The sequence below is a fragment of the Mangrovactinospora gilvigrisea genome (genome assembly GCF_001879105.1).
GTDB classification, from domain to species: Bacteria; Actinomycetota; Actinomycetes; order Streptomycetales; family Streptomycetaceae; genus Mangrovactinospora; species Mangrovactinospora gilvigrisea.
This window is the reverse complement of record NZ_MLCF01000002.1, coordinates 230285-313105: the sequence shown is the minus strand read 5'-3', so window position 1 is coordinate 313105 and position 82821 is coordinate 230285. Positions and strand designations below refer to the sequence as shown.

56 protein-coding genes and 1 pseudogene (1 of these 57 running past the window's edge) are annotated in these 82821 nt (G+C 71.1%); 32 read left to right on the top strand and 25 right to left on the bottom strand.

What is annotated here, in order from left to right; genetic code table 11:
* Nucleotides 1–724: 724 nt before the first annotated feature.
* Nucleotides 725–1849 carry a PP2C family protein-serine/threonine phosphatase gene (locus tag BIV57_RS01405; RefSeq protein WP_079169919.1) on the top strand — a complete coding sequence of 375 codons (1125 nt, stop codon included), beginning with the start codon at nucleotides 725–727 and terminating at the stop codon, nucleotides 1847–1849.
* A gap of 308 nt (nucleotides 1850–2157) precedes the next feature.
* Here BIV57_RS01405 and BIV57_RS01400 read toward each other — a convergent pair whose 3' ends face one another.
* The 7 genes from BIV57_RS01400 to BIV57_RS01370 form a co-directional block, all read right to left on the bottom strand.
* On the bottom strand, nucleotides 2158–3825 hold the full coding sequence (locus BIV57_RS01400) for an ABC transporter substrate-binding protein (RefSeq protein ID WP_071654700.1): 1668 nt from the start codon (nucleotides 3823–3825) through the stop codon (nucleotides 2158–2160).
* On the bottom strand, nucleotides 3822–4919 hold the full coding sequence (locus BIV57_RS01395) for an ABC transporter ATP-binding protein (protein ID WP_071654699.1): 1098 nt from the start codon (nucleotides 4917–4919) through the stop codon (nucleotides 3822–3824). The genes BIV57_RS01400 and BIV57_RS01395 overlap by 4 nt, the downstream gene beginning before the upstream one ends.
* Nucleotides 4912–5919 carry an ABC transporter ATP-binding protein gene (locus tag BIV57_RS01390; protein ID WP_071654698.1) on the bottom strand — a complete coding sequence of 336 codons (1008 nt, stop codon included), beginning with the start codon at nucleotides 5917–5919 and terminating at the stop codon, nucleotides 4912–4914. The genes BIV57_RS01395 and BIV57_RS01390 overlap by 8 nt, the downstream gene beginning before the upstream one ends.
* Nucleotides 5916–6854 (bottom strand): ABC transporter permease, encoded by a 939-nt coding sequence (locus BIV57_RS01385; protein WP_071654697.1) that lies wholly within the window; start codon nucleotides 6852–6854, stop codon nucleotides 5916–5918. Before BIV57_RS01385 ends, BIV57_RS01390 begins: the two co-directional genes overlap by 4 nt.
* A 4-nt stretch (nucleotides 6855–6858) precedes the next feature.
* Nucleotides 6859–7953, bottom strand: coding sequence for an ABC transporter permease (locus BIV57_RS01380; RefSeq protein WP_245797370.1), 1095 nt, complete (start codon nucleotides 7951–7953; stop codon nucleotides 6859–6861).
* 262 nt (nucleotides 7954–8215) lie between these two features.
* Nucleotides 8216–9868 carry a type 2 periplasmic-binding domain-containing protein gene (locus BIV57_RS01375; protein ID WP_245797369.1) on the bottom strand — a complete coding sequence of 551 codons (1653 nt, stop codon included), beginning with the start codon at nucleotides 9866–9868 and terminating at the stop codon, nucleotides 8216–8218.
* Nucleotides 9869–10180: 312 nt separating this feature from the next.
* A complete protein-coding gene (locus BIV57_RS01370; RefSeq protein WP_071654696.1) occupies nucleotides 10181–11347 on the bottom strand; it encodes a Gfo/Idh/MocA family protein in 1167 nt (388 codons plus the stop codon).
* 284 nt (nucleotides 11348–11631) lie between these two features.
* On the opposite strand from BIV57_RS01370, the gene BIV57_RS01365 reads away from it, so the two are divergent.
* Nucleotides 11632–12849, top strand: a complete 1218-nt coding sequence (locus tag BIV57_RS01365) for an ROK family transcriptional regulator (RefSeq protein ID WP_079169918.1) — start codon at nucleotides 11632–11634, stop codon at nucleotides 12847–12849.
* 216 nt (nucleotides 12850–13065) lie between these two features.
* On the opposite strand, the gene BIV57_RS01360 is transcribed toward BIV57_RS01365, so the two are convergent.
* Complete coding sequence (locus BIV57_RS01360) at nucleotides 13066–14235, bottom strand: ROK family transcriptional regulator (RefSeq protein ID WP_071654695.1); 1170 nt, start codon at nucleotides 14233–14235, stop codon at nucleotides 13066–13068.
* Between the two features lie 121 nt (nucleotides 14236–14356).
* Between BIV57_RS01360 and BIV57_RS01355 the strand changes: the two genes are divergently transcribed.
* From BIV57_RS01355 to BIV57_RS01340, 4 genes are read left to right on the top strand one after another with little or no spacing between them, the layout of a single operon-like run.
* Entirely contained in the window at nucleotides 14357–15628 is a 1272-nt protein-coding gene (locus BIV57_RS01355; RefSeq protein ID WP_071654694.1) for an ABC transporter substrate-binding protein, read from the top strand.
* The gene (locus BIV57_RS01350) at nucleotides 15621–16538 is read left to right on the top strand and encodes a carbohydrate ABC transporter permease (RefSeq protein WP_071654693.1); all 918 of its coding nucleotides are present in this window, start codon (nucleotides 15621–15623) and stop codon (nucleotides 16536–16538) included. Before BIV57_RS01355 ends, BIV57_RS01350 begins: the two co-directional genes overlap by 8 nt.
* Nucleotides 16528–17412: a carbohydrate ABC transporter permease gene (locus BIV57_RS01345; RefSeq protein WP_079169917.1), complete on the top strand. Its 885-nt coding sequence runs from the start codon at nucleotides 16528–16530 to the stop codon at nucleotides 17410–17412. The genes BIV57_RS01350 and BIV57_RS01345 overlap by 11 nt, the downstream gene beginning before the upstream one ends.
* 22 nt (nucleotides 17413–17434) lie before the next feature.
* A complete protein-coding gene (locus BIV57_RS01340; protein ID WP_071654692.1) occupies nucleotides 17435–18868 on the top strand; it encodes a sulfatase-like hydrolase/transferase in 1434 nt (477 codons plus the stop codon).
* A gap of 775 nt (nucleotides 18869–19643) precedes the next feature.
* On the opposite strand, the gene BIV57_RS01335 is transcribed toward BIV57_RS01340, so the two are convergent.
* Nucleotides 19644–21857 (bottom strand): endo-beta-N-acetylglucosaminidase, encoded by a 2214-nt coding sequence (locus BIV57_RS01335; protein WP_071654691.1) that lies wholly within the window; start codon nucleotides 21855–21857, stop codon nucleotides 19644–19646.
* 685 nt (nucleotides 21858–22542) lie between these two features.
* Between BIV57_RS01335 and BIV57_RS01330 the strand changes: the two genes are divergently transcribed.
* The 10 genes from BIV57_RS01330 (at nucleotide 22543) to BIV57_RS01285 (ending at nucleotide 40660) form a co-directional block, all read left to right on the top strand.
* The gene (locus BIV57_RS01330; protein ID WP_071654690.1) at nucleotides 22543–24021 is read left to right on the top strand and encodes a DUF1214 domain-containing protein; all 1479 of its coding nucleotides are present in this window, start codon (nucleotides 22543–22545) and stop codon (nucleotides 24019–24021) included.
* A gap of 492 nt (nucleotides 24022–24513) precedes the next feature.
* Nucleotides 24514–25611, top strand: coding sequence for a LacI family DNA-binding transcriptional regulator (locus BIV57_RS01325; protein WP_071654689.1), 1098 nt, complete (start codon nucleotides 24514–24516; stop codon nucleotides 25609–25611).
* 326 nt (nucleotides 25612–25937) lie between these two features.
* On the top strand, nucleotides 25938–26948 hold the full coding sequence (locus BIV57_RS01320) for a hydroxyacid dehydrogenase (RefSeq protein ID WP_107409394.1): 1011 nt from the start codon (nucleotides 25938–25940) through the stop codon (nucleotides 26946–26948).
* 641 nt (nucleotides 26949–27589) lie between these two features.
* On the top strand, nucleotides 27590–29344 hold the full coding sequence (locus BIV57_RS01315) for a hypothetical protein (protein WP_071654688.1): 1755 nt from the start codon (nucleotides 27590–27592) through the stop codon (nucleotides 29342–29344).
* Nucleotides 29345–29408: 64 nt separating this feature from the next.
* On the top strand, nucleotides 29409–30605 hold the full coding sequence (locus tag BIV57_RS01310) for a hypothetical protein (protein ID WP_071654687.1): 1197 nt from the start codon (nucleotides 29409–29411) through the stop codon (nucleotides 30603–30605).
* A 116-nt stretch (nucleotides 30606–30721) separates the two neighbouring features.
* Nucleotides 30722–32377 (top strand): extracellular solute-binding protein, encoded by a 1656-nt coding sequence (locus BIV57_RS01305; RefSeq protein ID WP_071654686.1) that lies wholly within the window; start codon nucleotides 30722–30724, stop codon nucleotides 32375–32377.
* 58 nt (nucleotides 32378–32435) lie between these two features.
* Nucleotides 32436–34346: a DUF2264 domain-containing protein gene (locus tag BIV57_RS01300; protein ID WP_071654731.1), complete on the top strand. Its 1911-nt coding sequence runs from the start codon at nucleotides 32436–32438 to the stop codon at nucleotides 34344–34346.
* An 87-nt stretch (nucleotides 34347–34433) separates the two neighbouring features.
* Nucleotides 34434–37340: a polysaccharide lyase family 8 super-sandwich domain-containing protein gene (locus tag BIV57_RS01295; protein ID WP_071654685.1), complete on the top strand. Its 2907-nt coding sequence runs from the start codon at nucleotides 34434–34436 to the stop codon at nucleotides 37338–37340.
* A 363-nt stretch (nucleotides 37341–37703) separates the two neighbouring features.
* Entirely contained in the window at nucleotides 37704–39605 is a 1902-nt protein-coding gene (locus BIV57_RS01290) for an alkyl/aryl-sulfatase (RefSeq protein ID WP_071654684.1), read from the top strand.
* Entirely contained in the window at nucleotides 39602–40660 is a 1059-nt protein-coding gene (locus BIV57_RS01285) for a TIGR00341 family protein (RefSeq protein WP_071654683.1), read from the top strand. Before BIV57_RS01290 ends, BIV57_RS01285 begins: the two co-directional genes overlap by 4 nt.
* Nucleotides 40661–40824: 164 nt before the next feature.
* Here the strand turns inward: BIV57_RS01285 and BIV57_RS01280 are convergent, their stop codons facing one another.
* A complete protein-coding gene (locus BIV57_RS01280) occupies nucleotides 40825–41349 on the bottom strand; it encodes a sortase domain-containing protein (protein WP_139275373.1) in 525 nt (174 codons plus the stop codon).
* 15 nt (nucleotides 41350–41364) lie between these two features.
* Nucleotides 41365–42759 carry a DUF7507 domain-containing protein gene (locus BIV57_RS01275; RefSeq protein WP_071654681.1) on the bottom strand — a complete coding sequence of 465 codons (1395 nt, stop codon included), beginning with the start codon at nucleotides 42757–42759 and terminating at the stop codon, nucleotides 41365–41367.
* 590 nt (nucleotides 42760–43349) lie between these two features.
* Between BIV57_RS01275 and BIV57_RS26305 the strand changes: the two genes are divergently transcribed.
* Nucleotides 43350–48272 (top strand): DUF7927 domain-containing protein, encoded by a 4923-nt coding sequence (locus tag BIV57_RS26305; RefSeq protein WP_071654680.1) that lies wholly within the window; start codon nucleotides 43350–43352, stop codon nucleotides 48270–48272.
* A gap of 351 nt (nucleotides 48273–48623) precedes the next feature.
* Complete coding sequence (locus BIV57_RS01265) at nucleotides 48624–49652, top strand: PP2C family protein-serine/threonine phosphatase (RefSeq protein ID WP_079169916.1); 1029 nt, start codon at nucleotides 48624–48626, stop codon at nucleotides 49650–49652.
* Nucleotides 49653–49935: 283 nt separating this feature from the next.
* Here the strand turns inward: BIV57_RS01265 and BIV57_RS23310 are convergent, their stop codons facing one another.
* A complete protein-coding gene (locus BIV57_RS23310; protein WP_079169915.1) occupies nucleotides 49936–50094 on the bottom strand; it encodes an SHOCT domain-containing protein in 159 nt (52 codons plus the stop codon).
* 508 nt (nucleotides 50095–50602) lie between these two features.
* Here BIV57_RS23310 and BIV57_RS01250 point away from each other — a divergent pair.
* Nucleotides 50603–51826, top strand: coding sequence for an RNA-guided endonuclease InsQ/TnpB family protein (locus BIV57_RS01250; protein ID WP_245797368.1), 1224 nt, complete (start codon nucleotides 50603–50605; stop codon nucleotides 51824–51826).
* On the opposite strand, the gene BIV57_RS01245 is transcribed toward BIV57_RS01250, so the two are convergent.
* From BIV57_RS01245 to BIV57_RS24800, 5 genes are all read right to left on the bottom strand, one after another.
* Nucleotides 51823–52326 (bottom strand): DUF6325 family protein, encoded by a 504-nt coding sequence (locus BIV57_RS01245; RefSeq protein WP_071654678.1) that lies wholly within the window; start codon nucleotides 52324–52326, stop codon nucleotides 51823–51825. The two genes, BIV57_RS01250 and BIV57_RS01245, sit on opposite strands and share 4 nt — an antisense overlap.
* Nucleotides 52327–52368: 42 nt before the next feature.
* Complete coding sequence (locus BIV57_RS01240; protein ID WP_071654677.1) at nucleotides 52369–52797, bottom strand: SHOCT domain-containing protein; 429 nt, start codon at nucleotides 52795–52797, stop codon at nucleotides 52369–52371.
* Between the two features lie 162 nt (nucleotides 52798–52959).
* Nucleotides 52960–54249: a hypothetical protein gene (locus tag BIV57_RS01235; protein ID WP_071654676.1), complete on the bottom strand. Its 1290-nt coding sequence runs from the start codon at nucleotides 54247–54249 to the stop codon at nucleotides 52960–52962.
* 383 nt (nucleotides 54250–54632) lie between these two features.
* Complete coding sequence (locus tag BIV57_RS24805; protein WP_175548625.1) at nucleotides 54633–54773, bottom strand: hypothetical protein; 141 nt, start codon at nucleotides 54771–54773, stop codon at nucleotides 54633–54635.
* 9 nt (nucleotides 54774–54782) lie between these two features.
* Nucleotides 54783–55733: a hypothetical protein gene (locus tag BIV57_RS24800; protein WP_107409392.1), complete on the bottom strand. Its 951-nt coding sequence runs from the start codon at nucleotides 55731–55733 to the stop codon at nucleotides 54783–54785.
* Nucleotides 55734–56114: 381 nt separating this feature from the next.
* Between BIV57_RS24800 and BIV57_RS01220 the strand changes: the two genes are divergently transcribed.
* Nucleotides 56115–56303: a hypothetical protein gene (locus tag BIV57_RS01220; RefSeq protein WP_071654674.1), complete on the top strand. Its 189-nt coding sequence runs from the start codon at nucleotides 56115–56117 to the stop codon at nucleotides 56301–56303.
* Between the two features lie 32 nt (nucleotides 56304–56335).
* On the opposite strand, the gene BIV57_RS01215 is transcribed toward BIV57_RS01220, so the two are convergent.
* Complete coding sequence (locus BIV57_RS01215; RefSeq protein WP_071654673.1) at nucleotides 56336–57307, bottom strand: helix-turn-helix domain-containing protein; 972 nt, start codon at nucleotides 57305–57307, stop codon at nucleotides 56336–56338.
* Between the two features lie 284 nt (nucleotides 57308–57591).
* Here BIV57_RS01215 and BIV57_RS01210 point away from each other — a divergent pair, with 284 nt between their 5' ends.
* Entirely contained in the window at nucleotides 57592–61713 is a 4122-nt protein-coding gene (locus BIV57_RS01210; RefSeq protein WP_071654672.1) for a hypothetical protein, read from the top strand.
* Nucleotides 61714–63529: 1816 nt separating this feature from the next.
* Nucleotides 63530–67249: a DUF7927 domain-containing protein gene (locus BIV57_RS01205; protein WP_071654671.1), complete on the top strand. Its 3720-nt coding sequence runs from the start codon at nucleotides 63530–63532 to the stop codon at nucleotides 67247–67249.
* Between the two features lie 766 nt (nucleotides 67250–68015).
* On the opposite strand, the pseudogene BIV57_RS01195 reads toward BIV57_RS01205, so the two are convergent.
* Nucleotides 68016–68810 (bottom strand): annotated as a pseudogene (locus BIV57_RS01195) (transposase family protein).
* An 885-nt stretch (nucleotides 68811–69695) separates the two neighbouring features.
* Between BIV57_RS01195 and BIV57_RS23775 the strand changes: the two are divergent.
* A complete protein-coding gene (locus BIV57_RS23775) occupies nucleotides 69696–70184 on the top strand; it encodes a hypothetical protein (RefSeq protein ID WP_071654669.1) in 489 nt (162 codons plus the stop codon).
* A gap of 44 nt (nucleotides 70185–70228) precedes the next feature.
* Here the strand turns inward: BIV57_RS23775 and BIV57_RS24795 are convergent, their stop codons facing one another.
* Nucleotides 70229–70384 (bottom strand): hypothetical protein, encoded by a 156-nt coding sequence (locus BIV57_RS24795; protein ID WP_175548624.1) that lies wholly within the window; start codon nucleotides 70382–70384, stop codon nucleotides 70229–70231.
* Nucleotides 70385–70778: 394 nt separating this feature from the next.
* Between BIV57_RS24795 and BIV57_RS01185 the strand changes: the two genes are divergently transcribed.
* Both BIV57_RS01185 and BIV57_RS25720 read left to right on the top strand, forming a co-directional pair.
* Nucleotides 70779–71450, top strand: a complete 672-nt coding sequence (locus tag BIV57_RS01185) for a GAF domain-containing protein (RefSeq protein ID WP_071654668.1) — start codon at nucleotides 70779–70781, stop codon at nucleotides 71448–71450.
* A gap of 445 nt (nucleotides 71451–71895) precedes the next feature.
* On the top strand, nucleotides 71896–72882 hold the full coding sequence (locus tag BIV57_RS25720; RefSeq protein ID WP_071654667.1) for a helix-turn-helix domain-containing protein: 987 nt from the start codon (nucleotides 71896–71898) through the stop codon (nucleotides 72880–72882).
* 96 nt (nucleotides 72883–72978) lie between these two features.
* Here the strand turns inward: BIV57_RS25720 and BIV57_RS25520 are convergent, their stop codons facing one another.
* On the bottom strand, nucleotides 72979–73215 hold the full coding sequence (locus tag BIV57_RS25520) for a helix-turn-helix domain-containing protein (RefSeq protein ID WP_336444913.1): 237 nt from the start codon (nucleotides 73213–73215) through the stop codon (nucleotides 72979–72981).
* A 440-nt stretch (nucleotides 73216–73655) separates the two neighbouring features.
* On the opposite strand from BIV57_RS25520, the gene BIV57_RS01170 reads away from it, so the two are divergent.
* From BIV57_RS01170 to BIV57_RS01160, 3 genes are all read left to right on the top strand, one after another.
* Nucleotides 73656–74204: a transposase gene (locus tag BIV57_RS01170; protein ID WP_071654665.1), complete on the top strand. Its 549-nt coding sequence runs from the start codon at nucleotides 73656–73658 to the stop codon at nucleotides 74202–74204.
* Between the two features lie 1155 nt (nucleotides 74205–75359).
* Nucleotides 75360–75857: a hypothetical protein gene (locus tag BIV57_RS01165; RefSeq protein WP_071654664.1), complete on the top strand. Its 498-nt coding sequence runs from the start codon at nucleotides 75360–75362 to the stop codon at nucleotides 75855–75857.
* A 162-nt stretch (nucleotides 75858–76019) separates the two neighbouring features.
* Entirely contained in the window at nucleotides 76020–76487 is a 468-nt protein-coding gene (locus tag BIV57_RS01160) for a hypothetical protein (protein WP_071654663.1), read from the top strand.
* Nucleotides 76488–77039: 552 nt separating this feature from the next.
* Here the strand turns inward: BIV57_RS01160 and BIV57_RS24785 are convergent.
* A complete protein-coding gene (locus tag BIV57_RS24785) occupies nucleotides 77040–77204 on the bottom strand; it encodes a hypothetical protein (protein WP_175548623.1) in 165 nt (54 codons plus the stop codon).
* Nucleotides 77168–77548 carry a hypothetical protein gene (locus BIV57_RS01155; protein ID WP_071654662.1) on the bottom strand — a complete coding sequence of 127 codons (381 nt, stop codon included), beginning with the start codon at nucleotides 77546–77548 and terminating at the stop codon, nucleotides 77168–77170. Before BIV57_RS01155 ends, BIV57_RS24785 begins: the two co-directional genes overlap by 37 nt.
* Before the next feature lie 480 nt (nucleotides 77549–78028).
* Here BIV57_RS01155 and BIV57_RS01150 point away from each other — a divergent pair, with 480 nt between their 5' ends.
* Together BIV57_RS01150 and BIV57_RS01145 are read left to right on the top strand one after the other, a co-directional pair.
* Nucleotides 78029–78484 carry an FxLYD domain-containing protein gene (locus BIV57_RS01150; RefSeq protein ID WP_071654661.1) on the top strand — a complete coding sequence of 152 codons (456 nt, stop codon included), beginning with the start codon at nucleotides 78029–78031 and terminating at the stop codon, nucleotides 78482–78484.
* Nucleotides 78485–78780: 296 nt separating this feature from the next.
* Entirely contained in the window at nucleotides 78781–79455 is a 675-nt protein-coding gene (locus BIV57_RS01145) for a hypothetical protein (RefSeq protein ID WP_071654660.1), read from the top strand.
* Between the two features lie 213 nt (nucleotides 79456–79668).
* On the opposite strand, the gene BIV57_RS23290 is transcribed toward BIV57_RS01145, so the two are convergent.
* Together BIV57_RS23290 and BIV57_RS01135 are read right to left on the bottom strand one after the other, a co-directional pair.
* Complete coding sequence (locus BIV57_RS23290) at nucleotides 79669–80211, bottom strand: hypothetical protein (RefSeq protein ID WP_079169911.1); 543 nt, start codon at nucleotides 80209–80211, stop codon at nucleotides 79669–79671.
* Between the two features lie 355 nt (nucleotides 80212–80566).
* Nucleotides 80567–81145, bottom strand: a complete 579-nt coding sequence (locus BIV57_RS01135) for a Uma2 family endonuclease (RefSeq protein ID WP_071654659.1) — start codon at nucleotides 81143–81145, stop codon at nucleotides 80567–80569.
* On the opposite strand from BIV57_RS01135, the gene BIV57_RS01130 reads away from it, so the two are divergent.
* Nucleotides 81135–81977, top strand: a complete 843-nt coding sequence (locus BIV57_RS01130; protein WP_419185674.1) for an IS5 family transposase — start codon at nucleotides 81135–81137, stop codon at nucleotides 81975–81977. The two genes, BIV57_RS01135 and BIV57_RS01130, sit on opposite strands and share 11 nt — an antisense overlap.
* Before the next feature lie 523 nt (nucleotides 81978–82500).
* A protein-coding gene (locus tag BIV57_RS01125) for a SpoIIE family protein phosphatase (RefSeq protein ID WP_071654658.1) crosses the window boundary here: on the top strand, nucleotides 82501–82821 show its 5' portion. It continues 1926 nt past the right edge of the window; only the first 321 of its 2247 coding nucleotides appear in the window; its start codon is at nucleotides 82501–82503; the stop codon falls past the right edge of the window.

The following is an 82821-nucleotide window of genomic DNA, read 5'->3' as shown; positions in this document are numbered from 1 at the left end:
GTCTCCGTCGCCGGTCGCGATGCTGTCGGTTGTGGTGCCGTCGTAGAACGTCCAGCCGACGACGCCAGCGTCGAGCGCGGCGCCGTTCAGGTACAGCACCATCACGCGCTGCCGGGTTCCGCCTTCAAGTGGTTTCACGTAATCAACCGTAGGAGGAAAGCAGCAGGCTGTTGATTGGCAGGGGTAGCCATCGCTGGTAGATTTTCACCATCCCGGAGTCGGTCGACTCGATGCCGACGACCCGCCACCCGAGGCGACAGATGTGGGTGGCGTCGGGGGGAGCCGTCTCGGCGCACGGGACCCCGCCCGATCTGCACATCCGGTCGCCATCGGCAGACGGCAGCGTCCGTGGATGCGGCCTGCCGCGGAGCGCCGCGGACGGCATCCGGCCCACCCTGCCGTCGCCCCGGGAAGCACATGAGGAGCACGGCCCGTGCGGTGGAGCGCCGACGGCGACGGCGCAGGAGCGGCGCTCTGCACGGTGGGCCTTCCCAGCCACGCGCCGCGGACGCAGATAGCCGATCTTATGTGCAGGCGCCCGGGACGACCCGAAGGCGTCAGCGGCCCGCCCTCGCATTGCACCTGAGCAGTCACCCTGCCGGCACCCGTGCAATGGCGACCCGCAGCGGTGCGCACGAACGTGGGGAGGATCTGCTCGCGTCGGCCGACACCAACCTGCGACGGTGCACCCAAACCGGGCGGCCACAACACACGGAGGTCGGCGATGGAGAACGTGCGCCCGGATGGCACCGGCTCTGTCCCGATCCGCTCCGGTCGCCGCACCTGGGCCTACCGACTGCTCCCGGCGCTCCTGTTGGCGGGCGGGATCGTGTTGGAGGTGTTGACCCCACCGGAGTTCAGCAGCGCCCCGCTGTACTCCGCAGCCGCCATGTCCGCCGCCGCTCTTCTGTCCTTCCGCGGAACGCTGCTGATCGGCCTGGCCGCAACCGGCGCCGACGCCGTGAAGATGGCCGTGCTGGGCTACCACCAACCGCTGGACAACAGCAGCGAGGTCGCCACAGTGGCGACCGTCGCCGCTGTCGCCCTGCTCACCAATGCCATCGTGCGACGCAGCGACAGCCGGGCCCGGTCGGCATCCACCGCGGCCGCCGCCCTCCAACGCGCGGTCCTGCCGCAGCCGCCGCCGGAGCTGGCCGGCCTGCGCCTGGCCGCCAGCTACCGGTCCGCGCTGACCGACACCCAGATCGGGGGCGACCTGTACGCCGTGCAGGAGACCCCGTTCGGGGTGCGCTGCATCGTTGGAGACGTGCGCGGCAAGGGCATCGCGGCTGCGGAGGCGGTAGCAGTCGTGGTCGGCGCGTTCCGTGAGATCTCCGACGAGGAAGGCGACCTGCGCACGGTCGCAACTCGACTGGAGGACACCTTGCGGCGCGAGGGAGGACGCCGTGCCGGCCTGGATGAGGTTGAGGGCTTCACCACAGCCGTACTGGTCGAGATCCCCAAGGACCGAAAGACGGTCCGATTGGTCAACTGCGGGCACCCGGCGCCCTTGTTGCTCCAACCCTCGCAGGTCGGTGCTCCTCGTGTGCGCATGCTTCACCCCAGCGTCCCGGCGCTGCCGCTGGGCATGGCCCTCGACACGCCTGGACCAGTGCTGGACGAGGTGGCCTTACCTGCTGGAACAACACTGCTGCTCTACACCGACGGAGTCAGCGAGGCCCGCAACAGCGCCGGGGAGTTCTACGACCCCGCACTCCGGCTTGCCGCGCTTCCCGTGGCGCACGAGCCGGAACAGCTCGTTCGGTGTCTCCTGGCCGACCTCACCCGGCACACTTCCGGCCGGTATGCCGACGACATCGCCGTCCTCGCCCTGACCCGACTGGTCTGAGCTCCGCTCGTCCAGACCCGCGCCATGGTCGCCGATGTGGCCGTCGCCCTGCTGCTGAACCGGCGCCATCCGGTCGACGCGGTGGCGGACGCCCGAGTGTGCAGCACCCCGTCGGCGGCGAGCCGGTCCAGCGCCGGCTTACGGGCAACGGGACCGCCGGACATACCCGGACCGTCCGCCCGGAGCTGGTCGGCGAAGGCGATCAGGACACTGGCCGGTCGGTGCTGCGGCACAGCGTGGTCCGAGGTCGAGGCGGGTCAGGGAGGGTGCGGATGCCGGGGCGTGCCCCGGCACCCGCCGGGGTCATGTCATCGGGTCGGCTTGAGGTTGAGGACGGTCATCGTGGTGTCCGGGCCGCTGGTGGGGCCGGGCACGTAGTTGGTGTTGGCCGGGCTGGGCCAGCCGGTCCAGTTCTTGGAGCTGGCCACGACGAAGGAGCCGTTGTCGACCAGGGGGCGGAACGGCATGTTGTCGACGGTGATCTTCTGGAGCTGGTAGGCGTACTTCTGTTGGGCCGCCAGGTCGGCGGGATTGGTGTTCTGCCAGGCGTTGAGGAGGCGGTCGGTGGTCGGGTTGTTCCAGCGGGTGTAGTCGGTGAGGGCCGGCTTGCCTTCCGGGGCGGTGTTGGCGCTGTGCAGGACGCCGAAGGCGCTGGCCCAGGCGCTGCTGCCGTTGACCTGCCAGTCCCAGGCGATGTCGTAGTCGCCCTTGGACAGCTGCGGCGTCATCTGCGCCAGCGGCACACGCACCGCGGAGACCTTCAGGCCCAGGTCCTCCTTCCACTGCTCGGCCAGCCCGTCGGCCCACACCGGCCAGTTGGTGTACTCGGCGACGGACTTGATGGTCAGCGGGTAGGCCTTGCCGCCCTTGGTGAACACGCCGCTGCTGTTGAGCTTGTAGGAGGCCTTGGCCAGCTCGGCCTTGGCCTTGGACAGGTCGGCGGTGACCTTCTGGTTGCGGTAGGCCGGGGCGATCAGGGAGCCGTAGACGGCGGCGCTGTAACCGGTGACATTGGCGACGCCCTGGCCGGTCGGCGCCAGCGGCAGCAGCTTTTGCGGGTCGGCGGCGTAGCTGAGCGCGCGGCGCACGTGGACGTCGTCCAAGGGAGCCTTGCCGGTGTTGTAGTCCAGTCCGGAGTCGCCGCCGGTGGGGTAGACCCAGTAGTGGTTGTGCGCCGGGTCCTTGGAGGTGAAGTACTTCTTGGCGCTCTGCCAGTTGATCGAGGTCCAGTCCAGTTGGTTGTTCAAGACCATGGCCTTGGCCGTCTCGGGTGTGGCGAAGGCCTTGATGTCGACCTTCTTGACGCCCTTTCCGGGCCCGCCCCAGTAGTTCTTGCGCATCGTCAGGGCGATCTGCTGCGGAGAGAAGCCGGAGACCGTCGCGGGTCCGGTGCCGACCGGGTCGGGGTTGGTCCAGGACTTGGGGTTGTGGTGGGCCCAGATGTGCTGGGGATAGATGTTGAGCGTGGAGAAGGTGGCGAGCTTTTGGTAGGCGGGCTTGGCGAAGTCGATGACCACGGTGTGTGCGTCGGGGGTCGCAAGGCTCCGGTAGCCGATCGGGACCACGGCCAGCCCGGGGGTCTTGGTCGGCAGCTCGAAGGTGTACCTGACGTCGGCTGAGGTGAACGGCTTGCCGTCGGACCAGGTGACGCCGGGGCGCAGATGGAAGGTGAGGGTCTTGCCGGCGTTGCTCCAGGCGAAGGACTTGGCCAGCCAGCCCTCGGGGGTCTTGGCGTGCATGGTGTCGATGCGGATCAGCGGCTCGTAGAAGAAGCTGGTCCCGGGCGCCTTGTCGGTCGCGGGGGAAAAGCCGTTCCAGTTGCGGACGAAGGTGGAGGTGGCCGAGCTGGCGGTCATGTTGAGCGTGTCGATGTTCGAGGCATCCGAGCCGGAGCTGCCGCGGCTGGTCGAGCAGGCGGCGAGGGTCGCGGCAAGGGCCAGGGCGGTCAGGGCCGCGGGCAGGGGGGAGCGTCTCACGGTCGGGTCTCCTTGAGGGATTGCGCGGGGGGTGCGGGGGCCAGCAGATGGGCGCGTCCCTTTTGGTGCAGCCAGCAGTGCACCCACTGGCCGTCGGGGAACTCGGTGCGCTCGGGGAAGGATTCGCGGCACTCGTCCATGGCGAACGGGCAGCGCGGGTGGAAGCGGCAGCCGGTGGGCGGATCGGCGGGGTCGGGCGGTTCCCCGAGCTCACCGGTGGCGGTGAACAGGCCCTCGGACGCCGACCCGGCCGCAAGCGAGCGCCCCGGATCGGGGGAGGAGTCCAGCAGCAGCCGGGTGTAGGGGTGCTTGGGGCTCTGGATGACCGCTTCCTTGGGGCCCCCCTCGACCAGCTGACCGGCGTACATCACGTCGATCTCGTCGCACAGGTAGCGGGCCGAGGCGATGTCGTGGGTGATGTAGAGCAGCGCCAGGCCCTCCTCGTCGCGCAGCTTGGCGAGGAGGTTGAGGACGTCCAGGCGGATGGAGACGTCCAGCATCGAGATGGGCTCGTCGCCCAGCAGCACCTCGGGGCGGACGGCGAGCGCGCGGGCGATCACCACGCGTTGGCGCTGCCCGCCGGACAGCTCGTGCGGGAACTTGTCCAGGTACTGCTCGGGCGGGGTGAGGTTGACCCGCCGCAGCAGGTCGATCACGCCATCCTCGACCTCGCGGCGGCTGCGGGCGTGGCCGTGCAGCTTCAGCGCCCGGCCCAGCGTGTAGCGCACCCGGTGCAGGGAGTTGAGCGACCCGAAGGGGTCCTGGAAGATCAGCTGGACCTTGCGGAAGTAGTCGCGCCGCGCGATCCCGCCGGCGGCCACGGGGCGGCCGTGCAGCCGTATCTCCCCCTCGGTGGGGGCGTAGAAGCGGCCCAGGATCCGGGCGACGGTGGTCTTGCCCGAGCCGGACTCGCCGACCAGCGCCACGATCCGGCCCCGGTGCAAGGCGATCCCGGCGTTCTCCACGGCGCGCACCACGGCGTTGTTGCCGCCGCGGTTGCGGACCTCGAAGTGCTTGCTGACCCCCACGGCCTCCAGCACCGGGGCAACGCTGTCGGAGGTGCCGCGGGGGGCGGGAACTGGTGTGTCAGGCATGGGCGGTCGCCTCCGGGTTCTGCGGGTCGTACAGCACGCACGCCACGTCCTGCGCTTCCACGGTGCGCAGCGGCGGGACGGCCTGCTCGCAGGCGGCGTGGGCGCGGGGGCAGCGAGGGCCGAAGGCGCAGCCCGGCAGGGGGTCGCGCAGGTCCGGCGGGCTGCCGGGGATGCCGGACAGCTCGCGCAGCGGCGCGTGCAGGGGCGGGAAGGAGTCCCGCAGGCCCTTGGTGTAGGGGTGCTTGGGGCGGTGGTAGAGGTCGGCGGAGGAGCCGATCTCCACGATGCGGCCGGCGTACATGATGGCGATCCGGTCGGCGAGCTCCAGCAGCAGCGACAGGTCGTGGGTGACGAACACGACGGCGAAGCCGAAGCGTTCGCGCAATCGGAGGACCTGGGCGAGGATCTGGCGCTGCATCACCACGTCGACGGCGGTGGTGGGTTCGTCCATCACCACCAGGTCGGGGTCGCAGGCCAGGGCGAGGGCGATCAGCGAGCGCTGCCGCATGCCGCCGGATAGCTCGTGCGGGTAGGCGGGGAGCCGGTCGGGGGCGATGCCCACCATCCGCACCAGCTCGCCGGCGCGCTGCCAGGCCGCGGCCCGGTCCAAGGAGGGGTCGTGGGTGCGCAGTACGTCGGTGAACTGGGCGCCCAGGCGCATGACGGGATTGAGGCAGTCCATCGCCGACTGCATCACGATGGCCAGCTGCCGCCAGCGGCGGCGGCGCAGCGCGCGTTCGCTCTGGGCGACGAGGTCGACGGGCTCGCCGTCTGCGGGGTGGTAGACGATGCGGCCGGCCGAGGTGACCGCGGGTGGCCGCTGCAGCCGGGTCAGGGCGGTGATCAGCGTGGACTTGCCGGATCCGGACTCGCCGGCGACGCCGAGGATCTCGCCGCGGCGCAGCGTGAAGGAGATGTCGCTGCAGGCCCGGGCGGATCCCTGGGGCGTCAGGTAGTCGACGCTGAGGCCGTCGACCTGAAGCAGGGCGGGGTCGGTCATGTGCTCCTCCCGGCGGTCTCGGCCGCAGCCGGTCCGGCGGCGCGGCGGCCGGCGGCGCGTGCGGCGTGGAACTTTTTGACGAGGCGTCGGCCGGCGGCGCTCAGCCGCGGGTTGGTGATCTCGTCGATGCCGAAGTTGACCAGCGCGGTGGCCATCCCGAGCACCGCGATGCACAGCCCCGGGGGCACGAACCACCACCACTGGCCGTTGAGGATGGCGCTCTGGCTGTGCGCGTCGGCGATCATCGTTCCCCAGCTGATGGTGTCGGTGGAGCCGATGCCCAGGAACGCAAGTCCCGCCTCGGCGAAGATCCCGGCCACCATGGCGCGCAGGAACATCGCCGAGATGATGCCGGTCAGATGGGGCATCACCTCGAAGAAGACGAGGCGGAGGCGGGTCTCGCCGACCATCCGCATGGCGACGGTGAAGTCGCGGCCGCGCAGCGAGAGGGTCTGCGAGCGCAGGTAGCGGGCGCCGCCGGGCCATTCGAAGACGGCGATGATCAGGGCGATCATCAGCCAGGGCGCGCCCTGGACGTAGCCGGCGACGATCAGGGTGAGGGCGAAGCTGGGCAGGGTGAGGAAGACGTTGGTGAAGGCCGTCATCACCCGGTCGTAGCGGCCGCCGACAAAGCCGCTCGGCACGCCGACGGCTGCGGCCAGCACGGTGGCCAGGACGGCGGAGACCAGGCCGACGAAGACCGAGCCGCGGGCGCCGAGCACGGTCTGGGCCAGCACGTCGTTGCCGGCGGTGTTGGTGCCCAGCAGGTGGCCGTGGCCGGGCGGTCGGCCGATGGCGTGGTAGTCGACCTGGTGCCCGGACCAGCCGATGAGCGACTGGGCCACCCAGGGACCCAGGAACGCCACCAGCAGGGCGAGCGCGAAGATGCCCAGGCCGATGCGGACGTTCCACTTGCGCAGGATTCCGTTGAGCATGGTGCTACCCCTCGTCCCTGGTGCGCGGATCCAGCAGGACGTAGACGGAGTCGGCGATCAGGTTGGCGACCAGCACGGCCAGCGTGATCATCAGGAAGACGGCCTGCATGACGGGGAAGTCGTGGCCGGTGGTGGCCTTCATCAGCAGCAGGCCCAGACCGGGGTAGCTGAAGACCATCTCGGTCATCAGCGTGCCGCCGAGGATCCCGCCGATGGCCATGGCCAGGCCGGTGATGTTGGGCAGCAGGGCGTTGCGGGCGGCGTACTTGAACAGCACCCGCCAGGCAGCAAGGCCCTTGGCGCGGGCCAGCAGCACGTAGTCCTCGCTGACGGTGGTGACCATGACGTTGCGCATGGAGAACAGCCAGCCGTTGAACCCGACGAACACCAGCGTGCAGGCCGGCAGCGCCCCGTACTTCAGCACGCTGAGCACGAACCACACATTGTTGAGGGAGAAGGGCACCTTGGGGTCGTAGCCGCCGCCGACCGGGAACCAGCCGAGCTTGTAGGAAAAGCCCCACAGGGCCACCAGCGACAGCCAAAAGGGCGGGACGGCGTGCAGGAAGGTGGTGGTCGGCGCGAAGATCGCATCGAAGCGGGAGCCGGGCTTCCAGCCCATGTAGGCGCCCAACGCGGTCCCCAGCACCCAGGCCAGCACGGTGGTGGTGCCCACCAGCAGCACCGTCCAGGGCAGCGCCTGCCCCACCAACTGGGAGACGGGGGTGGGGTAGTTGGTGACCGACACCCCGAAGTCGAAGTGGGCCAGGTTCTTCCAGTAGTCGAGGTATTGCCCCAGCAGGTCTTTGGTGGGGTCGCCGAAGAAGGTCTGGGCGGTGTGCACCTGCTCGGGAGTGGGGGCCTGGCCGGTCTGGTCCTGCAGGTCGCGCAGCAGGGTGTCGGCGGGGTTGCCGGGCATGAAGCGTGGCAGGACGAAGTTGAGCGACACCGCGGCCCAGGCGGTGAACAGGTAGAAGCCCAGGCGGCGGCGGAAGTAGCGCAGTGCGCCGCGGCGCTTGCGCGGCGCCGGGCCCGGCGCCGTTCCTGCCGGCGGTGGATCGGTGGTTGTCCGGATCGCATCCGGATCTGCGGCGGGCCGCACGGGGATAACCTCCAGGGTTCGATCTGGTGGTGCGGGGGCGGTCGGTGGCTGGGGGCGAGGGGCAACGACTGTGGTGCGGCGCGAGCAGGCAGGGGCATCCGGCCGGTCGGCGGTGGGGGAAGAGGGGGTGTGCCGGTGTCTTCCGGAGGTGCTGGGCGCCTCGGGGTGGAGGGCGGTCGGGGCAACGGCGTCGGCTCCTCTGACGGCGGTCGCCTTGGTGTCCGGCCCGACAGCGACAGCGCCCCAGAGGGGGTGCCGGCCGTCAACCCTTGGCGATGGCGTCCCCGTACTCATGGCGCATCGCGTCGCCTCCGCCGCTGCGCCACTGCTTGACCGCCGGAGCCCAGGCCGACATCGGCTTGCGGCCGGAGACGATGTCGGAGACCAGGTCGTACATCGTCGTGGTCAGGGAGGCGTTCTTCGACAGGGCCGTGTCGGAGTAGTAGCCGAGCGAGGCGCTGGTCTGCGCGATGGCGAGGAGCTTCTTTTGGGTCGCGAAGGCCAGGCGCAGCGCGGTGTCGTTGCCGGGGACGTAGAGGTACTCCGGGCCCTGGCAGAGGGTGGCGACGGGCTGGGCGGTGGTGACGGCCTCGGCCTTGCCGAGGGCGGTCGGCCTGATGGCTCCGCCGAGGCCCATCGTGTAGTGGCGGCCCTCGATGCCGTTGTCGAGGAACTTGCGCTCCTCGGAGCCGAACGGTGCGGCGAGGTAGTCCAGGACGTTCAGGAGCGTCTTGATCCGCGCCTTGGGCACCGTGGTGGGGATGGCGGTGAAGCCGAGCGCCCCGGTGCCCATGTCGAACACCGGCTTGGCGCCGGGGGTGGCGGCGAACGGCACGATGACGTCCAGGGTGAACGGCTGGGTCTGCAAATCGACCCGGTAGCCGGGGTAGGACTGCACGTAGGCGCCGAGCTGCTGGCCGCCGGCGACCTTGTCGATGGCGTCGGCGACGTTGGCGTCCGGCCAAAACAGGTTGGCCTTGAACACCTTGGCGCCGAACTCGATGGCGGCCGCGTACTCCGGCTGTTCGAACATGTGCTGGAGCTTGCCGTTGTGGGTGCGCCAGCCGGAGGTGGCGCCGTGCCACTCGGCGAACATGTGGACGTGGTTGACGTACGCCGGCTCCAGGACGTACTTCTTGCGCTTGGCGTCCAGCAGGTCCTTGCCCTTGTCGAGAAAGTCCTGGGCGCTGCTGAAGGCGATGCCGCCGACCGGCTCCCAGAACTTGCTGTTGACGACGTAGACCTGGCCGAGCCGCCCGTAGGTGACGACGGGTCCGTACAGGGCGCCGCCCATGACGGCGCTCTTCCAGGAGTAGGTGGGCAGGTTGGCGAGGTTGGGGAAGTCCTTGACGGCGTCGCCGCTCAGGTAGCCGGTGAGGTCGTGGAACTTGGCCTGCATCAGCTGCAGAGGCTTGGACAGGGCGCCGCCGTTGGTGGGGATCCACACCATGTCGCCGAGGTCGCCGGCGGCGATCAGTGCCTCGAGCTTGCCGGCGTAGCCGTCGCCGAGGTTGCCGTTGACCACGTCCATGGCCAGCACCGAGCCGAGGCGCTTGTTCAGCTCCTGCCAGTAGGAGTTGGACGCCATGCCGGGAGGCATCAGCGACCAGGTGCTGGTGATCGCGTTGATCTTCTTGCCGTCGCCGGGGGTGCCCTTGGTGGAGCGCGGGGTGGTGGACGGGTAGCGCAGGTAGGCCGGGTCGGTGCCGGGTGCGGACAGGTCCGGCTTGGCGAGCGTCTCCTTGGCGTAGGCGGGGAGGGTGAGCTTGGCGGACTTGGCGGCGCTGCCCTTGTCGGCACCCAGGGTGCTGCCGGAGCAGGCCGAGAGCGCTCCGGCGAGCGCCGTTGCGCCGGCGCCGGCCAGGACGGTCCGCCGATTGGGTCCCGGTCTGCTGGTGGTGGTGGATGCGTTCACGGGGCGTACTCCCTGGGATCGGGGCAGGCGGTGCAGGAGAGGCTGACGATGGGGCAGAGACGGCTGTGCGGTGCGCGGTGATCGGTCGCCGTGCCCCACCGGCTGGAGGGGGTCGTGGTCGCGCTTGGAGGTGGCGCGCGGGGGACGTCGACGTCGATGGTGGTGGCCGTCCGCCGGGCGAGGACCGCGCCGCCGCGATCGAGGCGTTCGCGGTGCGGCTGCAGGCTCAGCACGCGGCGCAGCGCGTCGCGGACGTTGGCTGGCCCGTGCGGGTCGTTGCCCTGCCGGATGCCGGGCGGCCGGGCGGGGGCGTCAGTCGAAGTGGGCGGCCAGTTCGGCGGCGACGGGAAGGACGGTGCGCGGAGTGCCCCCGTCGCGCAGCGACTCGGTGGCGGCGATGCCCGCGGCGACGGCGTCCCGCGCCTGGACGGGGGAGATTCCGGGGCGGGCACCGGTGCGCACGATCTGGAGGTACTCCCGCACCATCGCCGGGTCGGCGCCGCCGTGCGTGCCCTCGGCCGGGGGCACCTCGATGCGGCGGTCGCCGGCGCCGTTGTAGGTGGTGCGCTGGTTCCAGACCTTGACGTGCGCCCCCTGGCCGTCGCCGAAGTTCTCCAGCCGCCCCTCGGTGCCGATCACGGTGTAGTTGCGCCAGTAGTCCGGGGTGTACATGCACTGCTGGTAGGTGGCCTGTACGCCGTTGTCCAGCAGCAGGTTGACGTGGCTGAGGTCCTCCACGTCCAGGTTGGGGCTCAGCTCGCGCTGGGACAGCGGCGGCCAGTGGGCGGCGTCCACCCGCTTGGTCTCCTTGACGCCGCCGCCGTCGTGGCGGTCGGTGATGCGGTCGTAGAGGGTGAGGCCGCCCAGGGCTGTGGTGCGCGTGGTCCGCGCTCCGGCCAGGTGGTGGATCACGTCGATGTCGTGCGCGCCCTTCTGCAGCAGCAGCGAGGTGACGTTCCGGCGCTCGGCGTGCCAGTCCTTGAAGTAGAAGTCGCCGCCGTAGCCGACGAAGTGGCGGCACCACACGGCCTTGACCTCGCCGATCGCACCGTCGTCGATCAGCTGCTTCATCAGGCGGACCACCGGCATGTGGCGCATGTTGTGCCCGACGTACAGGGGGGTGCCGGTATCGCGTGCGGCGGCCAGCATCCGGTCGCAGTCGGCGACGGTGATGGCCATGGGCTTCTCCACGAAGACCGGGACGCCGGCGTGCAGCGCCTGCACCGCGGGTTCGGCGTGGCGCCAGTCCTCGGTGAAGATGCCGACGGCGTCCACCTCGGCGTCGGCGAGCAGCTCCTCGAGCCGGGCGGTGGCAAGCACCCCCGGACCGAACTTCGCGCGCGCCGCCTCGCGTCGCTCGGGCAGCAGGTCGCACACCGCGGCGATGCGGACGCCGAATCCGGGCCGGTGCTCGTCCTGGAAGATGTGCGAGCGCCGTCCGAGTCCGACGATCGCCAACCGGAGGTCCTCTGACGCCATGTGACTTCTCCTCATCGACAGCTGGCGGCGGGCAACGTGCGCCATGCTCTGCCCGCCCAATCTATTCTGTCAATGCTTGGGAAAATATCGGTGGGCCATTGACGGCGCGGCCCCGCGGGGCCTTCTGCCGGTCGTCAGGTGCACGGCGACTCGGGTGCGCCCGGCCCCCTCCGCAATGCTCGGCCGGGCAGCCCACGACCCCGCCTGCCGCAACCGCGCTGCCCCGGTCCCGAATCAGGCGCCGAGCGGTCCGGGTTGCCCTCCGGGCCTGGCACAGTAGGCGCATGCCGCCCATGGACGATCCGCGCGGAGACGGCCGCGGCGCCGCGCTCAAGCGCCTGCGCCGCAGCCACCAGGACACGGTGCTGGCCGCCCTCGCCCGCCCCGGCGGACTGAGCCGGGCCGAACTCGCCGAGCACACCGGCCTGTCCCGCAGCACCCTGTACACGATCGTGGGCGACCTGCTTGCCGACGGCGCAGTCCTCGAAGTCCCCGGCTCGGCCGTCCCCGGAAGCCGGGGCCGACGCGCCACCCGCATCACCGCCAATCCGCGCGGCGCTGTGCGCATCGGCCTGGACATCGGGCGGAGCCGGGTCCATGTGGCGTTCGTCGACACCGCCGGGCGCCGGCTGGCCACCGGCACCCGGCAACTGCCCCCGCTGCCGCACTGGAACAGGCGCACCGACGCGGCCATCGGCCTCATCCGGAAGGTCGCGGCGGACCACGACCTTTCCGCCGCTGCCCCGCGCGGCATCGGCATCGGCCTGCCCGGTCCGGTGCACCTGGACGAGCGGGGCCGCATCCTCGGCGAGGACACCCGGATCCGACAACTGCGCCGGGTCCAAGACCGCATCGGCGAAGCCTTCGGCGCACCGACCGCCGTCGGGAACAACACCCGCTACGCCGCCCTCGGCGAGGCCCTGTGGGGAGGGGCACGGGGCGCCGAGAACGTCCTCTACATCCGCGTCTCCGACGCGGTCGGCGGGGGAATCGTCTGCCAGGGGCGCCTGCTGACCGGTCGCCGGGGTGCCGCAGGCGAACTGGGGCACCTGGTCGCCGACCCGGCGGGGCCGCCGTGCTACTGCGGCGGATCCGGCTGCCTGGAGACCTACACCGCCATCCCGGCGCTGCTGGAGCAGTGCCGGGAGAACGGGTTGACCGTCGCGGATGCCGCCGACCTGGTCCGGGCGGTGCGTGCCGAGGACCCGGCGGCCTGTCGCGCCGTCACCGGCGCGGCCGACCTGCTGGGCGCCCACCTGGCGCGCCTGGCGGCCGTGTTCGACCCCGACCAGGTCATCGTCGGTGGACCGCTGGCCGGGCTGGACCGGGACTTCCTCGCCCGCATCCGCTCGCTGGTGCGGGTGCACTGCCTGGCCTCGGTGGGGGAGCCCCCCGAGGTCCGCGCCGCCGAACTCGACGACGACGCCGGAGCCCTGGGCGCGGTCGCCGCCTTGGAACGGGGCAGCGAACCCCTGAGCGTTGCCAACCTGCAGGCACGCTGAGCCGACGCGCTGCCGTGCGGAGCGGCCGAGCCCAGCAGCGCGCCCGGCGGTCCGGCCGGAGAAAGCTCCGCCGACGGGAGCAGTCCTGTCCTTGCCGACGGCTTGAAGGACCGCGCCGGACCGGCGCGCCCGAGGTGCGCACGGTGGTGAACGGCATGCTCGGCTCGACGGTCGGCGGCGGCCCGCAGGGCCGGACGGCGCGGCGCGTGCGTCCGTTCAGCCGCTCGCCCGCCTGAGCGCCTGGTCGATGGCGACCAGGATCGCGCCGCGCGAGGACGCCCGGTCGCCGAGGCCCGTCCAGACCAGCGGGGACGTGTCCGGGAACCATTGACGCAGGGCGCGGTCCAAGGCGGCTTTGAGCGGGGCCCCGATGGCCAGCGGGTAGCCGCCGAGCGTGACGGCCTGCGGCGCTTGAAGGTCCGTCAGGACCGTCAGTGCGCGGGCCAGTACGTCCGCGAGGCGCTCGATGGCCGTGCGGGCGACCGGGTCGGTGGCGGCGAGGGCGCCGACGGCGGCCGCGTACTGGTGCTGGGCGTGCGGGCCGTCGCCGAAGGCCACGCCGCAGTCCTCGGTGGCACTGCGGAAGGTGCCGAAGCCGACGGATGCGTCCAGGCAGCCGCGGCGGCCGCAGCGGCAGCGGTCGGCGAGATCGCCCAGGAGCATGTGGCCGGCCGCGCCCCAGCTGGCAGGCAGCCGGGCCTCCAGGTCGCGGCCGCTGGTCAGGGAGATTCCGGTGGCGAGGCCGACCTGCAGGTGCAGCAGCCGGTCGGCGTCGCCGACGGCCGGGTCTCGGCAGTTGGCCACTGCAGCGCACTCGGGGATCTGCCGGTAGGCGACGGGCACCTCTCCCAGCAGTGGTTCGAGCAGGTCGGCGAACGGCGCGTCCCGCCAGCCGAAGTAGGCGGACAGGACGGTGCGGCGGTCGGGGGAGAACTGGGCGGGCAGGGCGACGGCGACGCCGCCCACCTCGTGGCCGATGCGGGCGGTGAGGCGCCGGTAGGAGCGGTACAGGGCCTGGGCGGCCTCGTCGGGGCGGGGCGGGGCGGAAAAGTCGAAGACCTCCTCGGCGAGGATGCGGCCGCGCAGGTCGGTCGCGGCGACGCGGGTACGGTCCACGCGCATATCGATTCCGACTGCCGCCCAGTGCGCGGGGTCGAGGTCGAGCAGGACATGGGGGCGGCCCATGCCGCCGGCCGGGGCGGCCTGGGCATCCGTCAGGACCCGGTCCTCGACCAGGCCGGCCACGATGCGCCCCACGCCGGGGCGGGTGAGGCCCAGCCGGTCGCTCAGCTGTGCCCGGGACATCGGGCCGTGGTCGCGCAGGCAGCGCAGCACCAGCAGCTGGTTGTGCGAGCGCATCTCCCGCTGCGACAGGGCCTCGGTCATCGCACTCCCCTCCTCGGATTCCTCTTGGTGCCCGGCAACCTCTTGTCCCCCCATCCTGCCGCTGCTACAAAATTACATGCGTTTACTAAGTCGGCCGAACTCCACAGGACAGGACCCGAGGATGAGCGCTGCTTCCGGCACCACCTCCCGGCGAACACTGATCCACACCGCGGCGGCAGCCGCCGCCTGGCCGCTCGCATCCGGGTGCACCTCGCCCGACCCGCCCTCCCGCTCCAAGCTGCGCCTGATGATCCTGGGGGCGACTCCCCAGCTGATGACCCATCTCAATGCCGCCGTGCTGCCCGCCTTCCATGCCGCGACCGGCCTGAGGGTCGAGCTGCAGAACTCCGACTGGGGGTCGGCCTTCCAGAAGGTGACCACCGGCGCGGCCTCCAACTCGCTCGCCGACGTCTTCATGGTCGGGGGCATCTGGACCGCCGCGCTGGCCGCCAAGCACGTCATGCTCGACCTCACCGAACGCCTCAGGCGATGGCCCGACACCAGCCGGTTCCATCCGGCCGGACTGTCCGACGGCGCCTACCGGGGCCGCAACTACGCGCTCCCGGTCACCATGGACGTGCGCACCGGCGTGTACCGCCAGGACCTCCTGCGGGCGGCCGGCATCACCGCCCTGCCGACCACCTGGGCGCAATTCCGCGCCGCGGCCCAGCGGTTGAAGGCCCGCCGCGGCATGACCACACCGATCTTCTGGAACGTCGACAAGTCCATCGGCCTGCAGCAGACCTTCGCCCAACTCTTCCTCCAGGCCGGCGGCCGCTACTGGGACTCCGGCGGCAAGGCCGCATTCGACTCCGAAGCCGGCCACCAGGCCCTGGGCTTTCTGGTCGCCACCTTCCACGACGGACTGGCCGACGTGAACCAGGTCTACACCGGCAACGGCCCCGCCCCGCTGACCAGCGGAGCCTCCGCCATGACGCTCAACGGCTGGGCCGCGCAGCAAAACGCCCAGAGCAACGCGCCGCACGTCGCCGCACACATCGTCGCGGGCCCGGCCCTCGCACCCCATCCGGGCGCCCGGCCGACCCCAATCGCCTGGATCGACAAGCTGGCCATCGCCCACAACACCAAGAACCCCGACGGTGCCTGGCAGCTGCTCACCCACCTCGCCGGCGCGCGGCAGCTGGATGCCCTCGCCCGGCTGAGCGGAAGCCTGCCCGCCCGCAGCGACCTCGAGGCGGCCCCGTGGCTGACGCCCATGGCCCGGCAGGTGCTCGCCAACGCCGACCACGCCGTCTCACAGCCCGTCAATCCCGTGATGATGCAGCTCGGACCCGTGGTCCAGGCCCTGCTGGAGCCCGCGGTGCGCGGATCGGTCTCCGTCGCCGACACCCTGAAGGCCATCGACACCAAGGTGGACGCCCTGTATGCGTAAGGCATCCGGGCGCAGTGCGTCCCTGGACCTCGAGGCGGGGCAGCGCCGGGCGGCGCGGCTGCTCGCCGCGCCCGCGCTGGCGGTCCTTGCGCTGACCGTCGTGATCCCCCTGCTGTTCGCGATCGTGCTGTCCTTCACCCGCTACGACATGATCACCCGGCCGCGGTGGGTGGGCCTGGACAACTACCGCACCCTGCTGACCGACCCGGTCTTCGGCACCTCCGTGCTCAGCACGCTCTACTTCGCCGTCGGCCAGGTCCTCATCGGCATCGTGGCGGCCTTCTTCACCGCGATGCTCTTCAACCGCCGCCTCGCCGGCGGCGCCGCGATGCGCACCGTCATCTACCTGCCCCAGGCGATGTCGTACGTGACTGTCGCCCTGCTGTGGTCCTTCCTGTACGACCCGGCCAACGGGCCGCTGGACGCCATCCTGCGCGCACTGGGACTGTCCCCACTGAACTTCCTGACCAGCACGCACCTGGCGATGCCCGCGATCATCGCGATGTCGCTGTGGCGCAACATGGGCTACTTCATGATCATCATTTTGGCGGGGCTGAAGGCCGTCCCCGGCGATCTGATCGAGGCCGCGCAACTGGACGGCGCAGGCTGGTGGCGGCGCCTGGCCCACGTCATCGTCCCGCAGATGTCCTCCACCCTGTTCTTCGTCGCCGTCACCTGGTTCCTCGGCGGTCTGCAGATGTTCACCCAGTCCTACGTGATGACCCAGGGCGGGCCCGTCAACTCCACCCGCACGATCGTCTACTCCCTCTACGACGCCGCGTTCACCTCGCTGGACTTCGGCCGGGCGTGCGCCGTGGCGGTGCTGCTGTTCCTGGCTGTCGCCGTCGTCGCCGTGCCCGTGCGGATCAAGCAGCAGCTCAACGCCAGGAGGCTGCGGCATGCCCACTGACCCCACGTTCCGGCGCGCCCGCGCCTTGCGCCGCGGCGCAGCCGCGGGACGCCATGCCATCGCCCTGCTGCTGACAGCGCTGTACCTGGTGCCGATGCTCTACATCGTCCTGGTCTCGCTCACCCCCGACGGGCAGTCGACCACCGTGCTGCCCTCCCACCTTGCGTTCGGCAACTTCCGCACCGCCCTGGCGGCCGCCGACTTCGGCCGCTTCTTCCTCAACTCCGCCTTCGTCACCGTGGTCGCGTCGGCCAGCCAGGTGGTGCTGTCGTGCATGGCCGGCTACGCCCTGGCCCGCCTCCCCCTGAAGAGCGCCCGCACCGTCATGGCGCTGCTGATCGGCCTGCTGGTGGTCCCGCCCGAGATCGTCATGGTGCCGCTGTTCGTGATGGTCACTCATGTGCCCTTCCTGGCCGGCAACAACCAGTTCGGCTCCGGCGGCGAGGGCATGCTCGACAGCTACGCCACCCTGATGCTTCCGCACCTGGGCTCGGCGCTCGCCATCTTCTTGATGCGCCAGTTCTACCGGGACCTGCCCGGCGAGTTGGGGCAGGCCGCACGCGTGGACGGCGCCTCCGAAGTAATGATTTTCGCCCGGATCTACACGCCGCTGACGCTCCCGGCCGTCGCGGTCGTCACGGTGCTGGCCTTCCAATCGGCGTGGAACGACTTCCTGTGGCCGCTGATCACCGTCCGCTCCAACCAGATGCAGACCCTCCAGCTCGGCCTGACCGTCTTCTACCAGCAAAACAGCACCCAGTGGAACCTGCTGATGGGCGTGGTCCTGCTGATGTCGCTGCCGGTCCTGGCCATCTTCCTGTTCTCCCAGCGCTACTTCCGCGACGGCATTTCCGCCGGCGCCGTGAAGCAGTAGACCCCGCACGCAAGGAGCAGCAATGCCCGACGAGGCGACCGCCCCGCCGCTGAACTTCGTGGTGATCCTCACCGACGACCAGGGCCGCTGGGCCATGCCCCGGCGCATGCCCGAACTGCAGATGCCCCACCTGGCCCGCCTGCAGCACGACGCTCTGGAACTCGACCAGTTCTACTGCGCCTCACCGGTGTGTTCCCCGGCCCGCGCCTCTCTGATGACCGGGCGGATGCCCTCCGCGCACGGCGTGCACGACTGGCTCGTCGGCGAGCGCCACCCGGACGCCAAGCCCGACCACTACCTGGACGGACAGCCCACCACCCCCGAGGTCCTGGCCGGCGCCGGCTACGAGTGCATGATGAGCGGTAAGTGGCATGTGGGCCACTCCCAGTGGCCCGCTCCCGGCTTCACCCGCTGGTACGCCCACCGCTTCGGCGGCGGACCCTACTACGGCGCACCCGTGTGGCAGGACGGCAGACCCGTCGATCAGGAGGGGTACCTCACCCACGCCATCACCGGCAACGCCGTCGGCTTCCTGCGCGACCGCGACCGCAGCCGCCCGTTCTACCTGCAGGTCAACTACACGGCCCCGCACGACCCGTGGATCGACAACCACCCGGCCGAATACCTCGACCGCTACGCCGGCTGCGCCTTCCCCTCCGTGCCCCGAGAACCCCGCCACCCCTGGACCGACCCGCGCCGCACGCACTTCCAGGCAGCCTTCGCCGACCCCGAGCCGCATCTGGCCGGCTACTGCGCCTCGCTGACGGCCGTCGACGACGGGCTAGCCGCGCTGCGGGCGGAGCTGGAGGCGCAGGGCGTGTGGGAGTCCACCGTGCTGCTCTACACCGCCGACAACGGCTTCTCCTGCGGCCACCACGGCATCTGGGGCAAAGGTAACGGCACCTTCCCCCTCAACTTCTGGGACAACTCGGTGCGCGTCCCCGCCGTGGCCCGGGTCCCGCACGGGGCGACCGGCGTGAGCGACCGTCTGATCAGCGCCGCCTCCTGGCACGCCACCGTCTGCGAACTGGCTGGCGTCGTTCCTCCCGGCGACCAGTGGGGCGTCAGCGCCTCATTCGCCGACCTGCTGCGCGGCACCCCGCGCCGGCAGCCGGAAACGGTCGTGGTGCTGGCCGAGTACGGCCAGGGACGGATGATCACCGACGGGCGGTGGAAACTGGTGGTGCGCTCCGACGGACCCGGCGAGTTGTACGACCACCGCAACGATCCAAAGGAGCGCGACAACCTCTTCGACACCACCGGGGCCCGAGGCACGCAGCAGGATCTGGCTGCCGCCCTGCACGACTGGTTCGCCCGCCACGAACGCGAGGGCATGTCCGCATACCACCACCTGGTCACGGGCTTGGGCCAGATCCACCCGCTCTCGCGCGGTCGATCGGACGCCGAGACCTACCAGCAACACCCCGGTGAAGACGGAGCACTAAAACCCCGCTGACCCGAGGGCCTCGCACCCGGGCCCCTGCGCACGCGCCACCAACCCGGGGTCAAGCACTGCGGGCCCAGGACAGCAGTCGCGCTGGAGGAATGACACGTGCCGGTCCGGGTGGGGGCGGATGGCATACAACCCGGGACTGGCGTCCTGTCGTAGGGGATCAGAGAGTGCGCTGGGTGCTGTTGGGCCGATGGTCGACCTTGTCGCCGAGAAAGCTGAAGCTGGGGGAGGCGGCGCTGCCCGGTTCGCGTCTTGGGCTCGGTTTCCGCGGGCTGACGCTGGTCGACGTCTCGGCCGTAGTGCTGTTGATCGCGAGCGCGCTCGAGGCAGCCCGTGACAAGGTGCTGGCCGCTCGGGCCAAGCCGGTGCCTCAGGCATGCGCCGCTCAGCTGCTGGGAGGCAGCATCATCCGTCGAAGCGCACAGCGGCAGCCTGGTGGTGAAGGTCACCAGGCTGCCCCTGCAGCCGACGCCCGGTCAGCTGCGCCGGACGGCGAACCCGGAGCTGGAAGTCGTTGGCAGGCGCACCAACTGGTACCCGGCCCGGGTGCTCCTGCCGATCAGGTTCGGCACCAACGACGATTCGGGCGTCGCGGACCCGGCACCATCATCGACGCCACAACCAGCTGGGCCCACGGGCGGCGCCACGGCGCCCACCCTTGGCATGCCGCTCGGCCGGCACCCCGCCGGTGCGCGGCGACCTTCCAGGCTGCGGCTCCACCGCGCGTGCGTGAGCACCGGCGGCCCGTCACTCGGCAGGAGCCCCGCGCCCACGTTCGTCAGACCGTCAAGATCGCGGGCGCGCTTTCCGCGCCGTTGAAGCCCACGGCGACCAGCGCCAGCCTCGTGCTCGACGGGAGGGCCTCGACGACGACCGCGTCGCCGCTGATGCGGCCCAGCCACCGCGGCTTCGCCGCCACCGTGCGGACGTCGTAGTACCAGACGCCGGACGCCGCGCCGTCCCAGACCAGCCCGACCGCCTCCGCCGTGGAGGCGTCCACGCGGAAGCCCGACGGGCGCGCCGGCGGGCGGCCCAGCGCGCCGTCCAGCATGCGCAGTTCGCCGATCCGCACCGCGTAGTCCGCCGCCGCCCCCGTCCCGAACGCGCCCACCGACAGCGCCGTGACCAGCGCCCCGGGCCGCGGCCGGGGGCGGAAGGTGACGCGCCGCCAGCCGTTGCCGGCGTCCACCGCCGCCCCGGCCGGGCTCAGCCACTCGGTGCGCCCGGGCGCATCGCCGTAGGAGAGGCCGCACCGCAGCCGGGCCCCCGCACCCCGGGTGACGTCCTGCACCAGCAGCGACAGCTGAAGCGGGCGGCCGGCGTCCACCGCCGTGCGGTACAGCCGCACCTCGGTGGCGCGCGATCCGCCCAGCGTGCCCTCGATCCGCAGGCAGGAGCCGCCGTCCCAGGCCGCGCCGGCCTCGTAGTCGGCGGCCAGCAGCCCGGCGGCGCCGGTCTCCCCGCTCCTCGCGTCCCGGGTCCACCACTGCCAGCTGGGCAGCACGTCCTGGATGCCGATGTGGTACCAGCTGCGTGTGCCGGCGGCGGCGCCGGCGAGGCGGAAGCCGTCGCCCTGGCCGGTGTTGAAGCGGGTGGTGAACGGCACGTCGCCGATCACCGAGCGCTCCGGGACGAAGTCGGCCATGCCGTAGGCCGGCACGTAGTCGACCGCCGCGGCCTCGACGGGGGTGGGGTCGACGGGGACGGCCGGCACCGCGGGGTTGCCGGCCGCGCCCGACCAGAACCTGCGGTCGGCGGCGTCCAGCGCCGGGCGGAGGACGGCCGGGTCGGTCGCCTCGCCGCCGAGCTGGGCGCGGGTGCGCTGTGCGATCCGCGACGACGGGACGAACAGCGCCAGGCTCGCCACCGCCTCGCCGTCGCCGTTGAGCGGCACCACTTCGCCGGCGAAGGAGTCCAGCGCGTTCAGATGCCGTCCGTCGTTCTCCTCCTGGATGTCCAGGCCGAAGTAGACGGTCTCGAACGGGTCGAGGCCGTGCTCCCTGGCCAGCGCGACCGAGGGCGTGACGTAGTCGGCGTCGTGGTGGTAGGAGGAGGTCGCGGGGATGTTCTTGGGCCAGGCGTAGTTGACGAAGATGCTGTCGGCGAGGTGGCCCGGCTTGATCCAGCCGATGTTGTGCTCGTCGACCCGGTTCTCGTACTCGCCGGTGCCGTCGGTCCACAGGGCGTCGTAGATCTGCAGGTGGAAGGCGGGCAGGTTCTTGGCGCGGGCCCGGGCGTGCATGGCGTCGAGCATCGCGGCGAGGTCGGCGGCCTGGCCGTCGGTGATCGTCATGCCCTCGATGTTGAGGAAGTAGCCGTCGAAGCCGAAGTAGGCGGCGAGGTCGACGAGTTTGTCGCCGACCCGGTACGAGCCGTCCGCGTCCTGGGCGAGGAAGTCCGGGTCGCCGCCGGAGGTCGCGGAGAAGTAGGGCTGGAAGACGGTGCCGACGGCCAGGGCCCCGTTGCGGTGCGCGGCGTCGACGTAACCGGGGTTGGGCAGGTTGCCGGTGCTCGACCAGCCGCAGCGGATGTCCGTGTACTGCTGGAAGCGGCTGATGAACGGGTGCTGGTCGAAGCCGTAGCGGGTGGTGCGGACGCTCGGCGAGCCGGCCACCGACTCGCCGTAGAAGAAGTCGAGGTTGATGACCCGGGTGCGCGGGTCCAGCGCGGGGTCGGCCTGGGTGGCGCGGTCGGTGTCGGCGCGGTGGGCGAGCGGCACCCGGCTGCGCAGATAGCGGGCGAAGGGGTCGGCCGCGGGATCGTAGTCGAGCAGTTGCTGGACGGTGGCGGTCGTCTTGGGCTGCAGGACGGTGAGGGCCGGCGGGAATACCGGGGCCGACGCCGCGTCCGCAGGGCCCGCGGACGGGGCGTCAGCGGCCGCGGCGGCGCGGCTCATCGGTGCGGCGGTGGCGGCAAGCGAGACGCCAGCCGCGGCCAGGAAGCTTCTGCGGCTGACGGTGAACGGATGGCGGGGTGGCTGCGGAGCGTCCATCTGGTCTCCAGTGGTCCACGGAGCGGGAAGCGCCCAACTTAGTCAGCACGGACATCGGAGGTCTAGACCAAAATGTCTCTCAAGTCGCTTCGGCGGCAGCCGGTTCGACGCCATGAGGCGGACACCGATATGGATGACTGCTGGTAGGGCTGCGACAGGAGGCTCGAGGTGCGCACCTGTGGCCGACCTTGGTCAGCGGCCGGGCCCGGTCAGGATCGCGACCTCGCAGCTGATCGCGTCAGGCGCCATGGTTGCTCCGGCGCGCCGGTTCCGGAGCGGGTTGCCGCGCTCTCCGCGATCGCACTCGCCCGCACGTAAACGGCACATCCCTGCATCGGCTGCCCGAGGCCGAACGGGGTGCGCTTGTCGGGTGGCGTAGTGCCGACAGATCCGGCCCCGCCGGATTCCGCAACCAAGGCCAAGGGACATGACCTCCTGCGACACGCGGGAGACCTGCAGCCGCCGCGGTGGTGGTCGCCGAGACAACGCTGTGGCGGCTACCGCTGCCGCTCACGACGCCGCGACTGCCAGCTCAAGGCAACCTCGGTGGTCCGGTCAGGAGCCTTCATCGATACAGCGACCCGACACGATCTTTCATGGCGTCAGATATAGGACTAAATAACTATAGAGTGCTATTTGATATGTTTCTGACTCACCGTAACTCGTGACGCGAGGTGCCTCACCGATGTCCACCGAAGCCGACCGCTACCAGGAACTGGCGTCCCTGCCCTTCGACGGTGGGCAGCCCACCGACGTGACCGCGCGTACGCTGACGGACGAGCTGTATTTCCAGCGGGCGGTGCAGGCCTACCTGTGGGCGCTGCCGGCGGTCAACGCCTGCGCGATGCGCGACGGCCTCGGGGAGGCCTTCGGCCGCGGCTACTCCGTGATGGCGGTGTTCGAGCAGCGCCTGAAGCCCCGCACCCTGATCACGACGCCGAACTGCGACGTCATCTACGGCATGGCGTTCGCCAACCTCGCCGAGACCGGGCCGCTGGTGGTCGAGGCCGCGCCCGGCATCCAGGGCCTGGTCGACGACTTCTGGCACCGGCCCCTGACCGGACCGCTGATCGGCGGCGTGCAGTACCTCGGCGACATCGGTCTGCCCGGGCCCGACCACGGCAAGGGCGGCCGCTACCTGATCGTCCCCGACGGGGCGGAGCCGGAGACCGAGGGCGCGTGGGAGGAGTACTTCGTCTACCGCTCCCGTACGAACAACATCTACTTCCTGCTGCGGGGCTTCTTCTCCTCCGTCGACGACCTGGCGCCCGGTGTCGCCTCCATCGAGGGCATCCGCCTGCACCCGCTCTCCGGCGAGGCGGAGCCGATGCGCTTCGCGCACGCCTCGGAGGTCCCCGCGAACGCCCTGTTCCCTCGCGACGCCACCTTCTACGACACCCTGAACGCCTTCGTCCAAGCGGACCGGATCGACGGTGTCGACCCGTACATGCACGGCGTCCTTGCGGCTCTGGGCATCGCCAAGGGCACCACATTCGCCCCCGACCCCCGCCAGCAGCAGCTCCTGCAGGCGGCCGCGCAGACGGCGTGGAAGAGCGCGAAGACGATCGCCTCCGGCTTCGACGCCGAACCGGACGCCCTGTGGTGGGAAGACCGCCATTGGGTGGCGCACGCCAAGACCGCCCCCGACGACTTCTGGCACACCCTGCTGGACGAGGAGTTCCGCACCCGCGCCGCCGGCCACACCGATGTGAACGCCAAGGCGCACATGTTCGTCAACCACTACTCCATCAGCACCGGCATGATCAGCTCGGTCGTCGGGTTCGGCGCCAAGTACGCCGCCTGCTACCGCGATGCCGCCGGCGACCTTTTGACCGGTGAGCACACCTACCGCATCGACCTGCCGGCAGACCCGCCGGCGAAGCTGTTCTGGTCGCTGACGCTGTACGACGCGGAGACGGCCGCCGAGGTCGACGCCGACGGGCAGACCTTCTCCTCGCTCAATGGCATGAACGCCATCGCCTTCAACGACGACAAGTCGATCACGATCCACATCGGCCCGGAGCGGCCGGAGGACGCCGCCAACTGGATCAAGACCGTGCCCGGCCGCGGCTGGTTCTCCCTGATTCGCTGGTACGGCCCGGAGCAGGCCTTCTTCGACCGGAAGTACAAGCCCGGCGACTTCACCAGGACTGGCTCCGCCTAGCACCCGCGCCCGGCCCCTGTTCCGCCCCCCCACCCTGCGCCGCCGCCACCTGCCCCCACTTGCCTCCAGCCCGCCGAGAAACGGCGCCGCGCCTGGCGAGACCAGTGCGGCCTGCTGGGTTGCCGCTGACCGGATCCCGTGACGGCCGACCAGCACGACAGGCCCACGTCGGAGCCCGTTGCGGCAGATCGGCTCGCACCGAGCCGACGATCAGGCGCTCTGCTTGCCGGTCGACTGTCCGTGCTGTCCCCGTCCACCCGGTCGCAGCCCGATGTCGAGGTCACCCAGGCAGGAAGCGCACGACGCCCCGCCTTGTGGCGTGATTCCGGATCGGCACCGCACCAGCCGCCGCAGTCGCGCGAAGGCAGGTCGCGCGCCATCCACGGCAGGCCCCGGTTGCTGTCACAGGCCGAGGCCAGGACCATGTGCGCAAACGCTCAATCGCACAGTAGGGTTGTCCCTCCCAGCAGGGGAACGCCAGGGGAGGCCCGGATGCGACTGAGCGTGGACGAGCGGCGGGAGCGTGTGCTCGCGCTGGTCCGGGAACGGGGGAGCCTGCGCATCGCGGAGCTCGCGGAGGAACTGGGCGTCTCCACGGTGACCGCGCGCAGGGACGTCGAGACGCTCGCCCAAGCTGGCCGACTGCGCCGTCTGCACGGTGCGGTCCTGCCCCAGGACGACCATCCGGCCCCGGCCTCCGCCGGACGGTCAACTCCTGACGGCGGCAGTGGCCTCGTCCTCGGCATCATCGTCCCCGGCACACGCCTGTACTCTCCTGAACTGGTCCGCGGCGCACAGGATGCCGCGGCGGAGCGGGGTGCCCGCCTGATCCTCGGCATCTCGCACTACCTGCCCGACGAGGACTGCGCCCAGGTCGCCAGGATGCTGAGCGACGGCATCGACGGGCTCCTGATCGTACCCAGCTGGGGCCGAGGGGTCCCGACCCCCGAGCAGGTCGAGTGGCTGCTGACCCTCGAGGTGCCCACCGTCGTCGTCGAACGGCGCATCCCACGGGGCCCCCTGCTGGAGCGGTTTGACGAGGTGCGCTCGGACCACCTGAGGGGCACCGCATCAGCCGTCGACCACCTGTGGGGACTCGGACATCGCAAGATCGCCCTGCTGGCGAGGGAGAGCGTCACCTCCCCCCAGGTGCACGAGGGATTCGCCGCCGCGCTTGAGGAGCTCGGTGCGGAGTCGCCGCTCGCCCCCATCGCCATGGACCCGCCCGGAGAGCCAAAAGGCCTCGATGTCGCCGTGGAAGAGCTGTCCGCCGCACTCGTGAAGGGTCAGGTCACCGCAGCCGTCGTGCACAACGACGAGGACGCCATCGGCGTGGTCCAGCGCCTGCAATCGCGCGGAGTGCGGATTCCCCAGGACATTGCGCTCGTGTCCTACGAGGCCGACCTGGTGAGTCTGGCCGGCGTTGCGCTCAGCGCCGTCGAGCCGCCCCGCCGCGAGGTCGGGGCGGCAGCCGTGCGGCTCTTGGTGGAGCGAATCACCCGCCCCGCTTCCCCCGATGCCCCGCCCTCGGCACGGCAGCACGTCACGCTGCTCCCGACCTTGACCGTGCGGGAGTCCAGCGGCGCCTGACCCGGCCGGTGCAGCATCCCGTCCTACCGGCACGCTCCCACCGCTGCGGGTCCGGCCGCGGTCGGGCTCCCAGCTCGCGCACGGAGCCCGGCCAGACCCGCCCTGACTTGCAACCGATTGATGCAAGTCGATCAATCGCTCTTGACCTTGATCGCCTATGAGCAGATGATGCGGGGAAACAGCAGGCACTCCTTCCGGCTCGCCCACGGCCGACGCCCGAGCCCCTGAGACAGGAGGCACCGGCGGCCCGTGCCCGTTGTTGCGCCGATCCTCGTCTTTCCTTCCAGCGCAGCTCGCGCTCCGGAACCCACCGCGGGAGCCGTCGTATGAACCGTCGTCCCACCACCGTGCTGGCCATGCACCCGAGGGTGCGTCAGTCCCTGCTGGGTCCAAGGCAGCTGGAGCGGCTGGCCCGCGTAGCGGACCTCGACCCGGAGCTTTTGGTCACGGACTTCGCCGACCCGGCCGCCGCTGCTGCCCTGGCGAATGCCGAAGTCCTCTTCTCCTGCTGGGGCTGCCCGCCGCTGACCAGGCAGGCACTGGAGCGGATGCCGCGGCTCCGTGTACTTGTCCACGCCGCCGGATCCGTCAAGAGCTACATGACGGCGGAGGCCTGGCGCCGCGGTATCACCGCGACGTCGGCAGCGGCCGCCAACGCCATCCCGGTCGCCGAGTTCACGCTGGCGGCAATCCTGTTCTCCGGCAAGCGTGTGCACGCGGCCGTCCATGCCTACCGCAGCGAGCGGGCAGCGGTGCAGCTGGCCGCACGCCATCCCGATGTGGGCAACTACCGCCGCACCGTCGGCATCGTCGGGGCATCGCGCATCGGACGGAGGGTGATCGCGCTGCTCGAACCGTTCGACGTCCAGGTGCTGGTGCACGATCCGTTCCTTGGCACCGCGGAGGCCAAGGAGCTCGGTGCGGACCTGGTCGGCCTCGACGACCTGGTCGAGCGCAGCGACGTGGTGAGCCTGCACGCTCCCCTTCTGCCGGAGACCCGAGGGCTGTTCGATGCGGCACGGCTCGCACGCATGCGGGATGGCGCCACACTGATCAACACGGCGCGCGGTTCGCTAGTCGACACCGACGCCCTCGTCACGGAACTGGTCGCCGGCCGGTTGCACGCCGTGCTTGATCACACCGAGCCGGAGGTGCTGCCCGCCGACTCGCCCCTGTATGAGCTGCCCAATGCGCTTGTGACTCCGCACATTGCCGGGTCGGTCGGCAACGAGCTGGCACGCATGGCGGATTCGGCAATCGACGAAGTGGAGCGCCTCGCACTCGGCCGACCGTTCCACCACCCGGTCCACGAGGCCCAGCTCTCCCGCACCGCCTGAGCCTCCGCGAGCGCCGCGCCGCGGCCGCTCGAGTGCGTGTCGAACGGCGACCGCAACCGGCTGTGCCTCCCAGGCGGTCCGCCAAGACCTTGGTGGCCGGGGCGAGCCGGCGGATGAAGCAGGAGCGGCCAACCGGGCCACGGGCCATCGGGGTGCTGCGCGCGTGCGGGTCCACGAGATCGATGACAGCGAGCGGCATCGGCTGCTCCGACCCGTGCGCCGGGGAGCAGGATCGGTGTTCCGCCCCGACGGTTGGTCCTCACGTAGGCGATCGATTCCTAACAGAGTCGATCGAACGTCTCTAAATGAAGCTTTGCTCGCACGGGTGCTACCTCGTTGGTCAGCCCTGATCCAGGCCATCTAACTGCTCTGATAGGGACCTCAAGCTCTGGATGGCCGTCCGTTACCGCCCGGGAGGACGGGATCCTTGTGATCGATCTTCCCGAAGCGATCGGTTCGCACTACAGTGGCGCCCGCATCGGAACGTGCGTCAGGTGCAGCTCGTCCACGCTGCGCAGAATCGGCCGCTCCTTGCGCACCAAACCTGAGGATTCGAGCACCCCCGGGACGGTGGACCGGCCGCCACGTCGCCTCTCCGTCCGCACTCCGCCCCGTGTCAGCCCGTGAACCTGGATCCGTACATGACCTCTCCCCGTGACCGCGCCCTGCAGGTCCTCACCGCCGGTGTGGACAGCTTCCGCAACCACCTGCAGCCCGACGGAGAACTCCACGACCCCTACTTCGGCGAACCCACTCAGTACGGCACCGCCTACCACGCCTACGGCAACGCCGTCCTGGCCGCGCTGCGCCCGCTCCCCGAGCGCGCCGAGCGGCTGGAGCGCGCGCTGCGCGGGACCAGGGCCGCCCTGCGCCACACCGGTGACCGCGAACTGCCCCCCACCGCCTCCGGATTCGACCGCCTCACCGGAACGGTCTTCGCCCGCGGCAACCACCGGGACTTCACCTGGCCTCCGATCGTCAAGACCGTCCGCCTGCTGCCCGGCCTCGGCGCCGACCTCGAGGTCGTCCGAGGCCTGACCGAGCAGGTCGCGGCCATCGACCCGGCCCGGTCGTTCAAGACCGCTCCGCCGTCGAACTGGGCGTCGGTCTGGCTGCGCGGCGAGTGGGCCCGCCACCGGCTGGGCGCCTCCGACTGGACGCTTGAGGACTTCGACCGGCGCCTCGCGGTCTTCTTCGAAGAGCGGATCGACGTCGAGTCCGGGTTCTTCGCCGAGCCCGGACTGCCCAACTCCTACGACCTGTTCACCCGCCTCCACCTCGCCGCAATCCTCGCCGACGGCTACGACGGCGCCGTCCGCCCGCAGCTGGCGCGGCTGATGGCCACCGGTCTTCGCCGCTCCCTTGCGGTGCAGCTGTCCGACGGCTCCCTGGCATCCGCGCACCGCAGCACCGGGCAGAGCTGGACGATCGGCGCCCAGGCGGCCTACTTCACCCTGGCCGCGGCCTGGTTCGCCGCCGAGGGCGACGACCCGTCCCTGGCGAACGCCGCCCGTGGCGCGGCCGACCTGGCGGTGACAGCCCTCGGCCAGCGGCAGCGCCCGGACGGGCCGTTCAGCCCCGTCGACAACCTGCTGGCGCCACACCACCGGGTCGGCTACGAGGGCTACACCGCCGACGCCCACTACTCCAGCCTCGCCCTGGCCTTCCTCGCGGACGCGCTGATGGACGGATACGGCACCGAGGAGATGCCGCCGGTGCCGGTCGGCCGTGATGCGGTGCGGATCGACGGCGCCCCGATCCACCGCGCGGTCGCGCACTGCGGACGCACCAGCGTCCACCTGGACGGCAACCCGTCCCAGGCCTACGACGTCTTTGGCATCGCCGACCTGGCGTTCGGCCCGGGCCGGGCCCTGGGGTTCGGCGTGGCCACCGCGACCGGCACCGAGCAGCGGGCCGGCATCGGCCTGGCCCTGCGCCGCAGCCCCGGCCCGAGCCCGCTGGAGATCCTGTCCGCACGCAGCCACACAGCGACCCTGCCCGACGCCGACGGCGACGCCACCCTCACCCTGGATGCGACCATCCCCGAGGCCGACGGCCTGCCCGCGCGCCGGCACCGGCTGGCGGTGGACATCAAGGAAACCGCCATCGAGGTCCGGGAGTCGACGGCCACCGCGCACTGCTGGCCCTCCCTGCTCATCCCCTACCCGCTCGACACGGGCCGCGACCGGCACACCACCGTCGAGACCCTGCCGGGCGGAGCCCGGCTGCGGATGGGAGACGAGACGGTCGACGTCCAGGTCACCAGCGGCCCGGTCGACAGGGTGATCGTCGTGCCGTCGGTCTGGGAGGGCCGCCGCGGCCTGTACGGCCTGCTGCGCATCGACCTGGCCGAGCCCGCCGACACCCTCACCTACCGGATCGCCTCCACCGCATGAGCCGGCGCGGCACCACCGCGCCATGCCACCCGCCCGCCTGACGCAGCGTCAAGGAGATCCCGCCATGCGCATCCCCCGCATCCTCGGCACCACAGGCCCGCGCCGCCGGGCCCGCCGCGCGGCCGTCGTCGCCGCCACCGCACTCACCCTGGCCGCCGCCGGCATCGCCGGCCCGGGCACGGCCGGCGCCTCGGCCCGCCCCAAGGCCCCGTTCGCCGTGTTCACCAGCGAGCGGAAGGCCGATTCCCCCGGCCTGGACCAATACGGCGCCACCGACGCCGCCGCAACCGTCTACGACGCCTTCCACTTCAGCTGCACCGACACCGGATGCGCAAGCAACCACGGCGCCAACCCGATGCCGACCAAGGACCAGTACCAGGCCATGGTCCGCGCCTACGTCGCCCAGTTCCACGCCGCCCCGAACGCCCCCGTCCTGCTGGACTTCGAGGGCATCATCCTCAGCTCCCTCAAGGGCCAGGCAGCCACCCACGCCCTCGCCCTGTGGAAGCAGCTGATCCTCTGGACCCACCAGGCGATGCCGAAGGCGCCGGTGGGCATCTACTCCTGGGACTGGCTGACGGCCAATCTGGACCTCACCCAGCAGCTCCACGCCCCCGGGCTGCTGGACTTCTTCGCCCCCGACGCCTACATCTACGCCACCACCGACCCAACGATGTGGGCGCAGCACGTGGCGCAGTCGGCCGCCAACGACCGCTCCATCGCACCGAAGCAGCCGATCTACTCCTTCGTCAGCCCCCAGACCGGGCCGCCGAACGGGCCCAGCATGAGCGCCGACCAGGTCCGCCGGATGTTCACCGTGATCAAGAGCAACGACCAGGGCATGATCATGTGGGAGCCCGCGCCGGCAGCCGATGCCAGCGCCTGCGGCTGGCTGGGCGCCTTCAGCGCCGAGGTCGCCGCCGACCAGCACCGCCGGATCCAGTCCGGCCCGCTGGCCGCGACCGCGACCGCCCCGGACGGCAGCTGCGCCGTCACCGCAGGCGCCACCACCGCGCTGACCGTCACCCTCACCAACACCTCGCACGCCACCACGTCGGCCACCGTGCTGCAGATGCCCTACGCCCTGCCCGCCGGGCTCTCGGGAACCTGGTCGAACGCCTCCGTCCCGGCCCTGGAACCCGGTGCCACCTTCCGCACCACCCTGCAGCTGACCGTGGCCGCCACCCACACCGTCTCCAGCGCACCCCTGCACCTGACCACCGCACTCGGCGACAGCACCGTCCCGCTGGCCCTGGGCTGAGCATCCCGACCGCCGCACGGCGCGAGCACACCACCCGCGCCGCGCCGCTGCGGACGGCGAACAACAACCCGGCACCAGCATGCACACCGGCCACCACCACGAAGGGAAGAACACCCATGGCAGCCCTGACCCGCCGCACCCTGCTGCGCACCACCGGTGCCGCCGTCGCGGCATCGACCGCTCCGACCCTCCTGACCGCCTGCGGCTCCGGCGCCAGCAGCGGGAACGTCGCCAACAAGGGCACCAAACTCGCCCCCTGGCCCACCTACATACCCAAGACGGGCCCCGCACCCGACCTCAAGGGCGATCCCGCACGCGGCATCGACGACGCCTACCTCACCTACCCCGCAAAGCTGACCAAGGGCACCTCGGGAAAGCCCGGCGACGGCTCCACGCTCAAGGTCATGACCATCACCTACGGCACCCCGCCGACGCCGGAGGCCAAAAACGCCTACTGGCAGGCGATGGAAAAGGCCCTCGGCGTGAAGATCGAGTTCACCGCGGTGCCGGCCTCGGACTTCCAGAGCAAGATGGCCACCGTGATGGCCGGCAACGACCTGCCCGACGTCCTCAACATCGGCGGCGGCTTCAACCTGCCGCACGAGGCCGACTTCGTGATGAAGACCATGGCCGACCTGTCGGACTACGTCTCCGGGGACGCCGTCAAGGACTACCCCAACCTCGCCAACATACCCACCCGCTCCTGGCGCAGCGTCGGCCGCTTCCACGGCGGCATCTACGGCGTGCCGATCACCCGCGCCAAGCCCTCCAGCGTGCTGTGGATCAACGGCACCGACTTCGCCAAGCACGGCTACAAGCCGGACGGGAACCTGACCCAGGACCAGTTCACCGGCATCCTGCGCGATCTGACCCGGGGCAAGCAGTACGGCACCGGCGGCGCCCAGGACGGCTCGCTGGGCTACACCGCCCACGCCATGTGCTTCGGCATCCCCAACGGCTGGTCCCTCAAGGGCGGCACCTTCACCTCCCAGTTCGCCAGCCCGCACTGGAAGGACATGCTCAGCTACCTCAACACGCTGTGGAAGACCGGCCTGTACTACCCCGACTCCGCCTCGACGTCCATGGTCGATCTGAAGACGATGTACTACAACGGCACCGTCAAGTCCTACACCGACGGCTTCACCGCGCTGCTGACCACGCTGAACCTGGTGCACGACTTCGCGGCCGAGCCGATGACGCTCTACACCCCGAGCGGGATCACCCCGACCCCGTACGCGGGCCACGACAAGTTCGGCTACACCGTCATCAACAAGAACCTGCCCAAGGCGAAGATCAAGATGGTGCTGCGGGTGCTGGACCACCTGGCCTCGCCGTTCGGCACCCAGGAGTACCAGCTGATGCACTACGGCGTGGAGGGCGTCGACTTCACCTTCAGCGCCTCCGGCGACCCGACGCCCACCAAGCGCGGCCAGAGCGAGAACAACGTCAACCTGCCGTTCGGCTACCTGTGCGACGCCCCCCAGGTCCTCTACGTTCCCGGCGCCCAGCAGGGCATCAAGAGCATCCACCAGTGGCAGCAGCTGACCTGCCCCACGATGATCTCCGACCCCACCAACGGCCTGCGCTCCGACACCGCGACCTCCACCGGAGCCACCCTCACCCAGAACATGAGCGACACCATCGTGGGCATCATCACCGGCCGCCAGAAGGTGAGCACCTGGGACGCGGCGGTGCACAAGTGGAAGAGCGGCGGAGGCGACCGGATGGCGCACGAGTATGCCTCCGAGCTGGCCGCCAACACGACCAAGTAGCGGCCCCTCCCCACCCCCGGCGCCTCCACAGAAAGCATTGAGAATGCCGCTGCACGCCATGACGCCCCCTCACCTGCGCCTGCCGCCCCAGGACCGCCGCCTGTCCCCGCTGACCGGGTGGACCCGGGCGCACTGGGAGGCCACTGCCGACCAGCTGCTGGATGCGCTCGTCCCGTACGCCACCCGTCGCGGCGCCCAGTACCGGCTTCCCGGGCGCCTGAGCCGCTCAGGGGTGACCTCCGACGGCCTCGAGGGATTCGCCCGCAGCTTCCTGCTGGCAGCCGTGCGCATCGCCGGCGCGCAAGGAGGCACCGAGGACCTCATCGAGCGGTACGCCGACGGCCTGGCCGCCGGCACCGACCCGAGGAGCGGCGAGGCCTGGGCCCCGATCACCGACCTGTCGCAGCAGATTGTGGAGGCCGCCTCGATCGCCATCGGCCTGCACGAGAGCCGCACCCAGGTGTGGGACCGGCTGGACCCCGCCGTGCAGCAGTCCACCGTCGACTGGCTGTCGGGCGTGGTCGGCGCCCGGATCCCGGACAACAACTGGCGGCTCTTCCAGGTCGTCGTCGAGCAGTTCCTGGCCTCGATCGGCGCGCCCCATGCCCAGGACGACATCGACTCCGGCCTGGAGCGGATCGAGGACTGGTGGGTCGGCGACGGCTGGTACACCGACGGGAGCGGCAAGAACTTCGACTACTACTGCGGCTGGATGCTGCAGACCTACCCACTGCTGTGGGCCCGGATCGCCACCGCCACACCCGGCGCCGACACCTCCCGCGCCGAGGTCTACCGCGAGCGGCTGCACGCGTTCCTGACCCACTATCCGCAGTTCTTCGGCGGCGACGGCGCCCCGGTCCACCAGGGCCGCTCGCTGGTCTACCGGTTCGCCTGCCTCGCGCCGGTCTGGATGGGCGAGCTGGCCGACTGCACCCCGCTGCCGCCCGGACAGGCACGGCGCCTGGCCTCGGCCACCATGCGGCACTTCGCCGACCGCGGCGTCCCCGACGAGCGCGGGCTGCTGGGCCTGGGCTGGTACCAGCCCTACCTGCCGCTCACCCAGCCCTACTCGGGCCCGGCCTCGCCCTACTGGGCGTCCTCGGGCTTCCTCGGCCTGCTGCTGCCGCCGGACCATGCGGCCTGGACGGCGATGGAGTGCCAACTTCCGCTGGAGACCGCCGATCAGGTCACCGCCCTGCCCGCCCCCGGCTGGCTGCTGCACGGCACCCGCAACGACGGCATCGTCCGGCTGATCAACCACGGCAGCGACCACCTGCCCGACGAGGACCTCCCTTTCAGCCCGACCGCCGTGGTCGCACACAACCCGCACTACGCCAAGTTCGCCTACTCCAGCTCCACCGCGCCCGAGTCGGCCCCGCACGCCTGGTCCCGCAACCTCGACAACCACATCGCCCTGCTCGCCCCCGACGGCACGCCCTCCCACCGCGGCCGCATCCACCCGCTGGAATGCTCCGGCGCCCGCGCCTCCTCCTGGCACACCGCCCACCTACCGGGCCAGGAGCCCGGGACCGGGCACCGGATTGAGACCACCAGCCTGATCCACGGTCCGTGGGAGATCCGCGTGCACCGCATCGACGCCCCGGCCGGCACCCCGATCCGCGAGGGCGGATACGCCGTCGCCTGCACCGAGCAGCCGATCGCGCTGACCGGCGACGGCTGGGCGCTGGCGCGCAACGCCGACCAGCTGAGCAGCGCCGTGGTGGGCCTGTACGGCTGGGACGCGGCCGCAGTGGCCCGCGAGACCGAGGCCAACGCGCTGGGGCCGCACTCCGCCACCCCCTACCTGACCCGAGCCGCCCACCCCGCAGGCCACACTGTGCTGGTGACGCTGGTGGCACTGGCACGGGATGTCCTGCACCCCCGGGCCCTTCGCGAAGCGATCACCGTGACCGTCGAGGACGACGTCGCCCGCATCCGGCTCCCGGAGGGAACCGAGCTGCAGGCCTGAGCACAAGGCGCACCGGCCCGGGCCGCCCGTCTACCGCCCGCCCCGATCCACCACCCGATATCCGCCCGCTCCTGCAGGAGGACCACCATGAGCACCCACCGCCATCCGCTCACCCGACGCCGCCTAATCGGCCTCGGGGCCGCAGGCCTGACCGCCTCGTTAAGCACGCTCGCGGCCCTGCCGGCCGGCCCCGCAGCCGCGGCCGCGCCGACACCCTCGCCGTCCCCGGCCGACACGGATCCGTTCGCCGCGGTCCGCGCCAACTGGACCACCGCAATCACCAGCGCCCCCTACGCCAGCAGCGACCCGCAGATTGCCGCCGCCCTCACCGCGATGAGCACCGCCGCAACAGCCACCCGCGCCACGATGGACACCGGCACCGCGCGCACCCTGCTGTGGCCCGACCTGCCGCTGGGCACCTCCTCCGCCAACATGACCGCCAGCTTCAGCCGCCTCAAAGCCCTGGCCACCGCCTACGCCATGCCCGGCACCAACCTCAGCGGCGACACCGCACTGGCCGCCACCATCGCCGCCGGCCTGGACTTCATGGTCGCCACCGTCTACAACCCCAGCACCCACGTCTACGACAACAGCTGGGACTTCACCATCGGCTCCCCGCAGGCGCTCCAGGACACCGCTACCCTGATCTACCCGGCACTGCACGCTCAGCAGATCGCCCACTACTGCACGGCGATCGACACCTTCAGCCGGATCGGCACCTCCACCGGCGCCAACCGCCTGGACGTGTGCCGGGTCGCCATCGTGCGCGGCGCACTCGGCCAGGACGCCGCCAAGATCACCGAAGGCATCGCTGGCATCTCGCCCACCCTGGCCTACACCCAGGTCAGCGACGGCCTGTACGCCGACGGATCCTTCGTCCAGCACAACTCCGTCGCCTACACCGGCACCTACGCCGGCGTCTACTTCGGCGACCTCGCGCTGCTCACCGCGGCCCTGGCCGGCACCGCCTGGCCCATCACCGACCCCAACCTGGACCACGTCTACCACGCCCTCACCCAAGGCGTGGCGCCGTGCGTCTGGAACGGATTGATGCTCGACGCGGTGCGCGGCCGCGCAGTGTCCCGCTACAAGGAGCAGGACGCCGACGACGGCATGACCGCGGCGCACACCCTGCTGCGCTTCGCCGACACCATCGAGGACCCGCAGCGCGCCGGGCAGTGGCGCTCGATCGCCAAGGGCTGGATGCGGCGCAACACCTCCCGACCGCTCGCCGGCCAGACCAACATCGACCTGATCGCCCGCGCCACGACGGTGATGGACGACCCGGCGATACCCGCTGCCGCCGAACCCACCGGCCACACCCTCTTCCACGACATGGACCGGGCCGTCCACCGCCGTCCCGGCTGGGCCTACGCCATCTCCATGAGCTCGGACCGGACTGCCTGGTACGAATGCCTCAACGGGGAGAACCCGCACGGCTGGCACACCGGCGACGGCATGACCTACCTCTACCTGGAGCAGGACAACACCCAGTTCAACGACGCCTTCTGGCCCACTGTCGACCCCCAGGCCCTGCCCGGTACCACCGTCGACACCCGCCTGCTTCCGGCCGGCACCGCCTACGACGACCGCCCCGCGACCAGCTGGGCAGGCGGCGCCGTGCTCGTCGGGCGGTACGCGGCGATCGGCCAGGACGTGAAAGCCATCCAGTCCCCGCTGACGGCCAAGAAGTCCTGGTTCTGCCTCGATGACTGCGTGGTGGCGCTGGGCGCCGGCATCACCAACACCACCACCGCCACCACCGGGACGGTCGTGGACAACCGCAACCTCCACCAAGCCACCGCCACCCTCACCGTCGACGGCCAGCAGCAGCCCGCCGACGCCGGCTGGTCCCAGACCTTCCCAAAGGCCCGCTGGGCGGCACTGGAGGGCGTGGCCGGCTACGTCTTCCCCTCCGGTGCCGCGCTCACCGCTGCCCGGAGCGACCGCAGCGGCGCGTACGCCGACATCAACCCCACCGGCAGCACCGCACCCGCCACCCGCCACTACGCCAACCTGCTGATCGACCACGGCCCCACCCCGACCGACGCGACCTACGCCTACATCCTGCTGCCGAACGCCACCGCGGAGCAGACCGCGCAACGGGCCGCCGACCCGCAGTGCGAGGTGCTGGCCAACACCGACCGCGTCCAGGCCCTTCACCATCCCCGACGGGGACTGACCATGGCGAACTTCTTCGCCTCCGGCCGCATCGGCCCCATCACCGTGGATGCTCCGGCCTCGGTCATCCTCCGCGAAGAGGCCGGCAGCCTGCACCTGGCCGTCTCCGACCCCTCGCGGACCACCGCCACCGTCACCGTCACCCTCGATGGGCCTGCCCGGCCGTGCGCCACCGTCGATCCCGGTGTGACCGTGCTGGCCGCCCCCGAAGGCCGAACCGCCCTGCTGGTCGAGGTCGGCGGATCGCACGGCAAGACCTTCTCCGCCACTCTCGGCCACCGCGGCACACCCGTCCGTCCGGCCCGTGCCGCCCGGCTCGCCCCGACCGCCGACACCTACATCCAGGACGGCCCCAAGGCGGACACCAACTTCGGCGCCGCCACCACGCTGGCCGTGGCCAACACCGGCGCAAGCAGCGGCAACCAGCGGGCCCTGCTCGCCTTCGACCTGTCCGGGACCGACGGCGAGATCGAGCGCGCGATGCTGTGGGCCTACGGCACGGTGACCAACCCGACCCCGGCCCGGAGTGAGGTCGTGGCCTACCTGCTGGACGGCGCGGACTGGACGCAGACCGGCGTCACGTGGAACTCGGCCCCCTCCCTCGGCACCGCTCTGGGCTCCGGGCCGCTCATCACTCGCGGCGACTGGGTCGGCCTGGACGTCACCGCCGCCGCCCGGGCCGCATCCCCGAGCGCCGGCGGCACCGGCACCGCTGCGGTGGCGCTGTGGCAGGACAGCAGCGGCCTGCCAGTGGTACTCCACAGCACCGAGAACACGGCCAACGCCCCCGTGCTCGAGGTCATCACCCGGTGAACCCGCACCGCAGCGCTGCATCCGGCCGCCGTCGGCCGGCGGCAGGCCCACCACGGCGGTAGCCCGACAGTTATTGCCGCCGCACATCGCAGCGCGCCAGACCGCACCGCATTATGCAGGGTCCGGGCCTGGTGCGCGGCGCCGAACACGATGCTTGCCGCCAAGGAGTGACCGGGCGTCAGCCACGGCACTCCCCATGATCCGGGGTCCGCTCCCAGCTGCCGGGGAGCGGGCCCCTTCCCCGTGCACGGGGACTGCCCCGAACGGCCTACAACCATGATCGCCTCATGTGCAGATGGGGGAATGTGGCTGAGGCGTGCCCGCCGCCCGGGACACGACCAACTGCCATCGAGGGAGCGCTGAATGTCCATCAGCACCGGTCCGCGGCCTGCCGAGCCGAGCATCGCCGAGGGCAACAAGAAGATCCTCGGCCGCTACCCCTTCGACGACACCCGGGACGAGGACGACGCGAGCCGCGGCTTCATCGCCGCCGCCGAGGAGTCGGCCATCGCCTCCGAGGACGGCGCCCGCACCGTCTGGGACACCGACGCCTACGCCTTCCTCGCCGAGGAGTGCCCCGACACCGCCAACCCCAGCCTGTGGCGGCAGGGCGGGCTGGTCGCCAAGCACGGCCTCTTCGAGGTCGTCGAGGGCATCTACCAGGTGCGCGGCTTCGACCTGTCCAACGTCACCTTCGTGGAGGGGGAGCGCGGCGTCTTCGTCATCGACCCGCTGATCTCGGCGGAGACCGCGGCCGCCGCGCTGGCGCTGTACCGCAGGCACCGCGGGGAGCGGCCGGTCACCGGCGTCCTGTACACCCACAGCCATGTCGACCACTTCGGCGGCGTGCGGGGCGTGGTGACGGAGGAAGAGGTCGCCGGCGGCGTCCCGATCATCGCCCCGGCCGGGCTGCTGGAGCACGCGGTCGCCGAGAACGTCTACGCCGGCACGGCGATGGCGCGGCGCGCCGCCTACATGTACGGGGCGGCGCTGCCCAAGGGCGGCCGGGGCCAGATCGGCGCGGGGCTGGGCCAGACCACCTCCACCGGCGCCGTCGGCCTCATCCCGCCGACCGTGGACGTCACCGGGACCGGGCAGAGCGAGACCGTGGACGGCATCCGGATGGTCTTCCAGATGACGCCCGGCACCGAGGCGCCGGCCGAGCTGAACATCCACTTCCCGGACCGCGGCGCGCTGTGCATGGCCGAGAACGCCACCCACAACCTGCACAACCTCCTCACCCTGCGCGGCGCGGTGGTGCGCGACCCGCACGTCTGGGCCGGCTACCTCACCGAGGCCGTGATGCTCTTCGGGGACGCCACCGAGGTCGCCTTCGCCTCCCACCACTGGCCGGTGTGGGGCCGCGAGCGGGTCGCCGGGTTCCTGACCGAGCAGCGCGACCTCTACGGCTATCTGCACGACCAGACGCTGCGGATGCTCAACCAGGGCATGACCGGTCCGGAGATCGCCGAGGCGATCCGGATGCCGCCGGCGCTGGAGAAGGCCTGGCACACGCACGGCTACTACGGGTCCGTCAGCCACAACACCAAGGCGATCTACCAGCGCTACCTGGGCTGGTTCGACGGCAACCCGGCGCATCTGTGGCAGCACCCGCCGGTCGAGGCCGGCCGGCGGTACGTGGAGTTCATGGGCGGCGCCGATCAGGTGCTGCGCCGGGCCCGGGAGTCCTTCGAGCGGGGCGATTTCCGCTGGGTGGCGGAGGTCGTCAACCACGTGGTGTTCGCCGACCCCTCCAACGCCGAGGCCAAGGCGCTGCAGGCGGACGCGCTGGAGCAGCTCGGCTACGGCAGCGAGAACGGCACCTGGCGGAACTTCTACCTGATGGGCGCCTACGAGCTGCGCAACGGCGGGGTGGGCACCCCGACGTCCACCTCACCGCCGGACCTGCTCGCCGCGCTGACGCTGGACCAGCTCTTCGACGCGGTCGCCATCCGGGTGGACGGGCCGAAGGCCTGGGACGCGGACATCGCGGTGCGCTGGCACCTCAACGGCGCCGATCCGGTGAGCATGCGGCTGCGCAACGGCGTCCTCACCCATGTCACCGGCGCCACCCCGGCCGCGGCCGGCACCCCCGACGTGGAGGTGACGCTGGACGAGGCCGACCTGCGCGCGGTGCTGACGGGCGCGGTGACGCCGGCGGACCTGGCGGGGCGGGTGACGGTGTCCGGCGACGCGGCGAAGCTCGCCGAGCTCTTCGGCTACCTGGACGCGCCCGACCCGGACTTCGCCATCGTCACGCCATGAGCGAAACCTCCCACAGCCGCCGCCGCGTGGACGCGGCGGCGGCCCGGCGGATGGCCGAGGCGCTGTTCATCGAGCGGTCCTGGCGCAGCCCGAGTTCGAGCCGGTTCTGGGTGCTGCTGGTGCTCGCGGCGGTGATCGCCACCACCGGGGTGGTCAGCGACTCGACCGCCACCGTCATCGGGGCAATGATCGTCGCGCCGCTGATGACGCCCATCCTCGGATCCGCCCTCGCCCTGGTGCTCGCCGACCGGCGCAAGGTCGTGCGCAGCGCGCTGCTGGTGCTGCTCGGCGCGCTCGCGGTGGTGGCGATCGGCGCACTGATCGGACTGATCGTCGCGCCGCCGGACGCGTTCGCCTCCAACAGCCAGGTCTCCTCGCGGATCAGCCCGCGCCTGATCGACTTGATCGCCGCGCTGGCCACCGGCACCGTCGGAGCGTTCGCCCTGGTGCGCACCGACATCTCCGACACCCTGCCCGGGGTGGCGATCGCCATCTCGCTGGTGCCGCCGCTGGCCGTCACCGGCCTGCTGCTGACGGTGGGCCGCTACCACGACGCGAGCGAGTCGGCGCTCCTGTTCGCCACCAACGTCGCCGCCATCGTCACCACCGGCACCATCGTCTTCCTCGCCTACGACGTGCGGAGTGCCGCGCGCTCCGCGGGACTTCGGGTGGGCCGCTTCCGCGGCTGGACGCTCGCCGCCGTCTCCGCCGTGGTGCTGCTGATCGCCACCCCGCTCACCTTCGGCACCATCGCGGTGGCCCAGGACCGCTCGCTGGCCGCCCGCGCCAAGCCGGTCGCCGAGCAGTGGGCCGCCCCGCACCACTGGGAGATCGCCTCGGTGGACGCGCACAACGGCACCGTCGTCGTCGGGGTGCTGGGCCTGCCCCCGCAGCCCGCCCCCGCCGAGCTGCGCATCGCGCTGGACCGGCACGGCATGGCCGGCGCCGACCTGGAGATCAACCTGGTCGGCGGACGCACCCACTGGTGCCCGGCGCATGCGGCGAGCTGCACCGTCCAGAGCGGCACCGTCTCCCTGACGGGCACTCAGGACTGACCCTCGATCAACATCCCCCGTCTGCCGTCGCACCACACGCGGAGCCCGAGCCTGAACCGACCGCGGGCCCCGGCTCCGGCCGTCATCACCGGAGCCGGACCTTGATGCTCTGCAAGCTGCTCTGGTCCGCCGCCGCTTGACGTCCAGCTGACCGTGTCGTGCAGTCAGCGGACCGCGTGCGCATGGACGATCAGGTTGTTGACGTAGGCGTGCCTTCCGTACGGGGCGGCGCAGGTGATCAGCCACAGTTCCGGCCGGTGGTGGTCGGCCATCACTTCCGTGCCGGGGAAGCGGTCCTTGTTGACGATCCGGCGGGCGTCGACGGCGTAGGCCACGCGCTTGCGGTCGCGGCGCACGAGGGTGATGCGGCTTCCACGCGAGAGCCGGTCGAGGTGGATGAAGACCGCCGGGCCGCGTTTGGTGTCGATGTGTCCGTCCATGACGGTCGGTCCCGGCGTACCCGGGGGTGCGCTGCGGTTGTACCAGGCCACGGACTTGGCGTCGGTGTGGGCCGGGGTGCCGAGCGCGCCACCTGGCCCCAGGCCGACGGCGATGACGGGTGCGTCGATCTTCAGGGCGGGGATCTGGATGCGGACCGGGCGCGGGTCGGCGGGCCGGGCCGCCGCGGGGGCCGGGGTGGCGGTCAGGGCCGCGGCGGCCGCCAGAGCGGCCGCCGCGGATCGCTGCATGAGGGTGGTCACGGTCTACTGCGGCTGCGGTCCGGTCGCCGGCTGCAGGCTGCGGCCGGTGTTGGGGGCCTTGATCGGCTTGGGCTTGGGCTTGGGGTGGTGGGGCTTGGGAGGCATCTTGACGACCGGGACGGTGACGGTGGAGGGGTTGGAGGGCACGTTGTCGCCGTCCGGGTTCTTCCCCGCCGCCCTCGCGGTGTTCGTGGACAGACCTCTGAGTGCATCGCGGTCGGTGATCTTGTAGGTGCCGGTGCAGGTGGTGCTGGATCCGGCTGTTCCGGCGGGGGTCAGGGTCGTGTCCTCGCACCGCACGTGCTTGATTTTCGGGTCGTGGACCTTGACCTGGGTCAGCGTGCGGGTGGTGGTGTTGGTGACGACGAACTGATAGGGCACCACATCACCGAGGCGGTACTTGGCCGGCTGCTTGTGCTTGCTCTGGTCCACCTGCTTGACCAGGTTCAGCGCATCCAGCGGCTTGACGGAGGAGACCTTCAGGTTGCGGATCAGATGGGTGTCGCGCACCCCTCCGGTGGATCCGGAGAAGCCGAACTTGTAGGTCTTGGGGGCGTCCTTGGGCATCGTGTACTTCAGGACCTGCTGGGATCCGTTGCCGTCGTGGAAGTCGATGCTGACGGTGACGGTGGGCCGGGCCTCGGCGGAGACCTCGATCACCACGGTGCGCTTGGCGTCCGCCAGGGTGTCCGCGCGCAGCGAGCCGGGCAGGGTGCTCCTGCCGTCGGCGCCGATGGTCGAGGCCAGGACGCAGTAGCCGTCGAAGCCGTCGCCCGCCCCGCGCAGGGTGACGGCGTTAGGGAAGCGGGTGGGTGCGGTGTGCGGGGACTTGGTCGCGCAGCCCGTGCCGCGGCCGTTGCCGTCGGTGGCGTAGTTGCCCCACGCGTCCAGACCCACCCCCAGGTACCCTCCCGGGACGCCGTTTTCGTTGACGCCGCCGTAGTTGGACTGGGCGTAGCCCAGCGAGCCGCCCTTGGCGCCTGGGGCGGTGACGTTGCGGGAGCCGTCGGCGAGGAAGAAGCCGATGCCGTCCGCGCCGTTGCCGCCGTACTGGTACTGCTCGAACTCCACGCGCAGTCCGCCGTTGCCCGGCAGCGGCCGGTTGTAGATCATCGAGCCGTTGCGCTGCTGCTCGGCGTCGGTCAGCTGCAGGTAGCCGGGGGTTCCGGGGAGCGGGGCGCTGGTGGTGTGGGTGCAGGGGCCGATGGTGGAGGCCGAGGGCGGCGGCGGTGTGATGGCGCCGGTCAGGCAGGCGTCGGCCAGCGGGTGGACCCCGCGGTCGGGGACCTTGGAGCCGGTGAAGGTCTCGCTGAGGATGACCGAACCGCCGGCGGCGTGTGCCTGCGGAGACGCGGTCGCCAGCAAGGCGTTGGCACTGATCAGGGCGAGCCCGGTCATGAGCGTGCGTCTGCGCCGTGAGCGTCCGCGCGCAGGGGAAGATACGTTGGGAGGAATTGCCACTGTGAGTCCTTTCCGAGAGTAGCGCGCCACATCTGGGGGTGCGCTCCCCGAAACATAGTTGTCCGAAAAAAGCAGACACGGTTGGCGCGCCGCGCTGAGAATATCTTCGTAAAGTCGAGTAATTTCCTATACGTGGCGATCTTTCACGGGCGCTATGGTTGTGCCGTCGGATTCAGGTCGTTGGGCGGATTGCAGCCCAATGGGCTTCCGCCCGATCGCCGGTCACGGCACACCGGCCTCTGATGCGATTACTGTGCAGGAGATGGAGTCGGGGCGCGCTGAGAGCAAGCGTCGAACTGCCCCTTGCGGCCTCTGAGGCGGGACTCCGGGAGGCTTCGGCCAGGGTCCGCTGGCAGGCGGCGCCGTCGAAGGCGAGACCGCCCACGTCCGATCGGATGGACTTTCACGACACTAGCGATCATGGAATGAGATCAACCGATTGCAGTGCTTATCTGCCGGTTATGCCTGAAGCGAAGGTGCCCAACGGGGCCGACATGCGTATCGGAGCGCTCCATAGACGTACGCGGGTGCTCGCAGCCCTCTTGGCGATCGGCCTCGCCTTGGGCCCCGTCTCGGGGGGCACCGCGTCCGCCTCCCCCCACGGCCCCAGGAACCTTCACACGACATCCCGCCAGGCGCAGCACCGGTCGGCGCGGGCCACCGGCGTCCCCCAGGCCCCGACCGTCCTCTACCAGGAGGACTTCGAGCACAGCCCGGCCGCGGGCGCCGTCCGGCTCAGCGCCTACACCGGCGCCGCCCCGCTGAGCGAGACCTACACCGCGGACCCGGCGTGGCTGGCCAACTGCAACGGCTGGGTCGTCAACGACGCCGACTCCGCCGGCTACGCGCCCGGCATCAAGGACTGCGCCAACAACTCCGGCTGGTGGAACAACTCCCGCAGCCTCGCCAAGCTGCTGGGCGAGTTCCACGGCAGCGCCGACCCCGCGCAGAACCATGCGGTGACGGCCTACACCACGACCAATACGGGCGCCAACAAGGTCGAGTTCGAGACCGCCAAGCCCGTGTCGATCCCCAGCGGCAAGCGGTTCATCTCCTTCGGCGTCGACTCGGTCGCCCAGAACTGCGGCGTCTCCGGGCCGCAGCTGAAGTTCTACCTGGTGGACGGCGCGAAGGAAATCGCCGCTACCTCCAAGGCGATCAACCCCTGCACCGACAAGAGCGCCGAGACCGTCGGGAACGCCAAGGCGGTGAGTGCCGACAGCGACGCGCCGGTGCTCTTCTCCGGCACCGAGCTGGGCATCCGGATGGTCAACGCCAACGGCTCCGGCACCGGCAACGACGCCGCCTTCGACAACATCAAGGTGCTGGACGTCTCCCCGCACCTGAGCAAGGCCTTCGGACCCGAGGTCGCCCCCGCCGGCGGCACCTCGACGCTCACCTTCACCGTCACCAACACCACCGACCTGGCGGCCAAGAAGGGCTGGTCCTTCACCGACGACCTGCCCAAGGGGCTGACCGTCGCCGACCCGGCCGGCACCAGCACCACCTGCGCCAACGGCGCCGTCACCACCGAGCCCGGCGGGACGGCGGTGAAGCTGGCCGGCGATCTGACGGAGGGCCAGTCCTCCTGCACTCTGAGCGTGCGGGTCACCGCGGCGGCCGGGATGTACAGCAACTGCGCCGCGAACATCTCCGCGCTGGTCGGCCTGCACGCCCCCGACTGCGCGGAGGTCGAGTTCCAGACGCCGCACTACACCATCGCCAAGACCTCCACCCCGGCCTCCGGCGAGCCGGTCGTGCCCGGCAGCAAGGTCGAGTACACGTTGAGGGTCGCCAACCCCGGCAAGGTGCCGGTCGACGCCACGGTCCGCGACGACCTGGCGAAGGTGGAGGACGACGCCGACTACAACGACGACGCGAAGGCGAGCCTCGGCGATGCGCCCGCCTACGCCGATGGCAAGGTGACCTGGTCGCACACCCTCGTTCCGGGGGAGACGGCGACCCTCACCTACTCCGTCACCGTCAAGGACCCGGCCGCCGGCGACGGCGTGCTCACCAATCGCGTCACCGGCTCCGACCAGTCCAACTGCCCCACCGGCGACGAGGACGGCTGCACCTCCACCCTGCGCACCGCCGTCCTGAAGGTGGTGAAGAAGGCGAGCGCCGCGCACGCCACCGCGGGCGAGCAGGTCACCTACACCGTCACCGCCACCAACTCCGGCAAGGGCGACTACCGCGGCGCCGTCATCGCCGACGACCTCGCGGGGACGCTGGACGACGCCGCCTACAACGCGGACGCCAAGGCCACCGCCGGCACCGTCGCCTACACAAAGCCCAAGCTCACCTGGACCGGGGACGTCCCCGCCGGAAAGACCGTCACCCTCACCTACTCGGTGACCGTCGACAACCCGCTCCGGGGCGATGGGACCCTGAAGAACACCGTCACCGGCCCGCCCGGCTCCAACTGCGCGGCCGGCTCCACCGATCCGGAGTGCACCACCGGCACCCCGCTCGCCGCCCTGGAGATCACCAAGTCCGCCTCGGCCTCCGAGGCCAAGCCGAGCGACCGCATCGACTACACCCTCACCGTGGCCAACACCGGCACCGCCGCCTACCCGAACGCGACGGTCACCGACGACCTGGCCAAGGTGCTGGACGACGCGAAGTACAACGACGACGCCGCGGCCACCGCCGGCGCCGTCGCCGTCGCCGGGCACGCGCTCACCTGGACCGGTGACGTCCCGGCCGGCGAGACGGTGACGATCACCTACTCGGTGACCGTCACCGGCGCGGCCGAGGGCGACTCCGCCCTGGTGAACGCGGTGGTTGGCCCGCCCGGCTCCAACTGCGCGGCCGGCTCCACCGACGCCGCGTGCACCTCCACCGTCGACCTGGCCGCCCTGCGGATCGTCAAGAAGGCCCACGCCTCCGGCCTGGGCAAGGTCGGCACCGACGTCGAGTACACGCTCACCGTCACCAACACCGGCAAGGCCGCCTACCCGAACGCGACCGTCACCGACAACCTGGCCGGGGTGCTGGACGACGCCGCCTACAACGGCGACGCCAAGGCCGACGCCGGCGCCGTCTCCTACAGCGCCCCGACGCTGACCTGGACCGGCGACCTGGCGGCCGGCCAGACCGCCACCCTCACCTACTCGGTGGGCATCAACGCCCCCGGCTCGGGCGACCTGCACCTGAAGAACCGCGCCACCGGCCCGATCGGGTCCAACTGCGAGCCCGGCTCCGCCGACACGGCTTGCGCCACCGACACCGGCGTCGCCCTGCTGGAGATCGCCAAGACCTCGAGCGCGGTCGGCGAGCCCGTCGTCCCCGGCCAGAAGGTCACCTACACCGTCACCCTGCACAACGCCGGGACGGCCGCCTACACCGACGCCGCCCTCAGCGACGACCTGGCCGGGGTGCTGGACGACGCCGTCTACAACAAGGACGCGAAGGCGAGCGCCGGAACCGTCGGCTACACCCGGCCGAAGCTGACCTGGACCGGCACCCTCAAGCCCGGTGCAACCGCCACCGTCCGCTACTCGGTGACCGTCCACGGCGACCCGGCCGCACTCGGCGACCGCACCCTGAAGAACGCCCTCGTCGGCCCGCCCGACTCCAACTGCCCGGCCGGCTCGACCGACCCGAAGTGCACCACCGAGAACCCGATCGCCTCACTCACCGTCAGCAAGACCGCGGACACCTCCGACCCCAAGCCCGGCGACACCGTCCACTACACCGTCACCGTCAGCAACGACAGCACCGAGGCCGCCTACCCCGGCGCCGCGTTCACCGACGACCTCACCGGGGTGCTCGACGACGCCCGCTACAACGACGACGCCGCGGCCACCGCCGGCAGCGTCACCTACACCAAGCCCCACCTGCACTGGAAGGGCGACCTCCCGGCCGGCGGCACGGTCGCCGTCACCTACTCCGTCACCGTCCAGGACCCACCCGGCGGCGACAAGAAGCTCACCAACGCCGTCACCGCCCCCGGCAGCAACTGCCCCAAGGGCGGCAAGGACCCGGCCTGCCGCACCACCACCGGCATCCCCACCCTGGTCATCGAGAAGACCGCGGACATCAACAACCCCAAGGTCGGCGACCGCATCGGCTACACCCTCACCGTCCACAACGACGGGCAGGCCGCCTACCCCGGCGCCGTCGTCACCGACGACCTGGCCAAGGTGCTGGACGACGCCGACTACAACGACGACGCCAAGGCCGACCACGGCACCGTCGCCTACACCGAGCCGACGGTGACCTGGAGCGGCGACCTCGCCCAGGGCGCCACCGCGACCATCACCTACTCGGTGACCGTGACGGCCAAGCCCAGCGGGAACGGCCGCTACATCAACCGCGTCACCGGCCCGCCCGGATCCAACTGCCGCCCGGAGACCTCCGACCCCCGCTGCCAGGTGGTGCTGCCCACCCCCGGCTTCGACTTCGGCGACGCCCCCGACTCCTACGGCACCCTCCTCAAGCACAACGCCGCCTACGCCGAGATCACCCCCGGCCTGCACCTGGGCCACGGAATCGGCGCCGAGCAGAACGGCCAGCCCAACGCCCAAGCCGACCTCGACAAGCACGACGACGCCGTCACCGGCCCCGTCATCCTGCATCAGCACCAACCGACCTACAGTCTCACCCTCCGCGTCACCGACACCACCGGCAAACCCGCAATGGTGGCCGGCTGGATCGACACCAACCGCGACGGCCGCTTCGAAACCACCGAACGCGCCGAGGCACCTGTCGCCCCCGGCGCCACCCGCGTCACGCTGCACTGGACGGGCCTGACGCCGATGAAGCCGGGCCGCACCTACCTGCGGCTGCGCCTGTTCGGAGACACCGCGCTGGAGCGGAACCGGGCGCTGATGCCGATCCGACCCGCCGGGTTCGGCGGCCCCGGCGAGGTGGAGGACTACACGGCCACCATCGCCGCAGACCACCTGGTGATCGCCAAGACCGCGGCGCCCACGTCACCCAGGCCGGGCCAGAAGGTGTCCTACACCGTCACCGTCGCCAACAGCAGCGCCGCCGAATACGACGGCGCGACCTTCACCGACGACCTGACCAAGGTGCTGGACGACGCCCACTACAACGCCGACGCGACGGCAACCGCCGGAGCCACCTCCTATACCGCACCGAAGCTGTCCTGGCACGGAACGGTGCCGGCCCGGCAGAGGGTGACAGTCCACTACTCCGTTACCGTCGACGACCCGGACCGAGGCGACCGAGTACTGGCCAACGCTGTCACCGGCCCGTCAGGCAGCACCTGCGACCCGTGCACCACCACCACCAAGGTTCCCGGCCCGCCCAATGCGCCGTCCCACCAGGGACACCCGGGCAACGACCAGGCGGCGCCCGTGCGACCACTGCCCGACACCGGCGCGCCGAACAGCACGATCTACCTGGCCGTTGCCGCCGCCCTGCTGCTCGCCTCCGGGGCCGTGGTCACCACCGTGGTCCGGCGCCGTGGATCCCGCTAGGAGCATCCCGCCCGGCACCAACCAAAACCGGTCGACGACCAGGCGGCCATAAGACCGCGGGAGCGGAGCCTCGGCGACGAGGCCCCGCTCCCGCGGCCGTTGCTGCGGTCGTGCTGGCGGCCCTTGCTTCCTTCTGCGTCGCCGGGACCCAAACGAAGTAGCGGTTCGAAGACTGCGAGGAAACAGCAGCAAACAGCAGCAAAGCGAATCTTCTATACTTATGGGAACTTTTGCGCGATGCCGCAGGTCGGAGGTGCGGCATCCAAATTTCGGCGCGCGGCCTGGAGGTCCACGATGTCCGAGACCGCCACGGTCGGACGCCGCAGGAGTACCTGGCTGCCGCTAGGAGCGATGTCCCTGGTCACCGCTGCCGACTACGGAGCCGGCAGCGATGTAGGGCTACTCCCAGTCTATGCAGCAGGGCCAGCTCTGGCCGCCGCCCGCAGCCCGATCCGATCCGTCGTGGCAATGGGGCTCGTCGCGGCCGCTCTGTGCCTCGCCTCCGCCGCCATCACCGGAATCCTGGGCCACGTGCGCGTGTACGTGGCGCTCCTGGCGATCGGCTACGTCACCGCCGGCGCCGCCTACGCAGCGGCACGACGACAACGAGCCGAAAGCGAACTGGTCGACGTACGGGCCGTGGCCCGGGCCCTGGAAGGCTTCCTCCTGCCGGCGCCGCCGCGGCGGGCCGGGCCCCTGAGACTGAGTGCCTCCTACGTCTCCGCCGCCCGCAGCTGCCGTGTCGGCGGAGATCTGTATGCCGCGGTCGTCCTGCCCGACCGGGTTCGGCTGATTGTGGCCGACGTGCAGGGCAAAGGGCTCGGGGCCGTCCGCATCGCCGGCACGGTGATCGCCGCCTTCCGCGAGTCGGCGCCGTACGCCGACAGCCTGCAGGAGGTGGAGGAACGCATCGAACGTGCTCTGGACCGGTCGGCCGACGGCGAGCGATTCGTGACCGCGGTCGTCGCTGACCTCAGCTACGACGGCACCATGGAACTGCTCAACCGGGGGCATCCGGCCCCGCTGCTGGTACGAGGCGCATCCGACCGCCAGGGTGAGGCTGAACTCGCCGAGCCCCCAGCCCCCGCCCTTCCCTTCGGCATGGCCGCCTTGGCCCGGGCCGACGAACCGGCGCCGACGGCGCGCTTCACCCTCGCGCCGGGCGAGCGCGTGCTGTTCTACACCGACGGGCTGTCCGAAGCCCGCGACCGCAACGGCGATTTCTATCCCCTGCTCGAGCAGGCCGCCGCGCCGCTCGCCGAACCGGACCCGGCGTCCGCCCTGAAGCAGCTGCGCAGCGATGCCGACCGCCACGCCGGACCGGGGCCGAGCGACGATTCGGCCCTGCTCCTGGTCGACTACTCGGCACCACGCCCATAGCTCTCCCTCGGTAACGCGACGTTGCCACGCAAGGGGAGACCCGCACCGGGCCGGGGCCCCGAGGTCTGCGAACCAGTCCACCCCGCCCCAGCCGCACTCCCAAGGCCTCGGCCCTTGGGCGCGCCGCGGCCTGTTGGCGACCGGAGACTCGCGCACCCGCGCTGGTCACTCGCCGATGGCTACTGGCGGGGCACCGATGATGCGGCACTTCATGTAGCCAGGAGACGGCTCGGAAGCTCACCATGTGCCAAGGCAGGGAACCCACCGATGGATCGGGCAGGGGTCAACGCAGCAGCGCGGCCTTCGCGGTGCCGAACTCCTCGGGCGTCAGCAGGCCCCGGTCCAACATCTCGCCCAGCCGGGTGAGCCGTTCGGCGACGCCCGACGCGGAACCCGGCGCCGGCGGAACGGCTGCCGGGCGAACCGGTGGCTGATCCTGCACGGCAGGCGGACCCGGGCACTGCTCGCGCTGGTCGGCATCCGCTGCAGCGGTGAGGCGGACGAAGTCTTGTTCCTCAGCATGCCGCGATTCAGCAGGATCTAGCGAGGAACCCCGGGCGTTCACGCCCGGGAGGAATCGCTTCTCAAGACTGCTCTGACCTGTACGGGCGCACGGATCGGTACTGTCGACCTCAGCCGGGGCGTTTCTGGTTTTCGATGTACTCGTTCACCACGGCGAGCGGTGCGACTCCGCATGAGGCGGCGAAGTAGGAGGGGGCCAGAATGGTTCGCCCGACCGGCACCCGCGGATGTGGCTGGGGAACCCCTGGCCGAGTCTGCGGGCCGAGACGCCCTGCGAGGGAGCCGATCGGCGCCGGTAGTTGGGCGTGGGGACCAAGTGGGCAGGCAGGGCATCAACCACGGTGAAGACGTTGCATGCTTGGACTGCTGTGACGTGCGCGGCTTCCCTGGCTGGATCGGTTGTCGGTGCCGGCCGCTAGCTTGACGGCATGAAGCTGGTGACGCAGGTGAAGCTGATACCGGAGGCCGACCAGGCCGCCGCGTTGTCGGCGACCCTGCGCACGGTCAACCAGCTGGCGTGCTGGGTCTCGACGGTGGCGTTCGCCCACGGTGTGCCGCGCGAGTACGAGCTGCGCAAGCACACCTACGCCCATCTGAAGGCCGCGGGGCTCGGGGCGCAGGCCGCGCAGCACGTGATCAAGAAGGTGCGCGACGCCTACACCACGCTGCACGCCAACATCCGGGCCGGCACCTACGGCAAGCCCGGCAGCAGGCGCCGGACCAAGGTCGAGTCCAAGCCGATCGCCTTCCGACCCCGGGCCGCGCAGCCGTACGACGACCGGTGTTTGAGCTGGAACTACGACGCGCGGACCGTTTCGATCTGGACCACTGCCGGGCGGTTGAAGAACGTCCGGTTCGCCTGCTCCGCCGGCGCGCTCACCACGCTCCGGCAGTACCGGAAGGGCGAGAGCGACCTGATCGAGCGGGACGGCGTCTTCTACCTGGTGGCCACCTGCGAGGTTCCCGAGGCCGCCACGTACGAGCCGGACGCCTTCGTCGGCGTGGATCTGGGCATCGTCAACATCGCGACCACGTCCACCGGCTTCCGGGCCGCCGGGCGCGGTCTCAACCGCTACCGCAAGCGTCAGCAGGCGCTGCGGGCCAAGCTCCAGAAGAAGCGCACCAAGAGCGCGAAGCGCCGGTTGAAACAGCGCTCCGGCCGCGAGCAGCGGCACGCCACGAACACCAACCACGTCATCGCCAAGACGATCGTGACCGAGGCTGAACGCACCTCGTGCGGGATCTCCCTGGAAGACCTCAAGGGGATCCGGCAGAGGGTACGGCTCCGCAGGCCCCAACGGGTCGCGCTCCATTCCTGGGCCTTTGCCCAGCTCGGAGGCTTCATCGTCTACAAGGCCCGGCGGGTAGGCGTGCCCCTGGTCTTGGTCGATCCCGCCTACACCTCGCAGACCTGTGCCGAGTGCGGCCACCTCGACACGCGCAACCGTATCGACCAAGCAACCTTCATCTGCCAGGGGTGCGGGGTCGTTGCCCACGCCGACCGGATTGCTTCCCGCAACATCGCCCACAAGGGCGAGGCTGTGTGGAACGCGGGGCGTGAGTCACGCGTCCCTGCCACCCCGTCGGGGTGTCTGGACGGAGGAGCCCACCCGGCAGCCGGTCGGGCGCTACCTCCAAGCCCGGTCCTTTAGGACCGGGTCAAGTTGACCGGTGCACCTGTGGGCCGGACGATCGCACTGCGTGCGATGGGGCGCTCGGGCCGATGAAACAGCCTGTCAGAAGCATGTTGCGCGGCTACGAGCGCGGTACGCGCCTGTTCCACATGCTCCACGGGGATACACGTCGAGGCAGCCAGCCGTGCGTGGTCCTCCTGGACTGCCCGCACCATTCGTGCGGACCAGCGGTGCTCGATCAGCGCCAGCAGTGCGCACTGCCCGGGCTCCAGCAGGGCGGCGCACTCCTTGGCGTCGTCGGGGCCGATCAGGTGGACGATGTCCGGGCCGTAAGCGACCTCGTGGAGGTCGGGAAGGTCCACCGCCTCGACGGTGTGGATCTCGCCGTACAGGTCCTTGCTGACCAGGAGCGTATCGATGACCCGCCCGCCGAACTGAAGTGCCGTCACCTCCGCCATGGCCTGGCGGGTGGGCCGTTTGCCGGGAAAGGCGAGGACAAGGAACTGGACCGGGTCCATCGGGTCTCCCGCAGCCATGCCGGATCGCGGTGTGGGGCCGGGTCAGGCGAGGATCTTGTCCTTGGCCTTCTGGAACTCCTCCTCGGTGAGCGCCCCGGAGGAGCGCAGCTCGGCGAGGCGGGAGAGCTCGTCGGCGTGCGAGCCGGAGCCGGAACCGGAGCCGGAGGTCGAGCCGTCGGCGTCGGGGGAGGCGGCCGCGTCGCGGACGTACTTCTTGAAGGCGTCGTCCATCTTCTGCTGCTGCTTGACGTCCCGCTCGTGCATGGTGCGGCCGCGGGCGATCAGGTAGGCCAGTACGCCGATGAAGGGCAGCAGGATGACGAGCACCGTCCAGCCGGCCTTGCCCCAGCCGCCGAGGTCCTCGCTGCGGAAGATGTCGGAGATGATCCGGATCAGCAGGAAGAGCCACAGGATCCAGATGAAGAGCTCGGCCATGGTCCAGAAGATGTTGAGGAGCGGATAGTTCGACATCGGATCCTCCTTGAGCACCCTCCGGACGGAGGGCTTCGCCCGATCCAAACAGACAAATCGCACTAATGCCACTTGGCTGACACTCCGTCGGCTCATCCTTCGGACCTCGCTGGGCGTGCCTTGAGATCGCGGCGGCGACTGGCGCGGCCGGTGCGGCCGGGCTTATGACGCTGCGTCGGGTGCCGGCGTCGCGCCGTCGGCCCGCGCCGCGGGGCGGGGGCGGTCGTCGAGGAACTCCACGACGGTGAGGAGGAAGAGCACCACCAGGACGATGCCGACCACCACCCAGCCCGTCGGGTAGGGCCACAGCACCAGCACCAGCGCGCCGCCGGCCGGGACGATCCACATCAGCCAGCGCTTGAAGCGGTGCACGAAGCCGCCCACCGGGCCCAGCTTCATCCCCATGTTCCCGGCCGCGGCGCGGGTGGCGTCGATGCCGGACGACCACAGCCCGCGCGCCTGTCCGGCCCGCCTGCCGGGCCCGCTGATCCAGGTGCCCAGCGCCACCGCCGCGAAGAGCACCGCCACCGTGCGGACCGCGGTGCGCAGGAAGTGCACCAGCTGGTCGTAGACGGCGCCCGCGGCGGCCGAGGAGACGCCGGCCGGGAGCTTGTCGAGGTAGAGGGAGCGGCCGATGAGCAGCCCCAGACCGAGCAGCAGCGCGCCCGCGGCGATCAGGATCGCGGCGGTGACCGCGGTCCGCCGCCGGCGCCGGGAGAGCCAGACGGCGACCGCGGCCAGCACCAGCACGATCACGGCCAGCCAGGTGCCGAGGATCTGCAGGATGCGGTTGTAGGTGCGGGCCTTCTCCAGGCTCTTGCCGTCGGCGACCGCGATCTGGGTGTGCGGGGTGGGGATCTTGTCGGCGATCGTCATCCCGGAGGAGACCAGCCGCTGCTTGACCTGGTCGATCACCGGGCCGACGTCGATGACGACCTGGTTGTTCGCCAGCTGCACCGCCCCGCCGCCGGAGCCGGTGAGCGCCTTGTCCAGCGCGGCGTGCGCGCGCCGGTTGGCGTCCCGCCAGAAGGTCTGGAACCAGGAGCTGGCCACGACCGCCGCGGTCTGCTTCTGGACGAAGCTGTGGACCGCGCTGTTGATCGGGCCCTTAAGCCGCCCCAGGGCGGTCTCCAGCCGCGGCCGGTCGGCCGGCGCCACCTGCTGCAGCAGGGAGTTGACGTCCAGTCGGTCGGTGACGGCGCTCGCCGCCCGCGCCGAGACGGCCGCCTGGACGTCGGAGTCGGCGGCGAGCGGGCCCATGGTGGCCACGAAGCGGTCGGTGTCGCCGATGAAGGCCGAGCTCCAGGAGGCGACCACGGCCAGCGGGGTGAGCACGAAGACCAGCACCATCAGCACCGCGACCAGCACCGAGCGCCAGCGCCGGCGCGGCCGGGACAGCTCGGCCACCCGGGCGCGCAGCCGCGCGATCTCGGCGGCCTGAGAATCCGTCATGACATGCTCCGATCGCGGTTCTCGTGGAAATCGCGCGTCAGAGCAGTCGTGCACCGCCGCGCGCCACTCTCACACCTGACGAACAGTCAAAACGGTGCACCATGCATCCACCAGGCAGCCCGGTCCGTTCGGGCGACACCGCTACCATTCGGTGCGATACCGGACCGACTCCGGATTGCGCCCCGGTGGATCCAAGTCGCAGCGCACCGGCTGTGGCCTCTCCCGGCCGTCGACCGGAGGCGGCCGCACCTGGAGGCGTCGGTAGCGGGAGCAGATGTGCAAGAGTCGGGTCCGCATCCCAGTTCGGCGCCGGCCGGGTGTGCCGTGCCCCGGATTCTCCACCCGGGCTGCCCGGCACGACGGGATGGGCGCGGGATACCTGATCAGCGGATGAGCGGGTATCCCGCGCCGTCGAAGTCGAAGTCGAAGTCGAAGTCGAAGTCGAAGTCGAAGTCGAAGTCGAAGTCGAAGTCGGCCTTGCCCGCGACCCGGTCCAAGCGCTCGGCCGCTGGCTTGAGGACCAAGGCTCTGGTTCAGCGGCGGCGTCGGCGTGCGGCCAGCAGTGCGACGAGTCCCGCCCCCAGGAAGCCCGATGCCACGGCCGCCGTCCACCCGACCGCCGCGCCGGTCCGGGCGAGGCTGCCGCCGGGCGCGGGGGTGTGGGACGACGGTGACGTGGGCGTCACCTCGGAGCGACTGGGCATCGGCGCGGGGGTAGGTGTCGTCGGCGTCGGCGTCGGCGTCGGCGTCGGCGTCGGCGTGGGGGTGGGGGTCGGTGTCGGGGTCGGCGTGGGCTGTGCCTCTCGGCAGTGCGCCTCCACATCGCCGAGCCGCATGTGCACCAGTGGCCCGCTGTAGAGCTGCTTGCCGGACGGGTCGTTGATCACGCCGCTCGCGGAGATATCGATCGCCGCGTGGGCGGTGTCGGCGCCGGTCACGGTGGCGCCATTGGACGCGGGCTCCTCAATGGCCTTGTAGGTGACGGTGACCGTGCTGTCCCCGACGGTGCCGGGTCTGCCGAGGTCCGCCCCCGTGACGTTGAGGGTCGTGGTGCCGAGCCCGACGTTCTGTCCGAGCACCTCCACGTCGGCGCCGTCGGTGCGGGCGTAGCCCTGGGCGGTCTCGAGGTAGGGCTTTGGGGTGCAGCGGGCGTAGGTGTGCAGCCCGCCGACACCCACGGCCGGGTTGGGGGCGATCTTCACCATCGTGGTGTCGTCGCCGACCCGGAGCGTCGCGCCGGTGATGTCCGCACGCGCGGAGGCCTCGGCCTCCTGGTCGTCGGAGGCGAGGTCCTTGTCGGTGATCTCCAGGTGCTTGGTGACGCCCGAGGGATCGGAGAATTCGCCGGCGTCGGAGGAAGGCACGGTGGTGGACTCGGTGGTGCCGTAGATCCCGTTGAAGGCGGCCATGCCGAGTGGGTCGACCTTGGAGATGGTGAGGACCGCGAGGGTGCCCTTGGCGTACTGGCCGTCAACCGCACGCACAGCACCGACCCGAGCGGGTGCTGCCGCCGCTGCCGGTGTGGGCGATGCCACCGTCCCGACGAGCACCACGGCGGGTGCTGCCACCAGCGCGGCAGCCGTCGCGGCACGCAAAATCAGCTGGTCATGCGTCATATCTATATCAGTAGTGTATGAAGCCGGTCCGCCTCCGCGGTTGCTCCCGCGACTTGACCCGGCATCACCCGAAGGGCAGCGCAGGTCGCTCAGGATCACCGACAGGTTTGGCGCCACCTGCACCATCGTTCGCCCAATGGCCGTGACGGCCAGCGACGACCAGGGCAAGGCGAGTCCGGTCTCGGGGGGGCATCTCCACCGAGGCCTCGGACGGCGTCGAGGTCCCGGCCGACGGCGCGATTGCGGACCATGTACAGCGACGTCAACTCCGAGGGCACCTCCTCAGCCTCAGCTCGCGACGTGTCAACCCGCGTCAAGGGCGCGCTGCCGAAGGACGCCGGCACCACGGTGAACGTCGTGAAGCCGAACGGCGCACCGGGCGGCGTCTTCAACGTCTGCAGTACCGTCCTCACGGTCGGCGCGTTCGCCGACCGATAGCACTGAGAAGCGGCGCCGAGGGCGCCGGTGGCCTACAGCCAGCCGAGGCGGCCTGCCGCGAGGCCGGCCTGGAAGCGGCTGGCGGCCCCCAGCTCGCCCATCAGCGCCGCGGTCCTGCGGCGCACGGAGCGTTCGCTGATGCCGAGATGGCGGGCGACCGCCTCGTCCCGGAGCCCGAGAGCCAGCAGCGACAGCAGCTGGGGATCCGGACCCTGGGACGCGGCCGCCGCTCTGTCACCGTCGTGCCGCGGATCGTCGCTGAACGGTGCGCCGCGCTCCCAGAGCGCCTCGAAGAGGGCGACCAACGCATCGAGCAGTGCCGCGTCGCCGATGACCAGCGCCGACTCGGTCGACCGGGCCGTCTGCGGCGCCAACGGCATGAGGGCACGCCGCCTATCCGAGACGATCAGCTTCACCGGCACTGACGGAAGCACACGAATCTGCTCGCCCGCGTCGGTCAGCCGCCTCGCCTGCGCCAGGCCGGCCGGCGTGGACAGCAGGTGGACCGTATGCACGGCCCGGCAGGTCACACGGCGCTGGAGCAAGCGCACCATCGGTTCCAGGCTGTCGTCCTGCGGATCGAGGAAGGGGGGAGCCACCAGGGTCAGCAGCTCGTGCTCGGTACCGGTGAGCAGATCCGCGACGCGCAGGGCGATGGCTTCCGCGCTGTGGATCACCTCCAGGCGTTGGCCCGGGGCCTCGCTCAGCCGGCTGTCGCGGTAGTCGTCGGCCAGGCGGTCGAGGGTGTTTTGGAGGCGGTCGAGCTCGAAGCGGTGGTGGCGGATCAATGCCCCGAGGCCGACCCGGGGATCGATGGCGGCAAAGGTGCCGTCGCCGTCCGGCACCGCCAGACCCGCCGTGGACAGTTGGTCGAGGGCGGCCGCCACGTCCGCGGCCGGCACTCCGAGTTCGGCGGCGTAGTCCTCGGGCGTTCGCGCACGGCGGCGCGTCATCGCCCGGTAGACGCGTTCTTCGGTGTCGTCGAGCCCGACCCGCTCCCACATAGCGCTCCTCATGCGTGTGACCGGGATCGACGATAACCGCGGGCCGATCGCCCACACGGAGCCCGCGTCGCGCGGCCGCGCCGGATCGGCGCGTCCGGAGCCGGCCCAAGTCGCCTGCGGCAGAGGGGATTGCGCCGCGGCGGCGAGCAGGAGCGGCACCTCGCCGGGGCCTGCGGCCGGTTCCGGACGCGGGCCGGAATCGGCCGGAAGCATTGATTCCCCGGGCAACTGTCGCCCTGAGAGGGTGCGTTCATCCCCCTACGAACGAGGAGCACCTCTCCCTCATGAGATTCAGACCTCCGGGCATACGCACGGCCGCAGCGGCCACCGTCGCCGCTCTGGCGGCCGCGGCGCTGTCCGTGCCCGCGGCCCACGCCGCCACCGCCCAGGACGCCGGTTCGGGCCACGCGGTCCGGCTGACCCCCTCGGCGCTCAAGAAGCTGAGCGGCAAGTACACCCCGCGCGCGGACGGCACCCCCGGACTTGTCGCCGCGGCCCGGCACAGCACCTCGGCCGCCGTCTCCACCCGCGACGCCGCCGCGGCCGGCTCCGGAGCCAAGTCCACCGCCGCAGCGACGGGCGCAGCCCCGAGCGCCTCCACCTCCACGGGCTTCACGGTCAAGAGCAGTTGGGAGACGCCGCGCGGCGCCGCCAACACCCTGGCCCTCGGCGGCACCAAGGACTGGGCCGCGATCTTCAGCGGCGGCACCGTCGCCCGCTACGGCGCCGATGGCAAGCCGGTGTGGCAGCGCGACAGCCACTCGCTGTTCGCCGACTGGCAGGTCAAGCCGACCAACTCCTACCAGGACGAGGAGTACGCCCCGGTCCTCTACCAGGGCTACAACCCGTACCAGCCCAGCAGCGTCGGACAGCACCCCTTCGCGCAGGCCGACTTCAACGGCGACGGCACCGCCGACATCGCCGTCGCCTACGACGTCGGCGACAACCCGCCGCGGCCCTTCACCACGCCCGGCTCCGACCTGCACTCCGGCACGTTCATATCGATCCTGGACGGCAGGACCGGCACCATGCTGTGGCACACGCTGCTGCCCGGCACCGTCGGCTCGCTGACCACCCAGCACGGCCAGCTGATCGTCGCCGACACCACCGGCCCCAACTGGGACACCAACCCCGTCAAGGAGCAGGGCGACAGCCGCAGCTCGCTGCTCGCCTACTCCTTCCGCCGCACCGGAAGCACACTGTCCGGCAAGACGGCCTGGACCTACTCCACCCAGGCACCCTGGGCGCTGTGGTCGGACGTCGAGCCGGCCGGCAAGAACCGGATCGCCGCCGGCTGGTCCGACACCCCGATGGGGCTGGGCAACCCGCGGCCCCCGGCCGGCCACGCCGTGGTCATCGACACCGCGACCGGCAAGACCGTCACCGACACCAAGACACCGGGCTATCCCCGGATGGTCCGTCAGAGCCCCGACGGCAAGCACCTGCTGGTCGTGGAGCAGAACGACCCCTATGACGCGGTGCGCTGGGACCTGAGCTCGATCGACCCGGGCACCGGCACGCGCTCGGTGCTCGCGACCCGAAGCGGCACCATTCCCGAGGCGTTCGAGGTCAATGCGGGCGCCAAGCACGGCCAGGCGCAGTACGCCGTGGCCGAGCTGGGCATCAACGCCGACCTCAGCGACGGCCAGTCCACCGTCTCCGGCTGGGACGCGCACGGCAGGACCCTGTGGTCGCACACCACCGCCTCCTCCCTCGGCGGCCCCAACGCCCCGACCCTGTCGCTGACCGCGGACGGCGGTAACGTCTACGCCGCCGTGGCCGACCCGGCGCCGGAATCCCGCACCAACCCCGAGGCGCCCGAGCACGCCCAGCTGCTCGCCTACGCCGCCGACGGCGGCGCCCAGGTCTGGCACAAGGACGGCGCGGTCGTCGGCGACCAGATCACGCCCTATCGAAACGGCCTGCTGACGGTCGGCTACGACGACACCGCCTACCAGCTCGACCCGGCCAAGGGCACCGCCACCGCGCAGCCGCTGCTCGGCGACGTCTACGCGGCCATCTCCGTCGACCTCAACGGCGACGGCGTCAAGGACCTGGTGCTCGGCGGGCAGAGCCACGGCGTGTTCGCCGTCAACGGCCGCAGCCTGGGCCAGACGCACCCGGACATCCTGTGGGACCGCCCGGTCAGCGCAGCGGTGCGCCAGCTGAAGCTCGCGGACGTGGTCGACAGCAAGGGCCGCACCTCCGAGCGGATCGTCGCCGCCACCTCCACCGGCTTCGCCGTGCTGGAAAAGCGCGGCGGCTCCCTCGACGCGGACGTGGACACCGGCACCTTCCAGGCCGGCGTCGCCGTGGCCGGCGGGCACGTCCTGGCCTCCGGCGACGCTCTCGGCGCCTACACCGCCGACGGCAAGAAGACCTGGTCCTACCGGCCGGCCGGCACCGACGGCAAGAAGGTCGCCTACGCGGTGCCCGCCACCGCCGACGGCCGGATCTACCTGGAGTACGGCGGCTTCCGCACCCAGGCCGGCACCGGAACCAGCGACCCGGCCCCCACCGCCGTCGCGCTCGACGCCTCCGACGGCCACCAGCTGTGGAGCGAGAAGCCGACCGGGGACAGCGCCGCCTGGATCGAGCAGCAGGCCGGCGTCTACGCCAGCCCCGACATCCCCGGGGCCGGCGGCCACGGCGTGGCCTTCGCCTTTGGCGGCGACAAGCCGGCCGCCGCCAAGCAGCAGGTGCAGATCGTTAACGGGGCCACCGGCACGGTCGTCCGCTCCGACGACTCCGTGGGTTCGGCCACCTTCACCGGCTTCACCTCCTCGCCCACCGTCGGCCTGGTCGAGATGCACACCGCCGAACTGTCGGTGTATCCCGCCGACGGCAGCGCACAGTACAACGTGCACACCCTGGCCGGCCTCTACCAGGGGACGTTCGCCAAGACCGCCGGGGGCAAGGAGGTCCTCGCCGCCGGAGCGGGTGGCATCCTGCGCTACAACACCCCGCTGCCCAACAACTGGCCCACCATCAACTCCAGCAACGGCCAGACCTTCGCGCAGGACGGCTCCGAGGTGCACCCGCTCGACCTGGGCTCCACCGGCGCCACCGACCTGATCGCGGTGCAGCGCGACTGGGCGGCCTACAACCTCAGCCAGAACGTCGGCGGCTACGCCGCGAACTCCAGCTCCATCGACCACTACCGGCACGGCGTCGCCGTCCTCCAGGCCAGCGACACCGCTCCGGCGACGACCGCAAAGGCATCCAAGCAGTCCCAGGCCGCGGCCGAGACCGGTGCCACCTCTGGCAGCGACCCGATCGCGGTCCGGACGCTGCCGGTGGGCCATGGCGTCACCTCGATGCACATCAACAAGACCGTGGTCGTCCGGCCGGGCACCAGCAACGCCGACGAGACGACCCCCGGCTACAGCCCCCAGCAGATCCGCAAGCGCCTCGGGCTCACCGGCGACGGCTCCGGACAGACGGTGGCGATCTCCATCGCCTACGACTACCCCAACGCACGTGCGGACTTGAACCACTTCGCCGCCCACTTCAACCTGCCGCAGACCTGCGACAGCGTCCCGTCGGGCACCGACTGCTTCGACTTCCAGCAGGTGTACGCGGACGGCACCAAGCCCGCCGCCGACGCCAACTGGAACGAGGAGGCCGCCCTGGACATCGAGTGGTCGCACGCGGCCGCACCCAAGGCGAAGATCATCCTGGTGGAGGGCAAGGACTCCACCGCGCAGGGCCTGTACCAGGCCGTCGACAAGGCAGCCACCTACAAGCCGGCGGCGGTCAATAACAGCTGGGGCATGTCGGAGTTCTCCGAGGAGTCCTTCTACGACGGCCACTGCAAGATCACCGGCTCGGTGTGCACCCAGTCCACCGGCGATGCCGGCTACCCGGCCAACTACTCCAGCACCAACCCCTTCACGCTGGCGGTCGGCGGCACCCGTCTGCAGCTGGACGCCGACGGCAACACCACCGGTGAGACCGCCTGGGCCTCGACCGGCGGCGGCCTGAGCTACTTCGCCAAGCGCCCGGCCTACCAGGACGGCACCCAGCCGTCCGCCTACCGCGCCACACCGGATGTCAGCTTCGACGCCGACCCCAACACCGGCGTCGCCGTCTACACCAGCGCCGCCGGCCAGGCCCAGTGGCTCCAGGTGGGCGGCACCAGCCTGTCCTCCCCGATCTGGGCAGGCATCCTGGCGAGCACCGACCAGCTGCGCACTGCGGACGGCAAGCAGCCGCTGGCGGTGGCCGGTCCGAACGGCGACACCCTGCACAGGGCCGTCTACGGGCTCGGCACGGCGCTGAGCGACGTCACCTCGGGCTCCAACGGCGCCTGCGGAACCGAGTGCACGGCCGGCACCGGCTACGACACGGTCACCGGCCTGGGCTCGCCGCTCCCCGGGATCGACAAGGCGCTCGCCGAGAAGTAGACGGCAGCGAGCGGTGCAGTGGCGGGCCCCGGACCTCGGCCCGCCACTGCACCAGGAAGACCGCACAACCGACGACTGCCCGCCAACCCCTGCTGTCCAGACCGTGCCTGGTGCACAGGCCGGGCACCGGCCGACAGGGATACCTCGAGACCGCAGAAACACCCAGTTGCGCTCGTGCTGAGCCCTCGTCACCGGTTTCTGTGCACGTGTACCGCAGTGACGTCGGGCGCCGACCTCGCCGGACTCTCGTCCGAAGGAACTGCTTCGATTCGTTCCCAACTGATTGACGCGGCCCTGCCGTTGGACGGCAAGGCGCCGCGGCCTCCCCTTGCTCCTGAACAGTCGCCGCCCAGTCGCCGCTCCGCCTCGAGGATGCGCAGCAGCCGCCGTCCACTGTGAAGGCCCGGCTGGTGAAGCGGTTCCTGCGGGACCCGGCTCCCAGCAATCCCGACCACCCATCACATACGGCGCGCCGATGCACCAAACGGGTGGAGGTCGGGCGACACGCGCACAGCGGTGCTGTCTCACTGAGCGGCTTTGGGCCAACATCGGCCATCGGGTGTGCGGGCTGGTCTCGTCTGTCGCTCACCTGCCGGGTGGCCGTGTCGTCCAGGTTCGGCCGCCCGACGCGGGGTGTTCGCCGTTGCTCGCCGGAACGGTGGATGCCTTGAGGCCCCTGCGATCGGCCCGGTCTGCCGCAGGGGCCCTGCGGACCGTGCGCCGCTGACCTGACGGCCAAGCACAATGTCGCCACGCGTCACCTCCGCCAGCACCAGCCGCAACAGCGGCGCTGAGGATCCCGGCAGCCAGCGGCTGGAGGGCGCCGCCGACCGTATCAACGCCGTGCCCGGCCGCGGCAGGATCTCTCGGATTCGCTGGTGCGGGCCCAAACGGGCCTTCCTCGAGCGCACGTACACCCCCGGCGGCTTCTCACCAAGGGAACGCACTGCCCGGCGCGGACGAGCAGCGCAGCGGTCTCCCCGCGTACCGCAGGCCGCGGGCGCCCGAGGCGCCACAGCCGGACCGCAGGCTCCCAGCGGGGTCCGATCGGGATCTGTGCAGAGCAGCTGCCGAGGCCCTACGGTTGCGCAGTGATCAACAACTCGGGGCCCGGATGCCCGGCCCGGCGGGCCCGTCGGCGCGCCTTGCAGGGCCGCCTCGGCGCAGGCCCGCCTGGGCCGGATCGGAGCCTCCCGGGGGCCACTGGTATTGGCGATGCTCCAGGCCGCGGTGGTCTGCCACCTGGACAGCGCGGCCCGGCAAGAGTCGGCCGCCGCACATCTGCCCGCATGCTGACCTCCCCACGGCCCGCAGCTACCACTCGAACGAGGGTCCGCGCCCCGGAAGGCGTGCCGCACGCCGCAGGACGCGCCGAGGACTGGCTGAGGCCGCCCGACTGATCGCCACGGCATCGGTGCGCGCTCCGCGACACCAGTGCGCAGGCAATGTGCAGCCTTGACATCCGCTTCCTGCGTCCGCCGGCGTGGCGCACCTCGACATGCCAGCTTTCGTGGTGCGGGCGGCCGCGTCGGCAGACCTCGGGCCGATCGCGCGTCGCAGCCCGGTACGCGTGGTGCACGCCGCACGAGGGCCATGCCCACATGCCTCGGGCGAGTCACCGGAGCGTGAAATCCGTGATCGCGGCGCCAATAGGGCTAACGCAATAGTGATGACGGCGCGTCAGCGACAATGCCAGTCAATCCTCATGAAGGCTCATCGGACGCCATGACGTGTTGCCCACGAGGAAAGGCGCCCGATGTCCCAGCTGAAACGGCACGCCGTACGGGGGAAAAACTGGTGGAGACCGGTCGCGGCAGTGGCCCTGACCGGGGCGCTGGGCGCAACGGGCCTCGCACCCACGGCGGCGATGGCCTCCGGCGCCGTCCGCGGCCACGCCGCGGAGACGGGCATCCGCGCAGCCGCGCCCCGGGCCGCCACAACGGCAGCGCCCGCAGCGGCCGGCCGGCACGCCTCCCACGGGCAGCGCTCGGGACGGGCGGCGCCCGCGCCGAAGGACCCCACCGTGGTCTACGACGAGAACTTCGAGAACAACCCGCAGCCGGGGCCGATCCGCTTGGACACCTACACTGGGGCCTCCGGCGAGACCTACACGGCCGACCCCAACTATCTGACCGACTGCAACGGCGCGGTCATGAGCTACAACAACCGCGGCCCCTACCCGGCCGAGTGCGGCTCCCAGACCCCGTGGGACACCCTCGGCGACATCGGCCGCGCGTTCGGCGAGTACAACGGCGAAACGCCCGAAGCGGCGAAGGACAACCACGAGGTCGCCGGCTGGACGCTGAACGGCACCAGCTACAAGCCGACCGATGTGCAGTTCGAGACCAAGCAGCCGATCCCGCTGGCCTCGACGAACCGGTTTTTGACCGCGTCGGTGATGAACGGCGGCGTCTGCTACTCCTCCACGTACGTGGACCCGAAGCTGAATTTCTTCCTCACCGACGGGGGCACGGAATACCCGCTGAACAGCACGCCGTCCGATGCGTGCACGGCTCCGAACGCCAAGGAGTACAGCTACCCCGACGCCCAGGCCACCATCAAGGTCGCGAATGTGGCGGCCAATCAGCCGCAGCTGTACAAGGGCAGCTCCTTCGGCCTGAAGATGGAGAACGCCGCCGCCACCTCCTCGGGCAACGACGGCGCCTTCGACGACATCAAGGTCCTGGACGTGACCCCGACGGTCACCAAGTCCTTCGACCCCTCGCCCGCGCCGGTCGGGGGTACCTCCACGCTGACGTTCACCGTCACCAACACCACCGACCTGCTGGCCAAGAAGGGCTGGTCATTCACCGACGACCTGCCCACCGGACTGAAGGTCGCCGACCCCGCGGGTACCTCGACCACCTGCACCAACGGCCAGGTCGACGCGAGCGCCGGCGGATCGTCGGTGGACCTCAAGGGCGACCTGGAGGCCGGCCAGAGCTCCTGCACGCTGAGCGTGAAGGTCACCTCGGACACCGCCGGCACCTACACCAACTGCCCGGACAGCGGCTCGAACCTGGTCGGCGTGATCTGGACCGACTGCGCCGACGTCGAGTTCGACACGCCCAAGTACACGATCACCAAGACCGCATCCCCGGCCTCCGGCAGCAACGTCAAGCCCGGCGACACGGTGAAGTACACCGTCAAGGTGGACAACACCGGCACCGTCCCGGTGGACGCGACCGCATCCGACGACCTGTCCCAGGTGCTGGACGACGCCGCCTACGACAACGACGCCAAAGCCAGCTCCGGAAGCGTCAGCTACAGCTCACCCACGCTCAGCTGGAAGGGGACCCTGGCGGCGGGCAATTCGGCGACCATCACCTACTCGGTGAAGGTCGACGACCCGGACACCGGCGACGGCAAGCTGGACAACCACGTCACCGGCAACTCCTACTCCAACTGCACCACCGGCAACGAGCCGGAGTGCACCACGGACGAGAACGTCCGCTCGCTGAAGATCTCCAAGACCTCGGACGCCAAGAACCCGGTGAAGGCCGGCGACACCATCCAGTACACGGTCAAGGTCCACAACCCCGGGCCGACGGACTACACCGGCGCCGCCGTCTCCGACGACCTGACCCGGGACCTGGACGACGCGACCTACAACAACGACGCCACCGCGAGCTCCGGAACCGCCTCCTACGCGCGCCCGACCGTGTCCTGGAGCGGCGATGTCCCCGCCGGGAGCACGGTGACGATCACCTACTCGATCACCGTGGACAACCCCGACAAGGGCGACCACGAGCTCGCCAACACCGCCGTGGGGCCGGAGGACTCCAACTGCGCCAAGGGATCCACCGACGCCTCCTGCTCCACCGACGACAAGGTCGCCGAGCCGAAGGTGACCAAGAGCTCCACCGCGCGCCGCAACCCGGTGCGCCCGGGCTCCAAGGTGACCTACACCGTCACCATCGAGAACGTCGGCAAGGCCGACTACCCGAACGCCTCGATGAGCGATGATCTGTCGAACCTCCTGGACGACGCGCGCTACGACAACGACGCCAAGGCCTCCTCGGGGACGGTGTCCTACGCCGAGCCGACGCTGTCCTGGAAGGGCGACGTGCCCGCCGGCGGCACGGTGATCGTCACCTTCTCGGTGCGGGTGAACAAGCCCGACACCGGTGACACCAAGCTGGACAACACGGTCGTCGTCCCCGGCGGCTCCAACTGCGAGACCGCCTCGAGCGACCCGTCCTGCTCCACCGACGACCCGGTGGCCGACCTGACGGTGACCAAGTCCTCGGACGCCAAGGCGCCCGTGAAGCCGGGCGACACCATCACCTACACGGTGACGGTGGCCAACACCGGCAGCACCGACTACCCGAACGCCTTCATCACCGACGACCTCAGCAAGGAGCTGGACGACGCCGCCTACAACGGCGACGCCACCGCGAGCTCCGGCACCGTCGCCTACGCCGAGCCCAACCTGCGCTGGCACGGCGCCGTCCCGGCCGGGCAGACGGTGACGATCACCTACTCCGTCACCGTGGACAACCCCGACACCGGCGACCACCAGCTGGCCAACACCGTCGTCGGCCCGGCCAACTCCGACTGCGGCCCGCGCTCGAGCGACCCGGAATGCTCCACCTCCGACGACATCGCCGACCTGCACATCCACAAGACCTCGGACGCCAAGGACCCGGTCAAGGCCGGCGACACCGTCCACTACACGGTGACGGTCAAGAACACCGGCACGGCCGACTACCCCGGTGCCAAGGTCTCCGACGACCTGTCGGGCGACCTGGACGACGCCGCCTACAACGGCGACGCCAAGGCGAGCTCGGGCAGCGCCACCTACGCGGCACCGAAGCTGAACTGGCGCGGCGACGTCAAGGCCGGCCAGACGGTGACGATCACCTACTCGATCACCGTCAACAACCCCGACAAGGGCGACCACGAGCTGGCCAACGCCGTGGTGGGGCCGGACGGCTCCAACTGCCCGCCGGCCGCCGCCCGGCTTCGCGCCGCCACCGACCCCGGGTGCCGCACCCACGACAAGGTCGCCGAACTCAAGATCACCAAGACGGCGTCCACCGCCCACCCGAAGCCGGGCGAGAAGGTCACCTACACCGTCACCGTCACGAACGTGGGAACGGCCGCCTACCCGGGGGCCACCTTCACCGACGACCTCAGCCGGGTCCTGGACGACGCGCACTACGACCAGGACGCGACGGCCACCGCCGGCACCGTTTCCTACCGGCAGCCGAAGCTGACCTGGACGGGCAACCTCGCCGCCGGCCAGCAGGCCACGGTCACCTACACCGTGACGGTGGACAACCCCGACAACGGCGACGGCCACCTGGACAACGCCGTTACCGGCTCGGGCGGCTCCAACTGCGCCCCGGGCTCCCACGACCCGGACTGCTCCACCCACGGCGTCGTCCCGGGCGCCCCGGTCAAGCCGACCCGGCCCAGCGGGCCGCTGGCGCACACCGGCCTCGGCCTGACCACCTGGTACACGGCGATGGGCGCGGCGCTGCTGCTCGCCCTCGGCGTGCTGGCGTTCACGGTCGCTCGCCGACGCCGCTGACCCAACGCCGGCAACTCGCCGGTCCTCCTCCCCGCCGCCCCCGCGCCCGCCAGGCGCGGGGGCGGCGTCTGTTCGCGGCCACCGGTGTGGCCGGCCGTGGCCGCGCCGCCGGGAGTCCCGTCTGTGGCCGGGAACCGGCGCTTTGCCCGCGGCCCGCGGGGGAGGCCCCTGGCGGGCCCTCGGAGGGGCCGTGGCGCCTTGGGAGGCAGGGTTCGTTTTCGAGGAACAGCGTGTGGGGCGATATCGCGGAGTCGCACGGGGAAAAGGTGTGCGAGCGGGCAGTCATGGATGCGCACCGAGTCCGCAGGGCCCTGCTGCTCGGCCACTGCGGCCTGGCGGCGTCCTGCGTCCCGGCCTCCCGACCCCGATCCGGGCGACCGGAACGTGCACGTGCTGGCGTCGTCCCCGGTCTTCACCCGGCTGTCCTCAGGCGCGGTGCGCACGGGGCTGGTTGAGCATCCCGGCACGGTTCCGGGGCGGCGGATTCCAGGGCCGGGAATGGGTCGGGCAGAGCGTCATTGTGACGATCTCCTCGACGCAGTCGGTCCGGGACGCCTACGCCACCTACGCCAAACTGGCGGACCAGGACGGCTGGACCGCAGCGAAGAAAGTGTCCATGGACCACCTGTGGCATATCCGTTACCCCGGAGTGTGGGTCAAACACATCGCCGGGCGCCACGCCTACCGGGACCTGCGCCTGGACTTCTCCCACAGCACGGTTGATGTCACGGCTAAAGCGTGTTGCGCAGGGCTGCATGAGGGCAGGTCAGGGCGGGCGAGGGCAGTTCTCTGGGCATGATGCGTGGGCGAGGTTGTGCAGGTGAGCGATGGCCTGGACGGCGTGGTGCAGGCCGTCGCCATGCTGTCGGCAGTCGCGGAGGATCTTGTAGTTCTTCAGCCGACGGGTCGCATGCTCGACTCGCGCGCGGACCCGGCGATGCTGGGCGTTGTCGGCCTCCTCGCCCGCCAGCAGGGGCCGGGCCGTTTGCGGTGCGGGACGAGCTGGCCGGTGTTGATGTACGCGCCGTCGCCGAGCAGGGTGACGCCCTGGCACTGCCGCGGCAGGCCGCCCTCGCGCCACACGTGGGCGTCGGCCTTGTTGCCCGGGGCCGGGCGGGCGGCAGCTACCACCAGCCGGGTGTCAGCGTCGATGATGACCTTCAACGTTCGCGGAGAACCGGTAGTTGCGGCTCGACGCACCGATCCTGCGGTCGCGGACGGGGACCCATGTGCCGTCCACGATCCACAGCCGGTCCGTGGCATCGACGGCACGCGCTCGCGGCTCGAGCGCGAGCAGGGGCCGCAGCCGGCGGATGACCCGGCACACCGTCGCCGGCGACACTCCGAACAGCGGCGCGAGCTGCCGCATGGCCAGGTTCGTGCGGTAGTAGACGGCCACCAGCAGCACCCGCTCGGCCAGCGGCAGGCACCACGGGCGGCCGCTCCGCGGCCCGTCGCCGCCCCGCTCCCGCACGACCTTCAGCAAGCGTTCGAACTGCACCATCCGCAGTCCCGTGAACGTCTCAACCCACAGCGAATCAGCCCTCAACACCCCACGCATACACGCGATATGCCCTGATCACAGCCTTGTGCAACACGTTTTAAAGGGCAGCCCAGAAGTTACCGTCTGACAGCGAGCGTCGGTTGACGACGGCCCGCCGCCGGCAGCGGCCGAGGCGCTCGCGCCGACGGACAGCCGGCGGGAGCCGACGGCCCCAGGAGCACGGAGCCCGACGAGCCGCCGGCCGGGGCTGCCCGATTCCCGGCCGACGCTGTCGCCGGCGCCTTTGGCGCCGGTGACGCGGCCGCGGCCCCGGGATGCACACACAACACCGGGCCGCGGCCGCGCCGATCGGGAACTACCGCTGTGGCCAACGCCGGTGCCGGCGGAAACGTCACGCCGGGCCACGCGAACGAGGCGCTCCGGTCACGATGGTGCCCTTGGCAGGCGATCGCGGACCTGGGATGCTGCGGCCACCAGGATTGGGTGCGGCCGCCGCGGTCTCGAGCGCCTTCGCCTTGTGCCCTGAGGGAGCAGTGCAACGCGCAGGAGGAGCTGCAGGACTATCTCGAGCAGGTGTGAGAGCAGCTGAAGACCGACGGTGTCGATCCCGCGACAAGCATCGAGTACGCCCGGCCTGGCCGGCCTGCTGGACCTGGCTGAGTACCTGAGGGAAACCGCCGGCGACCTGCTGTCCGCACGCGAGGCTGCACAGGACGGCCGTTGACGCGCAGGCTGGCCCGCCGCCTTCGCACACACAATCCCGGGCCGGGGATGGTGACCACCACACCGGTCCTGTTGTCGCGTGACTACGCCCTCGGGTGGGCGGTTGTCGTACGACAACAGCAGAGGTGCCATCGTGAGGGAGGGCCGCCGTGTACGAGTTCGACCTGAGGCTGAACACCGCGCTCACCGATGAGCAGGAGCTGATCGTGGGCGGGCGCCATGGACAGTGTCGGCGTGGTCAGCGCCCCCGACGGCACTGGCTACCTGATGTGCACTGTGGACGACACCACCGGGTCCTCGTTCACGGACGCGGCCGTGCAGATCGCCGTCCAGCTGCACCATCTGATCCCGACCCGCTGGGCGACCGGGCTGATCATCGAAGACACCGTGTCGCTGTCGGAGGCGGCCCGCCGGACCATGGGGGTGCGCAGCAAGCAGTCCCTGCGGCAGCTGGCTGCGGGGGAGCGGCGTTCGAAGCAGCCGTTCCCGGCCCCGGTGATCAATGCCGAGGGCTACCGTCTGTACTCGTGGGCGGCGATCGCGAACCACCTGCGCAGCCTGGGAGATGAGGTGCCGGCCACCGACAGCGAGGGTGTGTTGCTCGACCGCATGCTCGCCGGCCGCGCTGCGGCGCACGAGGCCAGCCGGGCGGCCGGACGGCTGCCGGCTGAGGAGCGCAAGCTGTGGCAGGCGCTGGATTCGGCCTGACAGCCCACGGAACCGGGTTGGCCCGGCGCACGCCCTTCTGGGTGTTACCCGGTGCGCGCCGCGATGGTGTCCTCGAGGTCGTCGATCTTCCGGAGGTCGGCCATGAAGCAGTCGAGGACGGCGATCGCGGCCATTCCGACCGCGATTCCCGCGCGGACTGTGGTGGTTCCGAAGGTGTCGGCGAGGGCTCGGCAGGCCATGCATCGGTGCCGACGGCGGCCGGCGGCGCGAGCGGATGAGTGAGCAGCAGGCTGGTGGCGGCGCGGGCGCCCAGGAGGGCGGCCAGGTGGCGGCAGGCACAGCGCAGGTGCTCCTTCACCTCCTGGTCGGGGTCGGCCAGTTCCAAGACGGTTTCGGCTAGATACGGAAACGCACCAGTCATGCGTTCACGGTGTAGGTCGGGCACGTCAACAGCCCCCATACTGCGGGTGAAATGCGGGTAGAGCCGGACGGGACAGCAGACGGCCGGAGGGGTGTGGACGCTGCCGGCGGTTCACCGTGGGGACCGGGCCTGCGCGTGAGGTTAGAAGGTGCGCGCTGGTGCGGTATCGGCCACGTGGTGCACGCCGGACCGTTTGCAGAAGGGGTGAAGCGATGCGTGCGGCGGCAACTTCCCTGGCAGGTCTGCTGTTTGGGCTGCGAACGGGTCCGGGCGGTCTGGCCGGTCTCGGCCGTCTTCCCCACGGCCGACTGTGCGCGCTGCTGGAGGCCGATGCGCTGGCCTTCTCCCTGCAGGCTGGAGGGACTCGTCCGGAGCTGGTGTGGTGGACCTGCCCCGATGATGGCGCAGTGGCATTGGAGGATGCGCAGTACGTGGCCGGGGAGGGGCCGACGATCGAGGCGGCCATAAGCCATCGGCCGGTGCTGGTGGCGGACCTGGTCCATACCCCGCAGCGGCGCTGGCCGCGGCTGCTGGCCGACCCGGCCACCGGTCAGGGCCCGCGGGCGCTGATCGCGCTGCCCGTGGAAGCGGCGGGCGCGCCGGTGGGGGTGCTGGCCGCCTACCGAAAGGTTCCGGACCTGCCCTCGCGGGCGGCGATCCGGGCCCTGAAGGCGGTCGCTGAAGAGGTCGGCGTGCTGCTCGCCCGGGGTCCGTTGGAGGTTCCGGTGCTGCACCGGGCGGTGGTGCACCAGGCGGCCGGCGCGCTCGCCCACGCGGAGGGCGTGTCGTTGCAGGATGCGGCCGACCGGATACTGGCCCGGGTCTTTGCCTCCGGTGAGGACCTGATCGACGGCGCCGAGAAGGTCCTTGAGCAGCTGCGGTGACGCAGGCGGCCCTCAACCTGCCGGCGCCCCGGCGCGCGCGCATTCGGGGCACCGCCACCACGGTGCCAACGGTCAGGCCTGCGGGGCAGTCCCGGATACCGGGTCGAGTCCCGGCCCACGGGCGACGGCCGCCTCCGTCCCGGTTGCCCGTGGACGGCCCCGGCCGCCACCGGCGCCGCATCGAGCCAGACGCAGCCGCGCCCCCGGCGGCTGCACCGCCCTGGGCCGCCCGTCGCCCGACGCGCCCCAACTCCGGTCACCACAGCATTCCTTCACCGGGACGCGGGGAGGACCCGCACTCCGGCGCAGACCGGGACCTTCGGGCCCTTTGTCCTTGCCGTTCGGCCCCTAGCCTGGAGGACGAGGCCACCCCCCAAGGCCTGCGTCGCGCTCCAGACCCCGCCGCACGCTCCCACACGCCGCCGAACCGGAACCGCGTGCCGCCATGCCTCCCCCCGAGCACTGGACCGCCTTTTCCACCTGCGACCCCGATGCCGCCGCGCACTTTTTGCAGACCGCCTACGCCACCGGGCACCGCCTGAGCCTTCCCAGCCCGCCGGCCCCGGGCGGCGGGCCGGTCGTGGCCCCGGCCCAGCACCGCGCCGGCCCGCTCCAGGTCGCCGAAGCCCTGGTGGACCCGCAGGTGGTGAGCGTGATCGACCCCAGCGACACCATCACCGTCAACGTCATCCGCGCCGGCGTCCTGGAGACCCGGATCGCCGACGCCACCTCCCGCCACGGCGCCGGCGACGTCCTGATCGGCGTCGGCCCCCGCCTGGCCCGACGCCACCTGTCGCAGCACCTGGCCGTCCACACCCTGTCCCTGCCCGCCGCCCTGATCGCCGCCGCAGCCGGCCGCCCGGCCGAAGACACCGAGCGCCCTTGGGACTTCACCTCGACAACCCCGCTCAACGCGCACGCTTCGATGCTGTGGCGCACCACCAGCGCCTACATTGCCACCATGCTGCGCATGCCCCCACAGGCGCTCGGCCCGCTTCTGATCGGCAACCTGGCCCGGCTGGCCGCCTCCACCCTACTGACCGCCTTTCCCACCACCCTGGGCGGCGAAGCCCGCGCGGCGCCGTACGACCGCACCGATGCCACCCCGCCCGTGCTGCGCCGCGCCATCGCCTTCATCGACGCCAACCCGCACCGTGACATCGCACTGGCGGACATCGCCGCCGCCGCGCACGCCTCGCCCCGCGCCCTGCAATACGCCTTCCGCCGCCACCTGGACACCACCCCGACCGCTTACCTGCGGCGGGTGCGGCTGGAGGCGGCCCACCGCGACCTGCACGCCGGCACCCCAGCGACCACCACCGTCACCGAGATCGCGCTGCGCTGGGGCTTTGCCAGCCCCAGCCGTCTGGCGGCCGAGCACCGCGCCGCCTACCGCACCCTGCCCAGCCAGGTGCTGCGCGACGGACACTGAGCGGGCGCCGGTGCTGCTCAGTGGGCGGCGGTGTGCAGCCAGCGGACGACCGCGGTGACGGCCTCCGGTCCGGCCAGGCTGAGGGCGTCCGCCGGTTCAGGGCTGGGTGTGCAGGTCGAGGGTGGGCGGGTGGCCGTAGCTGCGGCGGTAGAGGGCGGCGAAGTGGGAGGCGGTGAACCCCCACCGGGCCGCCACCTCGGTGATCGTGGTCGATGCCGCGGCTGCGGCCAGGAGTTGGCGGCGGGCCAGATCCAGCCGCACGGTCCGCAGGTAGGTCAGTGGAGAGGTGTTCAGGTGCCGGCGGAAGGCGTACTGCACCGCCCGCGGGGTCACTCATGCGGCGGCGGCGATGAACGCGATCGCGCGACGCAAGGTGCCCGGGGCGGCGTCGGTGCGGTCGGATGGATGCTCCTGGGCGGTGAGGGTGTTGGGGAAGACAGCGAGGACGACCTGGGCCAGCAGCCGGGCATGGCGGCCGGCCAGCAGCCGCCACCCTCCTGGACCGCGGCGCCTTCCAGGCCGGGATCCACGGCCAGGACCACCGCGCCGGCGCCGGCGACACCGTGCTGGTCCCCCCGGGCACCCCCTACACCGCGGTCACCGACGCTCTGCCCCACCCGGCGAACGCGACTGGCACAGCTGCTCCGCCGGCAGCGGACCGGCGACACTCGCGTGCCACCGACGTGCCCCAACCAGCAGGGAACAGCACCTGGACCGGCGACCGGGCAACCTGACACGCATCAGCCAGCGGTGCAAAGAGGCAGGAGGTGGGCGTGCCCAACAGCGATGCAGAGCTCCCCGAGGGCGGACTGCCGGCCGGCTCCGAGGCCGAGTTCCGGCATTCGGATGCGGTGCGCGCCTACTGGACGACGGAGCGCCAGCGGCAGGCGATCGCCAACACGGCCGCGGATGTCGACGGGGCCTGGCGGTTGCGGGGCGAGCGCCGCCGGCTGCGTCTGCTGTGGGACCTGGCGGCACCGCTGCTGACACCACCGGCGCCCACCCCGCGGGACCGCGGTCCCGCCACCGGCGCGGAGCGGGTGGTGTTTCACGCGGTCGCCTACGCGCTGCTGTCCGACTCCTCCTGGCAGGACCTGCCGCCGGCGCTCGGTGTTGCGGCTGCAGACGCGCGGCAGTGCTTTGAGGAGTGGACGCGGGCCGGCCTGTGGCAGCGTCTGCAGGAGCGGGCGCGCCAGGAGCCGGTGGACGGGGTGGTCGGGTGGACCGCGGCGATGGCCGTAGCCGCGGCGATGCGGGCCGGCGGGGGAGCGGGCGACCAGGACGGCTCTGTGCCCGGGGGCGCTGAGGGCCGCGAGGAGTAAGCGCCGCGGCCGCGGGGCCCCTCGATGATGAACAACAGCGGCCGCGGCCATGCCGACAGGGAACCACCACCCTGACCAACCCCACCGGCAGGGGTATGAGGTCTCGTTGTGGTGTCAGTGGTTGGATGGTCGGGGACGGGGAGAAGCGGTGTCTCGGCTGGAAGCAGGGGCTGCGGATGGTAGGCCGGGTGTTGACACCGAGTGGTAACTCCGCCGCCGTGGAGGGATTAACACGCCTCGGTAAGGGCTGTCGCCGGATTGGCTGTTCCTGTGCCAGGCGGCTTGCGGGCGCGGTGGGCTGGCCGGGTGGCCGAGGTCCCGCGTCGAGACCGGGCAGCTGTCCTCGTCCGACGTCGACACGCTGCGCCGCTGCATCGAGGCGCTGGGGGCCGGCTGCAGATCGTGGCGGACTTCGGCGACCAGCAGTCCAACGGCAATCAGGCGCGCACTGCCTGGGTTCACTCCAGCGGCAGGCCCTGCGCGACGCTGCACACCTGACGAGGCGTCGGAGCATCCCGGGCCGGACAGGGAAGGTGAGTGCGGATGGATCTGCGAGGTCCCTCCCGGCGGCGGCGCGACGCGGAAGCCGCGAAGGTCGCCGCGCAGCTGCGTGATCCGGAGCTGTCCGCGCGGCTGACCCCAGAGAAGATCGAACGCAGGCTCGCACTCCCCGGCGTCTGGGCTCGCCGCTCAGCGGAAGATCAACGCGATGACGGCCCAGCGGCGGCAGCAGATGCAGCAGCAGGAGAACTCCGGCGTCCCCGGCACCAGCGCGGGGCGCTCCCGCGCAATCCGCAGCTGAAGGCCGGCCGGGGCGACGGCGCGATCGAGGCCGGGATCACGCTGTACACCGGGTCCGGGCCCTACCGGGCATGGAAGCGCACCCCGGATGGGCAGGGCTACGACGAAGCGTCGGGGAAGCGGTTGCCGGCGTCCGCGCCACCGGCCGCGGGCATCGCTCGCGCGGCAGTGCCTGGGCTGGGCCGTCCTGGCCCGCCCGATGCAGCCCTGATCAGGCGGCCGCCGGATCGGGGCGCGCCACAATGGCCGACGTCCGGACGGCTGGTTCAGGGCGGGCGGTGAGTGGGGTGCGCCTCATCTGAGCCCCGAGAATTGCGTGGGCCCCGGGTGCCGTGCGTAGAGTCGCCGCTCGTTATGAGCAACGACCTGATTCGCCCCGTCTCGACGGTGCAGCACGAGAGCTTCAGCCCGAAGGTGGTCGTCTGGCTGATGGGCGCCGGTGCGGCGCTGGACGCTGTGACCGCCCTGCCGCACTGCATGGGAGGCTCGGCGCCTGCCGCCGTCGCCACCGTCGGGTCGCTGATCGTGATGGCCCGCAGCGGCTGGTGGAAGGCGTCGCTGAAGTGGCAGATGCTGGCCCTGATCGTCTGCTTCAACGTCGCGGCGGGAAACCTCTCGTCCCACAGCAGCGGCCACAGTGCGGGGGTGTGGGGCCTGTGCCTGCTGGTGGTCTCCCGTGGCCTGTTCATCCAGCGCCTGCTGGCCACCAAGCAGCCGCGCGACGGTTGGGACTGGAGCAAGCGGCCGGTCACGACGGGGCTGGTGATCACGTTCTGGATCTGTGCCGCGGCGTCGGTCTTCGTGGCCGTGGCGCTGTTCGCCCTCGACCTGAACCTGCACATTGCGCATTAGGCGCTCCACGCGCTCACGGGCGACGCCTCCCGCGGGGCTCGGCGCGGTCCCGGTCCTCCAGCCGGGGCGGGGCCGATCGCCGGCGCGCTGCGGACGGCTCGCGCGGACGGCGCGATGCCCTGCCTGAAGCCCTTCATCACCGCCGACCCGAACTGCTGATCCATGGACAAGCTGGTCATCGCCAACCCGCTGAAGCTCAAGCTGTGGATGGGCACCGTCGTCCCGGTGGGCGTGTCGCTGGCTGCTTTCGTGGGCGCAGACAGGGGAGCTGCTCTCTTGGTGGCGGTCGTGTGTGCCTGTCTGGCTGTCTACCTCTGGGGCTCGCGCACGGTCCTGACGGCCGGCGGGATCGCCCGGGGGCGCCTGTTCATCGCCCACGGCACGATCCCGTGGAAGCGGATCACCGACGTCTCCCAGGACTTCAGCGACATGGCCAATGGCAGCGGGACGTACTCTTTCATCGTCGTCGAGATTGACGGGCGCCGAACCGTGCGGCTTCCGGGCAGCTACCGCTACGACGAGATGGGCGTGCCCACCGATGAGTTCCTGGAGGACCTGAGGGCGGTGCGCGAGCGCTGGTTGCGTGCGACCGGTCGGCGGCCGCGGATGGCCGGGCGGCGACGGCGTTAGCCAGAATCCGACAACCCACGTCTCCCAGACCGCCCCGGCGGGTAGGCGGCCGGAGCAAAGGCATGCGCGGCCCGCGGGGCCGCGGTGTGGTGTAGAGGCGAAGTCCTCGGGCGGTGCCGGAGGCGTCAACTCCTGTTGTCCTCAGGGCCGTTCGGGTGAGGGGCGTGACGGCGCGCGTCAGGGATGCGTTGGACAGCCCGTGCGCCCCGGGGCCGGGCTGGGCGGTCTCGGCTCGGGGCGTGCACGGGCCGGGGGCCGGCCGCGGGTTCGCAGCAGGACAAGGGGCCGCCCCGGCCTGCCTTCGCGCGCATGGGCGGTGCGAGGGACCTGGCGGTCGCGCTCGTACCCCCTTCCGTGGCGGGGCCCTTCGGCCTCGATGGGCAGGTCGAGCCGGACGGCGGAGGCCGTGTCGGCGGCGATGCCGACGCCTCCACGGGCCTTGGTGCCATCCGAAGGCGCCGCTGAGGGGCGCAGGTTCCGGCGGTCGGCCCGGCCCGGCAACGCGGCTGCCACGGCCGCCGACACCGAACCTTGCCGACTGCGCAAATCGGGCTATCGCCTTCCGGCCTGCACGATCAGGGCCCACCGGGCCGCCAGGCCCACCCGGGAGGCGGGGACGTGCTCTCCTCGCACGGTCTTCACGATCAGCCACATGAAGAACAGGCTTGCGGCGCCGTAGATCAGCAGACCGGTCCACCACAGGCGCACTTCGTGCACATCCTCCACCGTCGATGCTGCCCTGGAAGGTATTCGGCGGTCACGGCGTCGCCGTGGTGCAGCGATTGGTCTTGGACGTTGGTGGTCCAGGCGGAGGCGGAGGCGGAGGCCGGTCGGCCGTTGGACAGCCGGAAGTCGAGCCGGTAGTCGGTGGTCCAGGTCTTGCCGTCCCGGACTTGCCATGACTGCTCTACGTGTGCGGTCGTGCGGATGTGGTCGCGTTCGAGGTGGCGCTCGTCCAGGGGCTGGCCGAGCGCCATGATCAGCATCAGGACCGCCCCGAGGGAGTAGAGCGCGACGGTCACCCGGTACGACCACCGCTTCGCCGGCTCCTCCACGTGCATCCGCGCATCGTGGCAGGCCAAGGAGGTCGGTACGAATCTCAGAGCCGACCTTGTGGCCAACCCGACAGTGCCTGACCCGGCCTGTCTTCCAATTCGGCACTGCCGAAGAAGCCGGGTCGCAGGCTGCGGTGCGGGGCCGTTGGTTTGCCTCCCGTCGGTGAGCTGGCCGGCGACGGTGGCCGTCGGGCGAGCGGCGGTCGAGAGGCCGGCGACCTCGTCTTCCCCTGCTATGGCGTCGGTGAACCTTATGGGCCTGCCACCGGTCCCCGCCGCGGTGGACCTTCGCCTCCAGAGATCGGGGTTGTGTCTGCCTCAGAATAGTTCTGTTACCGAAACAAAGCTCTCTTGGGCGGACGCCTGCCGCGACACCCGCCGCCGGGGCCCCGGAGCCGGAACCGACCGGTCGGCGCCGTGAGGAACACCCCGCCCACTCGAGCAACCAGCCCCTTTTTTTCGATCACTGGAAGCGAGTACGACCGCATGCGCACGTCCCGCAAGATCCTCATCGGTGTCTCCGCCGCCGCCGTCCTAGGCATCGGCGGCTGCGCCGCGGCCACCTCCGGATCGGATGCCGGCCACTCCAGCGCCGCCTCCCACACGGCGAACAAGGCCGCCGCCCCGACCAGCACGACGGCCGCGCACCCGGTGAACGACGACCTCACCATCGGCGCCCCGTACGTCAACGACGTCCAGCTGTACGACGCGAAGGTCACCATCACCAACCACACGTCCAAGGCCAGCGACTACGACTACCAGCTGGAGCTGGTCGACGGCACCGGCAAGCGCCTGGACACCACCTACGTCTCCACCCAGGGCCTCGCGCCGGGCCAGACCTACTCCGACGACGCCGGCTTTTCCAAGATGGCCTCCGAGGTGCCCTCCGGCACCCACCTGACCGTCAAGATCGTGTCCGGCGACCGGTACGCGAGCACCTGACAGCCCGTAGCCGAACCCGGCTGCGCCGCAGACCGCCGCTGCACCACCTGCGCTGTGGGCGCAGCCGGACGGAGCAGCGGGCCGTGCCGCGGCCGCCCACCCCACCACCCGCCCGGTCGAGACGCGCGCGGCCCAGCCGGAAGCCACCCCACGCCGCCGCCTGCGGCCCCGCCGCCGGGCGCGCGATCACCGCGCGCCCGCCCGTCCCGGACCGGCTCCACCGCCGGCGGCGCCGCGGCGACCGCAGAACACACCGAACGGCGCACGACCATCCTGGAGAGCCTGTGACACCCGACATGACTACCAATCCATGGCAGCAGCTGGGGGACCGCGCACCGTTCGTCGTCCCCGCCGACCGGCCCCACCTGCAGGCGTTCAACGCCGCACTGTCCGAGAGCCGCCGCGGCCCCTACGGCCTGGATGTGTCCCTGCCGCCGGAACCGCACCTGGGACTGCACGACGCCCCGCTGGTCATCCTGCTGGCCAACCCCGGCCGCAGCGAGGCCGACGACGCCCAATACGCCCGCGCCGAGGTCCGCGCCCGCACCCTCGCGGGCATCACCGCCCCCAAGGGAACGCCCCATCCCTGGCTCGCCCCTGACGTGGCGGCAGAGCCCGGCGGCCGCTGGTGGCGCCGCACCCTGGCCGCGCTCCTGCCGCTCGGCCACACCTACCGCGAGCTGGCGTCCAAGGTCCTGGCGGTGCAGTTCCACGGCTACCACTCGCCCGCATGGCACTCCCTGCCGATCACGCTGCCCTCGCAGGCTTTCGGCTTCGGCCTGGTCGAGAAGGCCGTCGAGCGCGGGGCGGTGATCGTGCTGCTGCGGCCGCGGATGGACTGGAGCGTCGCGGTGCCCGGACTCGGCAGCTACGCAAGGCTGCTGCGGGTGCGCTCGCGCAGCACCGCCATCAGCCCGGGCAACCTCGGCGAGGCCGGCTTCAAGATGGTCGCGGACGCGCTGGCCGGTTGAGTCACAGGGCCGCAGTTCAGAGGGATCGACCGGGCTGGGGCTCGGCGACCTGGAGGCCGACGTGCGGGAGGGGCGGTTGCGACCTCCAGTGTGGACCTGGACCGGCCAAGTCCCCTGTGCCGACGGCCCGTTGGGGGCGGCCGGGTGGGAGTTTACGCACCGCCTTGGACCCAGCGGCGGTGCTGGCGGCCAACTGTCCCGCCGGGGCGAGTTCTATTGGCGCAAGGGGTGGCCGAGGTCGGCGAGCAGGTCGTCGGGGAGGCCGGAGCGCAGCAGGTGGTGGAGGAACGGCGGTTCCTGCAGCAGGCTTCGACCGGTGAGGGGGTGGGGCCACATGGCGGGGTCGGCGAAGGGCAGGCCGAGGAAGGCGGTGCCCGGCTCGTGGGGCCAGGTGGGGTCCAGGGCGGATCCGTCGGGGGTGGCGGCCCAGGCGTGCGGGGTGTGCAGGGCCTGGCCGGCGCCGACTGGTGCGCTGCCGTAGCCCTCGGCGTAGGTCAGCTGCAGGTCGGGGTGGTCGGTGGCCAGCTGGGCGGCGTTGGCGAAGCACCAGCCGGGGTCCAGGTGCTCGATGGCGTCGGGCAGCGGGGCGGGGGTGAACAGGCGGCCTTCGCGCAGCAGCAGGTCGAACTGGCTGGTGTAGACCCAGCGTTCCTCGAGGGCGCGTGCGGGCGGGCCGAGGGCGTCGGCTGTCTGGCGCAGGTAGGAGACCAGTTGCTCCTCGGCGCGGGTCAGGGATACCGGCTGCTCGGTTGTCACGAGGCCTCCGTTGATGGCCGGCCGACGTCCACCGGATCGGCGGTCCGGCCCCGGCTCCGGGCCCGGGTTGATGTGCTCATCTCCTGCTTCGGCGGCCTGGTTCACCGACTGCGCCACCTGCTATGTCGCGCACTACCGGGTGCTTGAGCGGGCGGCTCTACGGGGGCCCGCCCGGCAGACAGCATTGCTGTGGACCACCTCCTGCACCGGCCGCCCCATCCAGGAGCCTCGGTGGGTGCGCAGCCGCCCCCGCCACTGGATGAAGCGCGCCACCCTCCCGAGCTCCGAGGTGGCGGACACGCCCGGGTTCGTGTGCGCTGCCGGCCACCGCAAGAAGCAGCGGCGGCGCAGGACGTTAGCGGACCCACTCCTTGAGGGGCTCGGTGTCGAGGGTGAGGCCGACGGGTGCGGGCAGCTCGACGGTCTTGCCGAAGGGGCGGCGCAGGATGCTGGTGTAGGCGCCGGAGTCCGGCTCGCTGTGGATGACGACCTCGCAGGTGCCGCGGTCGATCAGGAGGTAGACGGGGATGCCGGTCTCGGCGTAGGCGGTGGGCTTTTCCTGACGGTCGCGCTTGTCGGTGTCGGTGTCGTAGGAGGTGACCTCGACGACCATGACGACCTGGCTAGGCTGGGCCCACTCGCCCTGGCCGGCGAATACGCCCTTGGGGGCCAGGGTGCCGTCGGGCTTGGCGTTGCCGTTGCGGTAGGCCTGGACCTTCAGACCGCGCTCGGGATACAGCCACAGCTCGGGGCGTGACTGCATGCAGCGTTCCATGAGCCATCGGACGATTTCGTCGTGGTCGCCGTCGGGCACTGCCTTGACCCCCAGCCTGCCGTGGATGAACTCCAGGCGGACACCCTCGCGCTCGGCCGCTGCGGCGATGCGCTCGAACTCCTCGGCCGCCATCTGCGGGCGATCCTCCGTGACCGTCACTGGACACCTCCCGGCCTCCAGCATAGGCGGAGAGCGGGGACCTGGGGCGGCGGCCTGGCGGGCCGCGCGGACCGGCCCCGGCACTGCCGCCCGCATCCATGACCTGCGAGAGATCGTGAATGCGATCCTCTACATCAACCGCACCGGCATCCCGTGGGCCTACCTGCCGCACGACTTCCCTCCCCACCAGACGGTCTACGACTACTACGCGAAGTGGGAGGCCGATGGCACCACCGACCGGGTTCATGACCTGCTGCGCGAACAGACCTGCCGCTCGCAGGGGCGCCGGCCCCGTACGACCGATGCCGTCCTGGACGCCCAGAGCGTCAAGACCTCCAGCAATGTCGCCGAGGCCGAGCAAGGCATCGACGCGGCCAAGAAGAACAAGGGCCGCAAGCGCCACCTGGTCACCGACACCCTCGGCCTCCTGCTGGCGGTCCTGGTCACGGCCGCCTCCGTCCAGGACTCCGACGGCGGCAGGCGAGTGCTCACCCAGGTCTCGACCGGCCATCCGGGCGTGGTCAAAGTCTGGGTGGACGGGGGATACAACACCGCGACCGTCCACCACGCAGCCCGCTTGGGCATCGACGTGGAGGTCACCAAACGCACGACATCAAAGGGGTTCGAACCCCTGCCGAAGCGCTGGGTGATCGAGACGACCTTCGGTTGGCTGATGCAGCACCGCCGCCTAGCGCGCGACTACGAAGCCCTACCTCAACGATCAAGAGCAATGATCCTCTGGGCCATGACTAACAAAATGAGCCGCGCACTCACTGGAGAAGCGGCACAAACCTGGCACCCCCAGACACTTGAAACGGGCATAGTTACCTAACAAGTCATCAAATGCCCTCTAAGCGGGTCGCCTTTTTGAGCGAGGGTATGGCGCTCAGCGCCGTCGTCGGCCGGCCCTCGTGCTTGCTTTCGGTCGGGTCTCTGCGTGCGGGGCCGACAAGGCCCGTTCCTCGTCCCAGTCCCAGCTGTGGGCCGCGCTCTGGCTGATCGCCCGGCTCGGCGAGGTCGGCCGGCGGCCAGCACCGCGCCACCCCGCCGTGCGGGCCGCCTTGCAGCATATCGAGGCACGCAATCCGCACCACCCTCAATCTCACCGTCGCCGCCGGCCGCACCGTCTCCAGCGCCCCGCTGCACCTGACGACCGGCCTCGGCGACACGGTCACCCCGCTCGCCCTCGGCTGACCCGGCCGAGCTGCCGGCAGGATCTTGGGCAACCTCCTTGGTACCTATTTAGATGATCCTTATGCAGACGATCCTGTGACGAACGAACCGGGACGGAACCGGGCCGGGTGCTCGAGGCTGGAAGGGAGACAGTGCGCGGGGGCCGACAAGGAGGTCCTCCGATGCGCGACAGAGCCGCGACGGCGACGGTGGTCGGGATCCTGCTGGCGGTCGTCGCGGCGCTGTATGTCGTCGCGCCGACGCTGAATGCGGCCACGCTCCCGCTGGTCCGCAGCGATCTGGGACTCGGTCGCGGCGATGAGGTGGCCGCCGAGGTGGCCGCCACGAGCGCGGCCTTCGCCGTGCTCGTGGCGGCCGGGCGGGCCGCCGATCTGAAGGGCCGGCGATGGACGCTCTCGCGCTATCTGCTCATCCTGTGCGCCGGCTGCTTCCTGCTGGCCGGGGCCGTCACCCCGTGGATCTACATCGCGGCGCGAATCGTG

Coding starts and splice junctions, on each gene's coding strand:
- BIV57_RS01405 (WP_079169919.1), top strand. CDS start 725: ATGGAGAACGTGCGCCCGGATGGCACCGGCTCTGTCCCGATCCGCTCC.
- BIV57_RS01395 (WP_071654699.1), bottom strand. CDS start 4,919: ATGCCTGACACACCAGTTCCCGCCCCCCGCGGCACCTCCGACAGCGTT.
- BIV57_RS01390 (WP_071654698.1), bottom strand. CDS start 5,919: ATGACCGACCCCGCCCTGCTTCAGGTCGACGGCCTCAGCGTCGACTAC.
- BIV57_RS01385 (WP_071654697.1), bottom strand. CDS start 6,854: ATGCTCAACGGAATCCTGCGCAAGTGGAACGTCCGCATCGGCCTGGGC.
- BIV57_RS01370 (WP_071654696.1), bottom strand. CDS start 11,347: ATGGCGTCAGAGGACCTCCGGTTGGCGATCGTCGGACTCGGACGGCGC.
- BIV57_RS01365 (WP_079169918.1), top strand. CDS start 11,632: ATGCCGCCCATGGACGATCCGCGCGGAGACGGCCGCGGCGCCGCGCTC.
- BIV57_RS01360 (WP_071654695.1), bottom strand. CDS start 14,235: ATGACCGAGGCCCTGTCGCAGCGGGAGATGCGCTCGCACAACCAGCTG.
- BIV57_RS01355 (WP_071654694.1), top strand. CDS start 14,357: ATGAGCGCTGCTTCCGGCACCACCTCCCGGCGAACACTGATCCACACC.
- BIV57_RS01350 (WP_071654693.1), top strand. CDS start 15,621: ATGCGTAAGGCATCCGGGCGCAGTGCGTCCCTGGACCTCGAGGCGGGG.
- BIV57_RS01345 (WP_079169917.1), top strand. CDS start 16,528: ATGCCCACTGACCCCACGTTCCGGCGCGCCCGCGCCTTGCGCCGCGGC.
- BIV57_RS01340 (WP_071654692.1), top strand. CDS start 17,435: ATGCCCGACGAGGCGACCGCCCCGCCGCTGAACTTCGTGGTGATCCTC.
- BIV57_RS01335 (WP_071654691.1), bottom strand. CDS start 21,857: ATGGACGCTCCGCAGCCACCCCGCCATCCGTTCACCGTCAGCCGCAGA.
- BIV57_RS01330 (WP_071654690.1), top strand. CDS start 22,543: ATGTCCACCGAAGCCGACCGCTACCAGGAACTGGCGTCCCTGCCCTTC.
- BIV57_RS01325 (WP_071654689.1), top strand. CDS start 24,514: ATGCGACTGAGCGTGGACGAGCGGCGGGAGCGTGTGCTCGCGCTGGTC.
- BIV57_RS01320 (WP_107409394.1), top strand. CDS start 25,938: ATGAACCGTCGTCCCACCACCGTGCTGGCCATGCACCCGAGGGTGCGT.
- BIV57_RS01315 (WP_071654688.1), top strand. CDS start 27,590: ATGACCTCTCCCCGTGACCGCGCCCTGCAGGTCCTCACCGCCGGTGTG.
- BIV57_RS01310 (WP_071654687.1), top strand. CDS start 29,409: ATGCGCATCCCCCGCATCCTCGGCACCACAGGCCCGCGCCGCCGGGCC.
- BIV57_RS01305 (WP_071654686.1), top strand. CDS start 30,722: ATGGCAGCCCTGACCCGCCGCACCCTGCTGCGCACCACCGGTGCCGCC.
- BIV57_RS01300 (WP_071654731.1), top strand. CDS start 32,436: ATGACGCCCCCTCACCTGCGCCTGCCGCCCCAGGACCGCCGCCTGTCC.
- BIV57_RS01295 (WP_071654685.1), top strand. CDS start 34,434: ATGAGCACCCACCGCCATCCGCTCACCCGACGCCGCCTAATCGGCCTC.
- BIV57_RS01290 (WP_071654684.1), top strand. CDS start 37,704: ATGTCCATCAGCACCGGTCCGCGGCCTGCCGAGCCGAGCATCGCCGAG.
- BIV57_RS01285 (WP_071654683.1), top strand. CDS start 39,602: ATGAGCGAAACCTCCCACAGCCGCCGCCGCGTGGACGCGGCGGCGGCC.
- BIV57_RS01280 (WP_139275373.1), bottom strand. CDS start 41,349: ATGCAGCGATCCGCGGCGGCCGCTCTGGCGGCCGCCGCGGCCCTGACC.
- BIV57_RS01275 (WP_071654681.1), bottom strand. CDS start 42,759: ATGACCGGGCTCGCCCTGATCAGTGCCAACGCCTTGCTGGCGACCGCG.
- BIV57_RS01265 (WP_079169916.1), top strand. CDS start 48,624: ATGTCCCTGGTCACCGCTGCCGACTACGGAGCCGGCAGCGATGTAGGG.
- BIV57_RS01250 (WP_245797368.1), top strand. CDS start 50,603: ATGAAGCTGGTGACGCAGGTGAAGCTGATACCGGAGGCCGACCAGGCC.
- BIV57_RS01245 (WP_071654678.1), bottom strand. CDS start 52,326: ATGGACCCGGTCCAGTTCCTTGTCCTCGCCTTTCCCGGCAAACGGCCC.
- BIV57_RS01240 (WP_071654677.1), bottom strand. CDS start 52,797: ATGTCGAACTATCCGCTCCTCAACATCTTCTGGACCATGGCCGAGCTC.
- BIV57_RS01235 (WP_071654676.1), bottom strand. CDS start 54,249: ATGACGGATTCTCAGGCCGCCGAGATCGCGCGGCTGCGCGCCCGGGTG.
- BIV57_RS01220 (WP_071654674.1), top strand. CDS start 56,115: ATGTACAGCGACGTCAACTCCGAGGGCACCTCCTCAGCCTCAGCTCGC.
- BIV57_RS01215 (WP_071654673.1), bottom strand. CDS start 57,307: ATGTGGGAGCGGGTCGGGCTCGACGACACCGAAGAACGCGTCTACCGG.
- BIV57_RS01210 (WP_071654672.1), top strand. CDS start 57,592: ATGAGATTCAGACCTCCGGGCATACGCACGGCCGCAGCGGCCACCGTC.
- BIV57_RS23775 (WP_071654669.1), top strand. CDS start 69,696: ATGGACAGTGTCGGCGTGGTCAGCGCCCCCGACGGCACTGGCTACCTG.
- BIV57_RS24795 (WP_175548624.1), bottom strand. CDS start 70,384: ATGGCCTGCCGAGCCCTCGCCGACACCTTCGGAACCACCACAGTCCGC.
- BIV57_RS01185 (WP_071654668.1), top strand. CDS start 70,779: ATGCGTGCGGCGGCAACTTCCCTGGCAGGTCTGCTGTTTGGGCTGCGA.
- BIV57_RS25720 (WP_071654667.1), top strand. CDS start 71,896: ATGCCTCCCCCCGAGCACTGGACCGCCTTTTCCACCTGCGACCCCGAT.
- BIV57_RS01165 (WP_071654664.1), top strand. CDS start 75,360: ATGAGCAACGACCTGATTCGCCCCGTCTCGACGGTGCAGCACGAGAGC.
- BIV57_RS01160 (WP_071654663.1), top strand. CDS start 76,020: ATGGACAAGCTGGTCATCGCCAACCCGCTGAAGCTCAAGCTGTGGATG.
- BIV57_RS01155 (WP_071654662.1), bottom strand. CDS start 77,548: ATGCACGTGGAGGAGCCGGCGAAGCGGTGGTCGTACCGGGTGACCGTC.
- BIV57_RS01150 (WP_071654661.1), top strand. CDS start 78,029: ATGCGCACGTCCCGCAAGATCCTCATCGGTGTCTCCGCCGCCGCCGTC.
- BIV57_RS01145 (WP_071654660.1), top strand. CDS start 78,781: ATGACTACCAATCCATGGCAGCAGCTGGGGGACCGCGCACCGTTCGTC.